Source organism: Nocardia sp. NPDC023852, from assembly GCF_040639505.1.
Lineage (GTDB): Bacteria > Actinomycetota > Actinomycetes > Mycobacteriales > Mycobacteriaceae > Nocardia.
Genome location: NZ_JBFAAB010000025.1, coordinates 1 through 82,933, shown reverse-complemented (window position 1 = coordinate 82,933; position 82,933 = coordinate 1). Strand labels below are relative to the sequence as shown.

Annotated in this window: 75 protein-coding genes, 3 pseudogenes and 1 riboswitch; of the genes and pseudogenes, 41 read left to right on the top strand and 37 right to left on the bottom strand. The window is 67.3% G+C overall.

What is annotated here, in order from left to right; genetic code table 11:
* Positions 1 to 36 precede the first annotated feature (36 nt).
* The gene (locus AB0H00_RS26390) at positions 37 to 453 is read right to left on the bottom strand and encodes a hypothetical protein (RefSeq protein ID WP_357271381.1); all 417 of its coding nucleotides are present in this window, start codon (positions 451 to 453) and stop codon (positions 37 to 39) included.
* Between the two features lie 547 nt (positions 454 to 1,000).
* Entirely contained in the window at positions 1,001 to 1,126 is a 126-nt protein-coding gene (locus AB0H00_RS26385) for a hypothetical protein (RefSeq protein WP_357271378.1), read from the bottom strand.
* A gap of 429 nt (positions 1,127 to 1,555) precedes the next feature.
* Here AB0H00_RS26385 and AB0H00_RS26380 point away from each other — a divergent pair, with 429 nt between their 5' ends.
* Together AB0H00_RS26380 and AB0H00_RS26375 are read left to right on the top strand one after the other, a co-directional pair.
* Complete coding sequence (locus AB0H00_RS26380) at positions 1,556 to 2,986, top strand: SDR family NAD(P)-dependent oxidoreductase (protein ID WP_357271375.1); 1,431 nt, start codon at positions 1,556 to 1,558, stop codon at positions 2,984 to 2,986.
* A gap of 60 nt (positions 2,987 to 3,046) precedes the next feature.
* A complete protein-coding gene (locus AB0H00_RS26375; protein ID WP_357271372.1) occupies positions 3,047 to 3,436 on the top strand; it encodes a DUF2784 domain-containing protein in 390 nt (129 codons plus the stop codon).
* A gap of 25 nt (positions 3,437 to 3,461) precedes the next feature.
* Here AB0H00_RS26375 and AB0H00_RS26370 read toward each other — a convergent pair whose 3' ends face one another.
* Both AB0H00_RS26370 and AB0H00_RS26365 read right to left on the bottom strand, forming a co-directional pair.
* On the bottom strand, positions 3,462 to 4,223 hold the full coding sequence (locus AB0H00_RS26370; protein WP_357271369.1) for an alpha/beta fold hydrolase: 762 nt from the start codon (positions 4,221 to 4,223) through the stop codon (positions 3,462 to 3,464).
* A 177-nt stretch (positions 4,224 to 4,400) separates the two neighbouring features.
* The gene (locus AB0H00_RS26365; RefSeq protein WP_357271366.1) at positions 4,401 to 4,940 is read right to left on the bottom strand and encodes a hypothetical protein; all 540 of its coding nucleotides are present in this window, start codon (positions 4,938 to 4,940) and stop codon (positions 4,401 to 4,403) included.
* 8 nt (positions 4,941 to 4,948) lie between these two features.
* Between AB0H00_RS26365 and AB0H00_RS26360 the strand changes: the two genes are divergently transcribed.
* Positions 4,949 to 5,107: a hypothetical protein gene (locus AB0H00_RS26360; protein ID WP_357271363.1), complete on the top strand. Its 159-nt coding sequence runs from the start codon at positions 4,949 to 4,951 to the stop codon at positions 5,105 to 5,107.
* On the opposite strand, the pseudogene AB0H00_RS26355 reads toward AB0H00_RS26360, so the two are convergent.
* From AB0H00_RS26355 to AB0H00_RS26345, 3 genes and pseudogenes are all read right to left on the bottom strand, one after another.
* Positions 5,092 to 6,035, bottom strand: a pseudogene (locus AB0H00_RS26355) (serine hydrolase). The gene AB0H00_RS26360 and the pseudogene AB0H00_RS26355 overlap by 16 nt on opposite strands.
* A 70-nt stretch (positions 6,036 to 6,105) precedes the next feature.
* Positions 6,106 to 8,427, bottom strand: a complete 2,322-nt coding sequence (locus tag AB0H00_RS26350; RefSeq protein ID WP_357271360.1) for a hypothetical protein — start codon at positions 8,425 to 8,427, stop codon at positions 6,106 to 6,108.
* Between the two features lie 378 nt (positions 8,428 to 8,805).
* Complete coding sequence (locus tag AB0H00_RS26345) at positions 8,806 to 9,390, bottom strand: helix-turn-helix domain-containing protein (RefSeq protein ID WP_357271357.1); 585 nt, start codon at positions 9,388 to 9,390, stop codon at positions 8,806 to 8,808.
* Positions 9,391 to 9,510: 120 nt separating this feature from the next.
* Between AB0H00_RS26345 and AB0H00_RS26340 the strand changes: the two genes are divergently transcribed.
* The gene (locus tag AB0H00_RS26340) at positions 9,511 to 10,563 is read left to right on the top strand and encodes a nucleoside hydrolase (protein WP_357271354.1); all 1,053 of its coding nucleotides are present in this window, start codon (positions 9,511 to 9,513) and stop codon (positions 10,561 to 10,563) included.
* Between the two features lie 67 nt (positions 10,564 to 10,630).
* Positions 10,631 to 10,846: pseudogene (locus AB0H00_RS26335) on the top strand (amidohydrolase); the annotation flags it as partial.
* Positions 10,847 to 11,030: 184 nt separating this feature from the next.
* Here the strand turns inward: AB0H00_RS26335 and meaB are convergent.
* Genes meaB through AB0H00_RS26320 form a run of 3 tightly spaced genes read right to left on the bottom strand, consistent with a single transcriptional unit; the run spans position 11,031 to position 16,203 of the window.
* Positions 11,031 to 12,071, bottom strand: a complete 1,041-nt coding sequence (meaB, locus tag AB0H00_RS26330) for a methylmalonyl Co-A mutase-associated GTPase MeaB (protein ID WP_357271351.1) — start codon at positions 12,069 to 12,071, stop codon at positions 11,031 to 11,033.
* Positions 12,068 to 14,347, bottom strand: coding sequence for a methylmalonyl-CoA mutase (scpA, locus tag AB0H00_RS26325; protein ID WP_357271348.1), 2,280 nt, complete (start codon positions 14,345 to 14,347; stop codon positions 12,068 to 12,070). Before scpA ends, meaB begins: the two co-directional genes overlap by 4 nt.
* The gene (locus AB0H00_RS26320; protein WP_357271345.1) at positions 14,347 to 16,203 is read right to left on the bottom strand and encodes a methylmalonyl-CoA mutase family protein; all 1,857 of its coding nucleotides are present in this window, start codon (positions 16,201 to 16,203) and stop codon (positions 14,347 to 14,349) included. The genes scpA and AB0H00_RS26320 overlap by 1 nt, the downstream gene beginning before the upstream one ends.
* A gap of 177 nt (positions 16,204 to 16,380) precedes the next feature.
* Here AB0H00_RS26320 and AB0H00_RS26315 point away from each other — a divergent pair, with 177 nt between their 5' ends.
* Positions 16,381 to 17,064, top strand: coding sequence for a TVP38/TMEM64 family protein (locus AB0H00_RS26315; protein ID WP_357271342.1), 684 nt, complete (start codon positions 16,381 to 16,383; stop codon positions 17,062 to 17,064).
* 102 nt (positions 17,065 to 17,166) lie between these two features.
* Here AB0H00_RS26315 and AB0H00_RS26310 read toward each other — a convergent pair whose 3' ends face one another.
* Positions 17,167 to 17,535 (bottom strand): nuclear transport factor 2 family protein, encoded by a 369-nt coding sequence (locus tag AB0H00_RS26310; RefSeq protein WP_357271339.1) that lies wholly within the window; start codon positions 17,533 to 17,535, stop codon positions 17,167 to 17,169.
* 302 nt (positions 17,536 to 17,837) lie between these two features.
* Between AB0H00_RS26310 and AB0H00_RS26305 the strand changes: the two genes are divergently transcribed.
* The 3 genes from AB0H00_RS26305 (at position 17,838) to AB0H00_RS26295 (ending at position 18,972) form a co-directional block, all read left to right on the top strand.
* The gene (locus tag AB0H00_RS26305) at positions 17,838 to 18,026 is read left to right on the top strand and encodes a hypothetical protein (protein ID WP_357271336.1); all 189 of its coding nucleotides are present in this window, start codon (positions 17,838 to 17,840) and stop codon (positions 18,024 to 18,026) included.
* 254 nt (positions 18,027 to 18,280) lie between these two features.
* Positions 18,281 to 18,559 carry a hypothetical protein gene (locus AB0H00_RS26300; protein WP_357271333.1) on the top strand — a complete coding sequence of 93 codons (279 nt, stop codon included), beginning with the start codon at positions 18,281 to 18,283 and terminating at the stop codon, positions 18,557 to 18,559.
* Between the two features lie 80 nt (positions 18,560 to 18,639).
* Positions 18,640 to 18,972 (top strand): metalloregulator ArsR/SmtB family transcription factor, encoded by a 333-nt coding sequence (locus AB0H00_RS26295; RefSeq protein WP_357271330.1) that lies wholly within the window; start codon positions 18,640 to 18,642, stop codon positions 18,970 to 18,972.
* A gap of 236 nt (positions 18,973 to 19,208) precedes the next feature.
* Here the strand turns inward: AB0H00_RS26295 and AB0H00_RS26290 are convergent, their stop codons facing one another.
* From AB0H00_RS26290 to AB0H00_RS26270, 5 genes are all read right to left on the bottom strand, one after another.
* Positions 19,209 to 20,930, bottom strand: coding sequence for an urease subunit alpha (locus AB0H00_RS26290; RefSeq protein WP_357271328.1), 1,722 nt, complete (start codon positions 20,928 to 20,930; stop codon positions 19,209 to 19,211).
* Positions 20,927 to 21,244, bottom strand: a complete 318-nt coding sequence (locus AB0H00_RS26285; RefSeq protein WP_357271325.1) for an urease subunit beta — start codon at positions 21,242 to 21,244, stop codon at positions 20,927 to 20,929. Before AB0H00_RS26285 ends, AB0H00_RS26290 begins: the two co-directional genes overlap by 4 nt.
* 9 nt (positions 21,245 to 21,253) lie before the next feature.
* Positions 21,254 to 21,556 (bottom strand): urease subunit gamma, encoded by a 303-nt coding sequence (locus tag AB0H00_RS26280; RefSeq protein WP_357271322.1) that lies wholly within the window; start codon positions 21,554 to 21,556, stop codon positions 21,254 to 21,256.
* A gap of 79 nt (positions 21,557 to 21,635) precedes the next feature.
* Positions 21,636 to 22,082, bottom strand: coding sequence for a PaaI family thioesterase (locus AB0H00_RS26275; RefSeq protein WP_357271319.1), 447 nt, complete (start codon positions 22,080 to 22,082; stop codon positions 21,636 to 21,638).
* 214 nt (positions 22,083 to 22,296) lie between these two features.
* Complete coding sequence (locus AB0H00_RS26270) at positions 22,297 to 22,980, bottom strand: hypothetical protein (RefSeq protein WP_357271316.1); 684 nt, start codon at positions 22,978 to 22,980, stop codon at positions 22,297 to 22,299.
* A 151-nt stretch (positions 22,981 to 23,131) separates the two neighbouring features.
* Here AB0H00_RS26270 and AB0H00_RS26265 point away from each other — a divergent pair, with 151 nt between their 5' ends.
* The 11 genes from AB0H00_RS26265 to AB0H00_RS26215 all read left to right on the top strand — a co-directional run bounded on the left by AB0H00_RS26265 (position 23,132) and on the right by AB0H00_RS26215 (position 35,570).
* Positions 23,132 to 24,118 (top strand): iron ABC transporter permease, encoded by a 987-nt coding sequence (locus AB0H00_RS26265; protein WP_357271402.1) that lies wholly within the window; start codon positions 23,132 to 23,134, stop codon positions 24,116 to 24,118.
* Entirely contained in the window at positions 24,115 to 25,206 is a 1,092-nt protein-coding gene (locus tag AB0H00_RS26260; RefSeq protein ID WP_357271313.1) for an iron chelate uptake ABC transporter family permease subunit, read from the top strand. Before AB0H00_RS26265 ends, AB0H00_RS26260 begins: the two co-directional genes overlap by 4 nt.
* Positions 25,203 to 26,123, top strand: a complete 921-nt coding sequence (locus tag AB0H00_RS26255; protein ID WP_357271311.1) for an ABC transporter ATP-binding protein — start codon at positions 25,203 to 25,205, stop codon at positions 26,121 to 26,123. Before AB0H00_RS26260 ends, AB0H00_RS26255 begins: the two co-directional genes overlap by 4 nt.
* Before the next feature lie 52 nt (positions 26,124 to 26,175).
* A complete protein-coding gene (locus AB0H00_RS26250) occupies positions 26,176 to 26,568 on the top strand; it encodes a BlaI/MecI/CopY family transcriptional regulator (protein ID WP_357271308.1) in 393 nt (130 codons plus the stop codon).
* Between the two features lie 43 nt (positions 26,569 to 26,611).
* Positions 26,612 to 27,550, top strand: coding sequence for a M56 family metallopeptidase (locus AB0H00_RS26245; RefSeq protein WP_357271305.1), 939 nt, complete (start codon positions 26,612 to 26,614; stop codon positions 27,548 to 27,550).
* Positions 27,551 to 27,725: 175 nt separating this feature from the next.
* Positions 27,726 to 29,345 (top strand): DEAD/DEAH box helicase, encoded by a 1,620-nt coding sequence (locus tag AB0H00_RS26240; RefSeq protein WP_357271302.1) that lies wholly within the window; start codon positions 27,726 to 27,728, stop codon positions 29,343 to 29,345.
* A 3-nt stretch (positions 29,346 to 29,348) separates the two neighbouring features.
* Positions 29,349 to 30,194 carry a DMT family transporter gene (locus AB0H00_RS26235; protein WP_357271299.1) on the top strand — a complete coding sequence of 282 codons (846 nt, stop codon included), beginning with the start codon at positions 29,349 to 29,351 and terminating at the stop codon, positions 30,192 to 30,194.
* Positions 30,195 to 30,449: 255 nt separating this feature from the next.
* Entirely contained in the window at positions 30,450 to 31,886 is a 1,437-nt protein-coding gene (locus tag AB0H00_RS26230; protein ID WP_357271296.1) for a GuaB1 family IMP dehydrogenase-related protein, read from the top strand.
* 249 nt (positions 31,887 to 32,135) lie between these two features.
* Positions 32,136 to 33,518, top strand: a complete 1,383-nt coding sequence (locus AB0H00_RS26225; protein WP_357271293.1) for a hemolysin family protein — start codon at positions 32,136 to 32,138, stop codon at positions 33,516 to 33,518.
* Complete coding sequence (locus tag AB0H00_RS26220) at positions 33,511 to 34,575, top strand: hemolysin family protein (RefSeq protein ID WP_357271290.1); 1,065 nt, start codon at positions 33,511 to 33,513, stop codon at positions 34,573 to 34,575. The genes AB0H00_RS26225 and AB0H00_RS26220 overlap by 8 nt, the downstream gene beginning before the upstream one ends.
* Positions 34,572 to 35,570, top strand: coding sequence for a 3-methyladenine DNA glycosylase (locus tag AB0H00_RS26215; protein ID WP_357271287.1), 999 nt, complete (start codon positions 34,572 to 34,574; stop codon positions 35,568 to 35,570). Before AB0H00_RS26220 ends, AB0H00_RS26215 begins: the two co-directional genes overlap by 4 nt.
* A gap of 105 nt (positions 35,571 to 35,675) precedes the next feature.
* On the opposite strand, the gene AB0H00_RS26210 is transcribed toward AB0H00_RS26215, so the two are convergent.
* The 5 genes from AB0H00_RS26210 to AB0H00_RS26190 form a co-directional block, all read right to left on the bottom strand.
* Complete coding sequence (locus AB0H00_RS26210) at positions 35,676 to 36,434, bottom strand: NAD(P)H-dependent oxidoreductase (RefSeq protein WP_357271284.1); 759 nt, start codon at positions 36,432 to 36,434, stop codon at positions 35,676 to 35,678.
* Between the two features lie 129 nt (positions 36,435 to 36,563).
* The gene (locus AB0H00_RS26205) at positions 36,564 to 37,136 is read right to left on the bottom strand and encodes a hypothetical protein (RefSeq protein WP_357271280.1); all 573 of its coding nucleotides are present in this window, start codon (positions 37,134 to 37,136) and stop codon (positions 36,564 to 36,566) included.
* A gap of 544 nt (positions 37,137 to 37,680) precedes the next feature.
* The gene (locus AB0H00_RS26200) at positions 37,681 to 39,861 is read right to left on the bottom strand and encodes a malate synthase G (RefSeq protein WP_357271277.1); all 2,181 of its coding nucleotides are present in this window, start codon (positions 39,859 to 39,861) and stop codon (positions 37,681 to 37,683) included.
* Positions 39,862 to 39,869: 8 nt separating this feature from the next.
* Positions 39,870 to 40,280: a winged helix-turn-helix transcriptional regulator gene (locus tag AB0H00_RS26195; protein ID WP_357271399.1), complete on the bottom strand. Its 411-nt coding sequence runs from the start codon at positions 40,278 to 40,280 to the stop codon at positions 39,870 to 39,872.
* A gap of 108 nt (positions 40,281 to 40,388) precedes the next feature.
* Complete coding sequence (locus AB0H00_RS26190) at positions 40,389 to 41,486, bottom strand: alpha/beta hydrolase (RefSeq protein ID WP_357271274.1); 1,098 nt, start codon at positions 41,484 to 41,486, stop codon at positions 40,389 to 40,391.
* On the opposite strand from AB0H00_RS26190, the gene AB0H00_RS26185 reads away from it, so the two are divergent.
* The 4 genes from AB0H00_RS26185 (at position 41,479) to AB0H00_RS26170 (ending at position 44,357) form a co-directional block, all read left to right on the top strand.
* Positions 41,479 to 41,664: a hypothetical protein gene (locus tag AB0H00_RS26185; RefSeq protein ID WP_357271271.1), complete on the top strand. Its 186-nt coding sequence runs from the start codon at positions 41,479 to 41,481 to the stop codon at positions 41,662 to 41,664. The genes AB0H00_RS26190 and AB0H00_RS26185 overlap by 8 nt on opposite strands.
* Before the next feature lie 44 nt (positions 41,665 to 41,708).
* Entirely contained in the window at positions 41,709 to 42,266 is a 558-nt protein-coding gene (locus tag AB0H00_RS26180; protein WP_357271268.1) for an HNH endonuclease, read from the top strand.
* 28 nt (positions 42,267 to 42,294) lie between these two features.
* Positions 42,295 to 42,567, top strand: coding sequence for a WhiB family transcriptional regulator (locus tag AB0H00_RS26175; RefSeq protein ID WP_357271265.1), 273 nt, complete (start codon positions 42,295 to 42,297; stop codon positions 42,565 to 42,567).
* 125 nt (positions 42,568 to 42,692) lie between these two features.
* Positions 42,693 to 44,357 (top strand): VWA domain-containing protein, encoded by a 1,665-nt coding sequence (locus AB0H00_RS26170; RefSeq protein ID WP_357271262.1) that lies wholly within the window; start codon positions 42,693 to 42,695, stop codon positions 44,355 to 44,357.
* Positions 44,358 to 44,453: 96 nt separating this feature from the next.
* Here the strand turns inward: AB0H00_RS26170 and gcvP are convergent, their stop codons facing one another.
* The 7 genes from gcvP to AB0H00_RS26135 all read right to left on the bottom strand — a co-directional run bounded on the left by gcvP (position 44,454) and on the right by AB0H00_RS26135 (position 51,926).
* Entirely contained in the window at positions 44,454 to 47,276 is a 2,823-nt protein-coding gene (gene gcvP, locus AB0H00_RS26165) for an aminomethyl-transferring glycine dehydrogenase (protein ID WP_357271259.1), read from the bottom strand.
* Between the two features lie 143 nt (positions 47,277 to 47,419).
* Positions 47,420 to 47,519, bottom strand: a riboswitch (glycine riboswitch).
* Positions 47,520 to 47,996: 477 nt separating this feature from the next.
* The gene (locus tag AB0H00_RS26160; RefSeq protein WP_327115458.1) at positions 47,997 to 48,554 is read right to left on the bottom strand and encodes a MerR family transcriptional regulator; all 558 of its coding nucleotides are present in this window, start codon (positions 48,552 to 48,554) and stop codon (positions 47,997 to 47,999) included.
* A gap of 188 nt (positions 48,555 to 48,742) precedes the next feature.
* Complete coding sequence (locus AB0H00_RS26155) at positions 48,743 to 49,216, bottom strand: bifunctional nuclease family protein (RefSeq protein WP_357271256.1); 474 nt, start codon at positions 49,214 to 49,216, stop codon at positions 48,743 to 48,745.
* 157 nt (positions 49,217 to 49,373) lie between these two features.
* Positions 49,374 to 50,177: a MerR family transcriptional regulator gene (locus AB0H00_RS26150; protein ID WP_357271396.1), complete on the bottom strand. Its 804-nt coding sequence runs from the start codon at positions 50,175 to 50,177 to the stop codon at positions 49,374 to 49,376.
* Between the two features lie 93 nt (positions 50,178 to 50,270).
* Positions 50,271 to 50,756, bottom strand: coding sequence for a glycogen accumulation regulator GarA (garA, locus tag AB0H00_RS26145; RefSeq protein ID WP_357271253.1), 486 nt, complete (start codon positions 50,754 to 50,756; stop codon positions 50,271 to 50,273).
* Positions 50,757 to 50,924: 168 nt separating this feature from the next.
* Positions 50,925 to 51,323: a glycine cleavage system protein GcvH gene (gene gcvH / locus AB0H00_RS26140; protein ID WP_357271250.1), complete on the bottom strand. Its 399-nt coding sequence runs from the start codon at positions 51,321 to 51,323 to the stop codon at positions 50,925 to 50,927.
* 42 nt (positions 51,324 to 51,365) lie between these two features.
* Entirely contained in the window at positions 51,366 to 51,926 is a 561-nt protein-coding gene (locus tag AB0H00_RS26135) for a CDP-alcohol phosphatidyltransferase family protein (protein ID WP_357271393.1), read from the bottom strand.
* A 255-nt stretch (positions 51,927 to 52,181) separates the two neighbouring features.
* Here AB0H00_RS26135 and AB0H00_RS26130 point away from each other — a divergent pair, with 255 nt between their 5' ends.
* The 4 genes and pseudogenes from AB0H00_RS26130 to AB0H00_RS26115 form a co-directional block, all read left to right on the top strand.
* Positions 52,182 to 53,870, top strand: coding sequence for a GMC family oxidoreductase (locus tag AB0H00_RS26130; protein ID WP_357271247.1), 1,689 nt, complete (start codon positions 52,182 to 52,184; stop codon positions 53,868 to 53,870).
* 50 nt (positions 53,871 to 53,920) lie between these two features.
* Positions 53,921 to 55,318 (top strand): DUF2252 domain-containing protein, encoded by a 1,398-nt coding sequence (locus AB0H00_RS26125; protein WP_357271245.1) that lies wholly within the window; start codon positions 53,921 to 53,923, stop codon positions 55,316 to 55,318.
* A gap of 102 nt (positions 55,319 to 55,420) precedes the next feature.
* Positions 55,421 to 56,317, top strand: a complete 897-nt coding sequence (locus tag AB0H00_RS26120; protein WP_357271242.1) for a nuclease-related domain-containing protein — start codon at positions 55,421 to 55,423, stop codon at positions 56,315 to 56,317.
* Positions 56,318 to 56,428: 111 nt separating this feature from the next.
* Positions 56,429 to 56,914 (top strand): annotated as a pseudogene (locus AB0H00_RS26115) (phosphatase PAP2 family protein); the annotation flags it as partial.
* A 61-nt stretch (positions 56,915 to 56,975) separates the two neighbouring features.
* On the opposite strand, the gene AB0H00_RS26110 reads toward AB0H00_RS26115, so the two are convergent.
* Complete coding sequence (locus tag AB0H00_RS26110) at positions 56,976 to 58,907, bottom strand: acyl-CoA dehydrogenase (RefSeq protein ID WP_357271239.1); 1,932 nt, start codon at positions 58,905 to 58,907, stop codon at positions 56,976 to 56,978.
* A gap of 101 nt (positions 58,908 to 59,008) precedes the next feature.
* Here AB0H00_RS26110 and AB0H00_RS26105 point away from each other — a divergent pair, with 101 nt between their 5' ends.
* The 4 genes from AB0H00_RS26105 to AB0H00_RS26090 all read left to right on the top strand — a co-directional run bounded on the left by AB0H00_RS26105 (position 59,009) and on the right by AB0H00_RS26090 (position 62,607).
* Complete coding sequence (locus AB0H00_RS26105; protein ID WP_357271236.1) at positions 59,009 to 59,662, top strand: TetR family transcriptional regulator; 654 nt, start codon at positions 59,009 to 59,011, stop codon at positions 59,660 to 59,662.
* On the top strand, positions 59,662 to 60,594 hold the full coding sequence (locus AB0H00_RS26100; RefSeq protein ID WP_357271233.1) for an ABC transporter ATP-binding protein: 933 nt from the start codon (positions 59,662 to 59,664) through the stop codon (positions 60,592 to 60,594). Before AB0H00_RS26105 ends, AB0H00_RS26100 begins: the two co-directional genes overlap by 1 nt.
* The gene (locus tag AB0H00_RS26095; RefSeq protein ID WP_357271230.1) at positions 60,591 to 62,225 is read left to right on the top strand and encodes an ABC transporter permease; all 1,635 of its coding nucleotides are present in this window, start codon (positions 60,591 to 60,593) and stop codon (positions 62,223 to 62,225) included. The genes AB0H00_RS26100 and AB0H00_RS26095 overlap by 4 nt, the downstream gene beginning before the upstream one ends.
* Positions 62,226 to 62,322: 97 nt before the next feature.
* Positions 62,323 to 62,607 (top strand): hypothetical protein, encoded by a 285-nt coding sequence (locus AB0H00_RS26090; protein WP_357271227.1) that lies wholly within the window; start codon positions 62,323 to 62,325, stop codon positions 62,605 to 62,607.
* Here AB0H00_RS26090 and AB0H00_RS26085 read toward each other — a convergent pair.
* Complete coding sequence (locus tag AB0H00_RS26085; protein WP_357271225.1) at positions 62,559 to 63,413, bottom strand: LLM class F420-dependent oxidoreductase; 855 nt, start codon at positions 63,411 to 63,413, stop codon at positions 62,559 to 62,561. The genes AB0H00_RS26090 and AB0H00_RS26085 overlap by 49 nt on opposite strands.
* 233 nt (positions 63,414 to 63,646) lie before the next feature.
* On the opposite strand from AB0H00_RS26085, the gene AB0H00_RS26080 reads away from it, so the two are divergent.
* The 3 genes from AB0H00_RS26080 to AB0H00_RS26070 all read left to right on the top strand — a co-directional run bounded on the left by AB0H00_RS26080 (position 63,647) and on the right by AB0H00_RS26070 (position 69,231).
* The gene (locus tag AB0H00_RS26080; protein WP_357271390.1) at positions 63,647 to 65,071 is read left to right on the top strand and encodes a threonine/serine exporter family protein; all 1,425 of its coding nucleotides are present in this window, start codon (positions 63,647 to 63,649) and stop codon (positions 65,069 to 65,071) included.
* A gap of 250 nt (positions 65,072 to 65,321) precedes the next feature.
* A complete protein-coding gene (locus AB0H00_RS26075) occupies positions 65,322 to 66,902 on the top strand; it encodes a 5'-nucleotidase C-terminal domain-containing protein (RefSeq protein ID WP_357271387.1) in 1,581 nt (526 codons plus the stop codon).
* A 301-nt stretch (positions 66,903 to 67,203) separates the two neighbouring features.
* The gene (locus AB0H00_RS26070) at positions 67,204 to 69,231 is read left to right on the top strand and encodes an SDR family oxidoreductase (RefSeq protein WP_357271222.1); all 2,028 of its coding nucleotides are present in this window, start codon (positions 67,204 to 67,206) and stop codon (positions 69,229 to 69,231) included.
* Between the two features lie 186 nt (positions 69,232 to 69,417).
* Here AB0H00_RS26070 and AB0H00_RS26065 read toward each other — a convergent pair whose 3' ends face one another.
* The gene (locus AB0H00_RS26065) at positions 69,418 to 70,422 is read right to left on the bottom strand and encodes a zinc-binding alcohol dehydrogenase family protein (protein ID WP_357271384.1); all 1,005 of its coding nucleotides are present in this window, start codon (positions 70,420 to 70,422) and stop codon (positions 69,418 to 69,420) included.
* A 223-nt stretch (positions 70,423 to 70,645) separates the two neighbouring features.
* Between AB0H00_RS26065 and AB0H00_RS26060 the strand changes: the two genes are divergently transcribed.
* Together AB0H00_RS26060 and AB0H00_RS26055 are read left to right on the top strand one after the other, a co-directional pair.
* On the top strand, positions 70,646 to 71,287 hold the full coding sequence (locus tag AB0H00_RS26060) for a TetR/AcrR family transcriptional regulator (protein ID WP_357271219.1): 642 nt from the start codon (positions 70,646 to 70,648) through the stop codon (positions 71,285 to 71,287).
* Complete coding sequence (locus AB0H00_RS26055) at positions 71,284 to 72,993, top strand: FAD-binding dehydrogenase (RefSeq protein WP_357271216.1); 1,710 nt, start codon at positions 71,284 to 71,286, stop codon at positions 72,991 to 72,993. The genes AB0H00_RS26060 and AB0H00_RS26055 overlap by 4 nt, the downstream gene beginning before the upstream one ends.
* A gap of 60 nt (positions 72,994 to 73,053) precedes the next feature.
* Here the strand turns inward: AB0H00_RS26055 and AB0H00_RS26050 are convergent, their stop codons facing one another.
* Together AB0H00_RS26050 and AB0H00_RS26045 are read right to left on the bottom strand one after the other, a co-directional pair.
* Positions 73,054 to 74,004: an antibiotic biosynthesis monooxygenase gene (locus tag AB0H00_RS26050; protein ID WP_357271213.1), complete on the bottom strand. Its 951-nt coding sequence runs from the start codon at positions 74,002 to 74,004 to the stop codon at positions 73,054 to 73,056.
* A 10-nt stretch (positions 74,005 to 74,014) separates the two neighbouring features.
* Entirely contained in the window at positions 74,015 to 75,421 is a 1,407-nt protein-coding gene (locus AB0H00_RS26045; protein WP_357271211.1) for an amidohydrolase family protein, read from the bottom strand.
* A 188-nt stretch (positions 75,422 to 75,609) separates the two neighbouring features.
* Here AB0H00_RS26045 and AB0H00_RS26040 point away from each other — a divergent pair, with 188 nt between their 5' ends.
* Entirely contained in the window at positions 75,610 to 76,017 is a 408-nt protein-coding gene (locus AB0H00_RS26040) for a hypothetical protein (protein WP_357271208.1), read from the top strand.
* A 53-nt stretch (positions 76,018 to 76,070) separates the two neighbouring features.
* On the opposite strand, the gene AB0H00_RS26035 is transcribed toward AB0H00_RS26040, so the two are convergent.
* Together AB0H00_RS26035 and AB0H00_RS26030 are read right to left on the bottom strand one after the other, a co-directional pair.
* Positions 76,071 to 76,454, bottom strand: coding sequence for a VOC family protein (locus AB0H00_RS26035; RefSeq protein WP_357271205.1), 384 nt, complete (start codon positions 76,452 to 76,454; stop codon positions 76,071 to 76,073).
* 150 nt (positions 76,455 to 76,604) lie between these two features.
* A complete protein-coding gene (locus AB0H00_RS26030; RefSeq protein WP_357271202.1) occupies positions 76,605 to 77,447 on the bottom strand; it encodes an IclR family transcriptional regulator in 843 nt (280 codons plus the stop codon).
* A gap of 511 nt (positions 77,448 to 77,958) precedes the next feature.
* On the opposite strand from AB0H00_RS26030, the gene AB0H00_RS26025 reads away from it, so the two are divergent.
* Both AB0H00_RS26025 and AB0H00_RS26020 read left to right on the top strand, forming a co-directional pair.
* Positions 77,959 to 78,435, top strand: a complete 477-nt coding sequence (locus AB0H00_RS26025) for a nuclear transport factor 2 family protein (protein WP_357271199.1) — start codon at positions 77,959 to 77,961, stop codon at positions 78,433 to 78,435.
* Positions 78,436 to 78,640: 205 nt separating this feature from the next.
* Positions 78,641 to 79,690, top strand: coding sequence for an aminotransferase class V-fold PLP-dependent enzyme (locus AB0H00_RS26020; RefSeq protein WP_357271196.1), 1,050 nt, complete (start codon positions 78,641 to 78,643; stop codon positions 79,688 to 79,690).
* A gap of 221 nt (positions 79,691 to 79,911) precedes the next feature.
* On the opposite strand, the gene AB0H00_RS26015 is transcribed toward AB0H00_RS26020, so the two are convergent.
* Positions 79,912 to 80,988 (bottom strand): diacylglycerol kinase, encoded by a 1,077-nt coding sequence (locus AB0H00_RS26015; protein ID WP_357271193.1) that lies wholly within the window; start codon positions 80,986 to 80,988, stop codon positions 79,912 to 79,914.
* A gap of 1 nt (position 80,989) precedes the next feature.
* Positions 80,990 to 81,781, bottom strand: a complete 792-nt coding sequence (locus AB0H00_RS26010) for an SDR family oxidoreductase (protein ID WP_357271190.1) — start codon at positions 81,779 to 81,781, stop codon at positions 80,990 to 80,992.
* 101 nt (positions 81,782 to 81,882) lie between these two features.
* Here AB0H00_RS26010 and AB0H00_RS26005 point away from each other — a divergent pair, with 101 nt between their 5' ends.
* Positions 81,883 to 82,764, top strand: coding sequence for a helix-turn-helix domain-containing protein (locus AB0H00_RS26005; protein WP_357271187.1), 882 nt, complete (start codon positions 81,883 to 81,885; stop codon positions 82,762 to 82,764).
* Positions 82,765 to 82,933: the final 169 nt, after the last annotated feature.

The following is an 82,933-nucleotide window of genomic DNA, read 5'->3' as shown; positions in this document are numbered from 1 at the left end:
AACTCATCCAACCCGGCCACCCACGCAGCCAGATCCTCATCCACCGACACAACGAAAAAGGCTACCCCGCAACATCACGAAGTGCAGCTGGAGTACTAAGCCAATGTGGCCGAAGGCGGGCAGCAGATGACATCGGATGTGGGATTCGTACTTCGCGATCGTGGCTTCGGCCAGGTCCTGCTCATCCAGCCATTCATTCACGAAGTCTTTGAAGGATTGGACGTCAGGATCGTTCAGCTGGGTCGGATGTGCGGCGGGAACGCCTACCTTCGACCGGATCTCGAATTCAATCTCGGCGCGGTCGGCCGCCTCTTTGGCTGATTCTGGCGTCCAGTACCGAACTGGCTTGCCGTTGGCGTCGAGGATCGGTTTGTACTTGCCGTCTTCAGCCTTATATCGGGCCTCCCAGAAGAGCCCATCCTTCTTCGTTTCTCGTCTATTCGCATGCCCCATGTCAGGCGGCCTTATCGAAGTCGCATGGGGTAGTCCGGGCAGTAGGCGAAGTCACGGCAGACCTCCGAGGCGTCGTGCGCTAGATGGAGCGCGATACGAAGATTGGGTCAAGGATGGCGGCACAGGAATCCGAGTTTCGGATGATTGCCGGTGTCGCGCCGATCTAGACCCTCGACGCGGCTGAGGTGAGACGCACCATCAGCACAGAATCTGCTTGGACAGCATGCCATCAGATCTGCTCAGCCGCAACAGCTTCGGCTCATGCGCTTGACACGAAGCCTCACCGAGGGCAGTCACGATGCTGTCGACCTGTGCGACACGAAGCGACAACGAACGCGACACGCCGATATTCTCCGACGGATTCGTAGACGGTTTGCTAGCCGTTGCCGAGTTGCCCAAGCATCAACCTCGGACCGGTCGCCAAGGATGAAGAACTCCCCCGATTTCCCCCAAAATCGATCTTGGCGGATGACGGCGCCGCAGCCCTCCGGCACGCGCCACTGGCAATTCGATCCTTCCGGCACGAATGATGCAGGTAGGCGATGATTCAGTCATTCAACCAACAGTGTGCGACGAACTTCTCCTCGTGCGGGACGACTTCCTTCTCGAAGAAGGTCCTCGCCAGGTCACGTACCGCCTCGACCTCGTCGTCACTCCACGCCACGCGTGCCATCGCTCGATCCTTTGCTCGCTCCGGTCCGATCCTGTCGCCGGTTCTGCCCTTAGTTAGAGTTCCCAACTATTGGCGAACTGTCAATAATGGCGATACTCGTATCGAAGCACTCTCGGCACCCAGCTGGCCGACGGCGTCCAAACAATCACCTACGACGTGCGCGGACATAGCCTTCGGCCACCCCGGCCGTTGCCGAACTACTGCGACAGTCCGGCGGTATCTCGCCGTTCCCGCGCGCACCTGGCGCATCGACCTCGTCGCTGGAGGGCGGATCGCGCAGGTCGATCTGCTGCATCACCTGGGGAACGCGGGTGCGGCGCACCTTCGTTCCGGTGCAGCTGCTCGCGACCAGGCGCCGACCCGCCGGGCGGGGTTTGCGACAATAGCCCGGTCAATTGCCCAGCTCGATGAAGGATGTCCGTAGCCGCGATGGCCGAAAGCATGATCGATCCGGAGGACCTCGCGACCTGCCTACGGGTCCTGGAGCTGGCCGGGGCGCTGGAGAAAGAACATCCCGACTCGGTGACCGTGCAGCGCGCGGTCGGGCACATGTTCAAGAAGCTCAAGCAACGGCGCAGGTCGGAGGCGCGCGAGGCGGCTTCTACCGCCGATCGCGCGGTAGTCGCGGCCACCGCGACCGGCTCTCCGAACCGGATCGATGACGAGACCGCCGGCATCCCGATCAGCTCCAGCACGGCCGGTGCCAGCGCGGGCACGTTGGTCCGCCCGCGCCCGTGTTATATCTGCAAGCAGCGATACGCCCAGGTGGATGCGTTCTACCACCAGCTATGCCCGGATTGCGCGGCGAGCAGCCACGCCAAGCGGGACGCTCGTACCGACCTGAGCGGGCGGCGGGCGCTACTCACCGGCGGCCGCGCCAAGATCGGCATGTACATCGCGCTCAGGCTGCTGCGCGACGGCGCGCACACGACCATCACCACGCGCTTCCCGAACGACGCGATCCGGCGTTTCGCCGCGATGGATGACAGCGCCGACTGGCTGCACCGGCTGCGCGTCGTCGGCATCGATCTGCGCGACCCCGCCCAAGTGGTCGCCTTGGCCGATGACGTCGCCGCCCACGGCCCCCTGGACATCCTGATCAACAACGCCGCACAGACGGTACGCCGCTCCGCCGGCGCCTACAGCGCGCTGGTCGAGGCGGAGTCCGGACCGCTGCCCGCCGGCGCGCTGCCGGATGTGGTCAGCTTCGGCAAGACCATGCAGGCGCACCCGACCGCGCTCACCGCCTCGCTCACTCCGACGCTCTCCGCCGCCGACATCGCCGAGCTGGCGTTGGTCGCGGGATCTGCGACGCCGGACCGCATTGCGCGCGGCGTGGCGATCGACGCGGGCGGTCTGGTGCCGGATCTCGCGCACACCAACAGCTGGGTGCAAACCGTCGCCGAGGTCGATCCGACCGAGCTGCTCGAGGTACAGCTGTGCAACTCGGTCGCGCCGTTCATCCTGGTCTCTCGCCTGCGCCCGGCGATGGCAGCCGCGGCGGCGCGACGCAAGTACGTCGTCAATGTCTCCGCGATGGAGGGCCAGTTCTCCCGAGCCTACAAGGGCCCGGGACACCCGCACACCAACATGGCCAAGGCCGCGCTGAACATGTTGACCCGCACCAGCGCCCACGAGATGTTCGAGGAAGACGGCATTTTGATGACTGCCGTCGACACGGGCTGGATCACCGACGAACGCCCGCACTACACGAAAGTCCGCCTCGCCGAGGAGGGTTTTCACGCACCGCTCGATCTGGTCGACGGCGCGGCACGGGTCTACGACCCGATTGTGCAGGGCGAGAACGGCACCGACCTGTTCGGTTGCTTCCTCAAGGACTACGAGCCTTCCCCGTGGTAGTCCGCCACGGCCTGCGCTGAAGCCCGGATACCCCGGTCGAGTGCGGGCTACCCTTGAAGCGTGCTGTACCGGCTACTGGCCGATACCACGGCCGTCGCGCATTTCGCCTTCGTGGCCTACGTGGTGGTCGGCGGATATTTCGCGTGGCGCCTGCCGCGCACCATCTGGCCGCACTTGGTCTCGGCCGCGTGGGGATTCAGCACGGTCATATTCGGATTCGACTGTCCGTTGACGCGCCTGGAGAACTGGGCGCGAGAGCGCGCGGGCCAGGCGCGGCTGCCGTCGAGCGGGTTCATCGACTACTACATCACCGGCGTGCTCTACCCCGCGGACGCGCTGGGGCTGGTACGCGTCCTGGCTGCCGCGCTGGTAGCGGCGTCCTGGATCGGTTATGTGTGGACCCTTCGGCAGCGGCCCGGCGGGCCGATTCGCCTGAATGCCCCGAGCTGACGAACCTTCGCGCAAGACCGAGGTCTCAGGCACACCGGAGATGGCGGCCGACGAAGTCGGCGACCTCCGCGACGCGCTCGTCGAGGTAGAAGTGGCCGCCGGAGAACGTCGCTCGTTCGAAGGCCCCTCCGGTGTGTTCGCGCCACTCGTCGGCCTGCTCAGGCCGCATGGTCGGGTCCTCGGTGCTCACCAGCGCCACGATGTCGGCGCGCAGCGGGTCACCCGGTTGGTATCGATAGGTCTCCACGGCCTGATAGTCGGCGCGCACCGCGGGCAGTACGAGTTCGGCGAGACTCGGCTCGTTACGCAACAGTTCCACCGGTGCCGGGTCGGCGGCCAACCGCTCCAGATCCCGGATCAGCTCGTCGTCGGAGGCCAGATGCAAGCGCTGGAGCTCCAGAAAGGTCGGTGCGGGACGACCCGACACGAACAGCGTCGCGATCTGCTGCCCACAGCGTTCCAGCCTGCGCGCGGTCTCGAACGCCACGGTGGCGCCCATACTGTGCCCGAACAGCGACAGCTGGTCGATCCGCCCCTGCGCCAGCACTTCCTCAGCGATCCGATCGGCAAGCTCACCGATATCTGTGATCGGCGTCTCAGCCAGCCGGTCCTGCCGACCCGGATACTGCGCAGAGAGGACGACGACGCCCGCACCGAACCGCTGCGCCAGTTCTCGATACGCCGTGGCCGGTCCCCCGCCGGGCGGGAAGCACAGCAGATGGTGTCGCGCGGTCGCCTCGGATCGCAAGGTCCGCAACCACTCCGAGTTGGCGAGGGTTCCAGCCACGTTCGGTCTCCTTCTCCATCATCTGTGTCGGCGCCCGCACGGGACGAAGGCCACCGTAGTCGTCGAGTGCGCCCTGTCGGGACCGATCCTGCCGCGCGCCGCCGTCGACCGCTGGATCGGCGCGACCGGCCGAACACCGCCGACAACGTTCTCCGTCCAGGATGCCGCGCGGGACGGTTACGGCGTGAAGGTGCGCAGATGGTCGACGGTGACGAAGGTACTCTGCGGGCTAGCCGCGGCGACGGCGGCACGCAGCGGCTCGAGACCGCCCCAGTCGCGGGCCGGAGCGGTGAGTGGATAGTCGAAGTCGTCCCAGTGCGTCGGGAGCACATATCGCGGGTTGCCGGTGACGCGCAGCAGCCGCGCGACGTAGTCGACGATCTTTGTCCCACCCGCGGGAAGCAGCAGCACGTCCGGGCGCAGGCCCCCAAGTTCCGACTCGATGTAGTTCGATCCGCCGAAGTCCAGCACGCTCACCCCGCCGCCACTCACCTCGTACGCGAGGGTGCCGCCCTCGACCAGATCACGAATTACCTTCGGCTCGGCGAGCTTTCCCGCGCCGAGCCCGGGACGGGTACCCGCGAACGCCACCGTCGCACTCGTTCCGGACGCCGAATGCAGCGACCGCAGCACCCGGATCGAGTAGCCGTCGAAACGGAGGAACTCGCCGCCCGTGGCCAAGGACAGCTGATCCTCCGGCGCACCGAGCGCGGCCATCAGGTTGAATGCGTCTCGGTGCCCAGGTGGTGGGGTTTCCCCCTTCGCTGGTGCGCGAACTGGCCGAGCTGGTCGTGGCCGTGGTGCAGGGCGACGGTGCGTCGCGGCCCGCGACCGTCCTGCTGCCGCAGCAGCGCCCGTGGAACGTCGTCTACGGGAGGCCGTGAGCGATACTTTCGATCGCGCGCACTCCGGCGGCGCCGATGGCGCGGTCCACCTCGGGCAGCCGCTGCGCCGGCGTCGATCCTCTGGTGAAAACCGCGACGGCGTAGCGCTTTCCGTCTGGATACTCGACCACACCGATCTCGTTGCGCACGCCGGGCAGTGTCCCGGTCTTGCCCAGATCTGCACCTGCGGCGGAAACGCGGCGGCTAGGCGGTGCCAGCTCACCTGCTGGCGCATCAGATCGCGCACCCACCGGCACGCCTCGGCGGCGCCCGCCCGGTCCTCCGCGAGGAGGGTGAGCAGCCGGACCATTTCGCGCGGAGTGCTCGCGCTCGTCCGGTGTGGGTCGAGCGCCCGGGTGCGCAGTACCTCCTCAGGGCTCAGAGTGGGAAACCGCCGGGCGAACTCGGCTGCGTCCCGGGCACCGATGTCTTCGGCCATCGATTGCACGACCGCTCGAGGCGGGCCGACCACATGGGTCGCCGTGAGGCCGAGCTCACGCAGCAGAGACCGCACATTGTCCAGACCGACACGGTCGAACAGCAGGTCTGCCGCGGTGTTGTCGCTGAGGGTGAGCGCGAAGTAGGCGGCGTCGCGCAGGCTCAATTCGACGTCGTCGGCGCAGCCCGCCGTGCCGATGCCGCCGAGCCGGTCGCCGGCACCGGCGCGTACTCGGTCGGCGGGATCCAGCTGACCCGCCACCACCTGCCTGGCGAACTCCAGCACCATCGGCACCTTGACCACGGACGCGAGCACCACGGGCTCGTCCGCGCCAGAGCCCGCGTCCGCTCCACAGTCCAGGCAGCGGGCATACACCCACCCCCGGACGCCGACCGCCCGAAAGATCTCCTCCACCGGTGCACCATCCCCGGCCTGCTCGGCATCCGTCGCACCGGGGGTGGTCCATTGAGACCCATGCCGTACGGGCATCGTCCGCATGCCGGTGTAGGGCCAGTCGGTGAGTTCCCGGACTGCATGGCCCGTCGCCGACGGTAGGTCGCTAGAACCGCGGGATCGCCTTCGACGGCGTCAACTTGACATTGCCTGTCCAGTATTCGGAGTTCGCCATGGTGTGCAGAACGTTCGACGCTTCTTTGAGGTCTCCCGCCTCGGCGGCGGTGCGGTACCGGCTGGCGAGATGCGGCATGATGAACCTGTTCATCAGCTCGCCGCGTTCCTGGCTCCAGCCTTTGAACTGCTCTGGTAGCGGGTAGGCCGGGTTGGACTGCACCTGGTTGCCATGGGCGTCTTCGATGATCTTGCTCCCCCCTGCGAGAGCCTGGATGCCCCTGATCTTGTCTCGGGTCGGCGTGTCGAAGTAGTCGTAGAGGTAGTCGCGTTCGGCCCGCGTGAGCGCGGATTCCGGGACACGATCGATGTAGCGACGGTTCGCGAGCCGGTGCGCCGTCTGCTGGAACAGCGCCATGTTGGCGGGCGAGCGGCCTAGTTTGAGCACCGCGAGCGACGCCGCGGCTTCGCCGATGTACTTGTCGCCGTCCCACACGCTCGGCGCGAAGTTCTGGCGGTAGTTGTAGGCCCGCATGGCGTCGATGATCATCTCTTGATCGGTGAACCCGGCATCAATCATCGCGGTACCTATATCGCCCATACCCCCGCCGCGATTGACGATGCGGTCGACGGCTGCGGCGGCGCTGCGGGCCGTGTGCCGCCCGCCGTGCTCGCGGACAGCGCTCCTTGCCGCCTCGATGATCTGTTCGCGGGTTCGCATGTAATTGACATTCCAGCCCTTTTCGTTGATCAAAGCGTTCGATTGCCAACTCCCGCGCTCCGCACGGTTGCGCAGTCGCGCGTTCGGGTCGAGCGGGTTGCGCTTGTTCCCGAGCAGCAACCCGGCGATCGGGTTGCTGTTGATGGTGTTGACCGCCGCGAGCCCGGTCATCAGCCCGGCTGCCATGGCATGTGCCGTGCCGCCGGGGCCCATCCCGAGAGCGGGGCCCGAACCGCCGCCCTGGCCGCCCCCGCCCTGCACGGCAAGTGCGAACCGGTTGGCGATCCAGTCGTTGCCGCGGCTGAGACCCGCGCTCAGCCGCTTCAGCTGGAGAATGGCGATGACCTCCACGATGGCGCCGAGGACGAGCACCAACGTCACCTGGCCGCGAGCTTCGTGGAACAGATTGCCCAGGAACAGTACGTACACCCCGAGAAAGATGGTGTATGTCGCCATTCGCCCGGCCGCGATCACGCTGTCCACGACATTGCGCACCAGGAAGGTCTGTGTGGGCCCGTAGACGAATCCCCCTGCCGCGAATCCGAAGATCGACATGAAGCCGTGATAAACCGAATCCAGAGCTGCCCAAATGATTTTGATCCCGAGATACGCCCCGAAGCAGAGCAGGACCGCCGCACAGAACAGCAACACCAGACCGGAACCGATCTGCCCCATACTGGGATGGTTCGCCTTGGCATACGCCATCGGGTCGCCGCAGGCGCGCATGCCGTTCACCACCCGGGAGTCCTCACCGGAGCGCACCGCCGCCGTCCAGGCGGCCGCACACCGCGGCGACTCGTCGACCACGTGACCGAAGTTCCACACCTGCACCGGCCGCCGTGCGAAGTTGTCGGCCAGATCGCCCTGCATCCTCGCGATCAACTGGTCGGGATTCGCCGCGGCGTGGCCGTTCAACCCAGCGGCCACCGAGATTCCGAGGTCACGTCCCTGTGCCAACAGCCCGTCCGACGACAACACTTCCGCCAACGGCGCCGCCAGCACGAATGGGCCCATGAGCGCGACCCCCAGCATCGTCACGATCTGCATGGTGGCCTTGGCGTGGTATCCGCGTATCACGAACCAGCCGACGAAGAACGCGCCGATCGTCGCCGCCAGGGCCATCAGGATCGGGGTGGCGATCTGGCCGGTCAGGCTGTCGGCGACCCCGCTCAACGCCCGGCCGAAGGGGTCCAGCCACTGGAAGCTGATCGCGAAACCGATCGCCCACACCGCGCTGGTCACAATCACCATGTACCCGACGAATTCCAGGCCGAGCACCGTCGACACCGCGGTCTCCACCGGATTGAACAGGCCGCCGCCACTGGTGGCGAATACATAACCGGTCAACGGGACCCCGGCCGAATCCCGAATATCCATCCAGCTCAACGCATCGATACTGGATCCCACCATGGTCGAGTCACCCTCCCCCACCGCCACGGCAGTAGCTCCGACAACTCCTGGGAAGACGAGCAACACGGCTGCGATGGCCAGAAACGACACCACCCTGCGTCGCACGCGCGAGGCGCCGACCCACGCATGGCATCGCCCCAGCAGCACAGGAAGCTGCCAGCTCACCGGATCCCAGAACGCCATCTCGCGAGCCGACCATGCCCTCCGTGATCGCGAGTTCCGCACCGAAGCAAGGGGTTTCACGGTTGAGGAGGAGAGGTTCGACGGCACAGTCATCGGGCTCTTTCGGTCGAAGATCGGTCGGCCGACATCGATGGGGCCCTTAACTTAAACCGGTACGCTAGTACCATTTTGGCCTGCGCCACCCTACCGCTCTTCCACCCTTGCGCTACCACACACTCTGGTCACGACATGAACTGAGAGCGGTAGAGAGAATCGCCAGCGCGCTTCGTCCGATCATGGTAGAGCGCACCGAAAGGCGACCAGAGATATGCGATCAACGTGATCGCAACATGGCCACTAACATCCCCCACCGGGGTCGACCGTGTGGCCACCCGCATTTCAACCAGCCGCGGGCACGTCTCCCATGAGGGCGGCCACAGCTTGCGCCAAACGGTCCCCGTCGGGAAGCCTCACATCCGGAACGATCGTCTGCAGGACGCCGAGTCCCTGGACGAGCACGAAGTACAGCTCGGCCATCGCCTCCGCCTGTTCCGCGCGCAGGTGCGGGTGCGCCTCGCGCAATGCCGCCGCCATGTCACGATAGGCCCCGGGCAGACTCTCGGCGAAGAATCTCTGCGACTCCGGCGACCGCGCGACCCGGACCAGGTTCTCCATGCTCGCGAGCATGGAGTCCCGGTTGTCCGCGAATACCTTGGGCATCGCGTTCCACATCGCGACGAACGCTTCGAGCGGCGCGACGCCGCTTCCCTCGCGGATCATCTGCTCCATGCTGTCGCCGATCGCGGTGCCCAGGGTGTCAGTCAGCGCCTCGGTGATCAGTTGCTCCTTCGAGCCGAAGTGATATCCGATCGCCGCCAGGCTCACGCCCGCGGCCGAGGCGATGTCACGGGCCGTAGCCTTGGCGACGCCGCGCTCGACGATGACTTTCCGTGCCCCAGCCAGTAGATCCTCGCGATTTCCCATGACTCGAGGCTACAACGTCTCAGACAAATGTACTAGACGCTCGTGCCACCGCCCACCGTCGATGCCGGCGAGTTGCCGCCTCGGCGCGGCGGGGCGGCTCGGACTCGCTAGTCTCGTGCCGTGCGGCAGAAAATCATCATGGACGTCGATACCGGCATCGATGACTCGCTCGCGCTGCTCTACCTGCTCGGCTCCCCCGACGCCGAGATCGCCGGGATAGCTGCCACGGCTGGCAACGTGTCCGCAGCACAAGTCGCCGCGAACAATCTCGCGTGGCTGGATGTCTGCCATGCCCCCGACATCGAGGTCGCGCTCGGTGCCGCCGACCCTATCGCGATCCCCTTACGCACCACCGAGGACACCCACGGACCGCAGGGCGTCGGCTACGCCGAACTGCCCGCCTCCACCCGCCGTCTCTCCCCGCGCCCGGCCGCGCGAATGTGGGCCGACCAGGCTCGCGCACACCCCGGCGAGCTCGTCGGACTCTGCACCGGCCCCTTGACCAACCTGGCACTCGCCCTGCGGATCGAGCCCGAGTTGCCGGTGCTGCTGCGCCGCCTCGTGATCATGGGCGGCGCGTTCAACCACCCCGGCAACACGACACCGACCAACGAGTGGAACGTGCACGTCGACCCCGAGGCCGCCAAGGAGGTCTTCGACGCGTTCGCCGCGGCGCCCGCACAACGCAGGCCGATCGTCTGCGCGCTCGACATCACCGAGACCATCGAGATGCGGCCGTCACACCTGGTCCGGCTGGCCGAGCGTGCGAAAAGTTTTCCGGTGGAATTGGTTTCGGAGAACGATCAGCCTGGGGCCCGCTCGGCCGCGAGCAATCCGATCGTCCGGTACGTCACCGATGCCGTGCGGTTCTATTTCGACTTCCACCGCAGTTACGACCAGGGGTACCTCGCCCACATGCACGATCCGTTCGCGGCAGCGGTAGCGCTGGACCCGACGCTGGCCCGCACCCGTCCCGCGACAGTCGACGTCGAGCTGGCGGGCACCCTCACGCGCGCGACCACGGTCGCCGACTGGGCGGGCATGTGGGGCAGGGAACCCAATGCCGACATCGTGATCGGCACCGACCCGGAGTTGTTTTTCGAGCGGCTGATCACGCGGGTCGGCGACTTCGCGCGGGCCGTCCATCCGCCCGCCGCCCAAGAGGTGCGATGAGACGCCATCGCGCAGCGCTCATCGGTGCCGACCCGACACGCCTGTGCCGCAAGATCTCGGAGCTGCGATGACCGAGGACGACACCACGGACCTTTCCGCGTTTCGCACCAGACTCGGCTTGCCCGGAATCATCGACGTGCACACCCATTTCATGCCCGACCAGCTACTGCGCAAGGTGTGGGCGTACTTCGATTCGGTAGGTCCGCTGATCGGCCGCAGCTGGCCGATCACCTACCGCGCCGAGGAGCAAGTCCGCCTGAAGACTTTGCGCGACTTCGGTGTTACCCCTACGTCCATTCGATCCAGGTTCTCGAGCGCCTCGAGCTCGGCGATGACTGGTTACGGCAGGTCTGCCACCGGAACGCGGCCCGGCTCTTCGGCGTCGAATAACCTGCTCGAATCACTCGACGACGCCGTCTGACTTGCCCCCTTCGGCCGACGTGCCAGTAGCCGGCGCCATAGCTGGATCAGCGACCGTCGAAGGCCCGCAGCAGTTCCTCGGCCGCGAGCGCGGCGGTCAGGGCGCCATCGCGGACTTGCTTCTCCACCTGTGCCCGAATCGCTTTCACCTCGGGGTTGTCCGCCAGCCTGCGCAACAGCTGGTCGTGCACCATGGTCCAGGTCCAGTCGATCTGCTGGCGGCGGCGCTTCTCGTCGAACTCCCCAGCATCGGTGAGCACCCGGCGATGCTCCAGCACGGTGACCCAAAATTTGTCCAGTCCCATGCCTTGCAGTCCACTCATGGTGAGCACCGGCGGCCGCCACAGCGCGTCGTGCGGGTGGATGAGGCGCAACGCTCCCGCGAGTTCGCGGGCCGCGGCTTTGGCCTCCCTCTCATGTGTGCCATCGGCCTTGTTCACCGCCACCAGGTCGGCCAGCTCCAGCACACCTTTCTTGATGCCCTGCAGCTGGTCACCGGTGCGGGCCAGAGTGAGGAAGCAGAACACGTCGACCATGTTCGCGACCGTGACCTCGGACTGGCCGACCCCGACGGTCTCCACCAGGATCACGTCGTAGCCCGCGGCCTCGAGCAGCACGATGGTCTCGCGGGTCGCCTTGGCGACGCCGCCGAGCGTGCCCGCGGTGGGCGACGGGCGGATATAAGCGTCGCGTTCCACCGACAGCCGTGCCATCCTGGTCTTGTCGCCGAGGATGGAGCCGCCCGTCCTGGTCGAGGACGGATCGACCGCCAGTACGGCGACCCGATGCCCTCTGCCGATCAGATACATGCCGAGCGCGTCGATGAACGTGGATTTGCCGACGCCGGGAACACCCGTGATCCCGACCCGGTTCGAGACCGTAGCCGTCGCGGAACCGCCGCCCTCCGGTGTCACCTGCAGCAGCAGTTGCTGCGCCAGCGCCCTGTGATCGGCGCGGGTGGACTCCACCAGGGTGATCGCCCGCGCCAAGGCGGACCGCTCGTTGTTGCGGACCGCCTCGGCGAGCGCGTCGACATCGATCGTCCGGCGCGCGGTCACCTTCGCGACCGGCGAACCCGCCTCGTTCATTCGGTGGCGGCGGAATCCGCGGCGCCGCTCCCGAGTTCGTGACCGAGTTCGGCGCCGAGTTTCTTCAGCAGGTCGATCGCCGCGTTGGCGATCACCGTGCCGGGCGGAAAGATCGCCGCTGCGCCCGCCTGGTAGAGCTCGTCGAAGTCGCCGGGCGGGATGACGCCGCCGACGATGACCATGATGTCGGGACGTCCGACATCCGCCAGTGCCTGCCGCAGGGCGGGTACCAGCGTGAGGTGGCCTGCCGCCAGCGAGGACACGCCGACGACATGTACGTCGTTGTCGGCCGCCTGCCGCGCCACCTCTTCCGGGGTCTGGAACAGCGGGCCCACGTCGACGTCGAAGCCGAGATCGGCGAAGGCGGTGGCGATCACCTTCTGCCCACGGTCGTGGCCGTCCTGGCCCATCTTGGCGACGAGGATGCGCGGACGGCGGCCTTCGGCCTCCGCGAACTCCTCGACCAGCGCGCTCGCCTCGGTGATGTTCGTGACCTTTCCAGCCTCGTCGCGGTACACACCGGAGAGCGTCCGGATTTCGGCCTGATGGCGGCCGTACACCTGCTCCAGCGCGTCGGAGATCTCCCCGACGGTGGCCTTGGCGCGCGCCGCGTCGATCGCCGACGCGAGCAGGTTGTTCGCCATGCCGCCCTCCGAAGAGGCTGCGGCGCGGGTCAATTCGGCCAGCGCACGCCGCACTGCATCCGGGTCACGCTCGGTGCGCAACCGCCGAAGCTTCTCGATCTGCTCGGCGCGCACCCGGGAGTTCTCGACCTTGAGAACCTCGACCTGCTGGTCTTCTTCGACCTGGTACTTATTGACACCGATCACCGGCTGCTGGCCGGTGTCGATACGCGCCTGGGTCCGCGCGGCCGCTTCCTCGATACGCAGCTTCGGAATGCCCTCACTGATCGCCTGCGCCATGCCGCCGTGCGCCTCGACCTCGGCGATGTGCGCGCGCGCTCGGTTGGCCAGCTGATGGGTCAGCCACTCGACGTAGTACGAACCGCCCCAGGGGTCGATCGGACGGGTGGTCTTGGACTCCTGCTGGATCAGCAGCTGCGTGTTGCGGGCGATGCGGGCGGAGAAGTCCGTCGGCAGCGCCAGCGCCTCGTCGAGCGCATTGGTGTGCAGCGACTGCGTGTGGCCCTGGGTCGCGGCCATCGCCTCGATGCAGGTGCGGGCGACGTTGTTGTAGGCGTCCTGCGCGGTGAGCGACCAGCCGGAGGTCTGCGAATGAGTGCGCAACGATAGCGATTTCGCGCTCTTCGGGTTGAACTTCGCGACCAACTCGCTCCACAGCAGACGCCCGGCACGCAGCTTGGCTACCTCCATGAAGAAGTTCATGCCGATGGCCCAGAAGAACGACAGCCGTGGTGCGAACTTGTCGACCTCCATGCCGGCGTCGATGCCCGCGCGGATGTACTCGACACCATCGGCGAGGGTGTAGGCCAGCTCCAGGTCGGCGGTCGCACCCGCCTCCTGGATGTGGTAGCCGGAGATGGAGATCGAGTTGAACTTCGGCATCTTCGCGCTGGTGTAGGCGAAGATGTCGGAGATGATTCGCATCGAGGGTTTGGGCGGGTAGATATAGGTGTTGCGGACCATGAACTCTTTCAGAATGTCGTTCTGAATGGTTCCGGCCAGCTGCTCCGGCACGACGCCTTGTTCTTCGGCGGCGACGACATACAGCGCCAGGATCGGCAGCACCGCGCCATTCATCGTCATCGAGACACTGACCTGGTCCAGCGGAATGTGGTCGAACAGCTGGCGCATGTCCAGGATCGAGTCGATGGCGACACCCGCCATGCCGACGTCACCCTGCACCCGCGGGTGGTCGGAGTCGTAGCCGCGGTGGGTGGCCAGGTCGAACGCAACCGACAGGCCCTTCTGGCCCGCCTGCAGGTTGCGGCGGTAGAACGCGTTCGAGTCCGCCGCGGTGGAGAAGCCCGCGTACTGGCGGATGGTCCACGGCTGGTTGACGTACATCGTGGGGTACGGCCCGCGTACGAACGGCGCGATGCCCGGCACGCTGTCGAGCGGATATCCCTCGGCGGCAACGGCATCGCGGTCGGCCTTGGTGAACACCGGCGGCACGTCGATACCTTCCGGCGTCGACCACACCAGCTGCTCGGGCGTGTAGTGGTTGGCCACCGCTGCCGCCCGTACGTACGCCTCCACCTGCGCCGCGTCGACGGCGGCCGCCTTCTGCGCACGCTCGGCCAGCGGCACGTCGGCGAAGCTGCCGATCAGATGCTTGATCTCGCGAGTAGTCATCAGGCTCCCACCTTCTCGAGCAGGGCGGACAGTGCCGCGACCGCGTCGATGCGCGCCGCGAGGAATCCGTCCGGACGCTGCGCGTCACTCAGTTCGGTGACGGCCTCGGCCGCACCGGCCAGCAGCACGGTCGGCACGCCTGCCGCACGCAACTGCTGCACCGCGGCCCCGGCTTCCGCCGCGTACCGCGCGTCCGACCCGCACAGCACCGCGATCGGCGCACCGGCTTCCGTTGCCGCGGCGACGATTCCGCTCACCTCGAGCGGCCCGGGGCTGATCGATACGATCCCGCCCGAGGCCAGCAGGTTCGCGACGAAGGTGACCCGCACATTGTGCTCGGCTACCGAACCGAGCGGCACCAGAAGGGCTTTCGGCCGCACGCCGGTAGCCGCCAGGTAGGCGTCCGAGCGGTTGCGCAGTTCCTCGAACGCCGCACCGTAACGAGCGACCCGGCCCGGCCGCCGCGCTGTCTCGGACAGCGGCCGCTCGGCCAGGTTGGGGAATTCGTTGACGCCGGTGACGGCAGTCTTGCGATGCGCGACATCGGTGTCGCGCGCGGTCTTGGTGGCGGCGATGCGCTCGGCGAGCAGTCCGGAGTCCAGTGCGGCGAGGTAACCGCCCGCCGCCTCGATCTCCTGCATGAACTCCCACGCCTTCGTGGCGAGTGCGGCGGTAAGGTCCTCGACATACCAGGACCCCGCGCCCGGGTCTTGCACGTGGCCCAGATGCGATTCCTCGAGCAGCAGCAACTGGGTGTTGCGCGCCATGCGGTCGGAGAACGATTTCGAGACGCCGAGCTCACCTGGTGGAAGCGCGGCGTCGAAAGGCAGCACGGTCACAGTGTCGGCGCCGCCGACGCCCGCGCCGAACGCGGCGAGCGTGCTGCGCAACATGTTCACCCAGGGATCGCGCTGACTCATCATGGCCGCCGAGGTCACCGCGTGTTGCGGGGCGCCCCCGAAATCCGGTGCGCCGCACACGTGCGCGACGCGGGCCCAGAGTTGGCGTGCGGCGCGGAACTTCGCGGTGGTGGCGAACTGGTCGTCGGTGGCGGCGAACCGGAACTCCAGCTGCTCCAACGCGTCCACGATGTCGAGACCCTCGGTCAGCGACCGCAGGTAGGCCAGCCCGGACGCGACGGCCGCGCCCAGCTCCTGGGCATCGGAGGCACCCGCGTCGTGGAAAACGGTGCCGTCCACGGTGATCGCGCGCACCGTCTCGGCGCGCGCGGCGGCCTGTCCGGCGAGCGTGACCGCCTCAGCGAGGCCGACATCGGCGAGGCCGGCGAAGCGGCTGGTCAGCGGCGCGGCACCGAGGGCGACCCGAATGTCCTTGCGGGACGGTCCGGAATAGCCGTCCAGCGCGGTGAATATCCGCTCCGCCGCGTCGGCGGCCGCGCTGCCCGCGTCCAGGGTCAAGGGAGCCAGCTCGAACAGCAGACCCGCGACAGCGGTCGGCAGGTCGGCCACCGGCAGGCCGCGCTCGCCGACCGTCAGCCAGACGGCGCTGATTCCGTTCTCCAAACCGGCCAGAATCTCCCGGTTGGCCGTCGCGGCATCACGTTCGCCGACCCGGGCGCTCACGTACCACCCGCGGTGCACGTCCCGGGTGGCGTCCCGACCCCGGACGAAGGGAAAGAAGCCCGGCAGCGGCTGCTCGGGCAGCTCGTCGCGCAGGGTGTACAGCGGGGCAATGGTCAGCCCGTCATAGGTGGTCTCGTCGAGCAGCCGCTCGGGCTCCTCGGGAAGTTCGGTGACTTCGACCCGGCGAGACTTCGCCAGCACGCCGGCCACGCCCTCGCGCCACGCGACGTACTCGGGCACCGGATCCACCCCAGGATCTGAAGCAATCGGCATATTGCTGTCCCTCTTCCTCAACACGGGCGTACCGCCTCCGTGGGCCAGGTACCCTCACATCTGCCCAGCTCAACGACCATTTTGGTTAACGAGCATTCGTCCCGCTTCCTTCGATGCTAGCGGGCGGTTTCGCGCCGGTTGACCCTGCCCGCCACTACCAACCGGTAACCTGTCGCGATGACCAAGCTGATCCGTGACCCGCGTATCGCCGCGCTACTCGTCGGCGCGGCCGCGTTGTTCGTCGCGGCGGTGCTGGTTCCGCTGCCGAGTCCACATCAGATCCAGGTCTGGGCGACCTCGGTCGGCCCCGCCTTTCCCCTGCTGTTCTTCGCGGTCCATGCATTGGTCACGGTGGCGCCGATCCCGCGGACCATGTTTACAGTGAGCGCGGGACTGCTGTTCGGCCCACTGCTGGGCAGCGCGCTCGCAGTGGGGGCGACGACGGTCAGCGCGGCGCTGGCGATCCTGCTCGTACGCGCGCTCGATCGCGATCAGGTCGCCTCCCGGCTCACCCATCCTGCGGTGCGCGCCATCGACGACCGCCTGCGACGCCGAGGCTGGCTGGCAGTCGGTTCCCTGCGGCTCATCGCCGCGGTGCCGTTCTCGGTGATCAATTACTGCAGTGGGTTGTCCTCGATCCGGTTCTGGCCGTATCTGATCGCCACGGTGCTCGGCGTACTGCCCGGCACCATCGGCACGGTCATCCTCGGTGACGCGTTGACCGGGGCGACGCATCCGGCGATGCTGGCGCTCTCCGGCGTCTGCCTCGCGGTGGGCGTCGTCGGCCTGGTCGTCGACGCGCGGTGGCGCATGACCACACCGCCGGCCCAGGAGCCCGCGCCCGTCCTGGTTCCGGAGTAGTCCGGTCGCGGGGCCGGAGCGCGGACGGTCGAGCTCGCGGGGGCCGGATGCGATGATCCGGCCCGCGACGAGTGTCGATGCCCCCGCGCTCGAGCGCGGGAATTACGCCGACGGCACCCGGTCCAGAAAGCCGTGTACGCCGGTGATCCGGTCGTCGGCGGAGAGCGTGATCACGTCGGAGCCTGCGACCGGTGCACTGCCGTCAGCGAGCGAGACCAACTCCCAGGCGAAGCGCGCGACGTCGTGGTGGCCGTCGACCACGCCGATCCGACGGAACTCGAAACCCGGGAACTGCGCCTGCACTCCCCCGATGGCCGCCGCAAGCTGGTCGTGCCCACTGACGTCCGCCAGCGGGTCGATGTAGAACCCATCCTCGGTCCATGCGGCGGCGACCGCCTTCGCCCTGGACTCCTCCTCGGTGGCATTCCACGCTTCGAAGTACCGATCTACCGCTTCCTCGTATCGCGACATAGCGAATCCTCCTGTGCAGAAAAACTTTTCGTTATCCGACCCGGGTTTTCGGACCGGCTTCCTCCACCATGCCCGGCCACGTGCGCCAAGTCGATTACGCGCGAGGTAATGATCGGGCGGACCCGGATCAGCGCAGCCAGCCCGCGTTTGTAGTTGGCGACTACCGGACGGCAGGAGAAAGTTGTCGGTCCCCCGACGCGGTCGCGCGCGGCGGCGAAGTCCACGCCGAGCCGTTCCCGGAGCACAGCGGCGGTGTCGACGTCGTCGCGGGCCAGGGAATCCAATGCCGCTAGAGCAGTTCGGTGTCGAAGCGGTCCACGGTCACGGCGTTGAAAAGGGTGGTCGTCGGCTATCACCCGGAAGAGGCGATCACCGACTGCGACAGCGCCTTTGGGCACGACGGTGAACATGTGCGCCCGGTCGATCAACACGCCGCCCATCCGGACCCGCAGCGTGGGGTACAGAGCCCGCTCAGCGTTGTAGCGAATTAGTAGCAAACTTGAGTTCTCCTCGCAATCATCACATGACAAACTACGCAAAGCGCGCGCTATATCAGTCATTTCGGACAGAAACCCGAGGACACCACCCGAAATCAATCGGAGCAACACATACTGTTCGGTAAAGATTTGGCTATCCCCTGGAATGCACGGTAGAGGCTGCGGCAAGACACCAGATCCCGTAGCCAGGAGCGGCCCGGGAGGGTAGCCGTGCCCCCTACGCCCCACGACCCAGAGTGAGTGCAGCCATGATTCTCACCGCCGTTCACGAAGTCCTCCTTGCCCAGATCGACAATCCCACGCCGGAGGCGCCGCCCGGCTCGGAAAAGATCCTGCAGCTGGTCCGCTATCTCACCTGGTTCGTGCTGCTGTCGGGCGTCTCCGGCATCACCTACGCGGGAGGCAAATTCGCCTGGGAGAAGTGGAGCGGCGGCACCCTCGATTCACCGAAGATGGTCGCGGGCGCCATGATCGGCGGTGTCGTCGCCACCAGCGCGGGGACCATCATGAACGCCGTCGTCGGCTGATCGGCCCCGCCGCTACCTGATCCGCGCCCGGTTGCGCAACTGATCACGCCGTGCCACGCTACGACAGGTTGGAGGCGGACGTGACCAAGCACGGCGAGCCGCCGGGCCTTATCCCGGCGGACCGATTACAGGATGCGGCGGCGGTTTTCGGAATGCTCGCGGCCACCGCGCGTTTGCAGATCCTGTGGCTGCTCAGCCAGGACGAGCGCGATGTCGGGACCCTCGCCGCCGCGATCGGCCAGACGGTGCCCGCCGTAAGCCAGCACCTGGCCAAACTCAAACTCGCCGGTCTCGTCCGCGCCCACAAGGACGGCAGGCGCAACGTCTACGCGATCGCCGACCCCGACGTCGCCGACATCGTCCGCCTCGCCTTCCGCCACCAGCGGGGCGCGAAAGCAGGACCATCCGAGTGACCGCGTTACTCTTCGACCTCCACTCCGTAGTCACGGGCCAAACCGAGCCGGATCGGTTGGATACCCGTGCCCGACAGCACGCAACCGCCAGCGGTCACCAGGCAAGTAGATCTGGGCGAGCACCAGCGCCCGCTTCTCGGTAACCGCACGGAGCGGCGCGCTCGCCACAGCCTCTATCTCGACGCCGGCCGCGCCGAAGGTGACCTCCGCGCTCAGAGCAGCAGCCAGCGCGATACTCAGAACAGGAAGTAGCGCTGGGCCATCGGGAGTTCGGTGGCGGGCTGCTCGGTCCAGACCTCGCCGTCGATACGGACGGTGAAGGTGTCCGGGTCCACCTCGATGCGCGGCATAGCGTCGTTGTGCGGGAGATCGGCCTTCGTGACGCCGCGGACGTTGCGCACCGGGGCGAGTTCTCGCCGCACCCGCAGCCGGTCGGCCAGACCGTCCTCGATCGCCTGTTCGGAGACGAAATGCAACGAGGTGGCCGCGGCGGTCGAGGGGGCGGCGCCGAACATGGGACGCGGCAGCACCGGCTGCGGTGTCGGGATGGAGGCGTTGGCGTCGCCCATGGCGGCCCAGGCGATCGTGCCGCCCTTGAGCACGGCATGCGGACGGACACCGAAGAACGCGGGCTCCCACAGCACCAGGTCGGCCAGCTTGCCCACCTCGACCGAGCCGATCTCGTGGTCGAGGCCGTGCGCGACGGCCGGGCATATGGTGTATTTCGCGACGTAGCGCTGGACGCGGGCGTTGTCCGCCGCGCCGTCGCCCGGCAGTGCGCCGCGGCGGCGCTTCATCACGTGCGCGGTCTGCCAGGTGCGCATCACGACCTCGCCGATACGCCCCATGGCCTGAGAGTCGCTTCCGATCATCGAGATGGCGCCGAGATCATGCAGCAGATCCTCGGCGGCGATGGTGGACGGCCGGATACGACTCTCAGCGAACGCGAGATCCTCCGGTATGGAGGCGCTCAGGTGATGGCACACCATCAGCATGTCCAGGTGCTCGTCGAGGGTGTTGACCGTGTGCGGGCGAGTCGGGTTTGTCGAGCTGGGGAGCACGTTGAGCTGGGCGGCGACGGTGATGATGTCGGGCGCGTGCCCGCCGCCCGCGCCCTCGGTGTGATAGGCGTGGATGCCGCGGCCCGCGATGGCGCCGAGGGTGTCCTCGACGAAACCGGCCTCGTTCAAGGTGTCCGAGTGCAACGCCACCTGCACACCAGCGGCGTCCGCGACGGTGAGGCAGGCGTCGATGGCAGCCGGGGTGGAACCCCAGTCCTCGTGTAACTTGAAACCCGCTGCGCCGCCGCGTAATTGCTCCCACATGGCTTCGGCGCTGACCGTGTTGCCCTTGCCGAGCAACAGAATGTTCATCGGCCAGCCGTCGGTGGCCTCCAGCATGCGCGCCAGATGCCACGACCCGGGGGTCACGGTGGTTGCCTTGCTGCCCTCGGCGGGACCGGTGCCGCCGCCGATCAGCGTGGTGATGCCGCCGCCGAGGGCCTCTCCCATCAGCTGCGGGCAGATGAAGTGAACGTGGCAGTCGATGGCGCCCGCGGTGAGAATGCGGCCGTTGCCCGCGATGATCTCGGTAGATGGGCCGACGACCAGGTCCGGGTGCACCCCACTCATGGTGTCCGGATTGCCCGCCTTCCCGAGGGCGCAGATGCGGCCATCCCGAATACCGATGTCCGCCTTGATGATTCCCCAGTGATCGATGACCACCGCGCCGGTGATCACGGTGTCCGGGGCGCCCGCGGCGCGGGTCACTCGGCCCTGGCCCATCGATTCGCGTAGCACCTTGCCGCCGCCGAACACGGCTTCGTCGCCCGCCAATCCCGGTCCGCCGCTGCGGTCCTCGGTAATCTCGATCAGCAGATTCGTGTCGGCGAGGCGGATCCGGTCACCGGTGGTCGGCCCGAACAGCTCGGCGTAGCGGGCGCGGCTCAGTTGGCTCATGCCGGTCCATCCAGCAGTCCGGGCGGGGTCGGACTGATACCGTACACCTCACGTGTCCCGCCCAACGGGACCAGCGAAACCCGCTGGCCGAGGCCCGGTTCGAAGCGCACTGCGGTGCCCGCCGGGATATCGAGGTGGCGGCCGTGCGCGGCCGTGCGGTCGAACCGCAACGCGGCATTCGCCTGCGGGAAATGCACGTGGCTGCCTACCTGCACCGGTCGATCACCGGTGTTCAGCACATCGAGCTCGATCCGGTCGGCCCCGGCGTTGAGCTCGATCGCACCCTCAGCACACAGATACTCGCCCGGAATCACGCGGTCCTCCTAGCCGATCGGGTGGTGCACGGTGACGAGCTTGGTTCCGTCCGGAAAAGTCGCCTCGACCTGGACGTCGTGGATCATCTCCGGCACACCCTCCATCACGTCGCCACGGGTGAGAACTGTTCGCCCCGAGGACATCAGCTCGGCGACAGTGCGGCCGTCCCGCGCGCCCTCGAGCACGTGGTCGGTGATGAGCGCGACCGCCTCGGGATGGTTCAACCTGAGTCCGCGCGCCTGCCTGCGCCGGGCCAGCTCGGCGGCGTAGCTCAGCAGCAGGCGCTCCTGCTCGTGCGGCGACAGTCGCATCCGGGCTCCTCACCGGGTCGGAGTAGCTGGGTGACCGACATTCTGGCACGCGCGTTCCGCCGACGCCGGACGAGAGCACTCAGGGTCGATGCGGCAGATTCTGCAGCCGCACCTGGCCGTGCGCCACGGTGCGGCCCTGCTCGTCGGTGATGACGACCTGCCACAGCTGCTGAAGCCTGCCGCGGTGCACGGGCGTCGCCTCGCCGGTCAGGGTGCCCTCGCGAACCGCGCGCAGAAAGTCGGTGTTGTTGTTCACGCCGACCACCGTGCCCTGGTCGCCGAACCAGATCCCGCCCGCCATGCTGGCGAGTGTCTCGATGACAGTGCAGTACACACCACCGTTCTGGATGCCTGCGGGCTGATACAGGTGCGGCTTGACGACCCACTCGCCGCGCACCCGGTCGGCACTCAACTCGGTGAAGCGCAGGCCGATCAGGTCGGTGAAGGTGCCTTCGCTGAGTTTGTTCACCTGCTCGGGTGTGAGCTCCGCCAGCGAGCCGATGGCTTGGGTCTCCTGCTCTGTCATGCCTTCACTGTCGCACAACGCGAACGACCGCCCGCCGCACACCCGGCGTCTTGCGGGTCGACGGTCAGCCATGGGAAACAGAGCGACGGGCCCCACCGGAGTGGAGCCCGTCGCGGCAAGGGATCGGGGGTCACCGCAGCCCTCGGGACTCGCACGCGATCCTTACGCCGAGCACGAGCATAGGCCAGGCTTACCTAACTAGGCAACCCGCGGATCAACACACCGGGAGTCCGCGATCGGCGAGCGCGGCCAGCAGCCCCCGACCACGCCGCACGCCGAGGACCGCGTCGGTCCGCGCGAGGTCGGGCACGTAAGTCGAAGCGCCCGCGATGGACTCGCCGACAAGAGACCAGAACCGGCGCGGGCTCAGCATGGAGCAGTGCGCCATGCTGGCCTGAATGAGCGCCAGCGGGGGCTCGCAGCGATGTGCGAGCCAGACGTACATAGCCTCCTCACACGGCAAGCTGACCACGCCGGCCTCGCCAGCGAGCCGGTCACCGTCCAGCACCCGGATCGTGGTGTCTTCCAAGCCGGCCCAGTCGATCCCGCCGTCGCTGTCGGTGTGTATCCAGAGGTTCTCCAGACCCGGATCCCACGCGCGGCCCTCCGCGACAAGTAACGCGACCACGCGACCCACGACCGCGTGAATCAGAGCTGTCGCAACGACCTCCGCGGCGATGTCGGCGCTGATCATCTCCGCGGCGTGACGCCGGTACATGAGTTCGATCCGACCCTCGCACACTCCGTCCGACAGCCGCCACCAGCGTCGTTTGCCCTGCTCAGCCATCGCTGCCACGGCGTACACCCGCGGATGCTCGGGTTGCAGCGCGCGCAGCCGGGCACAGGCGCGCCCGAATGCCGGCTGACATCGGCGCGGTGTGGTGACGAGCTCAGTCATCGAACCTCCTCAGGTCGGCGTACCTCGAAAGATAGGTTAGGCTTACCAGACCTAGCAAGTATCGCGGTTCGAGTCAGGAGCGGTCGTCGCCGTGAAACACCTTGGCACCGTGAGGCGGCGTCGTCTTTCCGGACTCCTCGTCTTGACCGCCATGCTTCTGCTCGCCGTTATGGCAGGCGTCGCCGTCGGCACGCGCTCGCTCGCTCCCGGAACCGTGTACGACGCCGCGCACCATGCGTTGAGCTGCCCCAGCGGGCCCTTCACCTGCCCCGCGGGCTCGACCGAGGAACAGATCGTGCGCGGCCTGCGCATCCCCCGCACCGCGCTAGCGCTGGTCTGCGGGCTGGCGCTGGGCATCGCGGGCGCGCTTATCCAGGGCTACACCCGCAACCCGCTCGCCGACGCCGGGCTACTCGGCCTCAACGCGGGGGCGGCATTCCTCGCGGCGCTGAGCGTGTATCTGTTCGCGTTCACCGCGCCGGAGCAGTACATCTGGTTCGCCTTCGCAGGAGCGTTGATCGCCGGTCTGGTGGTGTTCGGAATCTCGGCCGTCGGCGGCGGCAAGGCGAGTCCGCTGAGCCTTGTGCTGGCCGGCATCGCGGTGACCGCGTTCCTGCAAGCGATGACGAATGCCATCATCGTGCTCGACGCGTCAGCGCTGGACACTTACCGGTTCTGGGTAGTCGGCACGGTTGCGGGCCGCGATGCCGGGGTGTTCTGGCAGGTGCTTCCGTTCCTGGCACTCGGCACGCTGCTCGCGGTCGCGGCGACGCCGAGACTGAATGTGCTCAGCCTCGGCGACGATGTCGCGCGGGGGCTCGGCGTGCACGTCAGCCGCAGCCGGGCGGTAGGACTGGCGGCCGTGGTACTGCTTTCGGGAGCGGCGACGGCGGCGGTCGGGCCGATCGCGTTCCTCGGCCTCACTGTCCCGCACCTCGCCCGGGTGTTCACCGGTCCGGACTATCGCTGGCTGGTTCCCTACTCCGGGTTGTTCGGCGCGTTGCTGCTGCTGGTCGCCGACATCGTCGGCCGCCTGGTGGTCCGGCCCGGCGAGTTGCAGGTCGGGGTGACGCTCGCCGCCCTCGGCGCGCCGTTCTTCCTCACGTTCGTCCGTCGCCGCGAGCTGGTGAGATTGTGACGATTTCGGTGGAGACCACGAGCAGGAGACGCGCACTGCGGGTAGGACCGGTCTCGATGGTGCTGCGTCCGGCGATGACGCTGATCGTCGTCGCGTTGGCCGCGCTGGCGCTGGCGCTGTTCTGCCTCGACATCGCCGTCGGCGAGTCGCACCTCACGCTCGGGCGTGTGCTCGACGTGCTGACCGGAGGCGGCACCCGCTCACAGCGGTTCATCGTGCTCGAATCCCGGCTGCCGCGCGCGCTCACCGCTCTGGTGGTCGGCGTCTCGCTCGGCCTCGCGGGTGCGATCACGCAGTCGATTCTGCACAATCCGCTGGCCGCGCCGGACATACTCGGCATCACCTCCGGCGCGAGCCTCGGCGCGGTCGCCGTCCTGGTCGGCACCGGAGGCACCGGCACAGGACTGGCCGCCATGGTCGGCGCGCCGCTGGCCGCGCTGACGGGCGGGCTGCTCACCGCGGTGGCCGTCTACCTGCTCGCCTGGGGACGCAATCCCACCGGTGAGCGCGGCGCCACCGGCCTTCGGCTGGTGCTGATCGGCGTGGGCGTCAACGCGCTGCTGGCCTCGAGCGTCAGCTGGCTGCTGACGCGCGCCAGCTCGGTAGACGCGCAGCGCGCGCAATTGTGGCTCAACGGATCGCTCAACACAGCCGACCGCGCCCACCTGGCGCCCGCGGGGATCGCCGCGACCATAGTCGTGCTCGTCGCGCTCGGCTCGGCCCGCACACTCGCGGCGCTGCGCCTCGGCGCGGACACCACCCGCGCGCTCGGTGTGCGAATCCAGACTCAGCAGGCTGTCTTGATCGGCGCGGCCGTGGTCGGCGCCTCGGTAGCGACGGCCGCCGTCGGTCCGGTGGGCTTCGTCGCGCTGGCGGGCCCGCAGATCGCGCGCCTGGTGCTGCGCACTCCGGGCGAACCACTGATCGGCTCAGCGCTGATCGGCGCCATCCTTGTGGTCGGCGCGGATGTCGCCTCGCGTGCGTTGCTCCCGGCCGAGCTGCCGGTGGGCGTCGTTACCGCGGCATTCGGCGGTCCGTTCCTGCTGTACCTGCTCGTGCGGATGAATCGGAAGGTGACGCTTTCATGACCACCGCGGACATCACCACTACGGACACCACGAGCCGCCGGGTTCACGTCCCGGTGCACCGACTGGGCGCCGACGGCGTCACCCTCGGCTACGGCGACCGGGTGATCGTCGAGGGGTTGAGCCTGGATATCGCCCCCGGCGTGATCACCACGGTGATCGGGCCGAATGGCTGCGGCAAGTCCACGCTGCTGCGCTCGCTCGGGCGGCTGCTGCGCCCGCGAACGGGCCAGGTCCTGTTGGACGGCAAGGCCATTTCGACGATGAAGACCAAGGACGTGGCCCGCGTCGTCGGCATGCTTCCGCAGTCGCCGGTCGCACCGGAAGGGCTCACCGTGGCCGATCTCGTCGCGCGTGGTCGCCATCCGCATCAGTCCTGGTTCCTGCAGTGGTCGGCGACCGACGAAGCCGAGGTCACCACCGCGCTCGAACAGACAGGGATCGCCGATCTGGCCGACCGCACGCTCGACGAGCTCTCCGGCGGCCAGCGCCAGCGCGCCTGGATTTCCATGGCGCTGGCCCAGGGCACCGACATCTTGCTGCTCGACGAGCCGACCACCTACCTCGATCTGGCGCATTCGGTCGAGGTACTCGATCTCGTCGACCGGCTGCACGCCGACCTTGGTCGCACCGTCGTCATGGTGCTGCACGATCTGAACCTCGCGATCCGCTACAGCGACCAGCTGGTCGTGATGCGGGCCGGGCGCGTCGTCGCCGCCGGTGCCCCAGCTGACGTCGTGTCCGTCGAGTTGTTGCGCAAGGTCTTCGACTTGGACGCCGCAGTGCTCGAGGATCCGGTCTCAGGCAGGCCGATGGTCGTGCCGATCGGCACCAGGCACGTGCGCGGCACAGCGGGCGGACCGGCTTCCGTCACGCCGGAAACCGCAGCTATGAGAAATGACACACCAGCTATTCCATAGTTACGACGTCCTGTAGTACGCATCGACGTCGTTGATTACCTAAAATTGTGGAATGGCAGGTCTTGGTGAACTCGAGAAAGCGGTTATGGACCAGTTGTGGTCGGCCGACGAACCGCAGACGGTCCGGCAGGTGCACGAGGCGCTCGCCGCACGCCGTGAGCTCGCGTACACCACGGTGATGACCGTGCTGCAACGCCTCGCGAAGAAGAACCTCGTGGTTCAGCAACGCGACGATCGTGCGCACCGCTACGCACCCGTGCACACGCGCGACGAACTCGTGGCCAGTTTGATGGTCGACGCCCTACAACAGGCCGATGAGGCGGGCAGCCGCGCCGCCGCGCTCGTGCACTTCGTCGAACAGGTCGGGAAGGATGAGGCTGCCGCATTGCGGGAAGCACTCGCTAAGCTCGAAGCAACCGAGGATTCGGCACCGCCACCGCAGTAGCCTCCTCGGGCGCCCTGGCCCCACAACGCAGTGAGCTGAGTCGATGAACGCAACCGCGCCGGTCTTCGCCGGACTCGCATTGCTTCTCGCGGGGCCTGCCCCGCGCTTGCTCAGTCGAGCGACCTGGACTTACCGGACGCCCCGGGCAGCGCTGGTGCTCTGGCAGGCCATCGCGCTTGCCGCAGTGCTCAGCGCATTCGGGTCGGGGCTCGCCATCGCGGCCGAACTGCTCGTTCCCGGCCCGGACGGACGCCCGACCACCGCACCGACCCGCGAGATCGACGCACTCGGCCTGCCGCTGTGGCTGGCTTACGTGCTCGTCTTCGCGCTCACGCTCTTGGTCGGCGGCCGGCTGATCTACGCCATCGTCCGGGTCGGCGTGCACACCCGCAGGCGCCGGGCGCGCCACCGCATGCTCGTCGACCTGCTCGACCAAAGCGGTCCGCACCGGCGCGCGGCGGATATCCGGGTGCTGGCCGCCACCGAGCCGATCGCCTACTGCCTGCCCGGCCTGCGCCAGCGGGTCGTGCTCAGCCAGGGCACGCTGACCAACCTGGCGGACGCCGAGGTCACCGCCATCGTGAGCCACGAGCGGTCGCACCTGCGGGCCAGGCACGATCTGGTGCTCGAGGCGTTCACCGCGGTGCACGAGGCCTTCCCCAGGCTGGTGCGCAGCAAGGCGGCCCTCGGCTCGGTGAAACTGCTCATCGAATTGCTCGCCGACGATTCCGCCGTCAAGGTCACCGGTCCGAAACCGCTGGCCCGCGCCTTGGTGGCGTGCGCGAAGTCCACCGCCCCGCAGGGGGCGTTAGCGGCGGGCGGGCCGACCACGCTAATCCGTATCCAGCGCCTGAGCGATCGGATCGGCGACGTGCGCATCGCCACGGCCGCCTATCTCGGCTCGGCCACCATTCTCGTGGTTCCGACACTGGCTGTGGCCGTACCCTGGCTCGTGGAACTGGGTCGGCTGTTCCACGGCTGAATCGCGGGCACGTATCCTGGACACTCGGCCCGCTCTCCGGTCGGCCGCTCCACCTCACCACCGGCACTCGATCGCTCGCGCCGCAACGCGGCGAACCGATCGTGCACCGCTCTCGATCCCACCGAACAGTGCGTTCCCGTCGAACGCGTTGTGCGACGAAAGGCATACACACCTCGTGACCTCCTCGACCACCGTCGCCGCGGCGCCCACCGTGACCTTTGCGGAACTGGGCCTGCCCGCCGTGCTCGTGCAGGCACTGCGGCGCGACGGCATCGAGACGCCGTTCCCGATTCAGTCCGCCACCGTGCCGGACGCCTTGGCCGCCAAGGATGTGCTCGGCCGCGGGCCGACCGGTTCCGGGAAGACCCTCGCCTTCGGCCTTCCGATGCTCACCCGTTTGGCGGGCGCGTCCGCCAAGCCGGGCCGACCGCGCGGGCTCGTGCTGGTGCCGACCCGCGAGCTGGCCGCACAGATCGAGCGGGCGCTCGATGAGCCTGCGCTCGCGCTCGGTCTCCGCGTTGCCTCGGTAGTCGGCGGAGCGCCGATCAGGCGCCAGGCCGACCGGCTCGCCCGCGGCGTCGACCTGCTCATCGCCACGCCGGGGCGGCTCGCGGATCTCCTCGCGCAGGGCGCCGCCGACCTGTCCGACGTGGCGATCACCGCGCTGGACGAGGCCGACCACATGGCGGATATGGGCTTTCTGCCGCAGGTGACCAAGCTGCTCGACCGTACACCGAAAGACGGCCAGCGCCTGCTGTTCTCGGCCACCTTGGACGGCGATGTCGACAAGCTGGTCAAGCGCTACCTGCGTTCGCCGGTTACCCATTCCACCGCGCCGCCGTCGGCCTCGGTCGCGACGATGTCGCACCATCTGCTGTACGTACGGGACAAGTTAGCCAAGCGAGCTGTCGCCACCGAGATCGCCGCGCGCGACGGTCTGACCATCATGTTCGTCCGCACCAAGCATGGCGCCGACCGCCTCGCCAAACAGCTGCGCGGCGCGGGCATCCCCGCGGGCGCGTTGCACGGCGGTAAGGCACAGAACAACCGGACCCGCACCCTCGCCGCATTCGCCGACGGCTCGGTGCCGGTACTGGTCACCACCGACGTCGCCGCCCGCGGCATCCATGTCGACGGTATTTCCCTTGTCGTGCATGTCGATCCGCCAGCCGAGCCGAAGGCATACCTGCACCGGGCCGGGCGCACCGCCCGCGCCGGCGAGGACGGCGTCGTGGTCACGCTCGTCATGGACGAGGAACGCCGGGACGTCGAGTCGATGGCGCGCAAGGCCGGCGTCGAGGTCGACGGGGTCGACGTCCGTCCAGGCGACCGCACGCTGATTCGGATCACCGGCGCGCGCCGACCATCCGGAATTCCGGTCGCGGCGCCGACCGCACCCGCGGTGGCGCCTGCCACCGACCCGGCGAAATCCGCTCGCCGGAAGCCGGGGCGGCGCGGGGAGGGTTCCGCAACCAGTGGGCGCGGCGCGGGTGCGGCGAAGAAGTCCGGCGGACGTTCGGGCGCGGCGTCCTCGGCGGGCCACACCAGCGGCCCCGCCAAGGGAACGTCAGGCCGACGCAGCGCCGCGAAACTCACTGGGAATCCCGCTGCGGGCAACAACGTGGGACGGCACGCCGGCACGCCGAAGGCGGCACCCGCACGCAACTTCGATGCGACGGCCGAATTCTCGACTCGAGCTGGAGGTTCCGGGTCCGCCGACACGCCCGGGCGTACGAGGCGACGCGCCGTGCGAGCACAGCAGTCACCAAGGCTCGGCAATCGCGGAGCGAACTAATTGGTGGCCACCCATACGGTCGGAGCCGTCGTCTGCGCGCTGATCGCGGCGATGCTGTTCGCGGTCGCCGCGGTCGCACAGCAACGGGCAGCGGCCGCAGTACCGGAAGGGGACTCCCTCGTCGCATCGTTGTTGCGCAACCCGCGGTGGTGGGCGGGCACCGTCGGGGATGCGGGCGGATATGCCATGCAGGTCGCGGCGCTCACCCTGGGCGCGGTGCTGTTGGTGCAGCCTATCCTGGTGAGCGCGCTGGTATTCGCGCTGCCGCTGGCAGCGCGGCTCAATAACCGCCGAATCGCCGCCCGCACTTGGGCGACCGCGCTCGCCCTGAGCGCCGCGCTGGCCTGTTTTCTCCTCGTCGGCAATCCGACCCCGGGCAATGCCAATGCGCCGCTGCGTGAATGGCTGCTTCCGCTAGGAGTATTACTCGCTCTGATCCTCGCAGCCACCGCATGCGGCATCGTCGCGGCGGACCCGGCGCGGCGGGCGCTGCTGCTCGGTGCGGCCAGCGGGTCCTTGTACGGTTTGGCCGCCGCCCTCACCTCCTATGTCACCGGCCTGTTCGAGCATGGTCTCGGTGACGTGCCCGGCGCCTGGCAGACCTGGGCCCTGGTCGCAGCGGGCATCGCCGGCGTTTATCTGCAGCAGCGCGCGTTTCAGGCCGGGTCGCTCACCGCATCACTGCCCGCCGTCACAATCGCCGAGCCGCTGGCCGCCGCCTTCCTCGGCGTCGCAGCGCTCGACGAACGCTTCCGCACCGACACGGTGGGCCTCGTTGTCACCGGGCTCGCGGTGCTGGTCATGTGCGCTACCGCGATCGCGCTCTCCCGCTCCCAGGCTGCCGCCTGATCGCCGGCACCAGCGGCCGACTGGGCATTCGCCGCAGCGCGGGCTATCGCGCGTGTGTCCGCAGCGCCCGCGATGCCACGCAAAAGTACATGGTCGCGACGAAGTGCGGCGGGACCACGGCATGGTTCCGGTCGCCGCGAGGCAGACGCGGAAGAACCAGTTGATGACACGCCGATCAGCAGGTCGATCGCCGCGGCGGGATAGCCGTGCCAGAGAACGGCGCACTGGCACCGCCTCCCGGTTATCATCGGTCAAGTGCACTTTCTCCCTGGTCACCAGCCGCCGTACGATCTGACCTACGACGACATCTTCCTCGTCCCGAACCGGACCGATGTCACGTCACGCTTCGACGTCGATCTGTCGACGGCCGACGGGTCCGGCACCACCATCCCGATCGTCGTGGCCAACATGACCGCCGTCGCCGGGCGCCGGATGGCCGAGACCGTGGCCCGCCGCGGCGGCATCGTGGTTCTCCCGCAGGACCTGCCGATCAGCGCCGCCGCCGACACCATCGCCTTCGTCAAGGACCGCTCCCTCACCGCCGACACCCCGGTCACGCTCGACCCCGACCGCTCGGTCTCCGAGGCCGTCGCCCTCATGCACAAGCGTGCCCACGGTGCCGTGATCGTCGTCGACGCCGGACGTCCGATCGGCGTCGTCACCGAGGCGTCCTGCGCCGACGTCGACCGCTTCGCCCGACTGCACGAGGTCGCGGTCACCGATTTCGTCCAGGCGCCGGCAAGCGCCTCCCCGCGCGACATCTTCGACCTGCTGGACAGCAAGCACGCCGCATTCGCCGTGCTCACCGCTGCGGACGGCACCCTGGCGGGTGTGCTGACCCGCACCGGTGCCGTCCGCGCCGGCATCTACCAGCCGGCCGTTGACGCCAAGGGCAAGCTGCGCGTCGCCGCCGCGGTCGGCATCAATGGCGACGTGGCCGCCAAATCCAAGTCCCTCGTCGACGCAGGCGCCGATCTGCTCGTCATCGACACCGCGCACGGCCACCAGACCAAGATGCTCGAAACCCTCGCCGCCGTCCGCGATCTCGGCCTCGGCGTCCCACTCGTCGCAGGCAACGTGGTCTCCGCCGCGGGCACCAGGGACCTCGCCGAGGCGGGTGCGGACATCATCAAGGTCGGTGTCGGCCCCGGCGCCATGTGCACCACCCGCATGATGACCGGCGTCGGCCGTCCGCAGTTCTCCGCGGTGGCCGAATGCGCCGCCGCCGCCAGACAACTCGGCGTGCACACCTGGGCCGACGGCGGGGTGCGCCATCCCCGCGATGTGGCGCTCGCACTGGCTGCGGGCGCGTCCAACGTGATGATCGGCTCCTGGTTCGCAGGCACCTACGAGTCGCCCGGCGACCTGCGCGTCGACCGCGAGGGCAACGCCTACAAGGAGAGCTTCGGCATGGCGTCCAAGCGCGCCGTCGCCGCCCGCACTGCCTCCGACAGTGAATTCGACCGCGCACGTAAGGCGCTGTTCGAGGAGGGCATCTCCAGCTCACGGATGCGGCTGGACCCCGAGCGTCCCGGCGTCGAAGACCTGATAGACCACATCTGCTCCGGTCTCCGCAGCGCGTGCACCTACGCGGGTGCGCGAAGCCTCAGCGAATTCCATGACAAGGCCGTGCTCGGCGTGCAGTCCGCGGCTGGCTTCGCCGAAGGCCGTCCGCTGCCCAGCGGTTGGTGAGTCGAGACACGCGCGAACAACCCGCCACCGGCCCACGCGACCTGACGCGTGGGCCGGTAACATGGTGGTTGCCGGACTCCGGCACCATGGCTCATTCCGCGAAAGGATCCAGTTGTCACCCGCGTCCGAGGGCGCCGCACAGGAGGGCTCCTCTATCGAGCCGGGTGACGAACCCGGCGTCCTCCTCTTCGCAGTAGTCGTCCCATTCCCCACAGGCCGGTTCCCAGCACCGTTCGGATGGTGCTGACGATGTCCGTCGCGCTCACCGCGCTCAGCTTGATCGGGCTCGTCGCTCTCACGGTAGGCACCGCTCTGTTCGTCGCCGCCGAGTTCTCCCTCACCGCACTGGAACGCAGCACCGTCGAAGCCCACGCTCGCACCGGTGACGTGCGCGCGCGGATGGTCCGCAAGGCGCATCGCACGCTGTCGTTCCAGCTGTCCGGCGCACAGCTCGGCATCACCATCACCACGCTGATCACCGGCTACATCGCCGAGCCGGTGCTGGCCAGGCTGCTGAACCCAGTGTTCACCGGGATCGGCCTGAGCGACGCCGCCGCGCACGGCGTCGCGCTCGCGCTCGCGTTGGTGCTGGCTACTTCGCTATCGATGATCTACGGCGAGCTGGTGCCCAAAAACATCGCCATCGCCAAGCCACTGGCCACCGCCCGCACGACGGCCGGCCCGATGATCGGCTTCTCGGTGGTATTCAAGTGGATGATCCATTTCCTCAACGGCACCGCGAACTGGGTGGTCCGCAGGCTCGGCGTGGAACCCGCCGAGGAGTTGCGCTCGGCGCGGTCCCCGCAGGAACTCGGCTCCCTGGTGCGCACGTCCGCGCTACGCGGCGCGCTCGACCAGCGCACAGCCCAGGTGATGGATCGCTCGCTACAGTTCGGCGAGCGCAGCGCCGAGGAGCTGATGACGCCGCGGGTGAAGATCGAGTCACTGGACAAGCTCGACACCATCGCCGATCTCATCGACGCGGCGGGCCGCACCGGCTATTCCCGGTTCCCGGTGATCGACGGTGATCTCGACAACACCTTGGGCTTCGTGCACGTCAAGCAGGCGTTCACACATCCGGCGAACGCGCGCAGGACCATCCCCTTGCGCATGCTCGCCCGCCCGGTGCCGATCGTGCCCGCCAGCCTCGACGGCGACGAAGTACTCGAACGCATCCGGGCCGACGGTATGCAGGTAGCGCTCGTCGTCGACGAGTACGGCGGCACCGCGGGCCTGGTCACCATGGAGGACATCATCGAGGAGATCCTCGGCGACGTCCGCGACGAGCACGACGAGGAGGAGCGCGATGTGCGGCGTGTCTCCGACGGCTGGGACTGCTCAGGCCTGCTGCGCATCGACGAGGTATCCCGAGCTACCGGATACGACGCCCCCGAAGGCGAGTACGAGACCCTCGGCGGTCTCGTACTGACCAGGCTGGGCCGCATCCCCGTGGCGGGCGACGAAATCGTGCTACCGAATCCCCGCTCACAGCAGTGGTCGTCGGCGGACACTCCTCGCACAGGCGGCTGGGTCGCCCGGGTCGAGCGGATGGACGGGCGGCGCATCGACCGGGTGCGCCTGATCCCTGTCGCCGCCGACGCCCTCGCCACCAGGGAGCACAGCCATGGGTGACCTGTTCGGCGTGCTGCTCACCGTCGTGCTGCTCGGCGGCAACGCCTTCTTCGTCGCGGCCGAGTTCGCACTCATCTCCGCGCGCCGCGACCGGCTGGAAGCGCTGGCGGCGCAAGGCAAACGGAACGCGACCACGGTGATCCGTGCGGGCGAGAACCTTTCGATGATGCTCGCGGCGGCCCAGCTGGGCATCACGATCTGCTCGATCCTGCTCGGCCGCGTCGGCGAGCCCGCCATCGCGCATCTGCTCGAGGGCCCCTTCGAGCTGCTCGGCCTACCCGAGCAGCTGTTGCACCCGGTGGCGTTCACGCTCGCGCTCACCATCGTGGTCATCCTGCACATCCTGTTCGGCGAGATGATCCCGAAGAATATCGCGCTGGCCGGGCCGGAACGCTGTGCGCTGCTGCTGGTTCCGGTGCACCTGATGTGGCTGCGGCTGGCCCGCCCGCTCATCGCGCTCTACAATCTCGCCGCCAACCTGTCGCTGCGGCTGCTGCTGATCGAGCCGAAGGACGAGCTGCAAGCCACCGTCTCCTCGGTCGAGCTCGCCGAGATGATCGGCGAGTCACGCTCGGAAGGCCTGCTCGACGAGGAGGAGCACCGCCGCCTCACCCAGGCGCTCGGCACCAGCGACCGGGTAGTCGCCGACGTCATGGTGCCGTTGGATGCGACCCGGTCGATTCCGTTGCGTGGTAACGGGACCACCCTCGGCGACATCGAGTCCGCCGTCGCCGAGACCGGCTTCTCCCGCTACCCGGTTCGGGCGGGCGATGGCTCGCTGGTGGGATACCTGCACGTCAAGGATGTGCTCGACAAGGTCGCCGACGAGAGCGCCGGCCCCGCGACACCGATCCCGCGCACCGACATCCGGCCACTGCCGACCGTCGGCATGGGCACCACGCTCTACGAGGCGTTGGCCCGCCTGCGGCGCACCAACAGCCACCTGGGCCGGGTGGTCGACGAGCGGGGCAACACCTCCGGCGTCGTCGCCTTGGAGGACCTCGTGGAGGAGTTCGTCGGCACCGTCCGGGACGGTACGCACCGGGTGATCGAATGAATACCGGGCGAGTTCCCGCCGCCTCGGCGACGTCGCGACGGGATGTCGGCATAACCGTACTGCCGGCGGCGCGCTGGCGGGCGAGCGCTGCCGCCCACCGGACCCGGCTCGACGAGCTGGTCGGGCCATACTTCGAACAGCGGGCGCAGGGTTCGTCGCATCCGGTGATCGACTTCTTGTTCACCTATTACGGTCACAAACCCGCCCACTTGCGGCGTTGGCATCCGGGTTACGGCGTCGCGCTGGCGGATGCCGCCGAGTACGAAGGCTTTCGCGGGTATCGCAATATGACGGTCGAACCCGCTACCGGAAGCGACGGCGCGGCACACGCATCACCCTGCGGTGTTTTCGACAACGTCTGCACGGCCGACCCCGCCTATCTGGCCAAGCGCCGCGACACCGTCGAGTTCGTCGCGAACCTGCTGCGCGCTACCGCCTCCCGGCCCGCACAGCTGTCCTGCTTCGGTCTGCACGAGTGGGCGATGGTGTATCGCACCGACGACATCCGCCACCAGAAGGTGCCGCTGCGGCTGGGGCGAGCAGGCACCGACGCTGTGGTCGAGTCGATGTCGTTGCGCTGCACACATTACGATGCCTATCGCTTCTTCACCCCGGAGGCGGTGGACCGGAATGCCGAGCCGCTGACGCGCGCCGACCAGGTGCTCCGCGAACAGCCGGGGTGCCTGCACGCCAACATGGACCTGTACAAGTGGGGCTTCAAGCTGGTCCCGCTGATCTCCTCCGAACTGCTGCTGGACTTTTTCGAATCGGCCTGCGCTGCCCGCGTACTCGACATGCGCGCCAGCCCCTACGATCTGTCCGAGTACGGCTATGAGCCGGTGCGCATCGAGACACCGGCGGGGCGCGCCGAGTACGTCCGCGCACAATCGGCGCTGGCCGATCGCGCGGCCGAGTTGCGCCGGATCTTCCTCGGCGTATGCGACGGACTTCTCGCGCAGCACTCCGCCTCGGCCACCGTTCGCTCGGCCGGGTGAAAGAGAGCGCTCGCTCGATGATCCACCAGCAGGGGCAGGAAAACGGAGCTGATGGGCATAGGCTCACCCAGCGCGGGACGCGGCTGTCCTGACCGGCACGCGCCGTCAGGACGCCGCGTGCAAACCGAACCCGCTCGCGCCCTTCGCTTCCCGGCCGGGCTCGAGGCGCAGGCTCCGGTCGTAGTCGCCACCGCCCTGTGGGCGGTAGCGGATCGGTTCCAGCTTCGCCAGATTCGACATTCGCTGCCTGAGGTCGTCGGCGACCTCGTCGAAACGCTCCGAGCCGAGCCGAATGGTGTCGTACACGAGGAACGGCGGCAGCACGTCCATGCCCGGATAGTAGAGAATGCCATGGTGAATCGGGAACAGCAGGTCGTCGACCGGCCCGTTGACGCCGCGATCGGAGTACGACGGCTCCCTGCCACCGATACTGACCACCAGCATGGCACGCCGGCCCGCCAGCACGCCCGCCCCATACCTCGGCAGCGCATTCCCCCCGGCGCCGTAGGCGAACCCGCAGGTGAAAACCCGATCGACCCAGCCCTTCATGATCGCGGGCATGCTGAACCACCACAGCGGGAAATGCAGGAGGACGGTGTCGGCCCAGAGCAGGTTCTCCTGCTCGGCACGGATGTCGGTGCTCAGCGTCCCGTTATGATAGGCGGCACCTGAGGCCAGCATGAAGTTGGTCTCCTCGACCACACCGAAATCGTCGGGGTCGGCGTGGGCTTTCCAGCCCATGGCGTACAGATCCGTTATCCGTACCTGGTGCCCGTCGGCCCGCAACTGTTGCACTGCCACGTCTTTCAGCGCACCGGTGAGTGAGTCCGGCTTCGGGTGGGCGTACACGACCAGTACGTTCATTCCGGCTTCCGTCACATTTCGGCGCAACGCCACTCGCGACGAAGTAATTCCCGCGAGTCTCCGACCTGCACGATCACCCATGCAGCCACAGCGAAATCACTCGACGAGGTCGTCGGCGACCAGTGCCTGTCAATGGTGCTCCACGAATCGGTACCAGTGCCCCTCGAACGTCTCGTACTCGACGCCGTTGGTGGCGGGCGGGCCGATGTGGGGTGGGGTCGTGGTGTCGCTGAAGTAGGCGAACCCGCCCGAGCTCGATTCGTGTGCTTGGGTGTAGAACAGGCAGCCACCGTCACGGGAAGTGATGTAGGTGATCGTGTAGATGCCGAGACGGGTGCGGTGGCCGGGATTGGCGCAGTCGGCGGCGTGGTCTTCGAGAATCGGGCGAGAGAGCCGCCAGCCGGTGGCTTCGGGTATGTCGAACCAAACCAGCGCTACCAGTACGCCGAGCAGCAGAGGCGACACGAGACTGTGGAAGAAGGCGCGGTAGCGGAGCAGGCCCAGCAGCCCGAACAGCAGGGCGATCGCGCCGAGCACTCCGAGGACGAACCACAGCACGACGATGGTCGGGAGCGTCCCCTCGGCCGCCAGCTGCCAGAACAGCGCTGAACAGGACACCGCGACAAGGGCGGCCAAGAGCCCCATCCAGAGGACGAACCAACGAGGAATACGCGCCCGTGCACGGGGTCTGGTGGTGCTCACCTGATCAAGATACGAGCGTCGCGGGCTTCGCGGGCGTTATCGAGGACGAAATCGCCCGACCTGCTGGCGGTCACGATGCTGTGGACACCCGCAGACGGGACGTTCAGAGGAGGGAAGCCCGCGCAACCTGTGTACACCCACTCCGCAAGCCACCGAGCGCTGCATGATCAGGCCGACTATGTCGGCGCCGCGCTAACCCTTCGAACTTTTCTGACGATCCGAGGATCACTTGCCGTCGCCGCGTAACCCGCAATCGTAGAAGCACACGTTTCGGTCCGGCACCGGCCTCGGACACAAAAATCCCCCGGCCAGTAATCTGACCAGGGGATTCGACTACGAAATCCATCGCTTACAGCGGCGGGAACCCCGCCGACCCGGTAGCCATCCAATTCCAGAACATCGCGGACCGGTTGACCAGCAATGCCACGATGTCGAGCACAACGCTTCCCATAAATCTTCCTCACAAATCGACGATCTCTGTGCGCCCCAAGGGTAACGGATTGATAAAGGGGAGTCGAAGCTCGTCGCGGTGCGGAAAGCGCGATTACACGGAGGCCAGCGCCTTCGCCTCACGGCGGCGACGGTGCAGGATCGGTTCGGTGTAGCCGTTGGGCTGCCTGGTGCCCTCCAGGATCAGTTCCTTGGCGGCCTGGAAGGCGATGCTTCCCGCGAAGTCCGGCGCCATGGCCCGGTAGTTCCGGTCGCCGGCGTTCTGCCGGTCCACAACCGGGGCCATCCGCTCCAGGCTGGCCACCACCTCATCGGCGGTGACGATGCCGTGGCGCAGCCAGTTGGCCATCAGCTGGCTCGAAATACGAAGGGTCGCACGGTCTTCCATGAGCGCGACATCCTTGATGTCGGGCACCTTGGAGCAGCCGACGCCCTGATCGATCCAGCGCACCACGTAGCCCAGGATGGATTGCGAGTTGTTGTCCAGCTCTTGGCGCTTCTCCTCGTCGGTCCAGTTCGGCTGGGCGGCCAGCGGGATCTCCAAAATTTCCTCGACGGTGGCGCGGCGGCCGCCTTTGACGATCTCCTGCTGTCGCTGGAACACGTCGACCAGGTGGTAGTGCGTTGCGTGCAGAGTGGCAGCGGTCGGCGAGGGGACCCACGCGGTGTTGGCGCCCGCACGCGGGTGGCCGATCTTCTGCGCGAGCATGTCGGCCATCAGGTCCGGCATGGCCCACATTCCCTTGCCGATCTGTGCCTTGCCCGGCAGGCCCGCGGCCAGACCGGTGTCGACGTTCCAATCCTCGTAGGACAGAATCCACTGTTGAGACTTCATGTCCGCCTTGCGGACCATCGGGCCGGCCTCCATGGACGTGTGGATCTCGTCGCCGGTGCGGTCGAGGAAGCCGGTATTGATGAACACGACGCGCTCTGCGGCCGCCTGGATACAGGCCTTCAGGTTCACCGTGGTGCGGCGCTCCTCGTCCATAATGCCGACCTTGAGCGTGTTGCGATCCAGTCCGATCACGTCCTCGATCCGGCCGAACAACTCGTTGGTGAACGCGACCTCGTCCGGGCCGTGCATCTTCGGCTTCACGATGTAGACCGAGCCGGTCCGGCTGTTCTTCAGCTCGGTGTCGCCGTTCAGACTGTGCTTGGCGACCAGCGAGGTGATCAGGCCATCCATGATGCCTTCGGGCACCTCGTTGCCCTCCGCGTCGATGATCGCGTCGGAGGTCATCAGGTGACCGACGTTGCGCACGAACAACAGCGAACGGCCGTGCAGCACGAGCTCCCCCCCGTCCAGCGCGGTGTACACGCGGTCGGGGTTCATGGTGCGGGTGAAGGTCTTCTGGCCCTTGCTGACCTTCTCCGCCAGGTCGCCCTTCATCAGGCCGAGCCAATTGTGGTAACAGAGCACCTTGTCCTCGGCGTCCACCGCGGCGACCGAGTCCTCGAAGTCCATGATCGTGGTGACCGCGGACTCCAGCACGACGTCCTTGATGCCCGCGCTGTCGGTGCTGCCGATCGGCGAGGCCGGGTCGATCTGGATCTCGATGTGCAGACCGTTGTGCTTCAGCAGGACCGAACTCGGGGACTCGGGATCACCGAGGTAGCCGACCAGTTGCGAGGCGTCGGCGAGGCCGATGCTGGTGCCGTCCTCCAAGCCGACCTCCAGCTCGCCGTCGACGATCTTGTACGACGTCGAGCCGATGTGCGAGCCGGTGATCAGGGTGACCGAGTCGTCGAGGAAGTTGCGCGCCCACTCGATGACCTTGTCGCCGCGCACTTTGTTGTAGCCGCTGCCCTTCTCCGCGCCGTTCGCCTCGGAGATGGCGTCGGTGCCATAGAGCGCGTCGTAGAGCGAGCCCCAACGCGCGTTCGCGGCGTTGATCGCGAAGCGGGCGTTCATCACCGGCACCACGAGCTGCGGTCCAGCGGTAGTGGCGATCTCGTCGTCCACGTTCTGCGTGGCGATCTGGAATTCGGCGGGCTCGGCACGCAGGTAGCCGATGTCGGTCAGGAAACTCTTGTAGGCGGCTTTGTCGTAGTTCGCGCCGGGGTGCTCCGCGTGCCAGGCGTCGACCTTGCCCTGGATCTCGTCGCGCTCGGCCAGCAGGGCGCGGTTGCGCGGCGCAAGATCGTTGATGATCTGCTCGGCGCCGGCCCAGAACGCGGCGGAATCCACGCCGGTCCCGGGGAGCGCCTCGTTCTCGATGAACTCGTGGAGAACGCTGGCCACCTGGAGCCCGCCGACCTGAATCCGCTCTGTCATCTACTGCCTCACTTCTGAGAAAGTCGGGTGGGAAAAGACGCAACCATGTTACCCGTGGGTAGTGATGCCACCGTGCGTTGGGTCGACACGCCGTCTGCCCATCCTGGTCCGCCATGCCGGTCGTGAGTGGGTCCAGCACTCGACGGTTCGCAGAGGCGTCGGAGTTCGGGGCACCAGGGCAAGTGCCACGCGCAGGCGTTGATCGTGACTGCGACCCCGGCGCCTTGCGGATCGGTCCCACCCGCCGTGCCGCCCTGGGTCAAGACGCAGCAGGTATTCGCTGCCCATCTTGTCCTTGAGCCCGCCCGCTCGAACTGGCGCAGGCGCTTGGCGAGCACGCTGCGCGACAGGTCGGGTGGGCCGCGGGCAAGGTCGTTGAACCGGGTGGCGCCGAGCGGTAGATCGCGCAGGATCAGCAATTTCTCTCCGCTTTTCAAGCAGACTCGCCGATTTGCCGTGGCTTTTCAGCCGTCGGCGGGTCAGCCCGGATGGGTCAGGTGAGAGGGGATCCATCCGATAGCCCGCGCTCATGCCCGCTCGCCCGGTCTCAGCTCTTCAAGCTCCTGCCGGAGGATAGATCCGAGCTGTTGAGGATGCGTATACCAGAAGTCGTGCGGAGCACCAGGAATCATTCGCAGTTTCGCGTCGGGCGCTGCTGCGACAAGTTGTTCCACAGGCCAGACGGGACGGATGTCCAAGCCGCCATGCACGGCACGAAGTGGAATCGGCAAGTGTGCGATGTCATACCAGAGGGTTGAGCGAGGGACATACTCCTTGTAATCGGCGTTGGCCACGGCGCTGCACTCAGCGTTCCAGGTATACGTCCCTGGCGGCACCTCTCGATCGTGGCCCGCGCTCCTGTCGTTGTCGTACGCGGCGTGCCAGGAGCGGTCGTTCTGTATGCCGGTTCCGGCAAGATACAGCACCGCTCGGGTTCGATCCGGCCGCCGGAGTGCGTAAGCCAGGGCAAGAAAAGCCCCGTGGGAGTGGCCTCCGACTACCCACCGCTCGAGACCGAACTGGTCGAGGAGTGCGTCGAAGTCGTCCAAGGTTGTTTCGAGGTCGTATCGCCCGTCGTGGTCGGACCGACCACAGCCGCGCGGCTCGACTCGGTAGACGCGGAAACCACTGAGTTGCTGAGCAACCGGGGCCAAATAGTCGCTGCATCCACCACCGCCTGGAATCAGCAGAACTGGGGGACCAGTTCCGGTCGCTGCGAATCCCAGATTTGCTCCCTTCACAGCGATCGTGCGAAATTCACCCATTCCCTCAACCGTACTTTCCCCCAAGGCATGTCGAGAGCTTTGACCAGCTTGTCTGCACTTTTGCAGGCCGCGGAGCCGACGGTGTCGGTTCTGGACGTCGGCTCCGGCGCTGGAGACCTCATATTTGGTTGTCGAGGACGTGTTCGTGCCCGACGCGGCGGTATCGCTGACCCGCCCCGCGGACGCTTGGCCGCCAATACCGAACACGGTGATCGGTGCGGCGATGCCGCTGGTAATGGCGGAGGCAGCCGTGGACGTCAGGCAGCTGCGACGCACTTGGGTGGGACGTGAACCGACCACCGGAAAATGACCCGACAACGGCGGGTGTGGTGTGTCACCATGTGATTCGACGATGACCACCGGATCGAGGCTGGTCGCCGAGCAGTGGAGAGGAGGGGCGGCAGTGATTCCGGAGAAAACGAATCGGGTGGATCCCGACACGATGCTGCGGTTATCGACCGCGGGCGACGCGTTCGGCACGCAGCTGTGCGTAGTGCACGGCGAACCGGACGACAGCCGCCTCCCGGCTGTCTGCTGACGCCGGCGCACCTCTCCCTTCTCTCGCTCGATATCGCACGAAACATGGTGATTCCCATGCTCTTCCGCCGTGCCACCGATCAGGTGGTATTGACCGCCGCCAACTGGATACACACCGGAGTGCTGGTCCTGAACGCCTCCTACGAGGCGCTCGACGAGATCAGTGCCGACCGGGCAGTCGTGCTGCTCATCGCCGGAGCGGCGGAGACGGTCACGGACCGCGAACCACACTTCCCGATTCGGTCTCGGCGCGTGGAACTCGCTCTGCCGGAGATGATTCGGCTGCTGCGCTATGTGTACATCGAACACGCCGCGCGGGTGCACGACGAGAGCCGAGCGACGCTCGCCGGTGTGCTGCGCCGGGACAATCACCGGTGCGGCTACTGCGCGAGCTGGGCCCACACCGTGGACCATATCCGGCCGCGCTCGAGAGGCGGTCCGAACATTTGGAGCAACCTGGTGGCTTGCTGCGCGCCATGCAACACGGCCAAGGCCGACCGCACCCCGGAGGAGGCGGGCATGCGCCTGCTCTGGGAACCGAAGGCGCCCAACCACCGCGCCAAGCAGCAACGGCGGATCTGGAAGCAACTCGCCGCCACATGACCACGATCCGAGAAAGGAGAAGATCGCGATGACGCACACCGAAACCGCCACCGTCGTGGAGTTGACCCTGGCCGACCTGCTCCCCCTCTCGGATTCCCGAGAGTGGCACCGGGCAGCCTGCCGCGGCGACCCGAACCACGAAGCCTGGTTCCCATACCCCTCCCAGGACTTCGACTATGCGCGCGAAGTCTGTGCGGTTTGCCCGATCCAGGACGCGTGCGGTGCCTTCGCCGCACGCACCGGACAGTCCGGTGTCTGGGGCGGGCACGAGTTCGACCGTGGACGCGTAACCCGCCAGTGACAATCCGCCGTCACGCCCCGCCAGGCGCGACGGCGGAACATCGCATGCGATACGCACCGTCCGCCGCGGCACAGGTGGGGAACCTCGCCGATCCGGGCAACCGCGGGTGACCATACACTGAGCTCGTGGGCACTCATCGCAGCGGAACCAGGTCCCGGGGCGTCAGCAAAGGTCCGGTTATCGCAGTGGTCGCTGTGGCGCTCCTCGTCGCACTCGTCGTCGGCTGGTTTCAACTGCGGGATCGGGCGGCCGATCAGGACATCGCGGCGGCAGCCGAGTGTGTGGAGGGGCCGGCGACGCTCTATGTGACGGCCGATCCGGACATCGCGTCGCAGGTGCGGGCCGTCGCCGACAGCTACAACGCGACCAAGCCGCGGGTACGCGACCACTGCGCGCAGGTCGAGGTGACAGCACAGCCGTCCTCGGCGATCGTCGCCGCGTTCACCGGCGGCAAAGCGTGGGACCGGGCGCTCGGCCCGCAGCCTGCGCTGTGGATCGCCGATTCGACCCGCTCGATCGAGTCGATGCGGGTGCCCGGGCTGATCGAAGGCACTCCGGTGTCGGTAGCCGGGAGTCCGATCGTGCTCGCGGTGCCGGAGGATCTGCGCAGCGCGCTGGAGCAGGCCCAGCTCGGCTGGGCGGATCTGCCACGCCTGCAACAAGGTTCACTCGGCGAGCTCGGACTGTCCGGCTGGGGCGGTCTGCGCATGGCGTTGCCCTCGGATGACGCCACGCTCGCCGCGGCGACCGCGGTCGGCACCGCGGTGTCGGGCGCCGACCCGCTCAACGCGGAGGCCGCTCAGTCCGGTCAGGTCATCGCCGCGGTCTCGGGGCTCGCCGCCGGCGCTCCTGCGGCACCCGACACCGCGGCCGCGCTCTCCATACTCACGGGTACGCGGGACGCGCCGATTCACGCGGTGGCTGCTACTGAACAGCAACTGAAAGCGCGACCTGGGCTCGCCGCGTTCCGCCCCACCGGGTCCGCGCCGATGGCAGATTATCCGGCCGCGCTGATGTCCGGGCCATGGGTGGACAAAACGCAGAATCTTATCGCCGGACGCTTCATCGACTACCTGCGTGCCCCGAGTCAGGCGCAGAACTTCCTTGCGGCAGGATTCACCACCGCACCGCAGTCCGCGGCCGCTGCCCCGCCACGTGCTGCCCTCGACAAGCTGCGGGCCACCCTCGCGAATCCCGTTCTCGGCGTGCGGTCCACGGTCCTGGTCGACGTATCGTCCTCCATGGCCACCGCCGAGGGCGGCACTACGCGGTTGGCGAATGTTCTTGCCGCCTTGAACTCCACGATGACCGTCATGCCACCCGATTTCGGCCTGGGCGTATGGACCTTCGGCAAGAATCTCGACGGCACCGCCCCGTACCAGGTGCAGGCTGCCACGGCGCCGCTCACCGCCGATCAGCGCACAAAGATCAGCACCGCCCTGAATTCCGTGCGCCCCAGTGAGATTCGGTCCGACCAGGCCTACCCGTCGCTGATCGCCGCGTACAAGAGCGCCCTCGCCGGGTATACACCGGGCCACACCAACTCGGTGCTGCTGATCACCGATGGACCCGACGACGACTCGACGGTCACCGGCAACAAGCTGGCAGCCGACATCGCCGCCGCGATCGACCGCGCCCACCCGGTCCGGATCGACGTCATTGCCCTCGGCAGCGGCACCCAGACCCTCCAAGGCCTGGCGCAGCAGACCGGCGGCACCTACACCCGCCTGGCCACGTCCGACGACATCAGCTTCGGCTCCGCCGTCGTTCAGGCCCTTACCACGCCGTAGCCGATTCCCGGTCGGCTACACGGCCGGACCGATGAAATATCCGACAACGCCATACCGGCCCTGCCCATCGAACGATCCGGCACCGGCGCATGCGTGTCAGTCGGCGTAAGTCTCCAGCGGCGGGCATGAACACACCAAGTTCCGGTCGCCATAAGCCCCGTCGACCCGGCGTACCGGCGGCCACACCTTGCCTCTGGCGTGCGCGCGGCCGCGGGGATAGACGGCGAGCTCCCGGCTGTAGGGATGCTTCCACTCCGCCACCAGCGACGCCGCGGTGTGCGGCGCGCCGCGCAGCGGATTGTCGGTCACCGGCCACACTCCCGCGGCGACCTGGTCGATCTCGGCCCGGATGGCGATCATCGCCTCGATGAAATCGTCCAGCTCGGCGAGGTTCTCGCTCTCTGTCGGCTCTACCATGAGGGTGCCCGCCACCGGGAAGCTCATGGTCGGCGCGTGAAAACCGTAGTCTGTCAGGCGTTTGGCCACGTCGTCGACGGTGACGCCGCTCTGCTTGGTGATCTCGCGCAGGTCGAGGATGCATTCGTGCGCGACCATGCCATGCTCACCGGTGTAGAGCACCGGGAAGTACTCGTCCAGCATGCGAGCGATGTAGTTCGCCGAGGCGATCGCCGACAGCGACGCCCTGCGCAGGCCGTCGGCGCCCATCATGCGGATATAAGCCCAGGTGATCGGCAGAATCGAGGCCGAGCCGTACTTCGCCGCCGACACCGCGTGCGAGCCTGACTGCAGCGGATCGCCGGGCAGATACCGCGCCAGGTGTGCGCGCACCGCGACCGGGCCGACACCGGGACCGCCACCACCGTGCGGGATGCAGAACGTCTTGTGCAGGTTGAGGTGGCTGACATCGCCGCCGAACCGGCCCGGACGAGCAAGGCCGACCAGAGCGTTCAGGTTCGCGCCGTCCACGTAGACCTGGCCGCCCGCGTCGTGCACGAGCGCGCACAGCTCCGCGACCTCATGCTCGTACACCCCGTGCGTGGACGGGTAGGTGATCATGATGCAGGCCAGCCGGTCGGCGTGGTCGGCGATCTTGGCGCGCAGGTCGTCCAGATCGACATCCCCATTGTCGCGGCACCTCACCACCTCGACGCGCAGCCCGGCCATGGCCGCCGATGCCGCGTTTGTGCCGTGCGCGCTGGACGGGATGAGGCAGGTGTCGCGGTGCGGGTCACCGCGGTCCAGGTGGTAGCGGCGGATGGCCAGCAGCCCGGCGTACTCTCCCTGACTGCCCGCATTCGGCTGCAGGCTCACCGAGTCGTAGCCGGTGATATCCGACAACCAGTTCTCCAGGTCCGATATCACCCGCAGGAGTCCGGTCGCGTCCTCGACTGGCGCGTACGGGTGCAGACGGGCAAAGCCGGGCCAGGTGATGGCCTCCATCTCCGCGGTGGCGTTGAGCTTCATGGTGCACGAGCCGAGCGGAATCATGCTTCGGTCCAACGCGATGTCCTTGTCGGACAGCGACCGCAGATAGCGGAGCATAGCCGTCTCGGTGTGGTACTTCGTGAACGCGGGATGCGTCAGGAACTCCGAGGTGCGGGTCTCGATCGCGGCGATCGGGGCAGCCGCGCCCTGCTCGGACGACAGCGCGGTCCCGAACGATTCGAGCACGGCCGCGACGTGCGCGTCGGTAGTTGCCTCGTCGCAGGCGATGCCGACGCGGTCGGCGTCCACGAGGCGCAGGTTGATGCCGCGCGATTTCGCCTTCGCCACCACGGCTTCCGCTCCCCCGGGCACAAATGCGAGCACGGTGTCGAAGAAGGTGTCGTACACGACGGCGCCGTCCAGCCCCGCCGCGATCGACGCAGCGTGCCCGTGCACCCTGCGGGCGATGGCGCGCAGACCCTCGGCGCCGTGGTAGCTGGCGTACATCGCGGCCACGATGGCCAGCAGCACTTGCGCGGTACAGATGTTGGACGTCGCCTTTTCTCGGCGAATGTGCTGCTCACGGGTCTGCAGCGCGAGACGGTAGGCGATGTCGCCGTCTGCGTCCACCGAAACGCCGACCAGGCGACCGGGCAGCTGACGAGCCTGCGCCTTGCGCACCGCGAGATACCCGGCGTGCGGACCACCGAAGCCGAGCGGAACACCGAAACGCTGGGTGGTGCCGAAGCACACGTCGGCGCCTTGCTCGCCGGGCGGCGTGATGAGCGTCATCGCCAGCAGGTCGGCGCCCACCGCGACCAACGCACCGCGCTCGTGTGCCGCGGTGATGACGCGGGTCCAGTCCACGACGCGACCGGAGGCGCCGGGCGTCTGCGCCAGCACGCCGAAGAACTCGCCGTCGGGCAGATCGCCAGTGGACAGATCCGACTCGACGATCTCGAGGCCGAGCGGCTCGGCCCTGGTGAACAACACGGTCCTGGTCTGCGGGAACAGATCGGTGTCGATGACCAGGCGCGAGGACTTGGACTTGCTCGCTCGGCGCAGCAGCGTCATCGCTTCGGCGGCGGCGGTGGCCTCGTCCAGCATGGACGCGTTGGCGACGTCCATTCCGGTCAGCTCGGACACCATGGTCTGGAAGTTGATGAGCGCCTCGAGTCTGCCCTGGCTGATCTCGGGCTGATACGGGGTGTAAGCGGTGTACCAGGCGGGGTTCTCCAGCAGGTTGCGTACCAGCACCGGCGGGGTCAGCGTGTCGTAGTAGCCGAGCCCGATCATCGAGCTCGCCACAGTGTTCGCCTGCGCGAGCCCGGCGAGCTCGGCCAGCACCTCGTGCTCGGTGGCCGCCGCGGGCAGTCCGGTCAGGCCGGTGCTGTCCCGGATGCCGGCGGGCAGCGCCTTGGCAGCCAGTTCGTCGAGCGACAGCACGCCGACGATGTCGAGAATCCGGGCGAGTTCGTCTCGGTCGGGTCCGATGTGGCGGTCGGCGAATGAGCGAGTCACGGCAGCTCCCAAGGTCGGGCGGGGTTCATCGGTGGTCGGTGGGTACCGGACCTCCCCCTCTGTCGTGGCGCCTGAGAGATTCGGGTGGCGCGGACGGTGCCGAGCCCCTTTCCCCATGGGCGGGCAGCTCGAAGCCACCACTTTCCAGAGGCGCCGAAGCCCGCACGGTCCTTGCTGCCTGAGAGATTGACGGGGAGGTGCTGCTCCTTCGGCGCCCGGACTCATGTCGAGCCGGGACTCTCCCGCACGGCGGCGACGCATCGGTAGTTTATGCCGACGCCACGCCGAAGCGCGCCGCAGGACCCCGCCCAGCCGTGTCGTTCTCGTCACTCCCGATCGCGCGCGGCCCTGATCGCAGGGCCGTCGCGCAGCCGGATCGCCGCGAGCGACAGTGCCTCCGCCCAGGATCGCCGTGCCGTAGCGCGACGTAGTCCCGGCGGCCGCCTCCCCAGCGCCCGACGCACTGTGCCGTGAGCCGGTCGGCCATCGCGTCGAATCGCGGCAGTTCGAAGACGCCATGCGCCACGGTGCGCGCACCGCGTGGGTTGGACGCGATAGATCGGCACGTTCGCGGTGACGAGCCGCTCGGTCAGCGCCAACTAGTACCCGGGGCCACCACCGGTGGTGTCGAAGAAACCGCCGCCGATCTCCGCGTTGTGCAGCGAAGCGATCAGGGCGGGCGAGTACGGGCGATCGATAGCGCCGTCGCTCCGATCGCGCCGCGGACTGGACCTAGCCCGTCTTGCGATTCATCCGCGCCTTGCGGCGGAAGGACAGCTCGTCCTCGGGGCGTTCGGTGACAGCCGACGCCCGTTCCGCGGGAAAATTGGCGATCGCGCCGGTCAACTCGCGCATGGCACCGCTGACGGCGATCCCGAAGACCCCCTGTCCGCCCTGCAGTAAATCGACGACCTCCTCGGGCGAGGTGCACTCGTAGACCGAGGTGCCGTCGGAGAAGAGCGTGATGCCCGCCAGATCCTGCACGCCACGGCTGCGTAGGTGGTCGACGGCGATGCGGATGTTCTGCAGCGAGATGCCCGCGTCCAGCAGCCGCTTGACGATCTTGAGGACCAGGATGTCCTTGAACGAGTACAGCCGCTGGCTACCCGAACCGGCGGCGCCACGAACGGAGGGCACGACCAAACCGGTGCGCGCCCAGTAGTCGAGTTGCCGGTAGGTGATCCCGGCCACCTGGCACGCGCTGGGGACGCGATAACCGACCAGGTCGTCAGGTACCGAGTCGTCCGGGAACAGGCCTGGCTGTACCACATCCTGCGATTGCTCTGCCACTGACCACTCCCTTGCTTCGCCGACGCATTCACAGCCTCATCGATGACCCGGCTCCGTTGGTGGCCGAACCGGGTCGGATCCGGCCGAAACGGACGTGGCCCCAACTGTCGAGATTACTCCCTTCGATTGTCCAGGGAGCGCCCTCATCGAGCCAAACGCGACGCGCGGTAAAAGTCTCGACCTCTACTTCAGCTGTCGGTCGCCTTGAAGTCGTCCGGTGACACCGACTCGAGAAATTCCTTGAACTTCTCCACCTCGTCCTCGCGCTCGTCCGGCATGACCAGCCCGGCCTCCTCGAGGACAGCCTCCTCGGCATAGATCGGGCAACCCACCCGCAAGGCGATCGCAATCGAATCGGACGGGCGCGCGGAGATCCGCAGATCATTCTCGAAGACCAAGTCCGCGTAGAACGTGCCCTCCTGGAGGTCGACGATTCTGACCTCCTTGAGCGTGTGCCCGAGCTCGGTGATCAGGAGCTTGATCAGATCGTGCGTCAACGGGCGAATCGGTGTCACCCCCTCCTGCTCGAGCACGATCGCCGTCGCTTCGGCCTGCCCGATCCAGATCGGCAGATACCGATCCCCCGCCACCTCGCGGAGCAACAGCACGGGCTGGTTTTGTGGCTGTTCGACACGTATGCCGATCACGCGCATTTCGCTCATCGCACTGCCTCCCATACTCGCCGCCAGCCCGGCATTACCACTGCAGAGCTCGCCGTACCACGAGTCTAAGCGAACCAGCACGGGTGCAGCGATCCGTGTGCACAGCCGAAATCGGCGTGTTGGCTCGACGAAACTCGCGGGCCGGCGCGGAAGGGGCTCAACCGCCCAGTGAACTCCGGACCGAAGCCTTGACCAGACAGGTGTGCAGGGTCAGCGACAGCGCCGCTAGTTCTCGCACCGTCTCCTCCGCGCGGGCTCGCGCACCCGCGTCGCGGCTCTTCGCAATCGGGGCGGCGATCTGCGCGACCAGCGCGGCCTCACGATCGGCGGCGAGCTTGAACGCGCGCAGATGCCTTGCCTCCAAACCGAATTCGGCCATTGCACGCGCGGCCTTCGCCAGCGTCACCGCGTCGGCGTCGAAGTACCCTGCGGGTCCCGGCGTGATCAGGTTGGCGCGGATCAGGTCGTTGAGGAACTTCTCCTCGATCTCGGCCTGGTCGAGCAGATCCGCCCGGGTGACGCGGATTTCCTGATCGAACCGCAGATCATCCGGGGAGATCTCACTCGGCACGACGCCGAGCCTCCGTGGCGCGGCCACCTGCCCCCCGCCAGGTTCGGCACCCGAGGCGGGACGCTCGGCGTCCGGCGACACGCGCCCGGACTCCGCGGCACCGACGCGGCCGACGTGCGTCCGGGCGCGGGCTTCCCGGACGCCGAGCGTCGCGGCACCGCTGTCGATAGCTTCCAGCTGCTCCTTGATCACCTTCAGCGGCAGGTACTGATCGCGTTGCGCGGTCAGCACGAACCGGAGCCGTTCGACGTCCGCGACGGAAAATCTTCGGTAGCCCGAGGGCGTCCGCTCCGGCCGGATCAGGCCCTCCGCTTCCAAGAAGCGGATCTTCGAGATGGTGACGTCGGGAAAGTCGGGGCGCAGCAGGTCGAGCACGGAGCCGATCGACATGCCTCCGCGGGCCCACTGCGCCGCACCGGTCACCGCGCCAGGTCCTTCATGACCCCGAGCCTTTCATGAGGTGTGAGACCAGCGCCGCCATTGTCATAGGCTGCCCGCACCCGCCGACGAGTCGGTCACCTGCGCGCGCGGTCCGGTCAGGAACACCAGCCGGAACTTGCCGATCTGCACCTCGTCACCGTTCTGCAGCTCGGAGGAGTCCACCGGCTCCCGGTTCACGTAAGTGCCGTTCAGGCTGCCCACGTCGACGACCTGGAACGAATCATCGTCCTGACGAAACTCGGCGTGCCGACGGCTGACGGTGACGTCGTCGAGAAAGATGTCACTGTCGGGGTGGCGCCCCGCCGATGTGGTCGGCTGATCCAGCAGGAACCGCGAGCCCGCGTTCGGGCCGCGTTTGACGACCAGAAGGGCCGCGCCAACGGGCAGACCCTCGACCCCTTGGACCGGCTGCTCGCCGGCCGTCTCTGCGGCGCGCGACGCGTCGACCTCGTTCAGGAAATCCGCGCGGAAGACCGACGTCGTCTCGGCCGCGGTCTCCCCGTAACCCGGGTCTTTGTTCTCGCTCACCGTTTCTCTCCTCCTCGAACCTGATTATCCATGCAAGCAGGTGATACCTGTGGCACCACGACCTGCCCTCGAGTGCCTGGACTCCCGGCACAACCGCCGGATACCTCTGTTGGCATTGACCGTACCCTGCCGGGCCGCACCCGTGCAGGTAGAACTGGGAAGGCTGATTCAGCCCCCGATAACTCCTTGATAACCTGCGGCATCCAGCAGTTCACCGAGCGTCGCATCCAGGCGCTCCGTGTCGCTCACCTCCAGCTCGAACAGCCACCCGTCACCGTAGGGATCGGTGTTCAACGTCTCCGGCTCCGAGGTCAACTTCTCGTTCACCGCAACGACTTTCGCGCTCAGCGGCGCGTAGATGTCGGACACGCTCTTGGTCGACTCCACCTCCGCGATGCTGTCCTCGGCGGCCACATCCGTGTCCGTCTGAGGCAACTGTACGAACACAACGTCACCGAGTTGAGACTGGGCGTAGTCGGTGATGCCCACCCGAACCCGGGTCGGGGCGATCCGGCGAACCCACTCATGCTCCTCGGTATAGCGCAAATCCTCGGGGGTCTGGGCCACAGGCCGTCCTTTCGTTTGAACGTTGCACGCAAACTCTATCGGCTACTCCGCCCGGGCCGGCACAGCCGGTATCGCTCTTGCGACCGAGATGGCCCTGCCGGTGTAGAGAACGCCGGTCCACACGTAGACCGCCGTACCCCAGACCAGTAATGCCCCACCGAGGGCTCGCCCGAAACCGGCGGCCGCCCAGTCCATCTGCCCCGCCAGCAACCAGGGCAGCGCGGACATCAGCGCGAAGGTGGCCGCTTTGCCCAGGTAGATCACCTCGGGCGGGGGCAGATCGCGACGCTTGTAGACCGAGAGCGTGAGGGTGAGCACGAGGTCGCGGCCGACCAGGATCACGGCCACCCACCACGGGATCATGCCTCGGATCACGAAGGCCGCCAGCGTCGTGATCAGATACAGCCGGTCGACGAACGGATCGAGCAGCGCCCCGAGCCGCGAGGACTGGTCGAGCAGCCGCGCGAGCTTGCCGTCCAGGAAGTCGGTGACGCCGCTGGCGACCAGCAGGACGCACGCCCAGCCATCGGCCCGCTCGACCAGCAGCAACCACAGGAACAGCGGAACGCCGAGCAGGCGCAGCACGCTGAGCACGTTCGGCACGGTTAGGACGCGGTCGGCGAGGACACCGGTATCCGCGCCGTCGGCGCCCGCGCGCTCCTCCGGTTCCGTTCTGCCCGATTCGGTTGTCACGACCCGTGCATACCGCACCGACCCCCACCACCGCCATCTCCCCCGCGCCGATTCTCCGATATCCCCGCCGCCGATGCCGGGCGGCGATGGTTTTCGCCACAGATCGACAGTGAAAGAATGAGTATGAAACTATCTCATCTATCGGTAGAGAAGTGAGAGGTAGGTATGTCCGCATTCGACTACGACGTGGTAGTGATCGGTTCCGGCTTCGGCGGCAGCGTCAGTGCCTTGCGGCTCACGGAGAAGGGATACCGGGTCGGTGTCCTCGAGGCGGGTCGACGGTGGAACGCCGAGGACATTCCACGCACGAACTGGAATGTGCGCTCATCGATCTGGGCTCCGCGACTCGGCCTCACCGGACCGCAGCGGATCAGCTTGCTCGGCAAGTGCGCCGTATTCTCCGGCGCGGGCGTCGGCGGGGGCTCACTCATCTACGGCAACACCCTCTACGAACCGCTGCCGAACTTCTACACCGACCAGCAGTGGGCCCACATCACCGACTGGCGTGCGGAGCTGGCGCCGTACTACGACCAAGCCAAGCGCATGCTCGGCGTCGCGCCGAATCCGCGCATGACCCCGGCCGACGAGGTGCTCGAGCAGATCGCCGAAGACCTCGGCGTCGCCGATACCTTCCACCCCACCGACGTCGGCGTGTTCTTCAACGAGAGCGATCCGGGCACCGAAGTCGACGACCCGTACTTCGGTGGCGCGGGGCCGCGCCGTAACGGCTGCGTGCACTGTGCGCGGTGCTTCACCGGCTGCCCGCACAACGCCAAGAACACGACGACCACCAACTACCTGTATCTGGCTGAACAGGCAGGTGCGCAGGTACACCCGCTGACCACAGCCACCGCCGTCCGCCCGCTGCCCGACGGCGGTTACGCGGTCGACACTCACCGGTCCGACCGCTGGGTCCGAAAGCAGCGCAGGACTTTCTCCGCCGAGCAGGTGGTGTTCGCCGGAGCCGCCCTCGGCACCCAGAAGCTGCTACACAAGATGCGCGACGACGGCGTGCTGCCCAACCTGTCACCGCGACTCGGCGAGCTGACCCGCAGCAACTCCGAGGCGATTCTCAACGTGGTGAGCCGGTCGCGCCGCGACTTCGCCGAGGGCATCGCCATCACCTCCTCGATCCATCCGGAGGCCGATACCCATGTCGAGGTGTGCCACTACGGCAAGGGGCAGAACGCGCTGTTCCCGATGTCGGCACCGATCGTGGACGGCGGCGCGTTCCGTTTCCTGCGGTTCCTGCTGGCGATATTGCTGCACCCGCTGGTGTTCCTGCGCAGCCTCAACGCACGGCACGCGTCGGAGAAATCGGTGATCTTGCTGGTCATGCAGTCGCTGGACAACTCGCTGACCTCGTTTCGCCGGCACGGGCAGCTCGTGACCAGGCAAGGCACCGGCGAGCCGAACCCGACGTGGATTCCGCTTGCTCATGACATAGGTCGCAGGTTCGGCGCGAAAATCGACGGCGACACCCACGGCCTGATCATGGACGTATTCGATATCCCGGCGACCGCCCACTACATCGGCGGCTGCGTGATCGGCGACAGCACAGCGGCGGGAGTAGTCGACCCGTATCAGCGGATCTACGGGCACCCCGGCCTGCACATCGCAGATGGCTCCGCGGTGACCGCCAATCTCGGCGTCAACCCGTCGCTCACCATCACCGCGCAGGCCGAGCGCGCGATGGCATTCTGGCCCAACCGGAACGAACCCGACACCCGTCCGGAGCTGGGATCGTCCTACCGGCGAGTCACACCGGTGGCGCCCACCCATCCCGCGGTGCCCGCTGCGGCGCCCGGCTCGCTACGGCTACCGATCGAGCCGGTGCCGCCCCTGGCGAAGTGAGGCCGACACCACACCGTTGCGGGGCCAAGCACCCACTAGCGTGAATCGGTGTGTCAAAAGGTGGTATCGACCTGCGCTCCTATGTGCCCGCCGACGATGTCCGCGCCAAGGGGCGCGCGCTGCGTCAGCGGACTCCGGTCATCGCGCGGGACCGGGAGGCGACCAGCGTGCGCCGTCCCAGCGTGCTCGAGTTCGTCGAGTCGAGCAACGCCGGTCGGCTGCCGCACCTGGTACCCCTGCGCATCGGCCGCATGATCACCTCCCCGTTCACCTTCTACCGCGGCGCGGCGGGGTTGATGGCGGCCGACCTGGCGGGTGGTCCGGACAGTGGGCTCGTCGCCCAGTTGTGCGGCGACGCGCACGCCGCGAACTTCGGCCTCTACGGCACCCCTCGCGGCGAAATCATCATGGATATCAATGATTTCGACGAGACCATCGCAGGACCGTGGGAGTGGGACCTGGAGCGGCTCGCTGCCGGCTTGGTGCTGGTGGGGCGCGAAGGCGGCGCCGGTGAGGACGACTGCCGCACGGCCGCGCGCGATGCGGCCCGCTCCTACCGTCTGGCTGTCGACGCCTTGGCCGCCATGCCGTTCATGGAGTCCTGGAGCGCGCTGCCGGACGAGTCGGTGATCAGCCGCGCCAAGGCCGACGACCTGCTGGACGACTTCAAGAAGGCCGCGAAGAAGGCACGTAAGAACACCAGTGCCAAGGTGGTGGCCAAGTGGACCGAACACCTCGACGACCACGAAACCGGCATCCGCCAACATCGGTTCGTCAGCGACCCACCGATTCTCACCCTGGTAACCGACCACGTCGCCGACGCGGTGATCGCAGGACTCGAACGCTACTCCGGGACACTGCGCGAATCCAGGCGCAACCTGATCGCCCGATTCGCGGTGTCCGACATCGCCTTTCGAATTGTAGGCACCGGAAGTGTCGGGCTGCACAGCTACCTCGCGCTGCTGCACGGCAACGACGGCGAGGCGCTGGTCCTCCAGGTGAAGCAGGCCACCCCCTCCGCACTTGCCCCGTTCCTGCCCGCGGCCGGCACCCGGCATGAAGGGGAGCGAATTGTGCAGGGCACCAGGCTCGTTCAGTCCGAGAGCGATATCCTGCTCGGCTGGACCTCGATCGACCCGACCGGTGCGGGGGTTGAATTGCCTTTCATCGTACGGCAATTCCGCAATCTCAAGGGCAGCATCGACCCCGCGGAGCTGCCCACGAACGACCTCGACGACTACGGAAGGCTGGCGGGTGCGCTGCTGGCCAGAGCACATTCCCGCTCGCTGGACCCGCGGCTGCTATCGGGATACCTCGACGGCGACGAGCATTTCGACGACGCGGTGGCGAGTTTCGCTGTGCGCTATGCCGATCGCACCGAGGCCGATCACGCCGAACTGGTCGACGCGGTCCGTGTAGGCCGGATTGCGGCAGGACAGCCGGAGTAGTCCCGGTCCCAACACGCCGATTGTTGCCGTCGGCGCGGCGAACTCGGCGCGGGACCTCGTATCCTGTCCACTGTCGAGTGTCGACGGGAAGGGCGGTCGCCAATGCTCGTGCGAGTCCAGAACGCCGCAGGCACAAATGCCGAGCGGGCGCTGATCGATTGGCTGCGCACCTGGAAGGATCCCGACACTCCGCATGGTGTCGCGACCATCAACTGCAGCCTGTTCCACCAGGACCGGCTGCACCAGTTCGATGCCGTGGTGTGGACGCCGACCAGCTGTGTGGTGATCGAGGCCGAGGCGCTCGTCGCCCGGCAGGACGGCGTCCTGGAGGTCCCGCTCAATGGCCAGTGGACGATCAACGGCGCGCCCGCCGCGATGGAGGGGCGCGACCGCGGCACACCCCTGGAGAGGTCCCGCGAACACACCTTCGCGCTGCAAAGCTGGCTCGCCGCCCGCAGCCTCGGGCAGCGATCCGTCCACGGCCTCGCAGTGATCGTCCCACTGCGCGGCGCCGAGTTACGGATCGAACAAGCGTGGACCGATCCGAGCTTCGACGTGATTATCGGAGACGATGCCGCGCGGCTCCGGCACTACTTCGACGTGCTCGCCGAGGAGGAGAACTTTCTCTGGACGGCCAACGACGTCGCCGTCGCGTTCCGCGGTCTCGGCATCCTGCCGTATCTGCCCGCGCCGCAGGACCTGCTCAACGAAGGTTTCCTCGGTCCGATCGATATCACGCTGTGGCACGGCGGACCGAACCAGGCGCAGGCCGAGGCCTATGCGGAGGAGCTGGCGCAGGCCGAACGAGACGCGCAAACGTCCGCCTTCACGATCGAGGCGCCGTGGTACAGCCCGTGGAAGTTGTACCCGAGGGAGGCCGGCGATCTGGACCTCGGCCGCACATTCATGCGCACCCTTTTGGTGATCGGCATGATCATCGGCTTCGCCTGGGTGCTGTGGTTCGTGGTCAGCGCGATTTCGACCTATGGCCCCGGCTGACCCGGCGACTATCGTCGAGCGGTGCTCGAAGTTCCGGAGAAACGTGTCTCAGGAAATATCGTCCTGATCGGCGTCGCCGCGGCAGGAGCCGCGGTCACCGCCGCGCTGCCGATGACCTTGCCCGCCGACGGCGGTCCGTCCACAGTCGATCGTGCGATTGCCGATCCTCTCCACTCGACGCTCGACGCGCGACCCGGCGTGTACGAGGCCCTCGTCGTCCCGAGCAACGGTTACATCCTGCTCCCGCTGCTACTGCTGGCGTGCGCGTGGTTCGCGTATCGCGGCGACCGGCGCCGCGCGGTGACGATGGCCGTGGTGCCGGAACTCGCCGTCGCGGTGAACACCTGGCTGCTGAAACCGCTGTGGGGACGGCAGTGGCAGGACTACCTCGCCTACCCCAGCGGGCACACCGTCCACCTCGTCGCTATCGCCGGCACGTTCGTGCTGTTGGCCGACACGCACCGCACGCGATGCGCGGTGTGCGCCATGGCGAGCGTGGCACTACTGGCCGCCGCTGCCGGGATGGTCGGCCTCGATTACCACCATCCGACCGACATCCTCGGCGGCACCGCAGCGGCGATCGCGATGGTGATACTGCTGTGCTGGGCAGCCGGATTCCGGCGCGGCCGCATTGCTACGCCCCGCGCCGGGCCTCGGACTACGTCCGGTCGAACACACTCGCGTCGTCGAGCATGGCCGCACACAGCATCGACTCGGGCACGCCCATCGCCTCGACCAGGGCCGGCGCGTGCGGACGCAGCCGGTCGACCAGCTCGTTCACGCCCCGGCGCACCGCCTTCGCGCGGTCGACCGACATGAACCGGTGCATGATGTACCAGGCTTGGTTCTCCTCGATCGTCGAGTAGACGAACAGGTCGCACATGGAGTCGGCGAGCGCGCGAGCGCGCGGGTCCTCGATGTCCGCGACGCCTTCGATGAACGCCTCGAGCACCAACCGGTCGATATGCGCCGCGCCGGCAGCCAGGATGTGGTCCTGGGCGTTGTTGAACGCCTCGAACGGGCGGGTGTCCGCAGCCCGGGCGCGCAGCCGGTGTCCCGCGGTGCGGATCAGGTAGTCCTCCCGGTCGGCGAACAGCTGCAGTTGCACCGCCCGACGCGACAGGTCCCCCTCGTCGATCGATTCGTCACCGCGGTCCTTGAGAGTTTGGATCAGCTGGCGAACGCCCGATCGCTTGCGCACCACATCGCCAGCCATGGTTGCGGCGAAGCGCACCCAGCCGAGCGCGTCCAGGTCGCGCACTTCGTCGGCGTAGGCGGTGAGCAGTTCCTTGGCCACCAACTGGGTGAGCACGACGTTGTCGCCCTCGAAGGTAGTGAACACGTCGGTGTCCGCCTTCAACGTGACCAGCCGGTTCTCGGTCAGATAGCCCGCGCCGCCGCACGCTTCGCGGCACTCCTGGATCGCACGGGTGGCGTGCTCGGTCTGCGCGACCTTCAGGCCCGCCGCGCGCTTCTCCAGCGCACGCTGCGCGCCCGGGTCGAGGTCCTGGCCGGTTTGCACCAGATGCATCCGACGTACCAGGTCGTTCTGCGCGAAGGCAAGCGCGTAGGACTTCGCGACCAGCGGCAGCAGGCGCCGCTGGTGGCTGCGGTAGTCCAGCAGCACCGTCTCCGCGCCGGTGTCCGGGTCGGCGAACTGGCGCCGCTTCAGTGCGTAACGCACCGCGATGCTCAGCGCCACCCGCGCACCGGCAGCCGCGGCGCCGCCGACGCTGACCCGACCGCGCACCAGCGTGCCCAGCGTGGTGAAGAACCGGCGGCTCGGGTTCTCGATCTCGGAGTGGTAGGTGCCATCCGGCGCGACATCGGCGTAACGGTTGAGCAGGTTCTCCCGGGGTACGCGCACGTGGTCGAAGACGATGCGCCCATTGTCGACACCGGGCAGGCCCCCCTTCAGTCCGTCGTCGGAGGTGGTCACCCCGGGCAAGTCGGCGCCGCTCTCGTCGCGGATCGGCACCAGCAGGCAGTGCACACCCTCGTTCGCGCCGTTGGTGATCAACTGCGCGAAAACCGCCGCCATTCTGGCGTGTTCGGCCGCGCCGCCGATGTAGTCCTTGCGCGCCGACGGCGTAGGCGAGTGCACGACGAACTCCTCGGTCTGCGGATCGTAGGTCGCCGTAGTCTCCAGATTCGCGACATCGCTGCCATGTCCGGACTCGGTCATGGCAAAGCATCCGAGCAGATCCAGCGAGATCAGCTGTTCGATGTACTTCCGGTGCCGTTCGCTGCCCAGATTCTCCACCGCGCCGCCGAACAATCCCCACTGCACACCTGACTTCACCCACAGCGACAGGTCCGTGTAGGCCAGCATCTCCAGTCCGACCACTGCCGCTCCCGGCTCGCCGGTTCCACCGTTCTCCCGCCGAAAGCCCCGCTCGGCGTAGCCGATCGCGGCGATGGCACGCATCTGCGCGAGCACCCGCGCCCGCGCCGCCTTGTAGTCGAGGTAGGGGTCACCGGTGAACTGTTTCCCCGCCAGCTGGATGCGAGCTTCGTCGCGGACGGCCGCCCAGGGTCCATCGAGTGCCGTACGTAGATGATCGGCCGTCGTTGCGGTGCCGGAAGTCATAATTCGACGATAGACCGGCACCCGAACGGTAAAACGTTGACGCGACATGTCCGCCGAAGCCCTTGCCAGACTCTTGAACGCTCGTTTAGTATACTGAACATGTGTTTAATCAACAGCCCGTTTCGCAAGGACCCGCCGACGATCTGACCACCGCGGCCCGCATCCGCGACGCCGCGATCGAGGTATTCGGCGAACACGGATTCCAGGTCGGTGTCCGCACGATCGCCGCCGCCGCCGGCGTCTCTCCCGGGCTGGTCAATCACCACTTCGGTTCCAAGGACGGCTTGCGTGTCGCCTGCGACGACCGCGTTCTACAACTGATCCGCGACGAGAAGGTCAAGGCGATCACGGCACCCTCCGTCGCGAAGGGCATGCTCAACGCCCTCGCCGAGATCGAGTCGTACGGACCGCTGGTCGGCTACATGGTGCGCAGCCTCCAGGCAGGCGGACCAATGGCGAAATCGCTCCTCGATCATATGGTTTCCGACGCCGAAGGGTACCTCGAGCAGGGCGTCGAGGCGGGCACTGTCAAACCGAGTCGCGACCCGGCGGCACGCGCCAGATACCTGATGTTGCTCAATGTCGGCGCCACCCTGCTGTACATGCAGATGCGTCAGCGACACGGCGAGAAGATCGACTACCGCAAGGCTGTTCGAGAACTCACCGAAGAACTCACCGCACCCGCCCTGGAGTTCTACACCCAGGGCCTCCTCACCGATCCAACGATCTTGGACACATTCACCAAGGAGAACTGATGTCCGACGTCATCGAAGTCCACGATCTTCGCAAAACCTTCGGACACGTCACCGCGCTCGGCGGACTGAATCTCAGCGTGACCGAAGGCGAGATCCATGGCTTCCTCGGACCCAACGGCGCAGGCAAGTCGACCACGATCCGGGTACTGCTCGGCATCCTGCGGGCCACCGCGGGCCGGGCTCGGCTCTTCGACCGCGATCCGTGGGCCGACGCGGTCGCCCTGCACCGCGAACTGGCTTATGTTCCCGGCGATGTCACGCTATGGCCCTCGCTGTCCGGCGGCGAAACCATCGACCTGCTCGCCAGGATGCGCGGCGACATCAACGAGAAACGCCGCGCCGAACTGATCGACCGCTTCGACCTCGACCCGCGCAAGAAGGCGCGCGCCTATTCCAAGGGCAACCGCCAGAAGGTCGCCCTGATCTCCGCGCTGGCCTCCGACGTGCGCCTGCTGCTGCTCGACGAGCCGACGTCCGGCCTCGACCCGCTGATGGAGCAAGTCTTCCGGGAGTGCGTGCACGAGGCGCGGGAGCGCGGTACCACCGTCCTGCTGTCCAGCCACATCCTCTCCGAGGTCGAAGTGCTGTGTGACCGGGTGACGATCATCCGCGCCGGGCGCACGGTGGAGAGCGGCTCGCTGTCGGATATGCGCCACCTCTCGCGCACCTCGATCACCGCCGAATTACTCGGCGACCCCGGCGATCTCAGCCGTATCCCTGGCGTGGAGGACATCGAGCGGGACGGTGCCACGCTGCGCTGCCAGGTCGAGGGCGAGCACCTCGGCGAGCTGATCCGGGTACTCGGCGACACCGGCGTGCGCAGTCTGATCAGTGCTCCGCCCACGCTCGAGGAACTGTTCCTGCGGCATTACCACGTCGACGGCCAGACACCGGACGCCGCCGCGACCACCGGGGAGAAGGTGCGGTCATGACCATCTCCACCGCCGACCGCGCCGACGCGGCACCGATATTCGGCGACTCCAGCGATTTCGCGGGCACCCGCCAGCTGCTGCGGCTCTATCTGCGGCGGGACCGGATCGTGCTGCCGCTGTGGACGCTGCTGATCGGTCTGATGCCCGCTCTGCAGATCGCCAGCATCAAGGATCTGTACGACACCCAAGGCGAGCTCGACAGCTTCGCCAGAACCACGGCCGACAGCCCGGCGCTGCGCGCCATGTACGGCCCGGTATTCAGCTCCGAGCTCGGTTCGATCGGCACCTGGAAAGCAGGCGCCATGTACACCATGATCGCCATAGCCACGGTGCTCACGGTGATCCGGCACACCAGGGTCGAGGAGGAGACCGGGCGCGCGGAGTTGGTGGGCGCCACCAGCATCGGCCGGTATGCCGGGCTCACCGCCGCGCTGATCATGACCTATTCCGGCGCGCTGTTCGCCGGAATAGTGTGCACCCTGTCGCTCTACGGCAACGACCTGCCTGCCCCGGGTTCGCTCGCCTTCGGCGCCGCGCTCGCGGCATCAGGCATCCTCTGGGGTTCCGTCGCCGCGGTGGCGGCCCAGGTGAGCGCGGGCGCGCGGGTGGCGCGCGGCGTGGCGTTCGGCACGCTCGGCGCCGCGTTCGCGCTGCGGGCCGTCGGCGACGCCGGAAATGGTGTGCTGTCCTGGTTTTCACCGATCGGTTGGTGCCTGCAGATTCGGCCGTACGCGAGCGAACGCTGGTGGGTGCTGGTCCCGCTGTGCGCCGTCGCGGTGCTCGGGACCGCCGCCGCGTACGCGCTACTCGGCAACCGCGACACCGGCTCGGGGCTGCTCGCCGAGCGTCCTGGACCGCCGGCCGCGGCCCCCAGCCTGTCCGGCCCGCTCGGACTGGCCTGGCGGCTGCAACGCGGCACGCTGCTGGCCTGGACCGTCGGTTTCGCGCTCTACGGCCTGCTGATCGGCGGCGCGGTCAACAGTCTCGGCGACATGCTCGATGGCAGCGCCACCATTCGCGACATGGTCACCCGGATGGGTGGCTCCGAGCAGTTGCAGCAATCGTTCATCACCTACGCCATTGTGATGCTCGCCGCGGCCGCGTCGGCCTACTCGATCTCCGCCGCCCTGCGGCTGCACGACGAGGAGTCCAGCGCACGCGTCGAGGCCACGCTGTCCGGCGCGGTCGGCCGCTCCCGATACGCGCTCAGCCATATCGGTTTCGCGCTACTCGGTCCGGCGGCGGCGCTGCTGGTCGCCGGTGTGGCGATCGGCGTCGTGTACGGCCTCTCGGCAGGCGATCTGGGTACGAAGTTGCCACAGTCGATCGGAGCGGCGGCCGTACAATTGCCCGCGGTCTGGGTGGTTACCGGCATCACAGTGGCCCTGTATGGCCTCGCGCCGCGGTTCACACCCGCCGCGTGGGGCGTGCTCAGCGCAATGGTGGTGCTCTACTTCGTCGGTTCCCTGGACGGGCTGCCGCAGTGGATGGTGGATCTGGTGCCTTACATCCATCCGCCGAAGCTGCCCGGCGCGGAGTTCCAGGCACAGCCGGTACTGTGGCTGCTCGGAATCACCGCGATCCTGCTCGGCGTCGGTATCGCCGTGTTCCGCAGGCGCGACCTGCGCTGACCCGCCCGATCCCGCGGCCCGCCGGCTCCGGCCCACGCTCGGTCGTGCTTGTCACGGCGACGGCGACGCACCCGACCCGTCCGAGGTGGCGCGGGACATGCAGCAGCGTGGCGTCGACCGGATCATCCACTCGATCGGCTTCGCGGTGGACGCGAGGGCACGCGCCCAGCTGACCTTGGCGGAGGCGACCGCCGACGGGGCCACCGGGTCGGCGACCACATGGCTTCTGGTCGAGGGACTCGACGCGACCGCCGTCGTCGGCGTGATCGCGGGCCTCTTGGTGTCCCGCAGGCGCGGCTGGCATCGTGGGAATTCGAGCGCGCGCTCAGGGCGTCACTGGGTTTCCTCGATCCCCAGTTTTCCCGCCAGCCGCGTGAGATAGGCTCTGACGTCGTCCGCCGATCGGTCGGGCAGCCCGAAAACCACTTCCGTGACGCCGAATTCGCCCCACTGCGTCAGCTGTGCCGCGTCATGCCTACCGGCAAGGGCCACGATCTCGGGCGTGTCCGCGCGATCGTGCTCATGCCAGATTCGGTGCAGAAGTGCGATTTTGTCATCCAGACCGTCCTCCGTGGGGGTTGTGATCCACCCGTCGGCGTTCTTCGCCAGCCACAGGAATGTCTTCTCGGTCCCGGCAGCACCGAGTAGCACCGGAATTCGCTTTCGCACCGGCTTGGGCCACGACCAGCTGGCACCGAAAGACACGAACTCCCCCGTGAAGTCGGCCTCCTCCTCGGTCCAGAGGACACGCATGGCATCCAGATGCTCGCGCAGCACAGTCCTTCGCTTGCCGGCGGGCACGCCGTGGTGGGCCAACTCGTCGGTGTTCCATCCGAATCCCACGCCGAGGCTGACCCGGCCGCCGGACAGATAGTCCAGCGAAGCGATGGTCTTGGCCAGCGTGATCGGATGATGTTCAGCGGGCAGCGCCACCGCGGTAGACAGCCCGATGCGACTGGTCACGGCGGCCGCCGTGCCGAGTGCCACCCAGGGATCGAGGGTACGCAGGTACCGGTCGTCAGGCAGGCTCGCGTCGCCGGTGCGCGGATGCGCCGCCGCGCGGATCACCGGGATATGGGTGTGCTCGGGCACATAGAACGTGTCGAAACCGGCACGTTCGGCGGCCACCGCCGCATCCGCGGGGCTGATTCCCCGGTCGCTGGTGAACAACACGATTCCGTACCGCACCGTACACGCTCCCCTCGCCGAATTAGAACAAGTTCTATCACGGTTCGCGAAACCGACCAAGAGCCTCGGCAGGACCGACACGCCCACCCTGACGCGCCCGGATGCCAAGGACACGCCCAATGACTAGGTTCGCGGTCATGGGTCCTGACGCATTTTCCGGAGGCGACATCACCGCCGAGCGAGTCGACCACCTCGGCTGGCGCCGTGGGCTGCGCCTGCGGCGGGCACGCCGGATTCCCGTCGTCAGCCAAGCCGTCGGTTTGCTCGTCGCGGACCGTCAGGCGACCGCGGACACCATCGTCTCGGCGCCGACGCCGCTACAGCCGATCGACCTCACCGACGACGCCCGCGTCGCCGAGGTCCTCGATCTCTCGGTCCGCGTGGGCGAAGTAGTGCTCGCCTCCGGCACCGGCGTCGTCGACACCACGACGACGGTGCGATTCATCGCCGCCACCTACGGCCTATCTCGCTGCAGCGTTGATGTCACCTACGACGCCATCAGGATCTGGGCCGACCGCGGACCGCAGCTGCCACCGGCAAGCGCCGCTCGGATCGTGCACTACCGGTCCCTGGATTTCACGCGCCTCGCCGCAGCGGACCGGCTGACCCGACGGATCCGCAACAAGCTGATTCCGCCAGACGAGGCGCGCGCCGCGCTTGACGCGATCACCTCGGCTCCGCACCCCTATCAGCGCTGGACCGCCACCTTCGCCTGGTCACTCATGGCGGCGGCGATCGCCGCACTGCTCGGCGGCGGCGCCCTCGTCGCAGCCGTCAGTTTCGCCAGCACCGCGGCGATCGACCGCACCAACCGAGTTCTCAATCGCTACGGCCTGCCGTTCTTTTTCCAGCACGTGGTCGGCGGCGCGATCGCCGCGATACCGGCCATCGTGCTGGCGACCCTCGCTGCCTGGCTGAATGTCGACGTCGACCCGACCCTGATTATCGCGGCGGGAATCACCGTGCTGCTCAGTGGATTACAACTGGTCGGCTCAGTGCAGGACGCGATCACCGGCGCCCCTATCACCGCGACCGCCCGCATGCTGGAGGTAATGATGATGACCGGCGGGATCATCGCGGGTATCGCGCTCACGCTGCGCATCGCCGATCTGATCGACGCCACCGTGCCGCCGGTCTATCTCACCTCCGGCCACGACATCACCGACCTGCCGGTGAAGATCATGGCGGGCGCCATCGTGGCGCTGGCCTTCGCGCTCGCCTGCTATGCCGAACGCCGCGCCCTCGCCGCCGCGGCGGGCAGCGGCGCCGCGGGCACCATCTGCTTCCTGCTCGCGCAGCAAGCCGGGTTCGGTCCGGTGATCTCCTCCGCCGTCGCCGCGACGCTGGTCGGCCTGGCCGGTGGTCTGATGGCCCGCCGAGCGCTGACTCCCCCGCTGGTCGTCGCGGTCGCGGGCATCACCCCGCTGCTACCCGGTCTCAAGGTCTATCGCGGCTTGTCCGCGCTACTCAACGACGAACTGTTGATCGGAGCCAACCAACTACTCGCGGCAGTCGGCGTCGGCTGCGCGCTGGCGGCGGGCGTCACCCTCGGCGAGTGGTTCGACCGGACCGTCCGCAGGCCCCAGATACTGCGGCGATTCGGCTCGCTGCGACGCCCGATCGTGCGGCGTCGCCGCCGGTCGGCTCCGGTTCAGTGAACGGCGAGATGCGTACGGGCCCCGCGCCCCACCCGACCCCTCGCGCCCACCTGGCCCCTGTGCTCGACCGGCTGCCTCGACGATCTGGAGCGCCGCCGCGTGCTCGACGAGGGCCTGCGCGTGAGACATTCGTGGCATGAGAGCGGGCCGTCGCATCGCGATAATTCTTGTCGGTCTTGTGGGTCTGGTCGGGGGATGCGGTCGGACGGATGCCGGCGGGGGACCTGCCTCCTCGACGGCCCCGCGAGTGGTGCCGTTGGTTTCGACGAATGATCTGCCCGCGGCGCACCCTGACGAGGTGCACCTGTTCGGCTTCAACGACCTGCACGGAAACTTGCAGCCGCCGGGCGGGCCGACCGGAAAGATCGCGGGCTATGACGCGGGCGGGGCGGCGTATCTGGCCACCCACCTGAGGCGCTTGCAGGCCGCGTATCCGGTGAGCGCCGTGGTAGCGGCCGGAGACAACATCGGTGCCAGCCCCCTGATCTCCGGGCTGTTCCACGACGAGCCGACTGTCACCTTTATGAACAACGTGGGGGTGGCCGCGTCGGCGGTGGGCAACCACGAATTCGACGACGGTGTATTGGAATTGGGGCGAATTCAACAGGGCGGTTGCGCCCCGGACGCCTGCTCCCCCGGCGCGCCGTTCACGGGCGCGAGATTCCCATATCTGGCCGCGAACGTCACGGACGCGCAGGGCCACCTGCCGCCCGCGCTGCGCCCGTGGATGTTGCTCCCGGTGGGCGGGCACAAGATCGGCATAGTGGGGACGGTCACGCCCGACACGGCGAATATCGTTCTACCCGACGGTATTCGCGGCTACACCTTCGGCGACGAAGCCGACGACGTCAACCGCTACGTGCCAGAGATGCAGGCGGCCGGCGCGGAGGCGATCGTGGCCCTGATACACGACGGTGGCGCCCAGCGACCGGGCAAGGATGCACCACTCGACTACAACGGGTGCGCCGACATCTCGCCGAACGTCACCGGGCTTGCCGAACGGGTCGACCAAGCGGTGCGCGCGGTGATCACCGGCCACAGCCATCAGCCCTACGTCTGCACGATCGGCGGGAAGGTGGTCACCCAGGCCGCTTCGTACGGGCGGCTCATCACCGACATCACCCTGCGCTTCGGCGCCGACGAGGTGCGGGCTTCCGCGATCAACCGAGTAGTGTCACGCGAAGTCACACCGGACGCCTCGGCGAACGCGCTCATCGACTTCTTCACCGAGCAGTCCCGTTCCCGCGCCGACCGCGTCGTCGGCGGGACTGCGGACGCCCTGCCGCACGAACCGGGCCCTGCGGGCACCTCACCGCTCGGCGACGTGATCGCCGATTCCATGCTGTCGGTCACCAAGGGCCCCGCCGGGGCCGTCGCCGCGTTCATGAATCCCGGGGGTGTGCGCGCCGATCTCGAGGCGGGCCCGATCACCTACGGCGATATCTTCGCCATTCAGCCGTTCGGCAACCAGGTCGTCACGCGCACGCTCACCGGCACTCAGATCCTGCGCCTGCTCGAACAGCAGTGGGACAACACGAGCAAGCCGACTGTCCTGTCCCCCGCCGGCATCACCTACACCTATTCCGATGCGGCCCCCACGGGCACGAAGGTGATCGCCGACAGCGTCCGCGTCGCGGGAAAGCCGCTCAACCGGGTCGCCGCCTACCGCATCGCCACCAACAGCTTCCTGGCCTCCGGCGGCGACGGTTTCACCGTTTTCGCCGAGGGCATCGACAATGCCACGGGCCCGACGGATTTGGACGCCTTCGAAACGTTCCTCCGCGACAAGCCGCCGCTGCAGACGCCGCCCGCCCGGGTCGAGAAGAAGTAGCGACACCGAACGCCGCCAGGTTGCTGGATACTCGACCGGAATCAAGATAACTGGAAATCTTTGTAACACACACCCTTTGACCTGGGCAGACGGTGACCATTGCCACAGTTGAACCGGACCATGATCGCTTGCTCGCATCACGCACTGTCGGTTACTGTTCAGTAACAAGTCAGGACGAAGGTGTTCCTACTTTCGGCTCGACGGACTGTCATGGGGGCCGAATCGAAGCTTTCCGCATCCACTGCCGCATGCTGGATGACTTGTGCGACAACATATTTCGAGCGAACGGCAGGAGAGGGCGATGGCCTCCTACATCGTTACAGGCGGTACCGGATTTTTGGGCCGGCGGGTTGTGCAGGATCTCCTGGATCGCGATCCCGAGGCGATCGTGCACGTGCTGGTGCGCGAGGCGTCGCTGGCAAAATTCACCGAGCTCGCAGCAGGTTGGCGTGGCGGCGAGCGCGTCTTCGCGCTGATCGGTGACCTCACCGCCGACGGGCTCGGCCTGGCTTGCGAAGCGCCGGCGGCCGACCACATCATCCATCTGGGCGCCGTCTACGACATGACCGCCGACGAGGACACCGCGCACGCCGCCAACGTCGCGGGCACGCGCTCGGTCCTGTCGCTGGCCCGCGAGTTGGACGCGGTACTGCACCACGTCTCCTCCGTCGCGGTGGCGGGCGATCACAAAGGCAAGTTCTTCGAAGAGGACTTCGATCTCGGACAGCAGCTGACCTCGCCGTATCACCGCACAAAATTCGCCGCTGAGAAGCTTGTTCGCGAGTCGCGCGGTGCGCGCTGGCGGGTGTACCGGCCCGCGATCATCGTGGGCGATTCCCACACCGGCGAGATGGACAAGATTGACGGCCCCTACTATTTCTTCGCCGCCATCGCCAAGCTCGGCGCGCTGCCGACCGACCTGCCGATGCCGCTGCCCGATCTCGGCGCGACCAATATCGTCCCGGTCGATTACGTCTCCGCCGCCATGGTCGAGCTGGTCCGCCGCCCCGGCCTGGACGGACGCACCTTCCACCTGGTCAACCCGGAGCCACAGCCGTTCAGCGAGATCTACGGTGCACTGGCCACCGCGGCGGGCGCACCGACCGGAGTCGGCACGGTGCCCGGTAGCGGCCTCGCGCTCAGTGGGCTCGCGCACATCCCCGGCGTCCCTGCTGTGCGCGATTTCCTCTTGGAGCAGTTGGGCATACCGGCCGAGGTGGCGCCGCACACGTCGTTCTCGGCCGAGTTCATCAGCGACTCCACCCGCGCACAGTTGCGCAGTGCGGGCCTCACCGTGCCGTCGTTCGACAGCTACGCCGAGCACCTGTGGCATTACTGGCGCGACCATCTCGATCCGCAGCGCGGCCGCATTTCCTTCACCGGTGATCCGCTCGCCGGCCGGGTCGTTCTCATCACGGGCGCCTCTTCCGGAATCGGTCTTGCCACCGCGCACGCGGTCGCCCGGCGCGGCGCCACGGTACTCATGGTCGCCCGCGGACATGACGACTTGGCCGCCGCCGCCGACGCGGTGCGCGCGGAGGGCGGTGTGGCACATTCCTATCCCTGCGACATCACCGACTCCGATGCGGTCGAGAAGCTCGTGCAGTGCGTGCTCGACGACCACGGTCACGTCGACTACCTGGTGAACAACGCCGGCCGCTCGATCCGTCGTTCGGTGCTGAACTCGACCGATCGGATGCACGATTTCGAGCGCACCATGGCGGTGAACTACTTCGGCGCTGTGCGGCTCATTCTCGGATTGCTTCCGTCCATGCGGGCACGCCACTTCGGGCATGTGGTCAACATCTCCTCGATCGCGGTGCAGACCAAGGTGCCCCGGTTCGCCGCGTATGTGGCGAGCAAGTCGGCACTGGACAACTTCAGCGAGATCGCGGCGGTCGAGAACCGCGATGCCGGAATCACCTTCACCTCGGTGCGGATGCCGCTGGTGCGCACACCGATGATCGCGCCGACCGACCTGTACCGCGCGATTCCGGTTCCCGACCCGGAGCAGGCGGCCGCCATCGTGATTCGCGCACTGGAGGACCGCCCGCATCGGATCGACACCCCCGTCGGCACTTTCGCCCAAGCGGTCGAGCTGCTGATGCCGTCGGTGAAGCGTCAGATCATGCACCAGGGCTTCCGTCTGTTCGGGGAATCCCATGCGGCACAAGGCAGCACCGACTCCACGACCAAGCAGCCAGCCGCCCCGGACGCGCGGCAGAGCCGCAGCCCCCTCGCTGTGCTCGCCCCGGTCATCCTGCCGCTCATGGCCCTCCCCGGCCCCGCGGCGCGCGTCGCGCGCATCGTACCGGGATTGCAGTGGTAGGTGCGCGCTTCTCGTCATAGGGCACGGGGTCCCGGGCACTGGAGGTGGGCAATCGCGTCGATTCACTTGGAGACCGCTAGATAGGGCAGCTTCGTATCGATCCACCCGAGTCAGAAGCAGTGATCCCGGCACAAGCGACTCCCGCACGCAACGGTCAGCGCCGAATCGTGTCCTGCGGCGCTTTTCCTATGGAATGAGAACCGCTGCGCCAGTAAACCTTCCGTGGGCGAGGTCGTTCAGCGCGCGATCGGCTGTATCGAGGGAGTACCCGCGCGTGGTGAGGTGTATCCGGCGTTCGCCCGCGAGCTCGAGGAATTCATGGGCGTCGACGCGCGTGTTGGCGGTTACGGAGCGAATCTGTCGCTCCTGGAACAGATGCCGCTGGTAGTTCAGTGACGGGATGTCGCTGAGATGAATACCCGCGATGGCGAGGACGCCGCCGCGATCGAGCGCCTCCAGTGCGGGGAGCACCAGGTCACCGACCGGCGCGAACAAGATCGCCGAATCCAGCCGCACCGGAGGCGGATCGGCGGCACCCTGTACCGAGGCCGCACCCAGCGCGGTCGCCAGCTCGCGTGCGGCGGCGTCGCGCGTCATCACGTGCACCTCAGCCCCCTGCGCGGACGCAATCTGGGCCGCGATGTGGGCGCTGCCGCCGAAGCCGTAGATCCCGAGCCGTCCGGCGCGCGGCAGACTCGCCCGCCGCAGTGCCCGGTATCCGATGATGCCCGCGCACAGCAACGGCGCGGCGTCGGCATCGGAGTAGCCTTCCGGTAGGCGCAGCGCGTAGCCGGCAGGTACGCAGGCGAATTCGGCGTACCCGCCGTCGGCATCCCAGCCTGTATAAGATGCACGTGGACAAAGGTTTTCGGCACCACGCAGACAGAACTTGCAGCCTCCGCAGGTGTGCCGCAGCCAGGCGATGCCGACCCGATCCCCGACCGCGAACCCCTCCCCCGCGGTCGCCGACCCGAGCGCGATCACTTCACCGACGACCTCATGCCCAGGCACCACACCCGCACGGTGCACCGGAAGGTCTCCCTCCGCCACATGCAGGTCGGTCCGGCACACACCGCAGGCGAGCACGCGCACCAGCAGCTCGCCCGGCGCCGGTCCTGGAACGGCCGTGCGCACCTTGTCCATCGGCCCGCTATTGATCGGGCCCGGTCTGCGCACCTGCCAGCAGAGCATCGACGCACTTCCGCCCGGTACCTCGCTCATCGGATCACCTCGCACCGATCGACTCGACACGGACGGGACATCCCGACGAGGGCCGGGCGCCCAGCCCACCTTACTCGGCGGTCTCGCACCGTCGCGGCACCCAACTCTGATACATTTTCGTATTGAATACACTTCTGTATCTGATGGCCGTGAATCTGATGGCTGCGATCAGCCCGATCCGAGGAGGTTCACGGTGGTGTCCGATACCGCGCAGGCCGCACCCACCCGGGTCACCCGCCGCCGCAGCGAGACCCGGAATCGGCTGCTCACCGCCGCCTACGAGGCTTTCGCCGAAGAGGGGTTCGGTCGCGCTACCGTCGAGCGGGTATGCGAACGGGCCGGATTCACCCGTGGCGCGTTCTACTCCAACTTCAGCTCGCTGGACGAGCTGTTTCTGGCCATGTGGGAACAACGCTCGGCGGTTATGCTCGCCGACGCCGGCACCATCCTCGATGACATAGCAACCCAGGGCAGCACCGACGATGTCCGCACAGCGGTCGAACAGCTGGAGCGGGCAGTCCCGGTCGACGACGGCTGGTACCGGATCACGGCGGAGTTCACCGCGCACGCCCTGCGCACACCCGCTCTGCGTCAAGTGATGGCCGCACGCGAGGAGGCGATCATCACGGCCCTCATGCCGACGATCGTCGCCGCGCTCGGCCGCGGCGGGCGCACCGTGCCGGACCCGGACGCGTTCGGCCAGGCGCTCATCGCCGTCCACGACGGCACCAGCGTGCAGGTCCTGATGGAGCCGGACAGCCGCGTCGTCCGCAGGCGGCGCACCGAACTCTTCCACCACATCGTGCTGGCCTACAGCACCGCAACCGAAGGATGAACATGCCCCACAGCAGTCCCGATGTGGCAGAGAACGCGGACGTCATCGTCGTCGGCGCCGGGCTGGCCGGCCTGGTCGCCACGCACGAGTTGGTCAAGGCCGGCCACACCGTCCATGTGCTCGATCAGGAGAACCGCAACAATCTCGGCGGTCAGGCGTACTGGTCGCTCGGCGGGCTGTTCTTCGTCGACAGTCCCGAGCAACGCCGTCTCGGCATCAAAGATTCTTACGATCTCGCGTTGCAGGACTGGCTCGGCTCTGCCGGGTTCGACCGCGATGACGAGGACCTGTGGGCGCGGCAGTGGGCGCAAGCATACGTGCGGTTCGCCGCCACCGAGAAGCGCGACTATCTGCGGGACCTCGGCTTGCGCGTGACACCGCTGGTCGGCTGGGCCGAGCGCGGCGGCGGATTCGCGGACGGACACGGCAACTCGGTGCCGCGCTTCCACCTCACCTGGGGCACCGGCCCCGAGGTGGTGCGGGTGTTCGCCGAGCCGGTGCTCGAGGGCGAGCGGCGCGGGCTGGTCGACTTCAGCTTCCGCCACCAGGTGGACGAGCTGATCGTAGAGAACGACGCGGTGGTCGGCGTGCGCGGCACCGTTCTGGAGGACACCGATCTCGAACGCGGCAAGGCTTCGTCCCGAAACAAGGTGGGCGACTTCGAGTTCCGCGCGAAGGCGGTGATCGTGTCATCCGGCGGGATCGGCCACAACCACGAGCTGATCCGCCGCAACTGGCCGACCGAGCGGCTCGGCCCGTGCCCGGAAACGATGATCTCCGGTGTGCCCGCCCACGTAGACGGACGGATGCTGGGTATCACCGAGGCGGCGGGCGGCGCTATCGTCAACCGGGACCGCATGTGGCACTACACCGAGGGCATCGTCAACTGGGACCCGATCTGGCCCGACCACGCAATCCGGATCATCCCGGGCCCGTCCTCACTGTGGTTCGCCGCGAGCGGAAAGCGGCTGCCCGCACCCTGTTTCCCCGGATTCGACACCAACACCACGATGAAGGAGATCCTGAAGTCCGGCTACGACTACTCCTGGTTCGTGCTCACACAGTCGATCATCGAGAAGGAGTTCGCACTGTCGGGCTCGGAGCAGAACCCGGACATCACCGGCAAGGACCTCACGCTGACGCTGAAGAGCCGGGTCGCCAAAGGAGCGCCGGGCCCGGTGGAGGCGTTCAAGCGCCACGGTGTCGACTTCGTCGTCGCGGACACGCTGCGTGAGCTGGTCGACGGCATGAACAAGATCGGGCGGGCCGGGATCGACGGACACCTCCCGCGGCTCGACTACGACGACCTGGAACGCCAGATAGTCGCCCGGGATCGGGAACTGGCCAACAAGTACACCAAGGACGGCCAGCTGATGGCGATCACCAACGCCCGCCGGTATATCGGCGACAAGGCGGGCCGGGTCGCCAAACCACACCGCATCCTCGATCCGACAGCCGGTCCGCTGATCGCGGTCCGGCTCAACATCCTGACCCGGAAAACCCTGGGCGGCTTGCAAACCAACCTGGCCTCCCAGGTGATCAGGCCGGACGGCACCGCGTTCCCCGGCCTGTACGCCGCAGGCGAGGTCGCCGGATTCGGCGGCGGCGGCGTGCACGGCTACAACGCCCTGGAGGGCACCTTCCTCGGCGGCTGCATCTTCTCCGGCCGAGCCGCTGGGCGGGCGCTGGCCGCGAAACTCGCCTGACCGCTAGGGTCACAACCGCGGCGAGGGCAAGTCTGCGTTGCGCACCGAAGCAAGCCGGCGTCAGTTGTAATCCCAGTACTGCAGCCACTGCACGGACGCGAACAACAGCAGCGTCAGGGCGTAGACCCCAACAACCACCGCGGCTCCGACGGCACTGATTCGCCACCCCGCACCGTCGATCGGATCGAGCCACCGCCGGAAGCATGCTGCGACCGCAGGCGACAAGAACCAACTCATCAATGCGACGCTGACGATCTGGCTCAGCCACATCGCCAACCAAGGCTCCGCTCCGATCTCGTCCAGCACCGGGCCGAGAAACCTCGACAATGTCATCACCGTCGGATATAGCACCAACAGCACCAACATGGCGATCTTCCACGTCGGCGTGATTCGGGTCTCGCCGTCGACTGTTCGGAGCGTGGACCCGAACGGTGTGGTGTGGGCATCGACCGTGAAATCCTCGGTCAACTCCGAGCGCAATTCCGGCAGGACGGCGGCGCGTTCCTCCGAGTGCATCCAATCCGACAGTTGATGTCCCGTTCGGAATCGGAGCACCGAAAGCCATTGCCCCGCTTCGCTCATGGGGAAAAGGGCGGCGCCCTCGAATCCGGAAAAAGTGGAACTCGACGCGACCAAGCGCGATTCCGTCGCCGCGAATTCGTTTTCCTTTCCGCGGGCGACGCTGTGCCGAAACACGCCGATCCCCGCAGGCGGCAATCCACCTTCGACGATGATCAGGTCCGCACTCTTGCGTCGAAACCCGAGCGACTCGCCTTCGACCAGCAAGCGCGCCCTGTCGGTCGAGTCCAGAAAATCGTGCACTGCCCGTTCGGATCGGAACGTGACACTGAAACCCGATTCGAGCTCCGGACCATTACGCACCGCAACGGATGAATCCACGAATCCCTCTGCGGCTTCGGCGATTTCGGCCATCCCCGCCAGCCAAGCATGAAATCCCGCGCGGTCCGACGGATGGTGAAAGACGGTTACGGCGGTTGCGGTAGCTGTCATCGGCATGCCTCTAGACGCCGTCGATGCGATGGCCCCGCACGTAGACCTCCGAGATCGCGGGTTCGCGCATACCCATCAGCAGTGCGAACAACGTCTGATCCCGCGCTGATGTGGGGTCCTCGGAACGAATCCCCCGCGCCAACGCAGCCGCCGACGCCGGCCAGCGTGCCGGTTCGACGACGATGAAATCGGCTTCCTTGCCGAGGTCGAAATTCCCGAATCGACTTTCCATGTCGAGAGCGCGCGCGCCGGCCAGCGTACCGGTGAACAGCATTTCCGCCGGGTGCATCGACACACCGTCGTCACCCGGCTCGGAGATATGGACCTTGAACGCGGCCGACAACACCTGCGGGATCAGCCATTCGTCGCCCCCGCCGAAGTCGGTTCCCGCGGCCACGTTGACTCCCGACGCGATCGTCCGTTTCCACGGCATCGTGCCGGATCCCAGAAACTGTTGCGATACAGGACAGTGTGCGACCGAAGTGCCGGTCTCCGCCATCCGCTGGAGTTCGATGTCTTGACAGTGCACACAATGCGCGAGGATGCTGCGCCGACCGAGCAGACTCTTGCCACCCTCGGCCGAGCCTGCCAGAAACTTCCCGTCATAGGTGTCGAGGTACGCATCGACTCGGTAGACCTGCTTGGTGGTTTCGACCTCACCGGTTCCAGGGCGATTGTTCTCGTTGAGGTGGCTGTGGAAATAGACGCCGCGGTCGCGCACCGAATCATATAGTTCACCGAGGTTCTTCAGTGTCTCACGCGTCACCGATAGCGAAAAGCGAGGAATGACAGCCACATGCAAGAGCGCCGTGTCGACGTCACCGGTGTCGGCGGCATGCCATTTATCGATCTCCTCCCTCGTCAACCTGAGGGCGTCTTCCTCGGAGGTGATCAGGGGCGCTGCGGATTCCTCTCCCGTCGTCTGGATACCGCGGCCACTGACCATCCGCAAACCGTGCCGTAGCGTCTCGGTGAACAACGCGTCCTGCGCGTGCGGAAAGGCCGACCCGAAGACCAGCGCCGCGGTTGTTCCCGCCGCGATACGTCGCGCGCAGAATTCGACTGCCGCCTGCTGCGCGAAGTCGGGTTCGGCATACCGAGATTCCGCGGGGTACATGCAGAGATTGAGCCAATCCAGCAGTTGACCACCGCCGTACGCGTCGCCGGCGAAGGTCTGCGGAAAATGAATATGGGTGTCGACGAAACCAGGAAGAAGAAATCCTGGACGGTGATCGAACGCCTTTCCGTCGCGGTAGTCGGACGGGACCTCGTCGCGACTACCACAGTAGCCGATCCGACCGTCGTCACCGATTGCCAAAGCGCCGTCCGGCACAGAGACCAGAGCATCAACCGCATCGTCGGCAACGGGACGCCCGGCAATGTGATAGATGTGCCCCAAGTGGACTTGGCTCACCATTCGAGCAGAACACAAAATGACGGGTCATATCGGTGATTCGACAAAAAGGGTGTCCGACCTCGGCCGTGGCGCTCGGCGACGGCGTCGTTGACACCAGAAGGCCAGCGGCGGTCACGTCCGCACAGCATTGGCCAGCGCTGATGCCTTTCTCAGCTCAGCTGTCGTTCCGGAGGGAGGAGACTGAGGGTGTGACGGATGACAGGGTTCAGCTGATTGTGGTCGATGCGGCGAATGTCGTCGGCTCACGACCTGATGGTTGGTGGCGCGACCGTACCGGTGCGGCTGGGCGATTGCTCGTGAAGCTGACGAGGCTGGACGAGCGCTTGGAGCGCCCGGCCGAGGTGGTTGTCGTGCTCGAGGGTGCGGCGAAGGCCGCGGTTGCTGACGAGACGAATCCGGAGTTCGAAAGCCTACGCATCGTGCTGGCGGACGGCTCGGGAGATGACGCAATCGTTGGCGTGGTAGCGACAGCCGTCGAGGAGGACAGCGACCGTTCGATCACTGTCGTGACCGCAGATCGCGGACTGCGCGATCGCGTCCAGGCGCTCGAGGCACACACAGTCGGGCCGCGCTGGCTCCTGGAGCGCATCGGATAGTAGCGGTTGGATTCGGCCGACAGCGACCGCAAGGTCACAGCGATCGCCGATCGTCACTCGTCGGGCAGCCAGACAAGACAGAAGGTGTGTCCTACCGGATCCGCATAGACGCGGAAGGCGCCGTCAGTGTCCAGCTGGACCGGAGTCGCACCCAAAGCGATCGCCTTGGCCTGGGCCACTTCGATGTCGTCGACCAAAATGTCGAAGTGGATCTGCTGCGACGCGTGGGGATCCGGGAAGCGCGGCGGCTTGTACTCCGGCGCCGTCTGGAACGCGATCCGCCGGCCCGACTCGTCGACAAGGACGACCCAGTCGTCGTCGTTGCCGTCGAGCAGTTCGGCGCCGAGCAGTCCGCGATAGAACTTCGCGAGCTCGCGCGGCTCGGGACAATCCAGTACGACGCTGCGTAACTTCCCGATGCCATCATCCGCTGTCATCCTCGGACCTCCTTCTGGTGCAACCCTCGTCGCTTACCCGTGCCGCGACGGAACAAACACCAGCACCCCTCCAAGGGCTGTCGGAAGCGCGGGCCGATGGAACTGGCCGATACAACGAACCCTTCTATGCTGCAGCCGATTACCGAATAATTAGCGCGAGCGCTCGTGACGCGGGAACAGCGAACGCCCAGCCTCGTCGGCGGCCTCGACCAGCAGGCGGCCGAGACGCGCGGTGTCCAACACCGTACGTTCACCGCCGATCTGGCCCGACAGCGACAGAGCGGCCACCGCAACGCTGCGCCCACGAATCGGCACAGCGACGCACCCGATGCCGGGGACGGACTCCTCGTTGTCGACCGCGACACCCTGGCGATGGCGGATACGCATGAGCTCGCGATGCAGTTCGGTGCGATCGCAAATGGTACGCGGGGTGAGTTGCGGGATCCGGTCCCGGAAAGACACCTCGACGATGCTCGGTTCGAGCGAGGCGAGCAGCGCTTTGCCGAGTGCCGTGCTGTGCGCGGGCATCCGGCCGCCGAGCCGGGTGGGAACGGTCGCTGCGCACCGGCCACCAGCCTTGTCCAGGTACAGCACCTCGCGCCCGTCCAGGACGCCGAGGTGGCCGACCATGCCGGTTCGTTGACAGAGGTCGTACAGCATCGGACTCACCACGTCACGAATCTCGTTGTGGCCGGCGGCAAGTCCGCCCAACTCGAGCGTGCGCATGCCGAGCCGGTAGCCGCCGGGCGTGTGTGCGAGCCAGCGCAGCCGGATCATCTGGTCGAGGATGCGGTGCACCGTAGACCGCGGCAGCCCGGTGCGTTCGGCGAGGCCTAAGAGGGTGAGGGTGGGCGTCGCGCCATCGAAAGCGTCCAGTATCAGCGTCATTCGCTCAATCATCGATACCGGGGGCTGCGCGGGCCGTGTGGCCGCGTGTCCCGATCCAGTCCACAACTCTTCGGACTCGAGATGGGTCACCACCTCGACCGTCATGCTCACCTCCACACTGCGTTCGGCTAGAGCTTAGAAGCAATTCGACCAGTATGTACGTTTCCGGCCTACCCGCTTGTGCCGTCCCACCACAATGCCCCGTTCGGAAATGCCGTAAACAACAAAGCCCGGCTACGGATGTTCCCACGTGGCTTCGTCCGATCGCGATGCACCGGACTGCGGGGGCGATGCTCGCCCGCGTGGGTGTGTCGACGCCGCCGCACAGCGACGCTCACCCGTCTACCCGGACCGCTGGCCAGAACACTGGGCGTCGACCAGCACCTTCAGCCACTCGCGGGTGTAGCGCTCGGCGAGCAGCGGCAGGAAGTTGGCAACCTCCGCATCGCGCGCCAGGAACCATCCGACGGCACCACCGGATCATGTCCACCGAATGTGTCGAGCTGGTGTGCTGTGCGGCCGAACCGGCGCGCCGATTGCCCTTCATGGCACGCACCGAAGGGCATAAATAGAACACGTTATTGTCTTGCGAGCCCCTGCGTGCCACCCTCGACAGATGGATCTCGACGCCATCGAAGCCGTCCGCCAGCTGAAATACCGCTACTTCCGAACCCTCGACCTCAAACGGTGGGAGGAGTTCGGCGACACCCTCACCGTCGACGCGACGGGCCGCTATGGCACCCATGCGCTCGGCGAGCCGCTGAACCTGGACGGCCGTGACGCCATCACCGCGTTCATGCGGGAAAATCTCGGCCCCTCGGTCGTCACCGTCCACATCGCCAACCATCCGGAGATCAGCGTCGATGGCGAAACAGCCACGGGATCATGGGCTTTCGAAGATACGGTGATCGCGACGCAGTACGGCGTCCTGATCCGCGGCGCCGGTTACTACACCGACACCTACCGCCGCGACATCGATGGCCAATGGCGCATCACCTCGACCAGCTACCAGCGGGTCTATGAATCTATGCAGTCGCTGTCCGATACACCTAGCTTCCAGCTGTTGTCCAACATGTGGGCGTTTGAGAAGTAGATTGCCGCCCTAGGCCGTCGCCTGGATATCTCGGCGATACCCGGCAAATGCGGGCCAACCTGCGCTCGCCTGGGTCGAGCTCGCTCGCCAACGGATGGCCGGAAGGCGGCGCGAGCGTATCGACGCGGGTCTGCGCCGGAGAATCGGTCCACTATTCGTCCAGTGGCGCTGGACGGCACCGGGAATCGCGGCGGATGCTGCGGATATGTTCTCCCTAGCGCCGCACGAATTCACACCAGAGACCACCTATCTGAACACGGCCTCCTACGGACTGCCGTCCACGCGAGCGCTGACCGCGGTCCGCGACGCCAGCGCGACCTGGGCGGCGGGCCGCGGCGGCCCGACGGAACTCGATCAGCTGGTGCCTGAACTGCGCGCGGGGTTCGCCCGCCTGCTGGACGGTGCGACGCCCGAGGACATCGCGCTCGCCGGCGGAGTCGCCGGGCTCATCGCCCCGGTGGCCGCCACACTGCCGCCGGGCGCCGAGGTGCTGCTTGCCGAGGGCGAATTCTCCTCGGTCTCCATGCCTTTCGTGTACCGCGGCGACCTCGTCGTCCGATTCGCCCCGCTGGACGAGTTGGCCGCGCAGGTCCGGCCGGAGACCGCGCTGGTGGCGGTGAGCGTGGTCCAGTCCGCGGACGGTCGCATCATCGACCTGGCCGAACTGCGCGCGACGACCCGGGCCAACGGCACCCGGCTGCTGGTCGACGTCAGCCAGGCCGCGGGCTGGCTGCCGTTGCGCTTCGCCGACGCGGACTACTGGGTGTGTGCCTCGTTCAAATGGCTCGTCGGCGCGCGCAGCGTCGCGTTCTTCGCCGCGGCGCCCGAACTCGCTGCCCAGCTGCGACCGGTCGGATCCAGCTGGTATGCCGCGGAGGATCGCTGGGCTGAGCTCTACAATCCCGTCGCACTGCCGACTACCGCACGGCGCCTGGACGCGACGCCGGATTGGCTCGGCGTCATCGCCGCGACGGCGGGCCTGTCATTGATCGAGGAACTGACGGTCGAGAAGATCGGCGCGCACAACATCGAGCTGGCCGACCGGTTCCGCGATGGACTGCGCAAGCTCGGTTTCAAGCCCGTCGAAGCCAGCTCCGCCATCGTCGTCGTTCCCGGCGCCGGCGATGCGGCACCTCGCCTGGAAACGGCACATGTGATCGCCTCGGCCCGCGCGGGTGGCCTGCGGTTCGCCTTCCATCTCTACAACAGCGACACGGATGTCGAGCGGGCACTGGCAGCGCTACGCACCACGTAAGCACACTCGAGCGACGCGCGCGGCCATCCGCGTCCGAGTCTGCGAATTCAGCGACGCACGACATCGCGCCGCCCGACCTCTCCTGGATCATGCTCGAACGCAATCATGCTCGAACGCGGCCGTCCGGTCGCGCTCCGGTCGCGCCCGCACCGCCTCATCCGGATCCAGCGTTCGAACGACGCCGTACGCTGCGCGGGTTGCGCCGCACGTCCTCATCCGGATCAAGTGGGCGGCCGTGCCGCGGGGCCGGTAATCAGCGGCAGGTCGAGCGCGGTGAGTATGCCCGCCGGCGCAGCGACTACGGCGGGAACGGCATTGACAATGCGCATGCCGGTGGCGAGCAGTGTCGCGTAGTTGTGATCGCCGTTGCGGCTCGAGGTCACCAGATCCAACGCGTAGCTTGGCTCACCCGTGATCTCGACCCGGTAGGAACCCGCTGGGTGGGCAGGCTGCGGCCAGTCGGGGCACAGGTCGTGGCGCAGCCTGGTGACATGCTCGAGCACCGTGACGGGGACATCGCCGACCATGCCACGAACCTCGAAACGCAATGCGGCGGCGGTGCCTTCAGCAATGTGCCCAGTGGCGATGTCGAACGGCTCCCGCGCGGGAATCCGCTGGTAGGTCTCCGTGACAGCATCGAGCGTGACGCCGATTCCCGCGGCAAGCTGACGGACCGTGCCGCCCCAGGCCAGTGCGAGCACGCCGGGCTGTAACAGCATCGGGATGTCGTCGACCGGCTTGCCGAAGCCCATGATGTCGAACATCACCTCGCGGTTGTCGTAGCTGGCGTAGTCGACGATCTCCATGCAGCGCAGCTGATCGACGCGCAGACAGGTGCCCGCGAGGGCGAGCGGCAGCAGGTCGTTGGCGAAACCCGGGTCGATGCCGTTCACCCACAGCGACGAATTGCCCTGCGCAGCCGCCTCCCGCACCGGATTGAGCAGGTCGTCCGGAAGCACACCGTAGGGGTACTGGAAGAAGACCGGCGCACAGGCGACGACGTTGACTCCCGCGGCGAGGATGCGCCGCAGATCCTGCACGGCCTCGAACAGGCGGTTGTCGGTCATCGAGCAGTAGACGACGCAGTCCGGACGCGACGCCAGCAAGGCATCGGCATCGGTCGTCGCGGCGACACCGACCGAATGATCCAGTCCCGCGAGCATTCCCGCATCGATTCCGTCTTTCGCGGCTCCGGATACCCACACGCCGGTCAATTCCAGGTCGGGGTTGGCGATGACGCCGGCGAGCGCATGCCTGCCGACATTTCCGGTGCCCCATTGCACTACACGACAAGTCATGTCACAGGTCCGGGATCGGCAAGTCGAGGTTCGGGATGATCAAGCCGCCGTCGGGCTCGAGGATCTTGCCGGTGAGGTACTTGCCCGCGGGCGAGACGAGGTAAAGGGCGGCCGCGGCGATGTCATCGGGTTCGCCGATGCGGTGCAGTGGGGTCTTGGCCTCCAGTTCGGTGCGCATCGCCTTGTTGCCGGCGACAATCTCGAGCGCGGAGGTCAGGATCGAGCCGGGCGCGATCGCGTTCACTCGGATGCGTGGATTCAGGTCGAGCGCCGCAAGCTTGGTGTAGTGAGCGAGGGCGGCCTTGGCGGTGCCGTAAGCAGCGAATGCGCGACCGGGCAGGCGTCCCATGGTTGAGGTGATGTTCAGAATGGAGCCGCCACCGGCGGTTTCGAGCATCCGCGGCGCCGCGGCCCGGACCAGGGCATGCGCGTTGACGACGTTGAAGTTGAACGCGTCCGCCAGCGCCTGAGGTGTTGTATCGAGCAACGGACACGGCAGCGCCCCGCCCACGTTGTTGACCACGATGTCCAGTCGCCCGAAGCGTTCGACCGCCGTTGCCGCGAGGGCCGCCGTGGCATCGACATCACTCAGGTCCGCGGGCGCCACGTGGGCCTGCCGTCCGGTCGCCGCCACCTGCTCGGCGACCTCCTCCAGCTGGCTTTTGGTGCGTGCGGCGATGACGACGTCCGCGCCAGCCTCCGCGAACGCCAAGGCAATCGCCGCCCCAAGGCCGCGACCTGCTCCCGTGACGATGGCGACCTGTCCGTCGATCCTGAACCGATCCAGAATCATGCACGCTCCCTACGCACCGCGATGTCGACTATTCGACACCATATGATCTAATATTCGTCATCGTAGGTCGCCAGCCAGAGCTGAGACAAGGGGTCGCCGCGATGCCGGAAGGATCCGCCTCGCCACCGACGCGTCGCGTCGTCGAGATCGTGTCGCTGCTCGCCGCCTCGGGTGAGCCGATCAGTGTGGCAGGGATCGCCGCGCGGCTCGGTATCGCGCGCGCTACCGCTACCGCGATCCTGGTCGAGTTGAACGCGGCCGGTTGGGTTATCCGCGACCAGGCCCGCGGCTACGGCATCGCCCCCGCTCTGGCCGGGCTGCACGGCACCATGCTTCCGAACGGTGTCGGCGAGATACTCGCAGCACTTGCGGCCCGCACCGGGTCTGGCGCGACGTTCAGTCGGATCGAACCCGATGGGCTCACGGTGCTCGATGTTCGGCACGGCGTCGACCGTGTCGTCCCCGGTATTCCGGTAGGGCATCGCATTCCGTTGCAGTTCCCAGCGGGCGCGAGCGTCATGCCATGGCGCTCGGCGAGCGAGCAGAACACCTGGTTGGGCACCGCTGCGGGCGCGGACCGTCGAATCGCCGGTTCGCTGCTCACGCTCGTCCGCGACCGCAGCGTTGCCGTCTTCCGTCCACGTGCCGATGACGCGGGGTTGGTCGACCTACTTGCCGACCTACTCGGCGCGGTCGGCTCCGAGCTGTTGCAACCGCACCTGCGCGCCCGCGCCTTACACCAGCTGGCCGCACTCACCTCGCGGCCGTTCACCCGGGCGGAGCTGGATTCCGACGACCCGCTGCCCCTGAGCTATCTCGCGGCGCCCGTCTTCGACGCGGCAGGCAACGCCGCTTACGAAATCCAGCTCGGCCCGCTGCGCGCCGCTACGACGAAAAGCGAACGTGCCGAGTTCATTTCGGCCACCCTCGCGACCGCAAGTGACGTCACCGCGGTACTGGCAGCGGGCAGGCACAATGGCTGACGTGCGCCGGCTCGGCTCGGTCGGTTAGCAGAGAACCAAAGCGACCTTGTCGCGACAGTAATTCCATCAAGAATTGCGAAACATGGTTTTCGCTTGGGAAATGCCGAAGGCCCTCGACGGTGTCGAGGGCCTTCGTGAAGGTTGTTCCGGCGGTGTCCTACTCTCCCAC

Excerpts from the sequence above, each read along its gene's own strand:
- AB0H00_RS26390 (WP_357271381.1), bottom strand. The coding sequence starts at position 453 with ATGGGGCATGCGAATAGACGAGAAACGAAGAAGGATGGGCTCTTCTGG.
- AB0H00_RS26385 (WP_357271378.1), bottom strand. The coding sequence starts at position 1,126 with ATGGCACGCGTGGCGTGGAGTGACGACGAGGTCGAGGCGGTACGTGAC.
- AB0H00_RS26380 (WP_357271375.1), top strand. The coding sequence starts at position 1,556 with ATGGCCGAAAGCATGATCGATCCGGAGGACCTCGCGACCTGCCTACGG.
- AB0H00_RS26365 (WP_357271366.1), bottom strand. The coding sequence starts at position 4,940 with ATGGCCGCGCTCGGTGCGCCGGAGGATCAGCTGTCCTTGGCCACGGGC.
- AB0H00_RS26360 (WP_357271363.1), top strand. The coding sequence starts at position 4,949 with ATGCGTCTCGGTGCCCAGGTGGTGGGGTTTCCCCCTTCGCTGGTGCGC.
- AB0H00_RS26350 (WP_357271360.1), bottom strand. The coding sequence starts at position 8,427 with ATGGCGTTCTGGGATCCGGTGAGCTGGCAGCTTCCTGTGCTGCTGGGG.
- AB0H00_RS26345 (WP_357271357.1), bottom strand. The coding sequence starts at position 9,390 with ATGGGAAATCGCGAGGATCTACTGGCTGGGGCACGGAAAGTCATCGTC.
- meaB (WP_357271351.1), bottom strand. The coding sequence starts at position 12,071 with ATGAACGAGGCGGGTTCGCCGGTCGCGAAGGTGACCGCGCGCCGGACG.
- scpA (WP_357271348.1), bottom strand. The coding sequence starts at position 14,347 with ATGACTACTCGCGAGATCAAGCATCTGATCGGCAGCTTCGCCGACGTG.
- AB0H00_RS26320 (WP_357271345.1), bottom strand. The coding sequence starts at position 16,203 with ATGCCGATTGCTTCAGATCCTGGGGTGGATCCGGTGCCCGAGTACGTC.
- AB0H00_RS26315 (WP_357271342.1), top strand. The coding sequence starts at position 16,381 with ATGACCAAGCTGATCCGTGACCCGCGTATCGCCGCGCTACTCGTCGGC.
- AB0H00_RS26310 (WP_357271339.1), bottom strand. The coding sequence starts at position 17,535 with ATGTCGCGATACGAGGAAGCGGTAGATCGGTACTTCGAAGCGTGGAAT.
- AB0H00_RS26300 (WP_357271333.1), top strand. The coding sequence starts at position 18,281 with ATGATTCTCACCGCCGTTCACGAAGTCCTCCTTGCCCAGATCGACAAT.
- AB0H00_RS26290 (WP_357271328.1), bottom strand. The coding sequence starts at position 20,930 with ATGAGCCAACTGAGCCGCGCCCGCTACGCCGAGCTGTTCGGGCCGACC.
- AB0H00_RS26280 (WP_357271322.1), bottom strand. The coding sequence starts at position 21,556 with ATGCGACTGTCGCCGCACGAGCAGGAGCGCCTGCTGCTGAGCTACGCC.
- AB0H00_RS26275 (WP_357271319.1), bottom strand. The coding sequence starts at position 22,082 with ATGACAGAGCAGGAGACCCAAGCCATCGGCTCGCTGGCGGAGCTCACA.
- AB0H00_RS26270 (WP_357271316.1), bottom strand. The coding sequence starts at position 22,980 with ATGACTGAGCTCGTCACCACACCGCGCCGATGTCAGCCGGCATTCGGG.
- AB0H00_RS26265 (WP_357271402.1), top strand. The coding sequence starts at position 23,132 with ATGCTTCTGCTCGCCGTTATGGCAGGCGTCGCCGTCGGCACGCGCTCG.
- AB0H00_RS26255 (WP_357271311.1), top strand. The coding sequence starts at position 25,203 with ATGACCACCGCGGACATCACCACTACGGACACCACGAGCCGCCGGGTT.
- AB0H00_RS26250 (WP_357271308.1), top strand. The coding sequence starts at position 26,176 with ATGGCAGGTCTTGGTGAACTCGAGAAAGCGGTTATGGACCAGTTGTGG.
- AB0H00_RS26245 (WP_357271305.1), top strand. The coding sequence starts at position 26,612 with ATGAACGCAACCGCGCCGGTCTTCGCCGGACTCGCATTGCTTCTCGCG.
- AB0H00_RS26225 (WP_357271293.1), top strand. The coding sequence starts at position 32,136 with ATGTCCGTCGCGCTCACCGCGCTCAGCTTGATCGGGCTCGTCGCTCTC.
- AB0H00_RS26220 (WP_357271290.1), top strand. The coding sequence starts at position 33,511 with ATGGGTGACCTGTTCGGCGTGCTGCTCACCGTCGTGCTGCTCGGCGGC.
- AB0H00_RS26215 (WP_357271287.1), top strand. The coding sequence starts at position 34,572 with ATGAATACCGGGCGAGTTCCCGCCGCCTCGGCGACGTCGCGACGGGAT.
- AB0H00_RS26210 (WP_357271284.1), bottom strand. The coding sequence starts at position 36,434 with ATGAACGTACTGGTCGTGTACGCCCACCCGAAGCCGGACTCACTCACC.
- AB0H00_RS26200 (WP_357271277.1), bottom strand. The coding sequence starts at position 39,861 with ATGACAGAGCGGATTCAGGTCGGCGGGCTCCAGGTGGCCAGCGTTCTC.
- AB0H00_RS26185 (WP_357271271.1), top strand. The coding sequence starts at position 41,479 with ATGACCACCGGATCGAGGCTGGTCGCCGAGCAGTGGAGAGGAGGGGCG.
- AB0H00_RS26180 (WP_357271268.1), top strand. The coding sequence starts at position 41,709 with ATGGTGATTCCCATGCTCTTCCGCCGTGCCACCGATCAGGTGGTATTG.
- AB0H00_RS26175 (WP_357271265.1), top strand. The coding sequence starts at position 42,295 with ATGACGCACACCGAAACCGCCACCGTCGTGGAGTTGACCCTGGCCGAC.
- AB0H00_RS26155 (WP_357271256.1), bottom strand. The coding sequence starts at position 49,216 with ATGAGCGAAATGCGCGTGATCGGCATACGTGTCGAACAGCCACAAAAC.
- AB0H00_RS26150 (WP_357271396.1), bottom strand. The coding sequence starts at position 50,177 with ATGTCGATCGGCTCCGTGCTCGACCTGCTGCGCCCCGACTTTCCCGAC.
- AB0H00_RS26130 (WP_357271247.1), top strand. The coding sequence starts at position 52,182 with ATGTCCGCATTCGACTACGACGTGGTAGTGATCGGTTCCGGCTTCGGC.
- AB0H00_RS26120 (WP_357271242.1), top strand. The coding sequence starts at position 55,421 with ATGCTCGTGCGAGTCCAGAACGCCGCAGGCACAAATGCCGAGCGGGCG.
- AB0H00_RS26110 (WP_357271239.1), bottom strand. The coding sequence starts at position 58,907 with ATGACTTCCGGCACCGCAACGACGGCCGATCATCTACGTACGGCACTC.
- AB0H00_RS26100 (WP_357271233.1), top strand. The coding sequence starts at position 59,662 with ATGTCCGACGTCATCGAAGTCCACGATCTTCGCAAAACCTTCGGACAC.
- AB0H00_RS26095 (WP_357271230.1), top strand. The coding sequence starts at position 60,591 with ATGACCATCTCCACCGCCGACCGCGCCGACGCGGCACCGATATTCGGC.
- AB0H00_RS26090 (WP_357271227.1), top strand. The coding sequence starts at position 62,323 with ATGCAGCAGCGTGGCGTCGACCGGATCATCCACTCGATCGGCTTCGCG.
- AB0H00_RS26070 (WP_357271222.1), top strand. The coding sequence starts at position 67,204 with ATGGCCTCCTACATCGTTACAGGCGGTACCGGATTTTTGGGCCGGCGG.
- AB0H00_RS26065 (WP_357271384.1), bottom strand. The coding sequence starts at position 70,422 with ATGCTCTGCTGGCAGGTGCGCAGACCGGGCCCGATCAATAGCGGGCCG.
- AB0H00_RS26055 (WP_357271216.1), top strand. The coding sequence starts at position 71,284 with ATGAACATGCCCCACAGCAGTCCCGATGTGGCAGAGAACGCGGACGTC.
- AB0H00_RS26050 (WP_357271213.1), bottom strand. The coding sequence starts at position 74,004 with ATGACAGCTACCGCAACCGCCGTAACCGTCTTTCACCATCCGTCGGAC.
- AB0H00_RS26045 (WP_357271211.1), bottom strand. The coding sequence starts at position 75,421 with ATGGTGAGCCAAGTCCACTTGGGGCACATCTATCACATTGCCGGGCGT.
- AB0H00_RS26035 (WP_357271205.1), bottom strand. The coding sequence starts at position 76,454 with ATGACAGCGGATGATGGCATCGGGAAGTTACGCAGCGTCGTACTGGAT.
- AB0H00_RS26030 (WP_357271202.1), bottom strand. The coding sequence starts at position 77,447 with ATGACGGTCGAGGTGGTGACCCATCTCGAGTCCGAAGAGTTGTGGACT.
- AB0H00_RS26025 (WP_357271199.1), top strand. The coding sequence starts at position 77,959 with ATGGATCTCGACGCCATCGAAGCCGTCCGCCAGCTGAAATACCGCTAC.
- AB0H00_RS26020 (WP_357271196.1), top strand. The coding sequence starts at position 78,641 with ATGTTCTCCCTAGCGCCGCACGAATTCACACCAGAGACCACCTATCTG.
- AB0H00_RS26015 (WP_357271193.1), bottom strand. The coding sequence starts at position 80,988 with ATGACTTGTCGTGTAGTGCAATGGGGCACCGGAAATGTCGGCAGGCAT.
- AB0H00_RS26010 (WP_357271190.1), bottom strand. The coding sequence starts at position 81,781 with ATGATTCTGGATCGGTTCAGGATCGACGGACAGGTCGCCATCGTCACG.
- AB0H00_RS26005 (WP_357271187.1), top strand. The coding sequence starts at position 81,883 with ATGCCGGAAGGATCCGCCTCGCCACCGACGCGTCGCGTCGTCGAGATC.